63 protein-coding genes and 2 pseudogenes (1 of these 65 cut by a window edge) are annotated in these 115,343 nt (G+C 68.4%); 40 read left to right on the forward strand and 25 right to left on the reverse strand.

Going from position 1 to position 115,343, the window contains the following annotated elements; genetic code table 11:
- Positions 1 to 27 precede the first annotated feature (27 nt).
- Together IE302_RS29410 and IE302_RS29415 are read left to right on the forward strand one after the other, a co-directional pair.
- Positions 28 to 45,660, forward strand: coding sequence for a glycosyltransferase family 32 protein (locus tag IE302_RS29410; RefSeq protein WP_191257672.1), 45,633 nt, complete (start codon positions 28 to 30; stop codon positions 45,658 to 45,660).
- Between the two features lie 38 nt (positions 45,661 to 45,698).
- Positions 45,699 to 46,319, forward strand: a complete 621-nt coding sequence (locus IE302_RS29415; protein ID WP_373308030.1) for a type VII secretion system-associated protein — start codon at positions 45,699 to 45,701, stop codon at positions 46,317 to 46,319.
- A gap of 304 nt (positions 46,320 to 46,623) precedes the next feature.
- Here the strand turns inward: IE302_RS29415 and IE302_RS29420 are convergent, their stop codons facing one another.
- From IE302_RS29420 to IE302_RS29430, 3 genes are all read right to left on the reverse strand, one after another.
- Positions 46,624 to 47,808 (reverse strand): S8 family peptidase, encoded by a 1,185-nt coding sequence (locus tag IE302_RS29420; protein WP_191257674.1) that lies wholly within the window; start codon positions 47,806 to 47,808, stop codon positions 46,624 to 46,626.
- A gap of 254 nt (positions 47,809 to 48,062) precedes the next feature.
- A complete protein-coding gene (locus IE302_RS29425; RefSeq protein ID WP_191257675.1) occupies positions 48,063 to 48,437 on the reverse strand; it encodes an SsgA family sporulation/cell division regulator in 375 nt (124 codons plus the stop codon).
- A gap of 122 nt (positions 48,438 to 48,559) precedes the next feature.
- Positions 48,560 to 48,970, reverse strand: coding sequence for a cold shock domain-containing protein (locus IE302_RS29430; protein ID WP_191257676.1), 411 nt, complete (start codon positions 48,968 to 48,970; stop codon positions 48,560 to 48,562).
- Positions 48,971 to 49,240: 270 nt separating this feature from the next.
- On the opposite strand from IE302_RS29430, the gene IE302_RS29435 reads away from it, so the two are divergent.
- Positions 49,241 to 50,302 (forward strand): hypothetical protein, encoded by a 1,062-nt coding sequence (locus tag IE302_RS29435; protein WP_191257677.1) that lies wholly within the window; start codon positions 49,241 to 49,243, stop codon positions 50,300 to 50,302.
- An 86-nt stretch (positions 50,303 to 50,388) separates the two neighbouring features.
- Here IE302_RS29435 and IE302_RS29440 read toward each other — a convergent pair whose 3' ends face one another.
- Positions 50,389 to 53,139, reverse strand: a complete 2,751-nt coding sequence (locus IE302_RS29440) for an AfsR/SARP family transcriptional regulator (RefSeq protein WP_229907991.1) — start codon at positions 53,137 to 53,139, stop codon at positions 50,389 to 50,391.
- 271 nt (positions 53,140 to 53,410) lie between these two features.
- On the opposite strand from IE302_RS29440, the gene IE302_RS29445 reads away from it, so the two are divergent.
- From IE302_RS29445 to IE302_RS29465, 5 genes are all read left to right on the forward strand, one after another.
- Entirely contained in the window at positions 53,411 to 53,674 is a 264-nt protein-coding gene (locus tag IE302_RS29445; RefSeq protein WP_191257679.1) for a hypothetical protein, read from the forward strand.
- A 192-nt stretch (positions 53,675 to 53,866) separates the two neighbouring features.
- Positions 53,867 to 54,778: a hypothetical protein gene (locus IE302_RS29450; RefSeq protein WP_191257680.1), complete on the forward strand. Its 912-nt coding sequence runs from the start codon at positions 53,867 to 53,869 to the stop codon at positions 54,776 to 54,778.
- A gap of 109 nt (positions 54,779 to 54,887) precedes the next feature.
- Entirely contained in the window at positions 54,888 to 55,484 is a 597-nt protein-coding gene (locus IE302_RS29455; protein ID WP_191257681.1) for a DUF6879 family protein, read from the forward strand.
- A 486-nt stretch (positions 55,485 to 55,970) separates the two neighbouring features.
- Positions 55,971 to 57,041, forward strand: coding sequence for a zinc-binding dehydrogenase (locus IE302_RS29460; RefSeq protein ID WP_229907992.1), 1,071 nt, complete (start codon positions 55,971 to 55,973; stop codon positions 57,039 to 57,041).
- A gap of 113 nt (positions 57,042 to 57,154) precedes the next feature.
- The gene (locus IE302_RS29465) at positions 57,155 to 57,775 is read left to right on the forward strand and encodes a helix-turn-helix transcriptional regulator (RefSeq protein ID WP_191257682.1); all 621 of its coding nucleotides are present in this window, start codon (positions 57,155 to 57,157) and stop codon (positions 57,773 to 57,775) included.
- An 82-nt stretch (positions 57,776 to 57,857) separates the two neighbouring features.
- Here IE302_RS29465 and IE302_RS29470 read toward each other — a convergent pair whose 3' ends face one another.
- Positions 57,858 to 60,548 (reverse strand): ATP-binding protein, encoded by a 2,691-nt coding sequence (locus IE302_RS29470; RefSeq protein WP_191257683.1) that lies wholly within the window; start codon positions 60,546 to 60,548, stop codon positions 57,858 to 57,860.
- Entirely contained in the window at positions 60,545 to 63,649 is a 3,105-nt protein-coding gene (locus IE302_RS29475) for an ATP-binding protein (RefSeq protein WP_191257684.1), read from the reverse strand. Before IE302_RS29475 ends, IE302_RS29470 begins: the two co-directional genes overlap by 4 nt.
- 558 nt (positions 63,650 to 64,207) lie before the next feature.
- Between IE302_RS29475 and IE302_RS29480 the strand changes: the two genes are divergently transcribed.
- The 18 genes and pseudogenes from IE302_RS29480 to IE302_RS29565 all read left to right on the forward strand — a co-directional run bounded on the left by IE302_RS29480 (position 64,208) and on the right by IE302_RS29565 (position 82,281).
- Positions 64,208 to 65,449 carry a LuxR family transcriptional regulator gene (locus tag IE302_RS29480; protein ID WP_191257685.1) on the forward strand — a complete coding sequence of 414 codons (1,242 nt, stop codon included), beginning with the start codon at positions 64,208 to 64,210 and terminating at the stop codon, positions 65,447 to 65,449.
- 107 nt (positions 65,450 to 65,556) lie between these two features.
- Positions 65,557 to 65,985 carry a hypothetical protein gene (locus tag IE302_RS29485; protein ID WP_229907993.1) on the forward strand — a complete coding sequence of 143 codons (429 nt, stop codon included), beginning with the start codon at positions 65,557 to 65,559 and terminating at the stop codon, positions 65,983 to 65,985.
- A 129-nt stretch (positions 65,986 to 66,114) separates the two neighbouring features.
- Positions 66,115 to 66,618 carry a hypothetical protein gene (locus tag IE302_RS29490; RefSeq protein ID WP_229907994.1) on the forward strand — a complete coding sequence of 168 codons (504 nt, stop codon included), beginning with the start codon at positions 66,115 to 66,117 and terminating at the stop codon, positions 66,616 to 66,618.
- Between the two features lie 311 nt (positions 66,619 to 66,929).
- Entirely contained in the window at positions 66,930 to 67,763 is an 834-nt protein-coding gene (locus tag IE302_RS29495; RefSeq protein ID WP_191257687.1) for a DUF4142 domain-containing protein, read from the forward strand.
- Positions 67,760 to 68,605 (forward strand): ferredoxin, encoded by an 846-nt coding sequence (locus IE302_RS29500; protein WP_191257688.1) that lies wholly within the window; start codon positions 67,760 to 67,762, stop codon positions 68,603 to 68,605. The genes IE302_RS29495 and IE302_RS29500 overlap by 4 nt, the downstream gene beginning before the upstream one ends.
- Positions 68,598 to 69,887 (forward strand): NAD(P)/FAD-dependent oxidoreductase, encoded by a 1,290-nt coding sequence (locus tag IE302_RS29505; protein ID WP_191257689.1) that lies wholly within the window; start codon positions 68,598 to 68,600, stop codon positions 69,885 to 69,887. Before IE302_RS29500 ends, IE302_RS29505 begins: the two co-directional genes overlap by 8 nt.
- A 30-nt stretch (positions 69,888 to 69,917) precedes the next feature.
- Positions 69,918 to 70,313, forward strand: a complete 396-nt coding sequence (locus IE302_RS29510) for a hypothetical protein (protein ID WP_191257690.1) — start codon at positions 69,918 to 69,920, stop codon at positions 70,311 to 70,313.
- Between the two features lie 14 nt (positions 70,314 to 70,327).
- The gene (locus tag IE302_RS29515) at positions 70,328 to 70,981 is read left to right on the forward strand and encodes a DUF742 domain-containing protein (protein WP_191257691.1); all 654 of its coding nucleotides are present in this window, start codon (positions 70,328 to 70,330) and stop codon (positions 70,979 to 70,981) included.
- 25 nt (positions 70,982 to 71,006) lie between these two features.
- Positions 71,007 to 72,845, forward strand: a complete 1,839-nt coding sequence (locus tag IE302_RS29520; RefSeq protein ID WP_191257692.1) for an ATP-binding protein — start codon at positions 71,007 to 71,009, stop codon at positions 72,843 to 72,845.
- A gap of 30 nt (positions 72,846 to 72,875) precedes the next feature.
- Entirely contained in the window at positions 72,876 to 73,316 is a 441-nt protein-coding gene (locus IE302_RS29525) for a roadblock/LC7 domain-containing protein (RefSeq protein WP_191257693.1), read from the forward strand.
- A 25-nt stretch (positions 73,317 to 73,341) separates the two neighbouring features.
- On the forward strand, positions 73,342 to 73,953 hold the full coding sequence (locus tag IE302_RS29530; RefSeq protein WP_191257694.1) for a GTP-binding protein: 612 nt from the start codon (positions 73,342 to 73,344) through the stop codon (positions 73,951 to 73,953).
- A gap of 46 nt (positions 73,954 to 73,999) precedes the next feature.
- Positions 74,000 to 74,383 carry a thioredoxin family protein gene (locus IE302_RS29535; protein ID WP_191257695.1) on the forward strand — a complete coding sequence of 128 codons (384 nt, stop codon included), beginning with the start codon at positions 74,000 to 74,002 and terminating at the stop codon, positions 74,381 to 74,383.
- Between the two features lie 32 nt (positions 74,384 to 74,415).
- Positions 74,416 to 74,871 (forward strand): annotated as a pseudogene (locus IE302_RS29540) (peroxiredoxin); the annotation flags it as partial.
- Between the two features lie 333 nt (positions 74,872 to 75,204).
- Entirely contained in the window at positions 75,205 to 75,840 is a 636-nt protein-coding gene (locus IE302_RS29545; RefSeq protein WP_191257697.1) for a helix-turn-helix transcriptional regulator, read from the forward strand.
- Between the two features lie 65 nt (positions 75,841 to 75,905).
- Positions 75,906 to 76,526 (forward strand): helix-turn-helix transcriptional regulator, encoded by a 621-nt coding sequence (locus IE302_RS29550; protein WP_191257698.1) that lies wholly within the window; start codon positions 75,906 to 75,908, stop codon positions 76,524 to 76,526.
- A 241-nt stretch (positions 76,527 to 76,767) separates the two neighbouring features.
- Positions 76,768 to 79,392: a helix-turn-helix transcriptional regulator gene (locus IE302_RS29555; RefSeq protein WP_191257699.1), complete on the forward strand. Its 2,625-nt coding sequence runs from the start codon at positions 76,768 to 76,770 to the stop codon at positions 79,390 to 79,392.
- 55 nt (positions 79,393 to 79,447) lie between these two features.
- Positions 79,448 to 81,754 carry a hypothetical protein gene (locus tag IE302_RS29560; RefSeq protein ID WP_229907995.1) on the forward strand — a complete coding sequence of 769 codons (2,307 nt, stop codon included), beginning with the start codon at positions 79,448 to 79,450 and terminating at the stop codon, positions 81,752 to 81,754.
- Positions 81,751 to 82,281: a type VII secretion system-associated protein gene (locus tag IE302_RS29565; protein WP_229907996.1), complete on the forward strand. Its 531-nt coding sequence runs from the start codon at positions 81,751 to 81,753 to the stop codon at positions 82,279 to 82,281. Before IE302_RS29560 ends, IE302_RS29565 begins: the two co-directional genes overlap by 4 nt.
- Positions 82,282 to 82,291: 10 nt before the next feature.
- Here the strand turns inward: IE302_RS29565 and IE302_RS29570 are convergent, their stop codons facing one another.
- The gene (locus IE302_RS29570; protein WP_229907997.1) at positions 82,292 to 84,994 is read right to left on the reverse strand and encodes an ATP-binding protein; all 2,703 of its coding nucleotides are present in this window, start codon (positions 84,992 to 84,994) and stop codon (positions 82,292 to 82,294) included.
- A 217-nt stretch (positions 84,995 to 85,211) separates the two neighbouring features.
- On the opposite strand from IE302_RS29570, the gene IE302_RS29575 reads away from it, so the two are divergent.
- Together IE302_RS29575 and IE302_RS29580 are read left to right on the forward strand one after the other, a co-directional pair.
- Positions 85,212 to 87,608, forward strand: a complete 2,397-nt coding sequence (locus IE302_RS29575) for a right-handed parallel beta-helix repeat-containing protein (protein ID WP_191257701.1) — start codon at positions 85,212 to 85,214, stop codon at positions 87,606 to 87,608.
- A 55-nt stretch (positions 87,609 to 87,663) separates the two neighbouring features.
- Positions 87,664 to 89,991: a hypothetical protein gene (locus tag IE302_RS29580; RefSeq protein ID WP_191257702.1), complete on the forward strand. Its 2,328-nt coding sequence runs from the start codon at positions 87,664 to 87,666 to the stop codon at positions 89,989 to 89,991.
- A gap of 7 nt (positions 89,992 to 89,998) precedes the next feature.
- On the opposite strand, the gene IE302_RS29585 is transcribed toward IE302_RS29580, so the two are convergent.
- A complete protein-coding gene (locus tag IE302_RS29585; RefSeq protein ID WP_229907998.1) occupies positions 89,999 to 90,607 on the reverse strand; it encodes a TetR/AcrR family transcriptional regulator in 609 nt (202 codons plus the stop codon).
- A gap of 295 nt (positions 90,608 to 90,902) precedes the next feature.
- Between IE302_RS29585 and IE302_RS29590 the strand changes: the two genes are divergently transcribed.
- Positions 90,903 to 92,117, forward strand: coding sequence for an MFS transporter (locus tag IE302_RS29590; RefSeq protein ID WP_191257703.1), 1,215 nt, complete (start codon positions 90,903 to 90,905; stop codon positions 92,115 to 92,117).
- 685 nt (positions 92,118 to 92,802) lie between these two features.
- Here IE302_RS29590 and IE302_RS29595 read toward each other — a convergent pair.
- Positions 92,803 to 94,422: a hypothetical protein gene (locus IE302_RS29595; protein WP_191257704.1), complete on the reverse strand. Its 1,620-nt coding sequence runs from the start codon at positions 94,420 to 94,422 to the stop codon at positions 92,803 to 92,805.
- 620 nt (positions 94,423 to 95,042) lie between these two features.
- Here IE302_RS29595 and IE302_RS43105 point away from each other — a divergent pair.
- Positions 95,043 to 95,165 carry a hypothetical protein gene (locus tag IE302_RS43105; RefSeq protein ID WP_268246783.1) on the forward strand — a complete coding sequence of 41 codons (123 nt, stop codon included), beginning with the start codon at positions 95,043 to 95,045 and terminating at the stop codon, positions 95,163 to 95,165.
- A gap of 96 nt (positions 95,166 to 95,261) precedes the next feature.
- Here the strand turns inward: IE302_RS43105 and IE302_RS29600 are convergent, their stop codons facing one another.
- From IE302_RS29600 to IE302_RS29610, 3 genes are all read right to left on the reverse strand, one after another.
- On the reverse strand, positions 95,262 to 95,957 hold the full coding sequence (locus IE302_RS29600) for a DUF2637 domain-containing protein (protein ID WP_191257705.1): 696 nt from the start codon (positions 95,955 to 95,957) through the stop codon (positions 95,262 to 95,264).
- A 60-nt stretch (positions 95,958 to 96,017) separates the two neighbouring features.
- On the reverse strand, positions 96,018 to 96,779 hold the full coding sequence (locus IE302_RS42845) for a hypothetical protein (RefSeq protein WP_229907999.1): 762 nt from the start codon (positions 96,777 to 96,779) through the stop codon (positions 96,018 to 96,020).
- Between the two features lie 940 nt (positions 96,780 to 97,719).
- Positions 97,720 to 98,679, reverse strand: coding sequence for a helix-turn-helix transcriptional regulator (locus tag IE302_RS29610; RefSeq protein ID WP_191257706.1), 960 nt, complete (start codon positions 98,677 to 98,679; stop codon positions 97,720 to 97,722).
- A gap of 61 nt (positions 98,680 to 98,740) precedes the next feature.
- Between IE302_RS29610 and IE302_RS29615 the strand changes: the two genes are divergently transcribed.
- The 3 genes and pseudogenes from IE302_RS29615 to IE302_RS29625 all read left to right on the forward strand — a co-directional run.
- Positions 98,741 to 99,919 carry an epoxide hydrolase family protein gene (locus tag IE302_RS29615; protein WP_191257707.1) on the forward strand — a complete coding sequence of 393 codons (1,179 nt, stop codon included), beginning with the start codon at positions 98,741 to 98,743 and terminating at the stop codon, positions 99,917 to 99,919.
- A gap of 1 nt (position 99,920) precedes the next feature.
- Positions 99,921 to 101,012: a winged helix DNA-binding domain-containing protein gene (locus tag IE302_RS29620; RefSeq protein ID WP_191257708.1), complete on the forward strand. Its 1,092-nt coding sequence runs from the start codon at positions 99,921 to 99,923 to the stop codon at positions 101,010 to 101,012.
- A gap of 397 nt (positions 101,013 to 101,409) precedes the next feature.
- Positions 101,410 to 101,724, forward strand: a pseudogene (locus tag IE302_RS29625) (xanthine dehydrogenase family protein molybdopterin-binding subunit); the annotation flags it as partial.
- Between the two features lie 18 nt (positions 101,725 to 101,742).
- On the opposite strand, the gene IE302_RS29630 reads toward IE302_RS29625, so the two are convergent.
- Complete coding sequence (locus tag IE302_RS29630; RefSeq protein ID WP_191257709.1) at positions 101,743 to 101,901, reverse strand: hypothetical protein; 159 nt, start codon at positions 101,899 to 101,901, stop codon at positions 101,743 to 101,745.
- A 76-nt stretch (positions 101,902 to 101,977) separates the two neighbouring features.
- Entirely contained in the window at positions 101,978 to 102,433 is a 456-nt protein-coding gene (locus IE302_RS29635; protein ID WP_191257710.1) for a hypothetical protein, read from the reverse strand.
- Between the two features lie 388 nt (positions 102,434 to 102,821).
- On the opposite strand from IE302_RS29635, the gene IE302_RS29640 reads away from it, so the two are divergent.
- From IE302_RS29640 to IE302_RS29665, 6 genes are all read left to right on the forward strand, one after another.
- Positions 102,822 to 104,102 (forward strand): ATP-grasp domain-containing protein, encoded by a 1,281-nt coding sequence (locus tag IE302_RS29640; RefSeq protein WP_191257711.1) that lies wholly within the window; start codon positions 102,822 to 102,824, stop codon positions 104,100 to 104,102.
- A gap of 101 nt (positions 104,103 to 104,203) precedes the next feature.
- The gene (locus IE302_RS29645; protein ID WP_191257712.1) at positions 104,204 to 104,377 is read left to right on the forward strand and encodes a hypothetical protein; all 174 of its coding nucleotides are present in this window, start codon (positions 104,204 to 104,206) and stop codon (positions 104,375 to 104,377) included.
- Positions 104,378 to 104,426: 49 nt separating this feature from the next.
- A complete protein-coding gene (locus IE302_RS29650) occupies positions 104,427 to 104,849 on the forward strand; it encodes an NAD-dependent epimerase/dehydratase family protein (protein WP_229908000.1) in 423 nt (140 codons plus the stop codon).
- Between the two features lie 87 nt (positions 104,850 to 104,936).
- On the forward strand, positions 104,937 to 106,046 hold the full coding sequence (locus IE302_RS29655) for an ANTAR domain-containing protein (protein WP_229908001.1): 1,110 nt from the start codon (positions 104,937 to 104,939) through the stop codon (positions 106,044 to 106,046).
- Between the two features lie 214 nt (positions 106,047 to 106,260).
- On the forward strand, positions 106,261 to 106,977 hold the full coding sequence (locus IE302_RS29660) for a GAF and ANTAR domain-containing protein (RefSeq protein WP_229908002.1): 717 nt from the start codon (positions 106,261 to 106,263) through the stop codon (positions 106,975 to 106,977).
- Positions 106,978 to 107,024: 47 nt separating this feature from the next.
- Positions 107,025 to 107,750 (forward strand): GAF domain-containing protein, encoded by a 726-nt coding sequence (locus tag IE302_RS29665; RefSeq protein ID WP_229908003.1) that lies wholly within the window; start codon positions 107,025 to 107,027, stop codon positions 107,748 to 107,750.
- Positions 107,751 to 107,757: 7 nt separating this feature from the next.
- Here IE302_RS29665 and IE302_RS29670 read toward each other — a convergent pair whose 3' ends face one another.
- From IE302_RS29670 to IE302_RS29690, 6 genes are all read right to left on the reverse strand, one after another.
- Positions 107,758 to 108,018, reverse strand: a complete 261-nt coding sequence (locus IE302_RS29670) for a hypothetical protein (RefSeq protein ID WP_191257715.1) — start codon at positions 108,016 to 108,018, stop codon at positions 107,758 to 107,760.
- Positions 108,019 to 108,148: 130 nt separating this feature from the next.
- The gene (locus IE302_RS42850; RefSeq protein WP_229908004.1) at positions 108,149 to 108,502 is read right to left on the reverse strand and encodes an ANTAR domain-containing protein; all 354 of its coding nucleotides are present in this window, start codon (positions 108,500 to 108,502) and stop codon (positions 108,149 to 108,151) included.
- Positions 108,499 to 108,951, reverse strand: coding sequence for a hypothetical protein (locus tag IE302_RS42855; RefSeq protein WP_229908005.1), 453 nt, complete (start codon positions 108,949 to 108,951; stop codon positions 108,499 to 108,501). The genes IE302_RS42850 and IE302_RS42855 overlap by 4 nt, the downstream gene beginning before the upstream one ends.
- A gap of 222 nt (positions 108,952 to 109,173) precedes the next feature.
- A complete protein-coding gene (locus tag IE302_RS29680; RefSeq protein ID WP_191257716.1) occupies positions 109,174 to 109,902 on the reverse strand; it encodes a GAF and ANTAR domain-containing protein in 729 nt (242 codons plus the stop codon).
- Positions 109,899 to 110,519, reverse strand: coding sequence for an ANTAR domain-containing protein (locus IE302_RS29685; RefSeq protein WP_229908006.1), 621 nt, complete (start codon positions 110,517 to 110,519; stop codon positions 109,899 to 109,901). The genes IE302_RS29680 and IE302_RS29685 overlap by 4 nt, the downstream gene beginning before the upstream one ends.
- 374 nt (positions 110,520 to 110,893) lie before the next feature.
- Positions 110,894 to 111,286 (reverse strand): hypothetical protein, encoded by a 393-nt coding sequence (locus tag IE302_RS29690; RefSeq protein ID WP_229908007.1) that lies wholly within the window; start codon positions 111,284 to 111,286, stop codon positions 110,894 to 110,896.
- A 12-nt stretch (positions 111,287 to 111,298) separates the two neighbouring features.
- Between IE302_RS29690 and IE302_RS29695 the strand changes: the two genes are divergently transcribed.
- A complete protein-coding gene (locus IE302_RS29695; protein ID WP_191257717.1) occupies positions 111,299 to 112,306 on the forward strand; it encodes a YihY/virulence factor BrkB family protein in 1,008 nt (335 codons plus the stop codon).
- Positions 112,307 to 112,325: 19 nt separating this feature from the next.
- Here IE302_RS29695 and IE302_RS29700 read toward each other — a convergent pair whose 3' ends face one another.
- The 5 genes in view from IE302_RS29700 to IE302_RS29720 are tightly spaced (at most 5 nt apart) and all read right to left on the reverse strand, a layout consistent with a single transcriptional unit that may run on beyond the window.
- Positions 112,326 to 113,867 (reverse strand): FAD-dependent oxidoreductase, encoded by a 1,542-nt coding sequence (locus tag IE302_RS29700; protein WP_191257718.1) that lies wholly within the window; start codon positions 113,865 to 113,867, stop codon positions 112,326 to 112,328.
- On the reverse strand, positions 113,864 to 114,562 hold the full coding sequence (locus IE302_RS29705; RefSeq protein ID WP_191257811.1) for a class I SAM-dependent methyltransferase: 699 nt from the start codon (positions 114,560 to 114,562) through the stop codon (positions 113,864 to 113,866). Before IE302_RS29705 ends, IE302_RS29700 begins: the two co-directional genes overlap by 4 nt.
- 5 nt (positions 114,563 to 114,567) lie before the next feature.
- Positions 114,568 to 114,888, reverse strand: coding sequence for a lycopene cyclase domain-containing protein (locus tag IE302_RS29710; protein WP_191257719.1), 321 nt, complete (start codon positions 114,886 to 114,888; stop codon positions 114,568 to 114,570).
- Positions 114,885 to 115,226 carry a lycopene cyclase domain-containing protein gene (locus IE302_RS29715; protein WP_191257720.1) on the reverse strand — a complete coding sequence of 114 codons (342 nt, stop codon included), beginning with the start codon at positions 115,224 to 115,226 and terminating at the stop codon, positions 114,885 to 114,887. Before IE302_RS29715 ends, IE302_RS29710 begins: the two co-directional genes overlap by 4 nt.
- Positions 115,227 to 115,343 carry the 3' end of a phytoene/squalene synthase family protein gene (locus IE302_RS29720; RefSeq protein WP_191257721.1) on the reverse strand. The gene runs 840 nt beyond the window's last position, so 117 of the gene's 957 nt are visible here — the last part of the coding sequence; its start codon lies beyond the right edge, outside the window; it ends in the stop codon at positions 115,227 to 115,229.

A 115,343-nucleotide genomic window follows, 5' to 3' on the forward strand; every position in this document is an offset into this window, starting at 1 on the left:
ACCGCCGGCGAGAAACCGACCGGTGCCGTGGCCGAGCTGCGGAAGTCGTGGGTTCTCGGCATGCAGGGGACCCTGGATCTGAGCACCGGCCGAGAGGTCCGTGGTGTGGCGGTGGCGAAGCTCGCCGGGGCGGACATGCCGAACCGGATCCCCGCCGCGTGGTGGCTGTCGGCCAGGGACACCGGCGAGAACGACGGGGTTCCGGGTGCCACGACGTTGTGGGAAGGAAGGGTCGACACCAAGGCGCCCACCTTCTTGCACGACGAGGATCTGCGTGCCCTGCGTGCCGAGGTGGCGGCGGAGATCGTCGCGCGGGAGACGGACCGAAGCGCGGGCGGGCTCCTGCGCGAGGACCTGCGGCTGGTCCTGCATACCGCGGCCCAGAACGCGAGTTCCATCGCCGCTGCCAAGGTCAGGCTGGACAAGGCGCACAGCGGCTTGATGGACACGCTTGCCGCGGCGGAGGCGGCCGCGGACCTCGCGGGCCGGGATCTGAAGGTCACCCCCGTCCTCCTGCCCCAGCGGAAGGCCCGGACACGCTTCGAGTTGCTGCGATACCCGGATTCCGGGGACTCGTCCGTGGCGCACCACCGGAGTTCGACATCAGCGGACGTGACCCTCTACGCCCTGACGAACGCGCTGCCGGTGGTCGACGAAGACCGGATCCGAGCGATGGCTGAAGGCGCGGCACGGCGCGCGGCCGACGAGGGACGTGGCCTGCCGTCCTTCACGTTCACGCTCAAGCCGTTGCGGACCGATTCCGACGCCCTCCGCGCTGAGCGCGCGGCGTACCTCACCCGGCTGGTCGCGGAAGGCGCCGCCACGGTGGCGTCGGCCGGGCAACCGCCCGGAGTGGACGTCCGCTACGGCGGTGGCCGGGCGGACCGCGAGGTGCCGGTCAAGGTTTCGGTCGAGGAAAGCGTGCGCGCCGGGGCGATCGCGGAGTGGTCGGTTCCGGTCATGAGCGCGCTGGCGGACGTCTTCGAAAGCGACCGGTCGGCGCTGGCCGCCTGGGCGGGAGAGATCGCGCCGCAGGCACTCCGCCGTCATGAGAGCGGGGAGCGCCCGCTGGACATCCGGTTCGTCCGCAAGGACACCAGCAGCAGAAAAGAGGTGTATCCGGACGCCGCCGTGAGCGCGGTGGTGAACGAGTACTTCACCGCGGCATTGCCGGCGGGGGAGCGGACCGCTGCGGATCTCGGGTACACCTTCGCGCTGGGAACTCTGCGGATCCCCCAGAGCGAGGCAGCCAAGGGAGCGTTGGCGGGTTACTCGCTGACCGTTCAGCCGGACCCGCGTCCCGGATGGCGAGCGTCCGACTACCGGGCCGCCCGCGCTCTGGACGAGCTGGCCTTCGTGCCCGGTGAGGCACGTCTGGTCGACGCCTCCGAGTGGGACCTGCGGCAATTGGTCACCGGCGTCGTCGAACGGGCGGCAAACGGCACTGCCGGCCGCACCGGCTCGGCTGAGCCGATCACGGTGCTCATCGACAAGGTGACCGCCGAGATGAGGTCCCTGACCGACGCGCGGACAAGGTACCTGACGGAACTCGTCGAAGGTGCCGCACGGGAGGCCCTACGACGGTTCGAGCTGAGCGGTACGGAGCTCGCCCTGCCCGCGGTCACGGTGAGACTGGGCAAGGGGAGGATGGCCGGCCACACCGTGGCCCGGGTCAAGGTCTCCGCCGACGCGTCGTCCGCGGCCCCCACACCGGCTGCCGAGAGGACCGCAGCAGGCCACTCCAAGGCGACCTTGAGGCCTCTGGTGCGCGAAGCCGGCAGTCCCGGCCTGCAGTGGCTGGGTGAGTACTTCAGAGGTGTCCTGGTCAGCGAAGACCTGGTCGCTCTTCGTGAATGGGCCGTGGCGATCGTGCCCGTGCTGCGGGAGCGGGGCGCACGCGGTCTGGAACCGCTGGACCTTCGGCTCGTCCGGTTCCTGCGCCAGCAGCCGGATGACGCCGAGTCTCGCGCTCGCGTGATCGAGGAGAGCCGGGCCGTCGTGCTGAGCGTGCTGGCGGAGGCCGCGGGTACGGAGGAACTGGAGGGTACCTCGGCGCCGCTGGTCTCGGTGGCGTGGGCGAGCGGCTTCGCTCGCCGAGACTGGCACCTGTGGCTGCGGCCGGGCCAGGACGGTTCTGCCGAGGGATACCGGGCGGCACGGTCCTTGGACCTGGCCTTCGAGCGGGGGCAGGCGGAACTGTCCCCGGTGGTGGAGTGGCGTCTGAGGCAGATGCTGTCCGGCGCCGCCGAGCAACACCGAGGAGACGGCGCCGGAGTGCCGGTCTCCTTCACCGTGGTCGCCTCCCGCGACGAGGCGTCGTTGAACAGCAGACGAGAGGAGCACCTGTCGAGGCTCACGGGTGAGGCCTTCCCGGGGGCGGACGTCCGATTCGAGTCGCAGGAGGACCGCATCTGGCCGCAGGGGACGACCGTCGCCTCGGTGGTCGTGGGCGACGGGACTCCGGCCGAAGTGGCCGCCGGGGTGAGCCTTCCGGCACGCGGTCGTCTGGTGGTGCCGTCGTGGACCGCCGACCTCTCGATCGAGCCGCTGAAGAAGTCGCGTGGTCCCGCCCTGACCGTGACCCGGCGCCAAGAGGAACGTGCTCCGGCGGCCGTCTCCTTGTTCCGGCCCCCCGACGAGGCCGACCTGGACGAGATGGTGGCCCGGATCGCGGCGCAGTGGCGTGGTGTGGCCGCGGGCACCAGGCCACCGGTCGTCCAGATCCAGGCCGTGCTGACCCACCGTGAGATGAAGCACGAGGACGACGTGCTGGACACGGCGACGGCCTGGGTGCAGGACCGGTTGCGCCGCAACGGGGTCGACACCAGGACGTGGAAGTTCGCGGAGTCGCTCTCCATAAGCCGCGACCCGGTGGCGCAGGTGCTCGTGTCCGTGCAGCCGTCGCGGTTGGTGACCGACGACCAGGTGGCCACGGCCACCTGGTGGGAAGGTGACTTCGCCGCGAAGTTCGCCATGACCAGGACCGGCCCGTCCCGGGGCACGACCAATGAACTCTCGCCGGCGGCCAAGGCCCAGCTCGAGATCCGTGTGCGTGCGTTCGCGGAGAAGGTGCTCGTCGGCGAGGAAGGCTCGACGCCACTGCTGCTGGTCGATACCGCCGGGTACGTGGCGGCGCAGGTGTCCGCACGCGACGCGGTGGTGCGGGAAGCGGTGCGTGACGCGCTGGCCGGTGTCCGGAGCATCGAGGATCGCGACCGCTTTCTCGACCGGCACGTCAGGTTCCGCGCCATGTTGGCCGACAAGGCGCTGAAGCGAGCGGATCTGAGCCTCGCCGAGATCACGCCGGAAGCCGCCGCGGCCATGGCCGGTGGCGCCGCGCCCGCGGAGAGTGACGAACGTGTGGCGGGCTCGCCCGAGGTGCTGGAGCTCGCCGGTCCACCCGCCCTGGACGAGGCCGAGGGTGAGACGACGCCCCAGGTGGAAGCCGAAGAGGCTCCGCGGGAAGCGCCGTCGCCGACCGGCATGCTTCCGGATGCCCCCGCTCCGGACGTTGAGGTGCCGGATGCCACGGTTCCGGACATCGTCCGAGACCTCATGGAGGAGTTCGAGGCAGGCTTTGTGCGGGTCGGCTCGTTCGGCGAGGAGTCCTCGGGTGCGACCGGTCAGCAGAGCTTCACCACCGACGGCCTGCCCGCTTGGTCCGACGGTGACGAGTTCATGGAGGGACTGCAAGCCACCTGGAACTCGCTCGATCTCGGCTTCGACGATCTCGAACCGCTCCCCGGCCTGCGCGGGATCACGCCCGAACTGGCCGCGGAGGCGGATCAGGCCAGGCAGCGAGGACGTTCCGCGGCCAGGGAAACGGCCGAAGACGACGGTTCTCCGTTGCGCAGGAAGACCGCCCCGAAGACGCCTACGACGCCCGCGGTACCGGTGTTCCCCGGGGACCTGGAAGGGGCACGCCAGTGGGTGCTCGTCGAGGGCGAACGTGTCAGGGCCTCGTTCGCGACCACGGCCGAGGACACGGTCAACGGCCACATCGAGGACGCCGTCCGGATCGTCTGGCAGTATCACCGGACCCCGCGGGCAGCGGATCCGACGAGCCTCACTTCCGGTGAGCTCGCGGAGCTGGAAACGAACTTCCACGTCAAGAACGTGGTCGCCGGCTTCCTGTGGCGGGGCGGCGACCGGCTGTCGGCCATGAAGCTCTCGCGGAAACTCGCGATCGTGCTGGACACGCAGGCCTCCTCACTGTCCGATGTGGACTTGCCGGAGATTCCGGTGTCGCGTGACGAGGCCGTGGCGTGGGTTCGTGACGCGGCGGAGCGAGGCCGTGCTTGGCTCGGGAAGAGGCCCGCTGAGGTCGTCGAGGCCGAGTTGGCGCGGGCGACGGCGTTGGTGTCTCGGTATCACCGGGTTCCGGTGTGGATCGAGGAGCCCGCTGCCGGACAGCGGGAAGCCGTTCGCCTCAACGACGACGTCAAGGATGTTCTGACGGCGTTCTTGTCGCGCGGTGCGCATGAGGGTGACGCGCAGGCACTGGCGCTCGAATTGGCGATGAGGCTCGGGACTCAGCGGACTTCGGTCCTGCCCGGTGGCGCGGATGAGGAAGCGCCCGCTCGGGCCGGTGAAAGTTCGCGTAGTGGCGAGGACGTGGTGCTGGAGGGGTTGCGGACGTGGCGTCCGTCCACTTGGGACGGTTCGGAGACGTGGCGGGACGCGTTGGAGCGGGTGCGCGACCAGCTGCCGCAGGGTTACGAAGTGCCGCCCGCCGGCGAGAAACTGACCGGCCCCGTGGCCGAGCTGCGGAAGTCGTGGGCTCTGGCGATGCGGGGGACGGTGGATATCGCCACCGGTAAGCAGATTTCGGCTGCCGCCGTGGCGCGGCTGGGGGGTGGCGACCTGGGGCGACGGACGATGGTCAACTGGTGGCGGCCCGCCCCGGGAACGGTGCCGGACACGACGGTGTCGGCCGAACGTGCCACCGACGCGCCCGAAATCCTGTGGCAGGTCCGGGTCACGGCCCGGGCGACCGACCGCTTGAAGGAAGACGACTTACGCGCTCTTCGTGATGGTGTTGGGGAGTGGATCGTCGCGCGGGAGCGTGAGCGGAGCGCGAGCGGGTTGCTCCGCGACGATCTGCGGCTGATCCTTCATACCCAGGCGCACCTGGCCGAGGCGGTCAAAACCTTCCTGCCGAAGCTGGGCGGTCATCATGACTTGCTGATGGGGATCGTCGGCGAGGCGGTGGCGGCCGCGGGTGTGGACGGCCGGGAAATCAGGGTCACGCCGGTGCTGGCGCCGAAGGCGGGCGGTGGGCAGAGGCTGGAGCTGGTGCGGTACCAGGATCCGGCCGGTTCGCCGCTGGCCGCGTATCGGGATTCGACCTCGGTGGACGTGACGCTGAACTCGGTGATGAACGCGCTGCCGGTGGTGGACGAGGACCGGGTGCGCCTGATGGCCGAGGGGGTGGCGAGGCGCGCTGTCGCGGCGGGGAGCGGGCTGCCGGGATTCACCTTCTCGCTCAAGCCATCACGAGCCGATACCGACGTCACCCGTGCGGAGCGGGAGAGGTATTTCGCCCGGCTGGTCGCCGAAGGCACCGCCGGCGTGGCGGATCCGGCGGACCTCGCACCGAGGGTGGATGTCCGTTACCTCGGCAGCCGGGGAGAGCGGGAAATCGCCGTCCGGGTCGAGGTCGGCGATGTCGCTCCCGTCGATCTCACCGAGCAGTGGTCGGTGTCGGTTCCGAGTGCCCGGGCCGGGATCTTCGCCGAGGACCGTGCGCGGTTGGCGGCGTGGGCCGACGGGATCATGCCGTCGGTACTGCGGCGCTTCGATCGCGGCGAACGTCCGCTCGACATGAGAATCGTCGTCCTGACAGCCCACTACACCGACGATCGAGACGCACTCGGAACGGCGCGCGCCCAGGTGGAGGATCAGTTCCTCCGCTCTTTGGGCGCCGCTTGGGGCAGTCGGCAGGGAAATGCCGACCTGGCGCGGCTCGGCTACACCCTGCCGGTGGGCTGGCGGAAGATCACCAAGGACGAAGCCGCGAAGGGTATGCGGCCGGGATTCTCGCTGTCCGTTCATCCGGAGCCGCATTCTGGCTGGGGGCTGCCGGAGTATCGGGCCGTTCGTGAGCTGGACGGTCTGGAATTCGTGCCGAACACCCCGCGTCTGGTCGACGCGTCGGCATGGGATCTGCGGCAGCTGGTCATCGGGACCGTCGAGCGTGCGGCGGAGAATGCCTTTGGCGGCACGGTGGAGCCGATCACGATCCTGCTCGACAAGCCGTCGAGCGAGGCGGTCGCGTTGACCGACGCGCGCTTGAAGTACCTGCGTGAATCTGCCGCAGGCTTCGTGGGTGAGGCACTGGGCCGGTTCGCCGGTGAGGGTACGAAGCTCGAACCGCCGGTGGTGACGGTCCAGGTCGCCAGGGGAAGGGCCACCAACACCACCACTGTCGCGCGGGTGACGGTCTCCTCCGCGGAGGCCGAGTGGTCCGACCACAAGACCACGCCGGAGATGATCAGGTCGATGTTGGTGCCTTTGGTGCGGGAGGCAGGGCATCCCGGACTGCAATGGTTCGGCGAAGCCGTCCAAGGCGACCTGGTGAAGGCGGACGCTCAGGCCGTTCGTGAGTGGGCCGCGGCGATCGTTCCGTTGCTCCGGGCCCGGGCCGAACGTGCTCTGGAGCCGCTGGACCTGCAGCTGGTCAGGCACCTGTCCTCGTTGCCGAAGAACCTGGACCACCGGGCCCGGTTGGTCGAGCAGGCCCGGGCCGTGGTGACGAGCGCGCTGGAGACGGCCGCGGGTTCGGAGCGACTGGTGGGTGCGGCGGCGCCACTGGTTTCGGCGAGGCTGGCGACCGGCCACGCGCGTCGTGATTGGCAGTTGTGGTTGCGTCCGGGCCAGGACGGTCAGGCCGAGGGATACCGGGCCGCGGGCACGCTGGACGTGGTGTTCGAGCGGGGTCAGACCGAGCTGGCTCCGGCGGTGGAGTGGCGTCTGCGGCAGGTACTGGCGGGGGCGGCTCAGCGGTACCGGGGCGATGACGCCGGGGTACCGGTGTCCTTGGCGCTGATGTCGTCGCCGGATGAGGCGCCGGTGAACGGTGGGCGTGCGGAGTACCTGTCGCGGCTCATTGCCGAAGAGTTCGCGGGTGCGGAGGCCCTGGTCGACTCGCGGGAAGAGAGCACTTGGCCGCAAGGGACTGCGGTGGCTTCGGTCGTCGTGGGGGACGGGACCCCGGGCGAGGTTCCTTCCGGAGTGACGGTGCCGGGGCGTAGCCGGTTGGTGGTTCCGTCGTGGACCGCCGAACTTTCGATCACTCCGTTGCGGAAGCAGCGCAACCGGACTCTGGCGGACGCGCGGCGGCGGGACGAACGTGCTCCTGCCGAGGTGACCTTGTTCGACACCCGTGCCAGGGCGCGTCTGGATGAGCTCGCGGCCCGGCTCGCGATCCAGTGGCGTGGTGTGGCGGGGACGAGGTCTTTTGTCGTCCGGATCCAGACGATTCTCTCTTGGGCGGATCTCAAGTACGAAGACGACGTGATGGATTCGGTGTCGGGGTGGCTGCGGGACGCGTTGCGTCGCAACGGGGTCGATGCCGGATCGTGGGAATTCACCGAGATCCTGTCCTCACGGCAAGCCGGCGACCCGCTGGTGGTCGTGGCGGTTTCGCCGGCCCCGCTGGTGACCGAGGCACAGCTGAAGGCGGCCACCTACTGGGAAGGTGACTTCGGTACCAGGTTCGCGGTCGGCGACACCGGCGCGATCCGCGTGAACACCAACGATCTCGACCCGGAGAGCAGGGCGCAGATCGGTGTCCGGGTGCGCGAGTTCGCGCGGAACGTCGTGCTTTCGCGAGGGGGGCGGCCGGGATCGCTGATGCTTGTCGACATCGACTCGCACAACTCGGCGCAACGGTCGGCACGTGAGGGGGAAGTGCGGTCCGCGGTACGCAAGGCGCTCGACGGTCTGCAAGGTGTCGGGAACTCGGACCGCTTCCTCGACGAGCACTTCAGGTTCCGTTTCTTCGCCGACGGCCAGGCGTCCAGGCGGGCCGAACTGCGGATCGCGGAGATCACGCCGGAGGTCGCCGAGACGCTGACGGACGGCGAATCTCGTGTGGTGTCCAAAGCCTCGGTTCCGGAACCCGGTCAGCCGGGGACGCCGGTCTTCGACAGGGACCCGCTGCCGGTCGCGGAGGCGAACTTCCTCTCGCCGAGCCAGTTCGGTTTCTCGGCCGAGGGACAGCCTGCTTGGGCCGAGGACGACGACTTCTGGCGGAACCTGGACGCGTTCGGCGAAGACCTGGGGGTGCTCGATCTCGGAGATTTCGAGCGGTTCTTCGGACAGGAGTCGGTGCGGGGGATTTCGCCGGGGCGTGCGGGTGAGGCTGAGCAGGCGAGGCGGCGTGCTCGGGCGGTGTCGAGGCCGATGGCGCCGGAAAGTCCGGAGTCGCGGGCTGACGCGCCTGTGGTGCCGGTGTTCCCGCGGGACCGTGCCGGTGCGCGGCAGTGGGTGGTCGCCGAGGGCGAACGTGTACTGGGGCAGTTCCAGCGTGCGGGGCTGGACACGGTCCAGGGAGTCATCGGTGACGCGCAGCGGTTGGTGGATCTGTATCACCGGGTTCCGGTGGCCGCGTCTCTGGAGGCGTTGACCGATGCGGAACTGGCTGCGCTGGAGACGAATCTTCATGTGAAGAACGTGGTCGCTGATTTCCTCGTCCGTGGTGGGGATGAGGTGTCGGCGCTGGGGTTGTCGCGTGGTCTGGCGGTGGCGCTGGAGGAACTGAAATCTCCACTGTCCGATGTGGACTTGCCGGAGATTCCGGCGACGCGTGACGATGCCGCGGAGTGGGTTCGCGATGCGGCTGGTCGTGCTCGGACCACGTTGGGTAAGCGGTCGGCGGAGGTCGCTGAGTCGGCGTTGGAGCGAGCGACGGCGTTGGTGTCGCGGTACCACCGGGTTCCCGTGTGGATCGAGGAGCCTGCTCCGGAGCAAGTGGAGAATGTGCGGCTCAACAACGATGTGAAGGACCTTCTCGCGTCGTATCTGGTCCGTGGTCTGCATGAGGGTGACGCGCACGCGTTGGCGATGGAGCTGGCCGCGAAGCTCGGAACCCAGCGGACCGCGGCTGCCCCGACTCTGCCCGGCGGAGCGCGCCGAACCCGGCTCGCTCCCGCGGGCGAAAGCTCGCGCGGTGACGAGAATGTCGTGGCGGAAGGATTGCGTACCTGGCGTCCGTCCCAGTGGGACGGTTCGCAGACGTGGCACGACGAGCTCGAGCGGGTGCGGGAACAGCTTCCGACGGCCTACGTGGTGCCACGGCCGGGCCGGAAGCTGACGGGAGCCGTCGCCGACCTGCGCAAGGCCTGGGCCCTGGGGCTGCGCGGCACTGTGGATCCGCGCACCGGCAAGGAAATCAGCGCTCCGTCGGTGGCGAAGCTCCTGGGCGGTGAGGTCACGGACCGGGCGGTGAACCTGTGGTGGCGCGCGGCCAGGGAAACGGACCGAGACGCCCCTGAGCCGGCGGTCGTGCCCGAGGCCGCTGCCGAGCGCGCCGCGGACGGACCGGTGAAACTGTGGGAGGGCACGTTCGTCACCGTGCGCTCGGGCCGGCTGCGGGATGAGGACCTGCGGACCTTCGCCGACGATGTGGCGACGGACATCGTCGCGCGGGACGGGAGCCGGCTCGAGGACGGCCTGCTCCGCGAAGACCTGCGCCTGGTGTTGCGGACTTCGGCGAACAAGCCGGACCGGATCGCCGCGGCCAAGATGAAGCTGAACGAGGCGCTTGGCGCCCTGACGGAGATCCTTGACGCGGCGGCGCAGACGGGCGAGCGGCCGCGGATCACCCCGGTGCTGGTTCCCAAGTTCTCAGGTGAGCAGCGACTCGAACTGGAACGGCACACCGGCCCTGCGGAGTCGTCGCAGGCGGCCCACCGGGAGCTGACCTCGGTCGAGGTGACCTTGTACTCGGTGCTGGACACGTTGTCGGCGGTGGACGAGGACCGGATCCGCTCGATGGCCGAGGGTGCGGCGGGGCGTGCGGCCGCGGATGGACGCGAACTTCCCACGTTCAGCTTCTCCCTCCGGCCCTTGCGGGTCGACTCCGACGCCGGCCGGGCAGCGCGGGCGGCGTACTTCACGCGGCTGGTCGAGGAAGGGGCGGCCGCGGGCGCTCCGACGGTGGCGGTCACCTACCTCGGAAACCGGGCGGAGCGCGAGATCCCGGTGCACGTCGAGGTCGGCGAAGCCGGGCGCCGTCCGCCCACTGGACAGTGGTCGGTTCCGGTCGTGAGCGCGAAGGCCGGCGTTTTCGAGGACGACCGGACGAGGCTGGCGGCGTGGGCCGACGAGGTCGTGCCGATGGTCGTCCGGCGTCTCGAAGGCCAAGAGCGTCCTCTGGACATCCGTTTCCTGTTGAAGGACATCCAGAACGCCGATTCCTCGAAGGTGAACGAAGCCGTTCGGACCCTGGTGCAGGAGTACTTCACCCGGTCGCTGGCGGCCGTCCGGCCGGAACGCGCGGCGGATCTCGGCTACACCTTCCCCGTGGGGAGGCGTATCGCCCATGGCGAGGCGGCGAAGGACGCGATGGTCGGCTACTCGCTGACCGTGCAGCCGGATCCGCGTCCCGGCTGGAAGCAGTCCGACTACCGGGCCGCCACGGAACTGGAAGGCCTGGAGTTCGTGCCGGGCCAGGCGCGGCTGGTCGACGCGGCCGAGTGGGAGCTGCGGCAGCTGGTCACGGGAGCCGTCCAGCGCGCGGCGGAGCATGCCGCCTTCGGGACCGCCGCGGTGGACCCGATCGTGATCACCGTCGACAAGATGGTCAGCGAGCAGAGCATCGTGACCGATGCCCGGGCGACGTACCTGCGAGACCTGGTCGAGGGCTTCGCCCGCGAGGCCTCGCGGCAGATCCGGGTCGGCCGTGGGAAACCGCGCCCGCCCGTGGTGACGGTCGAGCGTGGCAAGGGGCGGCCGGTCGGCGACCACACCGTCGCGCACGCCAGGGTCGATTCTCTCGGCGAGGTGCGGTCCACCGGGACCAAGACGGACACCGTTCGCGAGATGTGGCAGCCGCTGGTGCGTGCGGCGGGCGCTCCTGGACTGCAGTGGTGGGGCGAGTACCAGACCGGCAAGCTGCGCACCGCCGATGTCCAAGGCCTCCGCGAGTGGGCCGAGGCAATCCTGCCGATGATGCGGGAGCGGAACGAACGCGGTGTGGAGCCGCTCGATCTGCACCTCGTCCGCTTCCTGCACCAGCTGCCGTCCGACCCCGGCGGCAGGGTCCGGCTGCGCGAAGCCGCCCGGGCGACGGTGATGAACGCGCTCGAAGAGGCGGCGGGGCCGGACGGACTCGAGAGTTTGGTGGACGCCACCGGGCCGTTGCTTTCCGTGGTACTGGCGACCGGTGTCAAGCGCCGCGACTGGCAGCTGTGGCTGCGGTCCGGCCCGGAGGAGGCCGCCGAGGGCTATCAGGCGGCGCGTGCTCTCGACGTGCCGTTCGACCAGGGGCAGACGGAGCCGGCACCGGCGGTCCAGTGGCGGCTGCGGCAGCTGCTGTCCGGTGCCGCCCGTCAGCACCCCGCGCCGGGCACCGAGGTGTCCTTCACGATCGTTTCCTCGCCTGACGAGGCGTCGTCCAACGACCGGCGCGCGGACTATCTGTTCAGGCTGGCCGGCGAGTTCTTCGAGGCGACGGACGTCCGGGTCACCTCGCGGGAGGACGGCACCTGGTCCGCCGGAACCGCTGCCGCGTCGGTGGTCGTCGGTGACGGGACGCCGGGCGAGGCACCCGCCGGTGTCACCGTGCCGGGGCACACCCGGCCGGTGGTGCCGTCGTGGACCGGTGATCTCGGCATCGAGGCCAGGCGGAAGCGCCCGAACGAACAGCTCGCGGCAACGCGACGATTCGACGAACGCGCACCGGCGGACGTCAGGCTGCTCGGCTCAAGGGCCCGGGCCGGTCTGGACGAGTTCGTGGGCCGCCTCGCGGCGCAATGGCGCGGCATGGCCGAGGGCACGAGGCCACCGGTCGTGGAGATCCACGCCCTGCTGCCGCGCCAGGAAAAGCGGCACGAGGACGACGTGTTCGACAAGGTGTCGGAATGGCTGAGGGACCGGCTGCTCCACAACGGGGTCGACGCCGGATCGTGGAAGTTCGCCGAGAGTCTCTTCACGACCACGGAGCCTGTTTCGCAAGTGGTCGTCGCGGTGCAGCCGACGCCGTTGATGACCGACACTCAGGTGAAGGCCTCCACTTGGTGGGAAGGCGATTTCGTCGCCAAGGTCGCCGTGTCGCGGGCCGGGATGGTCCGGACCAGGACCAACGACCTCTCGCCGGAGACGGAAGCCCAGCTGCGGGAGCGGGTGCGCGAGCACGCGCGCAAGGTGCTTTCCGCGACCGGGGAGCCGGCTCCTTCGGTCTTGATCGACATCACCGCCAACAAGGCGATGCAGTTGCGGATCAGGGAAGGCGAAGTGCGGTCCGCGGTGCGCAGGGCCATCGAGGATCTGCCGGGGATCGGGGATTCCGATCGGTTCGTCGAGCAGCACTTCCCGTTCCGGCTGTACACGACCGACAAGGGCCTCCGGCGCGCCGAACTGCGCATCGTGGAGATCGCCCCGGAGCCGGAGTACCGCACGCCGACGCCGGTCGACGACGCTCATTGGCTTTCCGAAGGGCACTTCGGCTTCTCCGCCGACGGTCAGGCTGTCTGGGCGGAGGACGACGAGTTCCTGCGCAATCTGGCCGCCCTGGACGAGGGCCGGGATCCGTTCGAGTTCACCGCCTTCGAGCCGTTCTCCGGAGCGTCGCGGGAGATTTCGCCGGGACGGGCGGGCGATGCCGAACAGGCGAGGCGCCGGGCCCGTGCGGCCTCGCGGCCGCAAGCCGACGAGGCCGACAGCCCGGATCCCGTGTGGACCGAGGCACCGGCCGTGCCGGTGTACCCGCGGGACCGCGAAGGGGCACAGCAGTGGGTGATCACTGAAGGTGAACAGGCTTTCGCCCGGTTCGAAGAGCTGTCCGACGAATTCCCCCAGGGCAAGGTGGCCGAGGCCGAGCGGATCGTCTGGCTGTATCACCGTGCTCCGAAGGTCGAAGACCTCAATGCCCCCACCGACTACGCGCTCGCGGAGCTGCGGACGAACTTCCAGCTGAAGAACGTGATCGCGGACTTCCTGCTGCGAGGCGGGGACCAGGTGTCCGCGTTCGCATTGGCTCGCGGACTGGCTGTCGTGCTGGAAACGATGACGCCGGCGCCGGCCGAGGTCGAGCCGCCCCGGGTCCCGCGGACGCGTCGCGAAACGGAGGCCTGGGTGAGCGATGCGGCCGAGCGCGCTCGCACCTCGCTCGGCAAGAAGTCCGAGGACGAGGCAGGGGACGCGGTCGAGCGGGCGACGGCGCTGGTGTCGCGATACCACCGGGTTCCGGTGTGGATCGAGGAGCCCGCTCCGGAACAGCGGGAGGCGGTGCGGCTCAACAGCGACATCAAGGACGTCCTGGCCGCATACCTGGTGCGTGGTCTGCACGAAGGCGATGCGCACGCTCTGGCGCTCCAGCTGGCGACCGGACTCGGGACGCTGCGGACCTCGTCCGACCCCGCCCTGCCCGGTGGCGTGCGCCCGGACGGCGCCGCGCGGCCGGGAGAGAGTTCCCGTGCCGGCGCTGTGCTCACAGAACCAGTGGCCGATGAGGATGTGGACGCCCTGGTGGAAAGCCTGCGCACCTGGCCGCCGGTTTGGGACGGGTCACAGACCTGGCGGGACCGGCTGGCGGAGGCGCTGCCTTCGTTGCCATCGCGGTACTCGATGCCGGCCGGCCAGGGGCGTCGCACCGGACCGGCCTGGGACCTGTTCAAGGCATGGGTCGGAGGACTGGCGGGGACCACCGACCCGGGTACCGGCCACGCCGTCACGGCGGCGGACATCCCGAAGCTGGGCGGCTTTTCGGTCACCAAGGCGTGGGTGAAGGAGCTGTTGCGTGAGCGCCAGAAGCGGACCGCGGACACTTCGGCAGCGCCGACGACGCTGTGGGAAGGTCACTTCGCCGTTCGTGGGAAGCACGAAGTGCAGGAAGCCGACCTGAACCGGCTGGCGGGTGTGGCCGAGGCGGTCCGAGCGGAACAGTCGGCACGCCGGGCCCAAGGGCTCGAGCCGGTGGACCTTCGCCTGGTCCTGTACGTCCCCCGCATGACCGACGGGCAGAGGGAAGCCGCGCTGGTCAGGTTGGCCGGCGCCCAGTCCACGGTGCTCGCAGCGCTCGGTTTCGGCGGCTCGACGGATCCGAAGATCTCGACGGCGCTGGAGAAGGACCCGTCCGGCAAGCTCCGTCTGGAACTGGTCCTGCACGCGGAAGCCCGTACGCCGGAGCATTACCGGGGTCTCCAGCAGCTCGACGTGACGCTCCTCAAAGGCGTCAACGAGCTACCCCACGCGCACGCGGACCGGGTCCGCCTGATGGCGGCGGGAGCGGCCGAACGTGCGCGAGGCGGCGAACTGCCGCGGTTCACGGTCGAGGTCGCCTTCCTGCGCAACGACACCGACGCCGCTCAAGCCGCACGTGAGGCGTACTTCGCCCGCTTGGTCACCGAAGGGGTGAACGAGGGGCGTCCCTCCGCCGACCTCGTGCCGGACCTGTCTGTCCTCTACAGGGGGCGGGCGAGCATCACGGGTGCCCCCGTGCGGTTCACCGTCGGCAGCGAAGCCCGCACAGCGGGGAAGGAGATGTGGGCCACCGGCCTGACGAGCGCCAAACAAGGCCTGTACGAACGGGACGAGTCCCGGCTCGCGGCGTGGGCCTCCGGATTCGCCGCGGAAGCTCTCGCGCGCTACAGGGCGGGGCTGGCGCCGCGTGATTTCCGGGTCACCGCACACTATTCCGCGCAGATCCCCAGCGAGAAGGCCGCGGTCGGCGACGCGATGACGACGGTCGGCCGGCACGTGAGCCGTCAGCTCGCCGAGGCGGTGAAGCACCTCGAGAGCGGTCTGCCCGAAGAAACCGCCTCGGCTGCCCTGGGTTTGTCCTTCGCCGTGGGCAAGAACACTTTCACCAGGAGCGAGCAGGCCGCGAAGAACGCGCAGAGCCGGATGTCGCTCACCGTGCATCCCGACCGGCGTCCCGACTGGACGGCCGCCGACTACCGCGATGCCCGCGAGCTGGCTGATCTGGCCTTTGTGGACGGTGTCGTGAAGCTGGTCGGGGCCGCGGAGTGGCAGGTGCGGCAGGCTGTCGCCGGGGCGTTCTCCCGTGCCGTGAAGGCCGCGGAGGCGGCCGGGCTCACGACCGGCGAACTGGAGCCGATCACGGTGGAGTTCGTGAGTCGTGAATCCAACGTCCTGGTTCCGCAGCGGCGCGAGTACCTGTCCGGCTTCCTGCACGACGCGATCGCCCGCGCCCAGGCGGAAGCCGCGCGGAACGGCACCCTCCCGGACGGGATGGTCGTCACCGCGCCGACGCTCCGCGTCGTCGTGACCGAGGCGAAGGCGAAAGGCCTTTCGACGCTCCGCCTCGCGTTCGGCGGCGAGGCCGAGGTGTACAACCAGGACGCGGGCGACCTGAGGGTGACCAGGGTCGGCCGGTACCAGGTTCTGAAGAAGAAGGCGGCGGAGGAGGAGATCCTCCAGAACCTCCGGCAGGCACCGGGGACGGCCGGACTGCAGTGGCGGGGCGCGCTCTCGAACACGGATGAGGTCCCTGCCTCCCTGACGAAGTGGGCGGACGATCTCGTTCCGCTGGTGCTCGTTCGCGCGAACGAGGGTCGCGAGCCGTTCCACCTCGAGGTCGTCCACTTCACGACTCTCACGGGGAAACGCCAGGACTGGCCCCGCATCGCGGCGAACGAAGTAGATCGTTTCGGGAAGCTGCTCTCCGAAGCACTGGAGAGGGCAGGTGCGACGCTTCCCGAGGGATACCCGGCGCCGGTGGTGTCGGCGACCGTGCGTGCGCGCAAGGTGCACCGGGCAGGCGTGGAACTCTGGCTGCGGCCCGATCCCGCCGGCACCATCGCGGGGTATCGCGAGGCTCGGATGCTGGACCTCGCCTTCGAACCGGACGGGGTGGACCTGGCACCGGCGTTCGAGTCCAGGCTTCGCTGGCTGCTCGAAGGTCTCGCCGATCGGGTGCGGAGCGGCGAGGAACGCCACGGCGTCACGGTGTCGATCGAGGTGCTGACGGGTCCCGGTGAGCAGGAGACCAACGCCTGGCGGGTCGGCTCCTTGACCCGGCTGGCCGGCGAGGTGCTCGGTGACCTGGTCACCGTGGCCGCGCGTGCCCAGGAGGTCGCTGACTGGCCGACGGGCATGGCGGTCGCCTCGGTGGTGGCCGAGGAGGTACGGGCACCGGCGGTGCCGGACGGTGTCGTGGTTCCGGGGCCGACGCGCCTGGTGCTCGCGCCGTGGAGCGGAGAGCTGAAAGTCGAGCCGGTGCGCAAGAGAGCGCGCGGGACGGTGGAGGAGCACGCGCAGGTTTCGCTTCGCGATCGGGATGCCGCCGGACTGGACGAGTTCGCCCGCGGCCTCGCCGCGCGGTGGAAAACCGTGCCTGCGGGCACGATGATGCCGGACGTCAGGATCCGCTTGAAGGGGCCCAAGACGGCCATCAAGCACAAGGACGCGCAGCTCGGCTTCGTGGCGGAGCGGTTGCGGGAGCGGCTGCGCGCGCACGGGGTGAACGCGACGGGCTGGGAGTTCGGCGAGTCCGCTCAGCTGTCGCTCTCACTCCTGACACCTCAGGTGTCGGTCATGGTCGTGCCGACCCCTTTGGTGACCGAGCGGCAGATCATCGAGCTCCCGTGGTGGGAAGGGAGCTCTCTCGGCAAGGTGATCAAGGCGGACAAGAGCTACCGCCCCGAACTGCACGAACTGCCTCCCGCCGTGGAACGTCAGCTGAAGGGATGGGTGAGGGAGCACGCCGGCCGGGCGATGCGCGCGCAGGACAAGCCGTTGATCGTGGTCGAAATGGCCGTGCAGTATGAAAAGAAGCTGCACGACCACATCGGCACGATGCGCTCGGCGATCCGGAGGGCATTGAGCCGGATGCCCGGCGTTCCGAAGGACCTGGACGGCTTCATCGCCACCCACTTCCGGTTCCGGTCCGCCTACGAGTGGGACACCCCGGGGCAGGACGTCCGCCTGCTGGAGGTCCCAGCAGACCTGGTTCCGGAACTGGACGCCGCTCTCACGGCGGACGTGCGGGATGCCGCGTTCGCAGCCCGTTCCACTCGGGGGGACTTGCGGACGGGTGACGTCTCCCGGCCGGGTGAAGCGTCTGCCGGTGTCGCGACGGATACCGCGGACAGCCCGGTTCTGGGCGGTCTCCTGCCAGGTGAGCACCAGGCCGCGGACGTGGTCATGGGCGGCGCGAGCCCACTCGCCGAGCCGGGGTACGTCGACTACGGGCGTCTGGCTGAGGACTTCGCCGCCTCGGTGAACACCCTCGACGGTGACTGGACGGGGCAGGTCTCCGGGGAGTACTCCGGTTACGGGACCGTCAATTTCGCTTTGCTCGACGAGCTGTACGGCTCGGCCGGGCTCTTCGACGAGTTCGGGCCGGAAGGCCCCGAGTTCCTCGCGCCCCTGGATCCGGGGACGGCCGAGGAAGGACGCCGTGGAGTATCTCCGGGGCGCAGGGCGGACGCCGAGCAGGCCCGGCGGCGAAGCCGGGCGTTCTCGCGGCCGGACGAGTACCTCGGTGAACTCGATCCGGAGCCTCTGGGCCTCCTTGAGGGCGACGCCGTCAGCGCCTGGGTCTCGCGGATCCGGTCGGGAGTGCTGGTGGGCGACCCGTCGTCCACGGTGGCGGGAGCGGCGAGGTACCTGCCCGTCGTGGACGGTGAATTCGCGGTCGTGGTGCTCGACGACACGATGCGTGATGTGGCGTTGGTGGGCGAGGCGCTGGAGTCGGGTGGCTGGAACGGCACCGACGTGGTCCGGCTGTTCACTTGCGATGTCAACGGTCTGGCGGAATTCGCGCTGGGGGTACGGGAGGCGTTCGGCGCGAGGACTCTGCGTCCGGTGGGGAAGGTGTGGTTCGGCCTGGAGGGTGCGGCCAAGGCCGCGCAGGTGGGTGAGGTCCACTGGGACGCCTTCGGCCGCCCGTACTTCGAGGAGATCGAGCAGGGCTGGGCGGAGGATCTCCCGGCGGACGCCGGGCATCCGGAGCCTCGGTCGCTGATTTCCTCCTACGACACGGCTTTCCCCGCCGACGCTCCCGACCGGTACGACCTGTCAGAGGCGGAGCACCTCGCCCCGTCGGACACCGCTGCCGAGCCCAGCGCCGCCGAGGTGGCCTTGCGCGCTTGGCGCCCGTCGGACGGGGACGAGGCCCGGACCTGGCGTGAGCGCTACGAACGCGAGCTGGCGGCGGGCACTCTCCCCATCGGTTACAAGCCCGTGCGCGGACGCCTCACCGGCCGGCTGGCGCAGCTGGTCAAGGACTGGGCGCTGGGTGTGCTGGCCGAGTGGGACGCCGACGGGGTCCACCTGTCCACGGCGTCGAGGGTGGCCGAGTTGGCCGGTCCCGGCATGGTCAAAACCGGAACGCTCCGGGACTGGGTGAAGCCACGTGCCCGGAAACGGCACGATCCGCCCGCCGAGGCGGACCGGCAGGGCCCACAGGAGATCTCGGAGGAGGTCGCCGCTGAACAGAACCGCGTGGTGGAGGAGCTGCGGACCTGGCGCCCCACGGACGGGGACGAGGCGCGGACCTGGCGTGAGCGTTACGAGCGGGAGCTGGCGGCGGGGAACCTCCCTCGGGGATACGAGCCCGTGGGCGGGCGGCTGGCCGGGCCGCGGGCGCAGCTGGTCAAGGACTGGGCGCTGGGTGTGCTGGCCGAATGGGCCAGCAACGGTGCCAGCCAGCCTGTCGCGGCCAGGGTGGCCGCGCTCGCGGGTCCCGAAGTGGTCAAGCCCGCGACACTGCGGGAGTGGAGCAAGCCGCGCGCTCCCAAGCGACCGGCCTCGCCGGCCGCGGTCGGGCAAGACGTCGCGGAAGCTCCGGTGGGGGCTCTTCCGGAGGTCGCAGACGAAGAGAACCTCGCGGTCGAACAGCTGCGGAACTGGCGTCCGCCCGCATCGGGCGACACCCGGTCACCCCAGACCTGGCGGGCGGCGTTCGAGCGGTTCCTGGCCGCTGGTGAACTGCCGCCGGAGTACGGACCTCAGGTCGACGGCGGAAAGGTGACCGGTCCCACCGCGCGGCTCTTCAGCGCCTGGATCCTGGGCATGAAGGACTTCCCGAATCCGGCCACTGGCAAGCCCTTCACGGCGAGCTTCGTCAAAGAGCTGGCCGGCGATCAGCCGATGACGGTCAACAGGATCTTGCATCTGTGGGCCGCGCTGCGGCCCGAGCCGGTCGACCCGGGCCTGTTGTGGACGGCCCGCTTGGAGGCCCAAGGGGTCGCCAAGGTGCTCCCGGAGGCGGCTTCGGACTCACTGCGCACGGTGCGCGACACCGAGACGTGGACGACGGACGACGATCTGCGCCTCGTCCTCACCGTGTCCACCCACAAGGAGATCACTCCGCAGCGGGCCAAGCTGGCGAAGCTCATCGAACAGGTGCGGGACCTGCTCGGCGGCCAGGACATCGCCCTCACTCCGGTGCTCAAGGTCGTCAAGGGACCGATGAGGCTGGACCTGATCCGCCGGCCCGGCGGCGGGAGGTCCGCCGGGCACTACCGCGATCTGCCGTCGCTGGACCTCTCCGCTGTCCCGAGACTCCCCGGACGCCTGCCCGCGGCGTACGGAAAGCGGCTGCGACTCTTCGTGGAGGGCGAGGCCGCTCGTGCGTGGGCGGAGCGGCGTCCACCGCGGACGATCGTGGTGGAGCTCAATCCGTTCACCTCCGACACGCTGGAGAGTCGCGAGGAATGGCTGAAGCAATTCGAAGACGTGGTCGCCGGAGGCATGGCCGATTTCGCCGAGAAGCTCCCGGCAGGCGAACGGGAATCGCTCGACACGGCCGCGTTCTCACCGCGGGTGCGAGTCCGCTACTTCGGCGTCACGCAGGCGAACGAAGCACAAGGTCGTGTCACCTTCGTGGACGACGGTGCCCTGCTGCCGGAGAGCTATCCGGACGGTGCGGTGAACCAGGTGTGGTCGATCACCCAGACCAGTGGCTGGGCTGGCGTCCACCTGCAGGACCGGACGGCGCTCGAGGCGGCCTTCGGCAAGCTGGCCGAGTTGTCGGTCCGGCTCCGCGACCAGCAGCGCCGCCCACTGGACATCCGCGCCTCGTTCGTGGCCGGGAACACGGTCATGAGGCACAACAACGACGACGCCGGGCACAACGCTTCGGTTTCCGCCGTTCTCAAAGCGGCCTTCGACGCAGCGCTGAAGCATGCGCACCGCACCGGCGTCGTCGCCGATGATCTGACCACGGGCGATCTCGGTCTGACGCTGCCCGTCGTCAGCTACCTCGGGCCCCGCAGCCCGTATCTCGGCCAGTCGGCGGCCGGGTTCGTCGTCGAGGTTCTCCCTGATCCGCATCCCGGGTGGACTTCAGGCGACTACCGGGACGCCCGGGTGCTCGAGGAAGAGTTCGTCTGGGGACGCGGGGAACTCCGTGACGCCGCGCTGTGGGCGGTGCGGCAGATGCTCGAGGGAGCTTTCGCCCGCGCGATCGGCCGGGACGGCACGGTCGAGAAGATCACCATGACCACGCACGAAACGCGGTACGACAGTGCGGAGCTCAGCACCGCGAGGACGGCCTACCTGCGAGAGCTGATCGACACCGCGCTGACCTACGCACGGGCGAACGGCACGATCGCCGACCCCGAGGTGTTGATCACCCGGGGCCGTAAGCGGCAGGACGGAAAGTCCGTCCTGCGGGTCACCATCGGTGAGAACCCGACGGCCACCGGCGGGGCGGCGTTCGCGAGGCCCGCCGCCGCGGCCACGAGCAGTGTCCGCTACGACGTGGTGCCATGGGTGGGCGATCAGCTGACCGGTGCCGCGTGGGCGCGGCGGCAGGAGCCCGGCGTTCCGGGCCGCCAGTGGAGTGCGCGGTTCACCGACCGTGGCGAGATCGTCCTTGCCGGCATGGACGCGGCCGATCTCCGCTCCTGGGCCGAAAGATTCGTCGCGCAGGCACGGCGGCGCGCCGCGCAGGGCCTGCCACCGCGGGAACTGCGCGTCGTGAGGTACAAGAAGCACCTGCCGAGGACAGCCGGTTTGCCGGCGTTGCGGCAGGCGGCCAAGTCGTTCGTGGTGGATCGGCTGCGCGCCGCGGCGGGTCCGGAGGCCTATCCCGACCAACTGGTCTCCGTGGTGGTCCGCGAATCCGCGGTGGGCGGCCGGCACGGCGGGCTGGATGTGTGGCTGCGGCCCGAACAGGCCTGGTCGGTGGTGGGCCACCGGGCGGCCCGCGCGCTGGACGTGGAGTTCGAACCGGGTGAGGTGTCGCTGTCTCCGGGCGCGGAGTGGGGATTGCGGCAGATGCTGCAGGACGCCGCGGAGCAGGCGACCGCCGTCGAACGAGGCGAGGGCGTGGGCCGGGTCCGCGTGTCGGTGGCGCTGGTGGCGGCGCCGGAGAGCCCCATCCTGGCGGCGGCTCGCAGGAACTACCTGAAGTCGCTGGCGGAGCGAGTCTTCGAAGACCACGCGGGCGACCGGGTGGCGGTCGACTTCCAGGACGCCGGATCCGCGGCGGAGAAACTCTGGCCGCGCGGGACCGCGGTGGCGCGGATCGTCGTGGATGACGGGGAGGCACGCCCGGTGGCTCCGGGCGTGGAGGTGGCCCGTCCGGTGCGCCTGGTGCTTCCCTCCTGGTCGGCCGAGCTCGCGATCACGGAGAAAGCGAAGACGCCGTCCGTGTCACTGGCCGAAAACGATGACCTTGACCGGCTCGGTGCGTTCACCGATGAGCTGGCGCGTCAATGGACCGGCCTGAGGACCGGCGCGTCGATGCCGGACATCCACGTCCGCATGACCTTGGTGGCCAGGGAGACGAAACACCAGGGCGAGGTGGAGAGGTTCGTCGAGACCCGGTTGCGGGAACTGCTGCGGGACCGGGGCACGGACACCGCCGGCTGGAGGTTCACCTCGGTGCCGGTGAAAGGCAGGGGACTCGACTCGGCCGTCGAGGTGATGGTGCTGCCGACGCCGTTGCGGACCGAGGAACAGGTGCGGTCTTCGGTCACGTGGGAAGGTGCTTTCCTCGGCTGGTCGGCCGCGGCGGCAAGCGGCGACCGGAAGCTGCCGATCTCGGACGAGCTGTCCGAAGCGATGAAGCAGCAGATCGCGTGGCGGGTCCAGACGTTCGCCGAGCACGTGCTGGCGGCAGAGGACGGCCAGGCCCCCACACTCGTCGTCGAGTACGTCGCGACGAGCTCGCGCTCCTCGGTCGAACGATCGACACAGCTGGCGACCGTCATGCGGGCCGCGCTGGGCAACGGGGGGCTCCGGCGGCTGCGCGGGACAGTACCTGGAGAACTCGACAGGTTCCTTCGCGACCATGTCGAGTTCAGGCTGACGAACTCGGCGACGGGGCATGAGCAAACCTGGGCGCCGGGGGTGGATCTCCGCATCACCGAGGTTCCGGCGGACAACCAGTCCACAGTGGACCTATTGGCTCGCGGTCGATCCGCATCGCCGGACGTCCTCGACGAGATGGTCGTGAGCCCGGTACCGGATGATTCGCCGCCGGTGGCGGATACGGTGCCCGGGGACGTGGAGCCGGTCGTCCCCACGATCGACTATTCGCAGGAGTTCGCCGATTTCGCCGCGTCGTTGGAGAACGAGCACGTATTCGGCTTCGCGTATCAGGACTCGTACGGCCAGGCGGAACTGGACCTGATCGACCAGATCTACGGATCCGGAAGCCTCTTCGACGCCTTCGGCCTTGGCGCGCTCGATTTCGACCAAGTCGAGGATCCGGTCCTCGGGACCGCCCTCCGTGATGTCTCGCCTGGACGCCGGGAGGAGGCCGAGCAGGAGCGGGGTCAGCGCCGGGCTCTGTCGCGGCCTGGCCCGTACGAGGGCGGCACCGCCTTCGAACCGCTGGGCGTTTTCGAAGGAACTTTCGTCACCGGCTGGGTGACGCGGATTCGTTCCGGTGTCGTGGTGGGCGATCCGACGTCCGAGGTGGCCGTGGCGGCGGGGTATCTGCCGCGGGTGGACGGTGAGTTCGCCGTGGTGGTGCTGGACGACACGATGCGTGACGTGGCGCTGGTGGGTGAGGCGCTGCGGGAGGGCGGCTGGGACGGCACCGATGTGGTGCGCTTGTTCACCTGCGATGTCAACGACGCGGCCGGATTCGCCCTGGGCGTGCGCGCCGCGTTCGGCACGAGGACGCTGCGGCCTGCGGGCAAGGTGTGGTTCGGCCTCGAAGGCCCGGACAAGGCCGTCCAGGTCGGCGACATCCGCTACGATGACTTCGGCCTGCCGGTCTTCGAGGAGGTCGAGCCGGGCTGGCTGGAGGATCTCCCGGCGGACTCCGGGCACCCGGAGCCGTGGACGATGCCGTCGGCCTACGACGAGACCTTCCCCCTCGACGCGCCTCACCGCTATGACCTGGACGAGCCGCGGCACCTGGCGCCGTCCCTGCGGACGTCCGTCGAGACGAACCGCAGCGGACGTCAGGAACGTGGCCGGGCCGGTTCGGGAGAACTGCGGACGCGGCGTTCGCGGTCGGCCTCCGGCTGGCGATCCCGTTCGGTGTCGGTGGCGCCGTCGTCGACGGTGCACGAAGGAGCCCCGGTCATGTCGTCGGATCCGGTGATCCGGGCGGCGCAGGAGCTCGCGGACCAGGCGCGGCTCGATCGTCCTTCCGTGGTCGGCGACGTCGACTTCGCCGCCGTGCGCGACTCGGCGCTCGAGCAGCTGGCCGCGCTCGGGGAGAAGCGCGAGGACTGGCAGCCGTGGATCGACGAGAAGTTCCCGGATTCGGAGCTCCGGCAGTTCGAGCGGACCCTCGAAGCGATCCACGACGCGGACCGGGACTTCGAGGTCGAGGTCCAGGTGATCCGGATCGGCGCCGCCACCGACGCCGTCGACGGCACCGGCGAGCAGACGCGGGAGCACCAGAGCGAGCCGGTCCTGACCGAGACCGTTCACGAGGCGACCCGGACGCCGGTCAACCCGACCCAGCAGAGCGCGCCGATCGGCCCGGTCACCGTCGGCGGTGCCGTGAAGGGCGTCGGGACCGAGTCGACCACCCGGATGCGAGCCGCCGGCGAGGTGCGCAGGTCGGTCGACGTCCGCGGCCAGGGCCCGGTCAGCCAGTCGGAGCACGAGGTGGTGCATCGGATCGTGGTGCGGCCGCAGCAAGGGCGGTTGTTGCACAGGGACCGGGCCGCCGAGACGCGGGAGGTGCCGGTGCGGATGCGGCTGGAATGGCCGCTGCATCAGGCGGGCGCGGGTCCGAGCGGTCGTTCCCTGCCGTTGTCCTATCCGCAGATCGCGCACGACGCGACGCCGAAGCAGCGCGCCGAGCACCACAACGCTTTCCGGCAGGCGCGCAAGGCGATCAAGCACGTGGTACTCGCCGGGTTGTCGCCGCTGTTCGACCAGATCTGTCTCCAGCTGGGCCTCGACCGGACCGATCCGGAAGTCACCGTCCTGGACCGCTGGCTCGACACGATCGCCATGGAACACGGCGTCGATCTGCTGACCGGTGGGCTGGCCCGCAAGGAGTTCCTGTTCCGCAAGTACAAGCGGCCGGTGGAGATCGTCCTCGGGAAACAGCTCGACAACGACGCGGTGGCGAAGTACGTCGGCCGGGTCCAGCAGAGCGTGGGCCGGAAGCTGAGCACCACCGACACCCACGGCGCCGAGCACCGCGGCAACCAGGGCTGGGGCGGAGAGGTGTCCGTGGGCATCGGGGAGGACATCCTCGGGCTCGTGGGCGGCAAGCTCGGCGTTTCGGTCTCCTACGGCCGGACAGCGGAGGAATCCGAACAGCGCCTCGCCGGCCTGGTGCGGGAACTGAACGAACGGTCCACCGGCAGCGGTGAAGGTTACGACGTCAACTTCACCTTCACCGTCTCGGCGGCGGAGCCCGACCAGTCCGCCCACCAGGACGAGGACGAGACCGGCCGCCACTTCCGGAAACTGGTCCACCGCCACGAGGTCCCGAAGGTGGCCTTCTGGGTCAAGGGCGCCGCGCGCCTGACCGCGGCCGACGAGGCGGATCCCGACACCGATTTGTCGACCAACGCCGGCAGCAGGGCGAACTCCGATTCACGGGGCCCGGCCGGGCTCACCCACGCCGAGGTTCCCGACTACCTGCGCAGTGTGTGGCGGCTCAGCGAGCAGACCGTGGCCGACCTCGCGGGCCGGCTCGTGCATCGGCTCGCCGAAGACGGCGTGATCCCGGAGGACAAGGCCGGACGGGTCAAGGACCAGCTGATCACCGTCCTCCGAAGGGATGAGCCCCGGCCGATGCTCGACGGCGGGGACGGCATCCGTTTCCCGTTGGAGGGCGCGGAAAAGGACCTGTTCCTCAGCGGTGTCGTCGACTCCGGGGCGGGAGTGCATCTCGGCCCGGTGCCCACCAGGGAACTCGAAGGCCTGATCAAGACCACCGACAACGAGCAGGTGGAAAGCCAGCGCTCCCGCGAGAAGAAGATCGCCGTCTCGGTCGAGGGTGAGGCCGGACCGGTCTCCCTCAGCGGGGCGCTCGCGCTGGCCTCGGGCAAGGAACGCGGCGGAATCATCGCCAAGACCGTGGAACATGAACGCGCGTGGTCCGGCGAAGGCGATATCCACCTTTACCGCTTCCCGGTCCGGATCGAGGCCAGGCTCGGGGTGGACTGGCAGCACCTGGAGCCGCCGATGCGGTGGCGCAACGAGAAACCGGCCACGGCCGGGCAGGCCGGCCCGGTGGAACCCGAGTACGACACGGAGATCCCGGGGCGGGTGTCGATCGCGGTCGCCGCGCGGTCAGGGATCGGCGTCGAACTCGACCAGGTCCCGGTGGCCGAGGAAACGGGCTGGATGGACGAGGATCCGCTCCGGTCGGGCCTCGTGTCCTCGATGCGGCCCGGTGCGCTGCCTTCGCGCTACGACCTGGATTCGGTCGCCCCGGTGCGCAAGCTGACTTCGACGGCCACGGAAATGCTTACCCCGCCGTCGGCGGAGGGCGCCCGCGGCAAGGCGTCCTCGGTGGCCAAGCGCGTCGCACTGGGTTCGGAGCCAGCTCCACTGGCACAGCGTGCCGAAGGCGAGGCCAGCCCGTCGGCTTCCCAGCAGGCGCTCGAAAAGTGGGCGAGCTGGCCATCACGGCAAGGCAGGTTGGGGCTGGCCGCCGGTCCGTCGGACCAGTTGCGACTGGAGCAGTACAACGACGGCGGCGAGCTCGGCTTGGGTGGCCGTGACCTGATCGGGACTGCCACGTTGAGCACGGTCTACGGCAACCCGCGGGTCGTCGACCGCGAGCTGGAGCACCTCTTCTCCGGCGCCGAAGGCACCCAGACGGTGCTGACCAGCGGCACCAAGAGGCAGCGGGGACCGGAGGCCTCATTCGGTGTCTCCGCCGAAGCTCCGGACATCATCAGCGGCGGCGTCGAGACCACGGCCGCCTACCAGCGCGGACCGGTCGCGAACGAGGTCGACGTCGTCGCCACGCGCAGCGAGCACCAGCGCGTCGAACGCGGCTACCTCGTGGAATTCGACGCGCGGCACCTGCTCGACACCTCGGTGCACGAGAACCTGGTCGGCCCGCTGGGCGGCAGGCACGACCGGCCCGCGGTCACCGCCGGCAAGCTCAAATTCGTGCCGCGCGCAGTCAAGGTCTGGGTCCCGGCGAGCGAACTGCACACGGTGGGCGAGCTGTCCCGGCACGACGTGCAGGAGAACCTCTTCCCCGAGGACAGGCAGTCGTACCGGCTCGCGGGGGAGACCCGGCGCCCCTCGGTCCCGGCTCCGGACAACCCCGCGGAGCTGGGTACCTACGAGCCCGCCCGGGCCACCGCCGTGACCGATCTGGTTACTGGGGTCCGCGCCCGGCTGCGGGAGTGGGAAGCGACGATCGCGGACAGGGAAGTCGCCACGGAATACGCGCTGCTGCACGACGAACTGCTGCGTTCGTTCGGCAACCGGCTGGTGCTGGGCGGCTTCAACACGATGATGAACGCGATGCGCAACGGTGGCGTGGAGCTCTACGCCGCCCGCGTCGGGAAGTCGGGCAAGCTGGAACAGCTCGTTCTGGTCAGCGCGAGGGAGACCTCGTCCCGCTACCGGGGCGAGACCCCGCGGCACACGGAGCGGCAGACGATCACCACCACCAGGATGGTGCGGGAAGGGATCGTCACCTCGGTCAGCTACGGTTTCACCGCCAAGGCCACACCCGCCATCCCGATCCCCGATTTCTCCGGCTCGAACTTCCTGCTCGACGGCGCGGTCGACCCGACCGCGGCCATCGAAGCCGGCAGGACCACCCGCGAAGAGCGGGTGCGGACCGAGAAGCACACCACGGAGTACCGGCGCACCGGGAAGTCGGACGAGTACGAGCTCGACCTCGTAGTCGACGTGCTGATGCGGCCCTGGGCCCGCTCGGGCATCTACCGGCGCCGGGTTCCGTTGTGGCGCAAGACCCCCATCACCGACGCCTACAGCGCACCGGCGTTCGCACTGCCCGGCGCGGTACGGTCGACGATCCCTTCGATCGTCACCCTCGGCTCCGGGTTCCTGGACAGCCTGCCGGGTTCCCTGCGTGCGCATTGGCGGCGCGCCGGCCTCACGGCCGGTGTCCCGACGGACGCTTCGGTCGAAGCCTGGCCGTTCGCTTCGCCCAAGCTGCACAACGAACTTCTGACGCTGATGAAGGAGCTCAACGCCCGCCGTGCCTACTCGCTGCTCGCGGGCAGCCGGGCCGATCAGCTGAGCCACCACTTCACGGCCGCTCTCACCGAGGACGGCTACATCGTCACGGTGGACAGCCGCACGGTCTCCAGCGTCGCGATCACCTTCGACCTCACGGACCTGAAGCTCGTCAGCGCCATTCCCGGCGCGACCACCAGCACGACCCACGAGTCGGACGACACGACGAAGCAGGACGCCGGCACCGACGGTGCGATCACCGCGACCGTCCTCGGTGGACTGGCCGCCGCCGTCGCCGGTGACGCGGCTGCCTTCACGAGGGAGCCCGGCACCGAGCTTCCCGAGGAAGAGATCGACGCCGAGCACGCCGACACCTCGGCGAACCGGCCGCGGCTGCCGTACCTGGTGAAGGCGACGCTGCACCCGACGCTCGTCCTCCGCGGCCGTGACAGCAAGGCGGCGGAAACCCGGCATCTGCGTGCCGACGGCGAGATCAGGCTGCGAGTGGACGAAGCCGGAGCACGCGCGCTCGGCCTCGATCCCGCGGCGGCCAGGCCCGCGACCGCGGACGGTTCCAGCCCCGTGCCGGAGACAGGGAACGTCCGCTCCCTCTCGGCGCCCGCCCAGGCCACGGAGCTTCCCATGACTTCGTCGGCGACCGCGCTGACCCGGCCGCTGGGCACCGGCGCGGCCGCCACCCGGGCCCGGGTCGGCGCGATCCTCGGCGATCCCGAGTCGGCCACAGGAAAGGCCGCGGCCTGGCTGCCCGCCGAACAGGGCGTCTTCGGACTGGTCCTGCTCGACCACGATCTGCGGGACGTCCCGACCCTGCTGGCCGCGCTCGACGCCGGGAACTGGCGCCGGGGCGTCGACCGGATCCGGCTCTACACCTGCAATGTGAACGACCTCGCCGGGATGGCCGACGGGCTGCACCGCGCGGTGAACGCCGACGTCGCCTGGCCCCAGTCGCTGCTGTGGCTCGGCGTCGAGAACGCGGGCACCACCGTCCGGGTCGGGGACTTCGGCGTCGGCGCGGACGGCAGGCCTCAGTTCCGTGAGCTGGAGAACGGCTGGAACGTCGCCACCGGCGGCAAGAAGCGCGTGAAGAAGACCGGCTTCCCGCAGTACGACGAGACCGTGCCCGCCGACGCGCCGACGCGTCTCGGCCTCGCCGAGCCGCGGCACCTGGGACCGGGTCGCGGAGAGAGCTCCCGTGCCGGTGAGCCAGCCGCCGAACCGGTGCCGCCGTTCGCCGGGGCGCAGTGGGAACCGTTCGCCGGAGGCGCCGAACTGCTGTGGTCCGGGAACTTCGCCGGGCAACGCGCCGCCGAGCACAACGACGTCCTGACAGCGGACGCCGACGCGACACTTGCCCGGACGATCGTCAGGCTGGTGCCGGATCTGCTGCGTCGTGGCGAACTCGGGATCGAGCAGCCGGATCTGCGGGTGGTCTACGACCTGCCCCGCCAGGCCACCACGAAACTGAACCGGCCGGGAATGCGGAGGCATCGCGAGGCGATCGTCCGGATCGTGCTCGACCACGTCGATCAGCGGATCCGGGACTTCACCGGCGGGGATCGGGCAATCACCGCCGCCGGTCTGGGACTGACCGTCGACGCGATCTACTGGCGGAAGAAGGACGACGACAGCTCGCCCAGTTCGTACTCGCTGATCCGCGTTCCCGACCCGGGTCTGCGGCCCGCGGACTACCGCGCCATGTCGGTGCTGAACGTGGAGTTCCCGCTCGGTGTCGCGGAGCTTCCGGCGGCGCACGCCAACCGGATCCGGCAGCTGGTCGGCGGAGCGGTGGAGCGGTGGGTGACCACCTCTGCGGGCAAGATGCCGCCGATATTGCTGGAGTTCGCGCGCCCGCCTCGGGAGAAGACGGCGGTCTTCGCCGAACGCCGACGCCATCTGCAGGACCTTGTCCAGGCCGTGGTCCGTGAGGAGGTCGTCCGGCACGCGCCGCATCTGCGGGCTGACGAGGTGCTGCCGGAGCTCGACTTCCGGGGGCCGGAAACCGCGGAAACACCGACCAATGGCGCGTGGTTGACGGTGACCATGGGCGATGGCGTGAGTGCGGGCACCGGTGTGCGTCCGCGGTCCGCGGTCGGCGAGCTCGAATCCTGGCGTCCGGGGGACTCGGCGTCGGAGACATGGCGCGAGGAATGGGGACGGCTTCTCGCGGCTGGATCGCTGCCACCGGACTTCGAGACGCCCGTGGTCGGTAAATGGCCGACGGGACGAGTGCGCAAGGTGTTCCGGGACTGGGCGAACGGGATGCTCGGCGAGACGGTCGCCGGCGACCGCGCGTTCAGCAGGCCGGAGATCGTGGCGCTGGCCGGTCCGGCGATGGTCACGCTCGAGGGGTTGAAGAACTGGTCGAAGTCCTTGCCCGCGCGGATTCCCGGCGCGTACGACGCGACGGTGGACGCCTTGGCGGCGTGGCGGCCGTGGGCGTCGGAGTCGCCTTCGTGGCTCGCCGAACTGACGTCCCTGCGGGCGCGGGGTCTGCTACCCGCGGCGTACTCCGTGCCCGCGGAAGGGGAGAAGGCGACCGCGCACACGGCGAAGGTGCTGCGAGCCTGGGTGCTGGGCATGAAGGGCGAGGTACGTCCCGAGGGCGGTCAGGTCACCGGGCCGGACGTCGCGCGGTGGGCCGGGGGGAGCCTGCTGGAATCCCGCACACCCAAGGATCTGTGGCGGGACGCGGTGCGAAGCCGGACCGGTCCCGCCGTCGCGTCGCCTGCTTTGGAGGCGCTCGAAGCGTGGCGCCCCTCTGCGCAGGGCACGCAGACCTGGCGTGCGGCTTGGGAACAGGCGCACGCGCAGGGGACACTGCCCGCCGGCCACGCCGCGCCCGTACCGGGCGACTACCCGGTGGGGGAGATCAGGCGGACGTTCCGGAACTGGGCGATCGGCATGCTGGGGGAGCAGGCCGCTGGTGGGCCCGCTTTCACCGCCTCGCAGATCGTGAGGCTGGCCGGTCCGGTCATGGTCACGCTCGACACGCTGCGCAGATGGCGGGGGTTCGTGCCCGAGCCGGACGGCACCGCGCCAGGGGTCGACGCTCTGACGTCCTGGCGGCCGTGGAACTCCGCCTCTCCGACGTGGCTGGACGAGCTGACGTCGTTGCGCGCTCAAGGCTCGCTGCCTCCGGTGTACTCCGTGCCGGGGACCGGACAGAGGGCTCAAGGAGAGACGGCGAAACTCCTGCGCGCCTGGGTGCTGGGGATGAAGGACGCGGTCCGTCCCGAGGGCGGTCAGGTCACCGGGCCGGACGTCGCGCGGTGGGCCGGGGGGAACCTCATCGCCTCCACGAGGCCCGCGCAGCTGTGGCGGGAAGCGCGGTACAACGCCCTTCCCCCGTGGCAGGACGATCCCGCCATCGCCGAAGACGGAGTGGGCGAGGGCCTGGTCCGTGCCGACGACCTGCGGGAAGGGTTGCTGTCCGTCGCCGGTGCCTCGGCCGCCCGGTCCGAGGAACCCTTCGACCCTTGGCTGGGCTTCGATCGGGAAGACCTGGAGTACCGGGACCTGCTGGACGATCTGCGCGACACCCGGGTTTCGGAGCCGGAGTGGCGTGACCCGGCCGATCTCGCCTTCGCCCCCGGACCTTCCGGCGTCCTGGCCGGCCGGAGCCGGCAGGCCGAAGACGCCCGGACCCGGCAGCGCCGGGACTCCCGTGCGGACCGCACGATCTCCCCGGCAGGTCACGACTCGCCGGGCGAGGACGCCGTCCCGATGCCCGCGCGCACCGAGGTCCGGTACTCCGCTCCGCGGGGAACCGCGCTGCAGACCGGGTCGTGGCGGCACGCGACCGACGAAACGGCCGGCTGGTTCGCGCCGTTGTCCGAGCCCCTTCGCCCCGAGGAATGGCGCGAACTGCGGTCTGTCGCCGAGGTGCGCACGGTGGACACCGAGCTGGTGGACCCGAAGGTGTGGGCCGGGTTGGCCCCAGGGCTGCGGCTCGACCGATACCACCAGCTGGTGCGTTACGACGTACGCCGGATGGAACCGCGGCCGGGCCGGTTCGTGCAGGAGTACACGGTGCGGCTGCGTCCTGCCGGGATGGTGGCGGCCGATCTGCTGCGCACTGTCGAGGCCGAGGTGCGAGCCGGACTGGAGGCACTGGGCGCTACCGGCGGAGTACGGGTGCCGGGCGGTGATCAGCTGTACGTGCGCTTCGAGTTCGTGGGTGCCGACGAGCCCGCGCACGCCGAGGTCCTGATCCAGGCCATGGACGATCAGCGGGGCAGCGACCAGCTGCGGTGGAACCCGCGGGACGGCAGGGCGCTGGCCCATGAGGTGCTGCACTTCGTGGGCCTGGTCGACGAAGGTCTGGACGAGCACCGGGTCTTCCTGCGGGACACCGGCCGCGGCCGGGTGATGTCCGACAACGGGCCGATGGGGCCGGCCGTCCACACTGGCGCGAAACTCAAGCCGCGGCACGCCTGGCTGATCGAGCGGACGATGACCGGCCAGCTCGGCCCGATCGAGGGCTGGAACCCGCTGCCCGTCCAGCGGGTGCTGCCCGACCTCGCCGGGTCGGACGCGGACGGTGGCAACGCGGTTCCGGTCTCGGAGCCTCCCTCCGCGCCGCGGCTGCACGGCCGTCGCTTCGAAGCGCGAGTCGCGGCGCCGGCGAGGCTCGCCGAGGCGGGTTACGCGACTGTCGTGAGTGGACTGTCCGAAGTGGAGGTCGCCGCCGAGCTGATCTCGGCCAAGGTGGCCGGATTCGTGGCCATGGCCGACTCGGGCGCACTCGTTCACCACGCACTGCCCAAGCGTGCCCGGGGACAGCTGATCGAGCTGAATGGCTCGCTCGCCGCGCATCCCGACCCCGCGGTGAAGGAGCAGGTGCGCACCTTCGCCACCGAAGCGCTGCTCGCGGCTTCTCTGGTGCCCACCCGGGAACGAGCGCTACGTCCGAAGCGGTCCGACGGCGGAGTGGAGGTGGACCGGCGGGCGGTGCGGCTGGTCACGCCCGAGAGGCTCGGCTGGTTGCTCGACGTCCTGAACTCCTACGTCGAGCGCGGCGAAGATCCCTTCACCACGCCGCGATCGCCCGTGCACGGCCTGGTCGTCTCTCCGGACGCCGAACTGCCCGTGCGCCTGACGGTGCTCGGTCTGGCGAACCTGACCCGGCAGGCGCGGACGGCACTGTCCAGAGATCCTCTGATGGCCGCCCTGCTGAGTGATCCGGCCGCGCTGACCGAGGCCCTGTTCGCCGCGGCCGGGCACGAGGAGCAGTACTTCCTCAACACCTGTGTCGCGGCCTCGGTGAACACCGCGGTGCGGACCAGGGTGCCGACAGTGGCGGGACTCCTGCAGGTCGGCCGGGCCATGGCGGATCTCACCGAACACGCCCTCACCCAGGTCGCCGCCGAGGTGCGAACCCGGCCGGACCGGCCGTTCGGCCGCACCTTGGAGGGCATGGTCCGCGAGCGGGTCGCCGACGCGCGCGCCGAGTTCGCCGGCATCGGGGACCAGGCACTGCGGCTGGTGGCGGCCGACCAGACCGACCCGGCCGTACGGCGGGAATGGCACGCGCTGAGCGAGCGCTGGGGCCGGTCGATGCAGAAGCTCGCCGCCGCCGCCGTACTCGACGACCGGCCGCCGGTGCTCACCCCGAAGATCGTCCGCGGTGACTGGTGGACCAGCCTCCTGCTGACCTCGCCGCTCGTCGTGGACCGGGGTGCTCGCAGACTCACCGGGATCGATCATGAGTCCTACACCGCCCGGTTCCGGTCGCAGCTGGCGCCGGAACCCGACGGCGCCCCGTTCGGCGAGCACGACGTCCTCGCCGACGAGGGGTCCGGTGTTCCGTTGCCCGAGGCACTCCGTACGCCGGGGCGCCGGGCGGCGTTCTGGCATCGGTTGAGCACGGTCGAGGGAGCGATCGTGTACACCCCGGGTCACGCGGTGTACCTGCAAGCGTCCACAGTGGCCGGTCAGCCGGTGTTCGTGATGAACAACGGGATGAACTCCTATCCGGCGGTACTGACGCCGCAGGAGTTCGCGGCCTGGGCGAACAGGCACAGCGCGCTGGCGAGTGCGAGGTTCTTCCCCGGGCCGGGTGGCCGGACGGTCGGCGGACCGGCACCGGAACCCGACCCGGTTCGCGGTGACCGTGGCCCACGCCCGGCGCACGAGACTTCGCGGTCGGCTCCGGCCGAAAGCCTCCAGGACGTCTCCTGGTCCGACGGCATGGACGTGGACGGCTCGTCCGTGATGTCCGAGTCCGACGCGGGGTCGTCGGACGCGGACCGGGTATTGCGGGAAGAAACCGCCGCGGAACTCGCCGTGGCGCGGCACTACACCGTCCACACCACGCAGCCGCGGCTCGACGGCCCCGCGGCGGACGAGGACCTGCGGAAGCTGGCGAGCGCGTTGCGCATGGCGGTGCGGCTGCAGCGAAGTGACGGCCTGGAGGTACCGAAGGTCGAGATCACCGGTGCGATGCGCGACGCGGTGCTCCTCTCCGGCCTCCTGCGGGTCGAGCTCGCCAAGGGCGCCGCGCTGCCTTCACCGGACATCGCGGTCGGCCCAGGTGCGCCGGGCCCGGTCGCGGTCCGGGTGTCGATGCCGGTCGTGCCGCGGGGGGCCGTGCACGCTCCCACCGGAGACGTCGTCGGCGGGATCAGCTTCGACTCGGGTGACGTGCCTGAGCGGGCCGACTGGGAGCGGCTGCATCAGGCACTGCCACCGGAATCGGGCCGGTCCGGGTTCTTCTACGTCTATGCCACCGGCCGTGACGGCCGATTCGTCGTCGGTGGCGAGGCGATCGACGGCGCGACCCTGGCCCGGCATGTCCGCAATTCCCCCGGATTCCTGCGGTACGCCCTCGGCGCGTCGGTGCCGATCAGGCTGGTCGCCGCCGATCCGGCGGATTCGGAGGGGATGATGGACGCGGCGAAGGAGTTCGCGGAGGCGCTGCGAGGCGACGGCGGGTTCCGCTCGGTGTTCTCCGCGACGGATCCGCTCGCGCTCGACTCGGCGGGCCGGGCGGTGCTGGAAAACAACGGTTCCTACGATCTGGTCTCGGAGATCCGGCCCGACGACGTGCGGTGGACGCTGCTGAAGGACGCGCACAACCGGCCGTTCGGCATGGGCTTCGAGACACCGGACCGCACGGGCTCCGTACACCACGAGGATCTGGCGAGGACCACCGATCACAGCCTGCGCGCGGTGAAGGTGTTCTGGTACGGCGCCGACGGCAAGAAGCGTTCGGAAAGCAGGATTCAGCCGTGGGCGGCGGAGACCGACGGCGCCCGTACCCGGCCGATCCAGCTCTTCCACGAAGTCGTGGGAGACCGGTTCAGCATGCCGATCACCGACGGCTCCTTCTTCACGGTCCGCGCCGAACTCGCCGCGGAGCTGACGGTGCGCTCCGCGGCGTTCCGGCAGTTGACCTCGGGTACGGCCCGCCCTTCGCTGATCCTGCTCAGCCAGGCGGATCCGGCGAAGGCCACCCCCGAGACACCTCAGGCCAACCGGCTTTTCCTGGACGAGGTGTGGGAGCAATTCGGGCCGTGGCAGACCTACGACTACATCGGTCCACTCGCGGTTCAGCGCAACGCCGTTCTGTCCGTTCCGAAGGGTGGCGATTTCACCGAAGGCCCCTTGCCGACAATGGACGAACTGGTCTTCACAGCCTCCGACGAGGTGTTCGGTTTCCCCGTACCCGGCGGAATGCGCGAGCCGTCGGCGGAACGCGCGATCCTGGAGTACCTGATCGACAACGACTCCGCGGATCTGAGCGGGCCGTGGGGGCCGAAGAAGCCGTTGATCGTCGCGGTCGACTCGCCGGACGGTACCTTCGCGCGGATCGGGGCCGAGCTCGGCGGCGTACTGGAATTCGGCGGTCGGCGGCTGGGGGAGTTGCTGCTGACCGATGAGGAGTTCCCTCGGCAGCTGCGGGCCGATCCGACGCGGCCGGTCGTTCTGGTGGGGAACGCCTCCGGCGCGCGGGTCGATTTCGGTGGTCTCGGCTTCGATTTCGCCGGGGCGCTGCGAAAAGCAGGTTTCTTCCATCCCGTCTACGCGCCGGACGGACCGGCGTGGGTGGAACGGGATCACCTCGCGACCAGCGGCGCGGGATTCGCATTGGTGTCGCGAGTGCGGTCCGGCGACGTCCGGATCGAGGCGCTGACGAACCGGGACGGCGTGGGCGTCGGGCTGTTCCTCCGCTATCCCGGTGACGAGGAGGCGTTCCGGAAGACGCAGGAATGGGCGGAGAAGACGACGGGCGGTCGCGTGGCGTCGTACCTCGTCCGCACCGCGACTTCCCAGCTCGCGACGCATGCGACGTGGCGGCCCGGCACGCTGCCGGTGTTCCTGTTCACCGGGCCGGGTGAACACGGATACCCGGCTATCCGGACCGACGCGGCGCCCCAGCGGTTCGGACCGGATGAACTGGCGCTGATCTTCCGTGACGACTTCCGCCTGCGGACCATGCTGGGCAGGGGAGAAGGCGATTCGACGGATCGCCCGCTGGTGCTCGCCACCCTGGAGGGGCTGACACCGGGTGTGCCCGAGTTCTCGCAGGCGTTGCTGCCCGGCGGGTATTCCCGGCCGGTGCATCACCTTCAGGGCGCGCTCACGCTGCTGCCCGACGGAGGCATCGCAACGGCCGGAACCACGTTCGCGACCGAGCGCGCGCCGATGCCGGGGTCGGAGGACATCGTCAGCTATGCGATGGCCAACCGTGCTCTCGGTGTCCACGGCGAGTTCTTCCCGCTCACGGCGCAGGACGCCCAGGACATGTTCCTGCCCACGGTGCGCGACACCGCCGTGCGACAGCAGTACTACCTCCGTGACATCAAGGAGCTGGAGAACGGCGTCGAGACACGGAGTGTGCACCCGGTCATTGCGCCCTGGGCCGGCAGCAGCATCCCGCCGTGGTTCCTCGACGGGCACGGGCTCGACAGTTCTGTCCGGTTCGGTTTGAAGACCGGCAGGCCCCTGCACCTGGGGGACACCGTGGAACTGGACGGCGCCGCCGCCGCGCGGATCATCGCCGGGACCCAGGTGTACCGGCAGGCGGGCCCGCATCCCGCAGCCCCTCTCGCGCTCGGCCAATGCGACCTGCAGAAGATCGCGGACGGCACGGGCGCGGCGCCCGCGGAACAGCTCAAACTCGAATGGCACCGGATCGTGGGACCGGCCCAGGTCTTCGGTGCCACCGAAGCCGTCGCCGTCAACTACTTCGCGGCCACTCGCACGGTCGAATCCGATGGACGGTTCACCGAGGCCCTGCCCGCCGGGGATCCCGTGCCGGAGGTTCCGCTGGCCGATCTCGCGGTGAGCGAGATCGAGGACGTCGAGTTCGTCTTCCCTTCCCCTGCCCCGATCCTGCCGGAGGAGGCGGTCGAGGATGTGCGCCTGATCGCGCGGCAGGTCGCCCGGGCGGCGGCCTGGCGGCTGCGGAACGCCGCGGACCTGCCCGAGGTACGGATCCGTGGGGCGAACGGCACCGATGGACCGGTCGCCGGTCGGGCGCGCGCGGCCGCGGCCGCGGCGGTGTTCCGTGGTGAGTTGACGGCCGAAGCGGTGCGGCTGGGCAGACTGGGCCTGGACATCCGCCCGGAGCAGATCACCGTCGAGGTGGCCGGTGCCGAGGCCCCGGCCGGCCTGGGACGCGGTGCGCGGATCGAGGTCCGGCTGTCCCCGCAGGACCTCGGCGAAGCCGCCGTTCTCCGGGTCACCGGCGGTGACCGGACGCCCGGGGCCATCCGGGAACTCAACCAGTCGTTCGCGGGATTGGAGCGCGGGTACATCGCCCGTGCGGAGTCCGATGTGGACATGGCGAGTCCGGTGGGTTCGGAGCGGGACGCCGACGGCGAGAGCGATCCGGAGTATCCGTCCACAGTGGATGAATCCGCCTCCGAGTACGAGGCCTACCGGACGGCCCCGGCCCGGCAGGACCTGAGCCGGGACGAAGCGAACGCGGAGCTGGGCGCACCGCGGTACTACACCGTCGATGCCACGGTTTCGCATCTCACCGATCCCGCCGAAGCAGCGGATCTGAGGACGCTCGTGGACGCGCTGGAGACATCGGCACGGTTCCAGCGAGCCGATGGGCTGGCGGTGCCCAGAGTCGAGATCTCCGGGCTTCAGCGGGACGCGCGGGTCATCGCCGATCTCCTGCGGACGAAGCTGTCCGGAGCGCACGCGCCGCCGAGGATCGAGATAGGACCAGGCGCACCAGGCCCGGTCTCGGTCGAGGTGTCGGTACCCGACCGGCCGGAGGGCGCGGGATACGCACCCACCGAGAACTCCGCCGGTGGACTCAGTTTCGACTCGGGCAGCGTCCCGGAGCGGAGCCGCTGGGAGCACCTGCACGACGCTTTGCCCCGGACCGCGGGCAGGACCGGATACTTCTTCGTCTACGTGACCGGCTGGGACGGGCGTTTCCTGGTCGGGGGCGCGCTCATCGACGGTGCGACCCTCGCCCGTCACGTGCGGAACTCCCCGGAATTCCAGCGGCACGCCGCCGATCCCTCGGTGCCGATCCGGCTGGTCGCGGCGGATCCCGCGAACGCGGACCGCATGCGCGACGGGGCGGAGGAGTTCGCGGAAGCGTTGCGCGGCGACGGCCCGTTCCGTTCGGTGCTCGCGGCGACCGATCCGCTGGAGCTGAACGCCGACTGGCAGGCGGTCCCCGCGAACGGCGGAGCGTACGTCATGGTGGCGGAAATCCGGCCGGACGACGTCGGGTGGCTGTCGCTCACCGACACGGCGGGCCGGACGTTCGGCATGGGCTTCGCCACCCCGGCGCGGCTCGACTCCGACATACCCGCGAAGTTGTCGCTGACGACCGAGCACAGCCTGCGTGCGGTGAGGGAGACCTACACCGACGCCGACGGCACGGAACTCGCGGACGTCGGGATGTCGAAATGGGCCGCGGAGACCGACGGTGCGCGGACCCCGCCGGTTCAGCTCTTCCCGGACGTCGAGGCGGGCCAGTTCACCGTTCCGCTGTCCGACGGCAGCACCTGGTTGCTCGATCCCGACCACACCGCCGAGCTGACGGCGAAGTCCTCGGCTTTCCTGCGCTTGACGCAGGGGCCGACCCGGCCTTCGCTGATCATGATCAGCCGGACGGAGCCGGGTGCGGAAGCGGGGACGGGCGAGGCGAACCAGCGGTTCCTGGCGAAGCTGCGCGAGCTGAGCGGACCATGGCAGAGCTACGACTACACCGGTACGTACTCCGTCAGCAACGAGGGTGTGCTGTCCGTCCCGTCAGGGAGTGACTTCGTCGAAGGCCCGGTGCCGTCGCTGGACGAAATCGTGCACGCCGTCACGGACGGCGTGTTCGGCTTCCCCCGGTCCACTGAGGTGAGCGACACCGCGGCCACTGACGCCTTCATCGACGCGGTCGTCACCGGTACCGCGGACCTGCGCGGGCCATGGGGACCGGCGAAACCGGTGATCGTTTCGGCCGATTCGCCGACCGGGGCGTTCGCGCGGCTCGCCGTCCATGCCGGTGGCGTGCTGGAACTCGACGGCCGCCGGCTCGGGCAGATGCTGCTGGCCGACCCGGAATTCAGGAGTCATCTCGCCGCGGACCGGAACCGGCCGGTGGCGCTGGTGGCGTCCCACGCCGGTGCCCGGGTCAACTTCGGAGGCTTGGGTTTCGATTTCGCGGGCGCGTTGCGAGCCGAAGGATTCTTCAATCCCGTTCACGCGCCGGACGGTCCCGTGGGCTTCGCGGGCCGGATCGGCACGGCCGCGAACACCGGATTCCGCCTGGTGTCGCTCTTGCGGACCGGCGACGTGCGTGTGGAAACGCTCGTCGGCCGCGACGGTGAGGGGATCGGCTTGTTCGTCCGATACCCGGGTGACGACCGGGCCCTGCGACGGGCACGGGAGTGGGCGGAGAACGCGACGGCGGAAACCCTGGCGACCTACCGGGTCGGCGCCAGCTTCTCCCGGCCGGCCAAGGAGTCGCCGTGGCCCGCGGACACGATGCCGGTCTTTTTGATCACCGGTGGCGGGGGCCGCGGTTACCCGGCCGACCGCCAGGACGGGATCAGTCTGCGGCTCGATTCGGTGGAACTGTCGCGGATCGCGCGCAACGACCCGGATCTGCGGGCCATGCTGGGCAGGGCCCGGGGAAAGGCCACGGACCGGCCGATCGTGCTTGTCGCCCTGGAAGGCGGTGTCCGAGGCGTCCCCGAGTTCTCGCAAGCGCTGCTGTCCGGCGGTCTTTCGCGCCCGGTGCACCACACCAAGAACAAGATCACGTTGTTCGGCAATGGCCGCATCGCCACCGTGGGCGAGGAGTTCGAGACCGAAAGGGCGCCGCTGCCCGGCCCGCACGACATCGTCACTTACGCGATGGCCAACGAGATCCTCGGCACCCATGGCCAGTTCTTCCCGCTCCACGAGGGTGACGCCCAGGACATGTTCCTGCCCACGCGGTTCGACTCCGCCGTGCGGCAGCAGTACTACAGCCGTGAGATCGAGGAGGTCGTGGACGGTCTCACGATCAAACGGCAGGTGCCGGTCATCGCGCCTTGGGCCGGGAGCGGCGTCGCGGCGTGGTCACTCGACGGGCACGGCACCGTGGGCGTCCTCGGTTTCGGGTTGAAGACCGACCACCCTTTGCACATCGGTGACAGCGTTTGGTTCGACGGCGCCACCGCCGCGCGCATCGTCGCCGGGACCCAGGTGTACCGGCAGGCCGCGCCGGACCCGGCGGCCCCGATCACACTCGGGCAGTGCCGGTCGATGGAACCCGCCGCCGGGGCGAACGGACCGACGGCCGCGGAACGATTCCAGGTCGAGTGGCAGCGCATCGTGGGGCCTGCCCCCGTGTTCGGCGCCACCGCAGTCGTGAACGTGGCCGCGATCAACGCCACCAGGGCGGTGCTCTCCGCGGGCAGGTTCGTCGAGGCGTCATCGGACGGGAGTCCCGTACCGGAGGTCCCGCTGGCCGATCTCGTGGCGAGCCGGATCGACGGGGCGGCGATCGAGTTCCCGTCGAGGAGCAAGACCGTGCCGGGAACGGCGGTCACCGACGTGCGCCGGACCGCCCGCCTGACCGCCAGGGCCGCGGCCTGGCGGCTGCGGAACGCCATGGAACCACCCGAGGTGACGATCAGCGGCTTCGGACGCCTCGGGCGGTTCACCGGGACCAGGTGGGCGACGGCGACGGGACTGGCACGGGCGGACGCCGTCGCCGCGGTGTTCTGGGACGAGCTGACGGCCGAGGCGGCACGGCTGAACAGGCTGGGGCTGGACCTGAGCCTGGAGCAGATCACCGTCCGGGTGACCGGCGCGGTGGCACCGTCCGGCTTGCGACCCTCCGCGCGGGTCGACGTCCGGCTGACGACCCGTGACCTCGGTGAGGACGTGCTCCGCCAGTTCGTCGGCGAGCGCGGCAACACCCCTGCCAACGTCCGGAGGCTCAACGAGATGTTCGCGGGACTGGCGCCGGGGAAGGCGGCGAACACCACCGCGATGCTCGACGCGTCGTCCGGTTCGCCGGTGCCGCGTGGCACCGAACCCGACACCGGTATGGCGATGTTCTCCGGCGATCCTGCGATACTCGCCCGATGGCGCGCCTTCCACGACCGGCTGCCCTCCCAAGTCGGCGAGGACGGCCACGAGCCGTTCCCGGTCTTCGTAGCCATGCGGGACGGCGAGTTCGACCTCGACGGTGAGATCGTCGGCGGGACGGAGCTGGCCGGCCGGCTCGCGCGAACCGGGATCTACCGGCAGGAGGCGGCGACCGAGCCGGAGCGGGAAGTGACCGTCTTCGTCACCGGCCGGGACGGGGCCGCGGCCGATCGCACTCTGCGGGAGTTCGCCGAGGCCCTGCGCGGCCCGGGTCCCTACCGGCAGGTCACCGTCGCGGACTTGCCCGCGGCCAACGAGTCGTGGCAGGGAGCGGTCCACCGGATCTCCCGTCCTCGTCTGGAAGACGTCCGCTGGCTCGCGCTCTCGGACGCTCGCGGCCGGAGCTACGGCGTCGGCTTCCCGAGCGACGAGGGCACCGAGATGGCGTGGGAGACGTCGGTCGATCTCTCCACCGAGCACGCGCAGCGAGTACTCGCCGAAAGCACCGAATCCGCCGAAGGCGCGGATGACGGCTCGTCGGTGAGCAGCGACGCCTCCGACCTCTCCGAGGAGGAGACCGAACTTCTCGCGCCGTGGGCGGACGCCACTGAGGACGGCCGGGCGAGGCCGCTGCATCTGCTGCTGGAATCCGAGGCCGGGCTGCACGTTGTCCAGCTCCAGAAGAGCGAACGCGTCCTGCGGGTCTCCGACGAGGAGATGACGCACCTGGTTTATGCGACCGATGTCTTCGCCCAGGCGAGCCGTGACCGGGTGCGGCGGCCGCTCGTCGTGGCCACGGACGAGCTCACCGCCGGAACGGGCGAGCGGGATCCGGCCGCTGGGCTGCTGGCCGGTTTGAGGAGACTCACCGGCCCCTGGCAGGGCTTTTCCTACACCGGCCCGGTGCGGCACGGCAGGTTCGGTTACCTGCAGGTGCGGCCGGGCGAGCGGTTCACCGAATCACCGCTCCGGCTCGAAGACCTGGACCACGTGGTGGCCGGCTCGGTCTTCGGCTTCCCCACCGGCGCCGATCGCACCGCTGAGGCGGAGGTGTTGCGGCGCTTCGCCGGATCGGTCGAGACGGGGACAGCGCGGATCGAGGGCCCCTGGGGCGAACAAGACCCGATCTTCGTGACGCTCGACGGCGCCGCCGCGCACGTGAACCTCGGGCTGTCGAACGGCCCTCTCGTGGAGCACGACGGCGGGCGAGTGGCGCGGCATCTGCTGACGGAGCCCGCCTTCGTGGCTCAGCTGGACGACGAGCCCGCTCGGCCGGTCGTGCTGCTGTCCCGCGACGGTGCGGTGCGCAAGAACTTCGGCGGTGCCGGGTTCGACTTCGCCGGGGCATTGCGCGAAGCGGGACACTTCCCGGACGTCTACGCGCCCACCGGAGACGTCCGCATCGAACCTGACGGCATCGTCCAGGCCGAGGGGTCGGCGTTCGAACTGGTCTCGACCTGGCGCGCCGGCGACCTGGAGATCACCGATCTGCACTCGCCGGATCTCAGTGTGATGGTCAAGGTGCTGCGCTCGGACGGCGACCAGCAATTCCTGGCGGGTCTGCGTAGCTGGATCTCCCGGGTGAGCGTCGATTCGTTCGCCGCCTACCTCGACGAGCACGGGCAACGCCACGACGGCCCGTGGGACCCCGACGAACCTCCGCTTCTCGTCGTCGCCCGGTCCGGGCCCGGCGGCTACGCGGCGACCCGGCGGGACGGCGCCCACGGGGTGCTCGACGCGAAGACGGTCGGCGACGTTCTGCGGGACGACGAGAACCTGCGCCTGGTCATGGGCACCGCCGGGCAGTGGCCGCTCGCACTGCTCGGAGTGGGCGCCGTGGCGGGAGGAATCCGCGACTTCGCCACCTCGATGGCCTCAGGCGGCTATTCGCGGCCGATTTTCCAGCCGCTCGGGCGCGTCGGCTTCTCGCCGACGGGCGAGCTGATCGTCGAGGGCGGTCGCGTCGAAACGGTCGGACCGATCACACCCGGTCCCGGTGACCTGGTCGGCTATCCGCATGTGGGGTCGGACGGGGTCGTGCACGGGCAGTTCTTCCCCACGCGTGACTTCGACGCCACACTGGACGTGCTGAACGGGCTGAGGTACGCCGGTGCCGCGCAAGAGACTTATCACCGGATCTTGCCGAGCGAGGACGAGGACGTGGTGACCGCGGTCGCCGTCGCGGCCCCGTGGGCCGGCCGAGACCCGTGGCTCGTCGACGGGCACGGCCAACCCGCCAAAGGCCTCGCCTTCGCGATGGCGACCGGACGGCCGCACGTCCGGGGTGACGAGCTGTGGCTCAACGGCGAGGTCGCGGCGCGCGCGATCTACGGCAGCGAGATCTTCGCCCGGGCCGGAGCGGCGGGCCGGCCGGTGCTGCTGGGCCACTGTGAGAGCAACGCCGCTCTGCCAGGACGGCCCTCGGTCGCCTTCTACATCAAGGAAGCGTGGGAACGGGACTTCCGGCCGGTCACCCTGTGGGGAGCCGACGCCGAGGTCACGTTGAGCACCTCGGGAACGAGGGATGTCGCGATCGGCGGCCGGTTCGACGAGGTCGGCGCGGCGTCCCTCACTGGTCCGCAGACCATGGGTAGCGCGACGCCGAGTGGCGGTGGCGCCTCGGTCACCAAGGGCCCCGGCTCGTCCTCCGGCGCTCCGGCCGCGGAAGCCGCGGAACTGCCGGGCCTGAGCGCCGTCACGCACGCCGATCCCGCCGCGGTGGCAGACCTGGTGCGGCGGCTGGAAGGCATGGCGGAAGTCGCCGGACGGCGCGAGGAGCACCGGCTGCTGGGCCCGGACCTGTTCGGGTTCGGCCGGACACCGCAGGCCCCGGAAGCCTTACGCGGCTTGGATTACGATCGGCTGAGCGCGGTACAGGGTGCGCACCTGTTGCGTCGCTTGGACATGACGGTTCCCTTCCCCGACGCGCGGGCGCTGACTCCCGAAGCACTGGCGGAGGGCGAGCACGAGGTTTTCGTCTCGGAGTGGCGCGAGGACGAACTCCGGTACTGGCGGTCGCGAGGCGTGGACACCTTGCCCGCCCGGCGGGAGACTCCCCGCCTGCTGCACGGGATCTGGCTCGGCGGCCCGCTCGCGGACGGTGGCACCACCGGGGACTTCCAGGAGCGGTTCGCGGCGTCGGCGAGGACGGCGGGCGGCCGGGCGGTGCTGTGGACCGACGTTCCGCGCAGCCGCGTCGCCGCCGCGTTCGCGGAGGATTCCGACGGCTCGCTCGCCGGGGTGCGGGAGATGATCCGGTGGGCGCACGAGAACGGCGTCCACCTGGTCAACGTCGACGAGGTGTTCTCCGCGGACGCGCCGATGCGCCTCGACGCTTTCTACCGCGCCGAGCTGACCAAGAGCACCGGCGCCGGGTACGCCGAAGCGTCGGACAGCCTCCGCATGAACGTGCTGTCCCGATTCGGTGGCCTCTACATGGACGGCGACGACGTCCTGAACGACGCCGACATCCTGCGGAAGCTGCACGAGTCGCCGTGGGGAGCCGCCCTCAGCGGCCGCCGGATGCTCGCGTCCACCGGCAGGCCCTCGGTGTTCTACAACAACAGCCCGCTCGCGATGGCCAAGGGCCATCCGCTCGCCGGGATCTACCTGGACGTGGTGGAGCAGAACTACGGGCGGACCCAGCTCGAACTTTTCCCGCAGTCGGCCATCGCCGCGCCCCGGGAGAGCCACGCGACCCCGCGCGGCCGCACCCGGCGCAACTCGGTGATGTGGCGGACCGGACCGCTGGTGATCTCCCGGCTGATGGAGCGGCTCGGCGTCACCGAGATCCCGCTGCTGTCCGGGGTTGAGGTGCGGAGCGGGCAAAGCTGGGTGCCCGGTTCGCCTGCCCAGGTGCGGCGTGCTCCCGTCTCGGCGGAGGACGCCGAAGGTACGGCCCTTTTGGCGGCGAAGGTGGTGCAGACCCTCGTTCGCCAACTGCGCAACCGGCAAGGAGACCTGCACCTGACCGAGGTCGCCGACGTCGTCCTCCGGCACGAGACTCCGGAAGTGGTCTGGATGGCCGCCTTGTCCTTCTTGGCGTCCATGCCGGCGCTTCGGGACGAGGTTCGTTCGGTCACCTTGGAACGGTTCACCTCCGAAGGCACTGCGGTCGTCGCGCTGCCTTCAGAGGCGGGCTCACTTCTCCGCGTCCGAGAGGGAAAGCCCGCGCAGTTCCTGGGCGACACGGTGCGTCCTGCGACCCTTGGCGAACCCACCCCGGGCGCTGCGGGAACGCCGGACTTCGCCGAGGAGATCCTCAAGCGGCAGAACCAAGAGCAGCGGCTCACCGCACGGCGCAGGCCGCCGCCTCCGCCCCCGAAGCCGGGCGGGCCGTCCCGGTCCGGCTGAGCGGGTGAAGCGAAAAGAAAGGGACGATGATGGGCACCATGACCGAGACAGACGACGGCACCACGGCGGGTGACTCCCGGGAGAACTGGTTCCTGCTGATGGACCCAGCCTGGAGCCCGTCCACCGGCGACGAACCGCCGCCGATCGAGGCGGTCGTCGGCTTGTGGCCGCTGGAAGAGGGGAAGGTCGGCAAGTTCCGGGCCAACCCGTCCTACACGCCGACCGACGAGAATTCGCCGTCGGACCCGCTCGACGCCGTGCTGCGCCTCGTCCTGCAGGGACGGGCCGAGGCCGAGCACATCCAGCTGATGCTGCGGGACACCCTCTTCGACGTCGCCATGAACGGTGACGGCCGTCCGCTGGCCACGAAGTCGCCGGACGACATCCTGTGCGCCGTCGTGGCCACCGGTGAGCCGCACCGGCGCCGGATCGCCTCACCGGACTGGCGGCGCGTCGATCTCGGCGAACTGGTCGAACTGATCGACGGCGACCTCGACGTGCTGTTCAATCCGGCAGGGCCGGCCGCGGTACGGCTGGCCGGTGAGTTCCTGCGCGACACGATGGTGATGGACGACGAGCGGGTCGCCGAGCTCTACGCGAGCGCAGGGCAAGACGCTTCGGGTCTGCAGGTGATGCCTTGGGACGCCACCGAGAAATAGCGAAGGCCTTCACGGACTGGTGTTGGTGGCGACGGGCGAGGTGAAGGGGACTTCCTCTCATCGCTTGCGTGGGAAGGTCCCTTTCGCTTCGGGGCTCGCGTCCTCGTGGGCGGTGGAGACTCGGAAGCGTCCCGAAAGCCACTTTCGGGACATCTGAAGTCGCGAAAGTGGCTTTCGCGACACCCGAAGTCGGCGCGACGGCGAGCGAACAGGACAACTTTGCCTACCCCAGAAGATAGTGAAGGCCTCCTTGCCCACCCTCAAGGTAGGCAAGGAGGCCTTCACCACTTCCCCGGAAACAGGCTCAGGAGGTCGGTGCCGCGTACAGGAGCCGGTTCGGTGAACCCGCGCCCGGATTGGTCAGCTTGTCCTTGATGGACGCGTCGATGAGTGCCGTTGCGACCTTGTCGGGTGTCGCGTCGGGATCGTTCTGCAGATAGCGAGCGGCCATGCCGACCACGTGCGGGGTCGCCATCGAGGTGCCGCTGATGGTCTTGGTCGCCGAGTCGTCGGTGTTCCACGACGAGGTGATGTCCGTGCCCGGCGCGAAGATGTCCACCACGTCGCCGTAGTTGGAGAAGCCGGAGCGCGAGTCGGTCTTGGTGCTCGAACCGACGGTGATCGCCTCGGTGACGCGAGCAGGGGAGTAGTTCGAAGCCTTGGCGTTGGAGTTGCCCGCGGCGATGCCGTAGGTGACCCCTGCGGCGATGGAGCGGCGGACGGCGCCGTCGAGGGTGCTCGAAGCGCTACCGCCCAGACTCATGTTGGCCACCGCCGGCTTGACGTGATTCTGGGTGACCCAGTCGATGCCTGCGACGACGCCCGCGGTGGTCCCGCTCCCGGAGTCGTCGAGCACCCGGACGCCGTAGATCGTGGCGCCTTTGGCTATGCCGTACTTCGCGCCCGCGATCGTGCCGGCCACATGGGTGCCGTGTCCGTGCCCGTCCTGGGCGACGGCATCGTCGTCGACGAAGTCATGGCCGTCGTGCGCACGGCCACCGAAGGTCTCGTGGCCGATCCGGACGCCGGTGTCGATGACATAGACGTTCACGCCCGCTCCCGTGGTGGTGTAGCCGTAGCGCTGATCGAACGGGAGATCGCTCTGGTCGACCCGGTCCAGTCCCCAGGAAGGGGGGTCGGTCTGGGTGTCGTCGGCGTGAACGCGCTGGTTCTGCTCGACGGAGGCGACCGACGGGTCGGCTGCCAGGCGCTTGGCTTGGCGCTCGGACATGGTCGCGGAGAAGCCAATGAGCGAACTGCTGTAGACCTTGTCGACCTTCGCGCCGAAGCGATCGGCGAGGGTGCTGACGGAGCCGGTGTCCTTCAAGGTGACGATGTAGCTGTCCGGCACCGCCTCTGCGGATCCGGCGGCGAGGATCCGCCCTTCGGCCGCCCGCGCGGGGGCGGCGGCGATGACACCGAGCACGACGGCGGCCACACCGGCCACGGCGACGGCGGTCAACCGGCGCGACTCTCGAATCGTTCGCATGCGTTCGTCCTGTCTTTGGCATGGACCGGCCGAAGAAGGACCATCGCGGTGGAAATGGTCAGGCCGGTTATGGGGAACTGTTTCCATCGATGCCAGGCGAATCACCGGCGTCGGTCAAGTGAAAGCCGGGAACAGGTGAATACAATGTTTGCCGACCTCTTCCGGGTCGAACGTTGCCGATGATTTTCGTCAGGTCGCGAATTTTTGTCAAGAAGGTGATCACGAGACGTTCCATGTGATGGAAACGAGTGCCGTCAACCGGATACGAGACGTTCGATTTCCAGGTCGAAGTCGATCCGCGATGACTCGGTGCCCAACGGGACGAGGTCGTAGGTGCGTTCGATGAATTCGGCCAACTCCCAGGCGTTCGCCTTCATGAACGCCGAGCCGTCCGGGGATTCCAGTTCGATGTGGACGCACTCGATATGGCTGTGGCAAGGCGTGAAACGGATATCACCCACGCCCGAGGTGGTCACGAGACCCTCTTCGAGCAGGTCGCGGGCGAAAAGCCACTCGACCCCGTTGGGGAAACGGGCCTTGACCGCAAAGGGGTCGCCGGGGTCGTAACTCATCTCGACACCGAACTTGACCTTGAAATCCTTTGTGGAATCGTCGATGAAGTCGACCATCTCACGGTGCACCTCGTGTCCGGGTGGGGCGCCGTCCTGTCCGCGGAGCTGCTTTTCCTCGTTCATGGCACCAGTGTCGGCGACGAGACTTCATTCCGGCTCTACGTCGCGAACGGGTCTCGTCAGCTGATCCAACCGTGTGTAAGGGCGAGTGCGATGAGTCCCTTCCGGATCTCGACGATCTGCTGGCCGGTCAGTGAGGGCGCGCCGAGCAGCAAGACCTCGGTGAGTTCGTCGCGGAGAGCCTGGGCCGTCATCGTTTCGCGGTCGGGCCGCCGATCCGTGCGAGAGTGCCGAGCTTGTCCGGACGGCTTCTCGTTGCCGCCGCGGCCCACCAGCATCACCTGGGAGGCCTTGAGACCCCGTTCGCCCTCCTCGGTGGAGAACTGCACCTGTACTCCCTCCGAAAGGAGGCGTTTGTCGAAGGTAAGGTCGTTGACGTGGAGAAAGACGTCCTCGTCTCCACCGTCCGGCGCCACGAAGCCATAACCGCGCGATTCGTCGTAACGGATTACCTTGCCCGTCATCACCATGGGCGTCTCCTTGGGGCCAGGTCCGGGCACAAAAGGTCGGTGTTCCGCCCGTGTCCTCGGGTCAGCATGATGGCGCCCCGACGCGCTTCGAGGGCGCCGTGTCACGGATCAAGGTGCTTTCGGCGGGAGAACGTGCCCGAATTTCTCGCCCGAATCCGGCCGAACATCGGAGAACAATGAACCTTAGGGCAGGGGACGACGACTGAACGCCATTTCCTCCTGCCTCACCGCCAGAATAAGTGGACAGTCCGTGAGACCTGGGAGAGATGAATGAGCCACCCCCTCAGCTTCGAGCTGCACGAGACGCTGCTTCGGGTCGCCGGCTGGCTGCCGGACGAACAGCTCAGCACCGCCCGGAGTCTCCTGGCCGAAGGCCGGTGCGGGGAGGCCGCGAGCCTGATCGCCTTCGCGGGCCGCCGGACGGTGCTGCCGCTGATCGACGACGACCTCGACACCCTGGCCGAATTGCTGGAAGAGGAGGGCCGGGATCCCGCGGTACTCGACGCCGTCGAACTCGCCGCCGACAACGCTCCGCTCCTCTGGAGGTTCTCGGCGGAGTGGAATACCTCCGACGAGGCCGAGGAGAATGACGAGAAGAACCAGACCATGCTGGTGGCCGCGTTCGCCGAGCAAGATCTGCTCGCGGCGGTCGGGGAAGAACCTGGTGTGCGTGCCCTCTGGAGCGCGATCCGCCGCCCCGCCGACGAATCGCCTTATCCGCGGCCGCGGGTGGTCTACGTCGTGGAGGTCGACGACGACGAGATCGACGGGCTGGGCGAGCTGACGGGGCGGCTCCAAGAGCGGTTGATCGCCGCGGGAGAACGTGACCCTCAGGTCGAACTGCTGTCCATGTACGGCGGATGGCCCACCTATCAACGGGCCGTGCGAGCGATGGGCAGGCTGCTCTGGGCGGCCGACGCCGATGTGGAGATCAGGGTCGCCAAGATCTTCGACGAGGTCGACCCCGAATCCGGTCCTAGCTTCTCGCCGGACCGCGCGAAGATCGTCGACGAGGAGTTCCGCGCATCGCTCATCGACTACCTCAAGGCCGGCACCGAATTGCTGGTGACCACGGCGACTTTGGAGGATGTCGTGGAGCCCGCCAAGGGTTCGGTGGTACCGATGAGTTTCCGCACGGACGGCGCCTGGGTGTGGACCGATGCGGTGAGCTATTACCTGGAGAACTACCAGCTCACGCCGGACCCCGAACTGGTCGAACACATCCAGCTCGCCGACGGCCCACCGTCCGCCATCGACAGCGTCGCCCGCCGTCGCGCGATGGACGCGCTGAGGCCTTCGCCGGACAACCAGCCGGTGTGGTCCGGCTCCTGACTACCCCCGCCCTTGCCTCCTCTATCCGTGAATGCCTCTGTCCCCCTGTGGGCGGGAACAGAGGCATTCACGGATAACCGGCCAGGTCAGGAGGACTCGTCGTCCAGACCCGCCAAGAAGGCCCGTGCGACATCGGCTTCCTCTCCGTCCAACCGGACGAAGATGTCGAGCGCGCGATGAGCCAGCTCTCGGGCCTGGGCGAGGCGTGAAGCCTGCTTCTGCAGTGTGGCGATCCCCAGCAGTGCCAATGCTTCGTGATACCGATCGCCCAGTTTCCGGCATAGCCGCAGTGCGGCTTCGTACTGACGCAGCGCCATCGCGGGATCGCCGAGATCCCGGTGAGCGTGGGCCGTGTTCACCAGCATGTTGGCTTCCAGCAGGCTCGCGCCGGCCGCTCGCGCGGCTTCGAGTCCGATCGCGCCGTACTCGAGCGCCTTTTCGGGTTGGTTCGACTCGGCGTACAACTCGCACAGTGAATCGAGGCATCCGGCCGTGCGGTAGTCGCCGCCGAACTTCTTGGTGAGCTGGAAGGCCTCCTGGGCGTACTGGATGCCCTGGTCGTACTGCTTCATTTCGCGAAGGGTCGACGCCAGGTTCACCAGCAGCCGCAGCAACAGATCCTCGTTGCCCGCCGGGCGGGCGAGGGCGACGCCCCGCTCGAGATGTCGCACGGCCTCGTCGTTGCGCCCAAGCCGAGAACTGGCGATTCCGAACTGGATCAGGATCCGCATCTGCGGTTCCGGATCCTCCAGTTGCTCGGCTGAGACCAAGGCGACGGTCAGCAGTTTCCTCCACTCGGTGAGCTGGCCGGTGGAGTAGTAGTGCTCGTACATGCACCAGGCCAGCTGCCAAGCGATCCCGTACTCACCCAGCTCAGTCGCCCGCTCGGTGAGAGCCAGGACGTTGAGCGCCTCCAGTGCACACCAGGCACGAGCGGCTTCGGGAGAATCGAGATCCGGCAGGTCATACGGCGTGGATGGGAGGTTCGCAGGGAACAGGTGATAATCGGGGAGAATGCGTTGAATCGCCGACCGCGCGCTGAACAGGTACCAGGCCAGCAAGGAGTGCATGGCCGCCGCACGTTCTTCTTCGGTCTCCTGGGCTTTCACGAGTTCGCCGGCGTAGGTCCTGATGAGATCGTGAAAGTGGAAGCGGTCGCCGGAGTCGTCGAGCAGATGCTGATCGCTCAGGCTCCGGAGCAGGTTCTCGGTCTCCGTGCCTGTCGCGCCGACGAGGGCAGCGGCCGCGGCGATGCCGACGTCGGGGCCGGGAAGCAGGCCGAGGTACCGGAACGCCCTGGCGAGCGCGGGGTCGAGGGAATCATAGGACCAGGAGAAGATTCCACGCACCGAGGACATCTCGTCGTCGTCGAGTTCGAGTGCGTCGAGCTGCTCGTCGATCAGGTTCTCGACAAGTTCGTGAAGACTCCGGTCCGACCTGGACGAGATCTTCTCCGCCGCGACTCGCAAGGCGAGCGGAAGGTACCCACAGAGCTGAGCCAGTCTCGCCGCCTCGGCCGGTTCCGCGTCGACGCGCTCGGCCCCGATGGCGTTGCGCAACAGCTCCAGCGCCTCGGCTTCGGTCAGCAGGCCGAGCGTCAACCGGCGTGCGCCGTCACGCGCCACCAGCCCACTCAGGCGATTCCGGCTGGTGACGAGCACCAGACTGCTCGACACGCCCGGCAACAGTCCGCGCACCTGTTCGGTGGACACCGCGTTGTCCAGCAGGATCAGGACCCGCTTGCCGGAGAGCAGGCTCCGGTACAACGACGCCTGGGCTTCCGGCTCCTGGCGCCGGCTGGAGCTGCCGAGTGCCCAGAGCAGGTGGCCGAGTGCCTCTGAAGGGCTGAGGGGCGGGCGATTCGGATCGAAGCCGCGGAGATCCAGGTAAAGCTGGCCATCGGGATAGTTCGGGGCGACCTGGCGGGCGAAGCGCACGGCGAGTGAGGTCTTGCCGATCCCGCCCGCACCGTCGATGGCCGAGATGACGAGGGCCTGGCCGGTCGACGCGGTGCCGATGCGCCACTTCGCCAGTTGCTCGATTTCACCTGCCCTGCCGACGAAGTCGGCCACTTCATGGGGAAGCTGGGCGGGGATCGGCGACCGCGTGCGAATGCTTGTTCCGGCCGGTTCGAGGCTCGGATCGGAGCGCAGCATCCGCAGGTGCAGATCGCGGAGTTCGGTGCCCGGGTCGAGGCCGAGCTCGGCGACGAACAAGCGGCGTACCATGTCGAATTCCGCCAGGGCGTCCGCCCGTCGTCCGCTGCGGTACAGGGCCAGCATGTGCTGGGCGCGGAGCCGTTCCCGGAACGGCTCCGCCTCGACGGCCTCACCCAGTTCCGTGATCAGCTCCTGATGCCTGCCGGTGGCGAGCATCAGCTCGGCCCGCTCTTCGATGAGCTGATAGCGCAGTTTGGTCAGGCGGACACGCTCGGCTTCGGCGAATGGCCCCGGGATCCCGAACAGTGGCGTTCCTCGCCACAGGGAAAGACTTTCGGCGATGACGTCCGCCGCGGCGGAACGGCCTCCTGCGGTGGCCAGTTCGCGTGCCCGGCGGAAACCGGCTTCGGCGACCGCCAGATCGACGTCGTCAGGGTCGAGAACGAGCCGGTATCCGGATCCGGCCCGCACCAAGACATCTTCGCCGGCCACGGACAGCGCACGACGAAGCCCGTAGATGTAGGTGTGCACACTGCCGTCGACGGACGGCGGAGCGGTAGTGCCCCAGACACCATCGATCAGTTCGGTGCGCGACACGGTCTGACCGGCGCGGATGGCGAGAATCGCCAGTACCGCACGTTGGCGAGGCGCACCGAGGGCGATCGCCCGGGTGCCCACGCGTGCGGCGACTTCTCCCAGTAGTTCGATTCGCAGGATTTGCCCGGCACCGGCCATGTCGTTTCTACCTCCAGCCGGTACTCAGTATCGCGGAACAGGTGCGGACGACCTTACCAGCTGGTGCATTTTGCCCTTTTTTACCGTCGACTCTGACCGAGTCGCGGGACACTCTATCGAGTCCTTCGCATGAGTTATCACGTAGAGAAGTAATGAAGAGTGGCAGCCGATGGTGCGACGACGAGGGGACAGTCGAACCTGGATGGTGATCGGGATGGCAACGAATCGGGTGGAGTTGAACCGGCGGGAGCGCGCGATTCTCGATGCGGTCGCGTCCGGGCGGGCGACGCTGATCTCCTGCTGTGAACCGGATCTCCTCGTGGACGGCGGTTGGTGCGATCACGCCGCGGTGCACCGGTTGCGGGAACTGGGTCTCATCGAAGGTGTGGCGCAGGTCCCGTTCGGGGAGTTCACCCCCGCGGTGGCGACCGAAGCGGGCAAAGCCGCTCTGGAATCGAACGGGGGCCTTGCGGCGTAGTGCATCCGGCCTCGTTTGCCCGAAAGGGCACATACATTCTCCGGTCGTCCTTGTCTTCTTGACTTCGGATTATCGGGTGATCAGATGGCCGGGAAAGAAAGTCAATCTTTTGAACCTTTCCGGATTGGATCCCGTGTTCATTTCGCAGGGTCTTTCGGAAGGGGCGGAATAAACGGATGTAAGGAGAAGATCATGCGAAGGAACCGGGTCGTATCGGCCATCGCCCTCGTCACCGCGGGTGTGTTCTCACTCGCGGCTTGTGGTTCGGAGCAGCAGGCGGCGGTCCCACCCCCGGACGCGGCCCAGCAGGTGGACACGGGCGCGGCCCCGGTTCTCCTCGCGGGGACGGCGAAAGCGAACAACGCGCAACCGAACACGGGCGACTGGGCGGTCGGCGAAGACGGCACCGCGAACACCGCGAAGCGGGAGGTCTCGCGGAACTGGGTCCAGCTCAAGGCGGACGAGGCGGGTGCGCTCGATCCGGTGGTCGTCAACGGGGCCGGCCTGACTCTCTACCGGTTCGACAAAGACACCGCCAAGCCTTCGAAGTCGACCTGCAACGGCGACTGTGCCAAGACCTGGCCTCCCGTGCTCGTGAACTCTGGGAGCAAGATCTTCCTCGCCGGGGTCAAAAGGTCGGCGGTCGGGACCGTCAAGCGGGACGACGGCACGCAGCAGGTCACGATCGGCGGCTGGCCGGTCTACCGGTTCGCCAAGGACGCCAAGGCCGGTGACACGAAGGGGCAGGGTGTCGGCGGCACCTGGTTCGGTGTCGCGCCGACCGGTCAGAAGTCCGTGGCACGAGGCGGGGCTCCCGCGTCGAACGAGCCGTCTTCGCCCGAGGACCGGCAGAACGCGACCAGTGCGATCCTTTTCGACGGCAAGAACTTCAGTGACAACGAGCCTTCGCAGGGCCTGTCGGGCACCGGCTGTAAAAACGTCGCGCGTCCCGGCGTCACCTCGTCGATCACCACCTCGGGTTCGCTGAAGCTGTGGAGCGAGAAGGACTGCAAGGGCAGGTCCGTCGTGATCGAGGGTGACGTCGCCGACCTCAGCGAGATCAATTTCGACGATACGGCCGCTTCGGTGTTTTTCGGATCCTGAGGCGGTCTTCGTCAGAAGTGAAGAAGGGTGGAGAAGCGGCACGCCCGGCGCCGATCCGGTGGCGGGCGTGCCGCTTCCACCCGGTCCCCAGGGATTTCGGCTCCTGACCGTGGCCGAGCGCGATCCCGAAACATCCTTCTGGAGGTATGAAATGAGACCGGTCGACATGATTCATGAGCCCGACGTGGTGCAGGAGACCGCGACCGGCTACATGGATCTGATGGCGTTCAAGCGCACGAGCTTTCGTTTTCAGTCTTGCCAACGATATCGGGTCGGGGGTGTGGAGAAAGCCGCCTTCGAGACCTTCAAGCAGACGGGTGTCTACGAGCTCGCCCAGGATGATCCCCGCTTGCTCCGGCAGCGCACCCAGCTCAGCGGGGGCCGTGTCCTGCAACGCGTTCAGCTGGTCGTCCCGCCGTTGTCGGACTATCTCCGGTTCGCCTTCGTCTACTTCGATCACTTCGCCCGCGCGGGCGAAGATCTGCGGATCCTGGACGTGTCCAAGATGGATTCGGACGGCTTGCCGAACCACGACTTCGTCCTGCTCGACGATGAGATCGTCATCAAGTTCAGGCACTCGAGTGAAGACGGCAGCGTCATCGGCAGGGAACTCATGACGAACGCCGACCTCGCCAGGTTTCGCGGCTACCGTGACCGAGCGCTGGAATTGGCAGTGCCCTTCGGCGAGTATCAGGAAAGGGGATGACTTCGAGGTGGCTCAGGCGGGCCTGCCGGTGTTCCGCGTGTCGTCCGGAACGCGAAGAATCCTTGTCGGCCGAACCGTTCGAAGAGAACCGCGGGTGGCGCCGGCGAAGCCCGGCGTCGATCGAACCCGGTGTCCGAGGTTTCGTTGACATGTTCCGGGTGACGCGACCGTTACGACGCCGGGGTGCGCGCGACTGAGCGACGATGCCGTGGCGGGAAGGCCCTTCCTCACGCGAAGCGGACGTCGGCGCAGGCAATCCACGCTCCGGCGGTACCCGCGACGCCGGAGTCGTCTTCGTTCCCGCTCACCGGTGTATCCCGGGGGAGGATTGGCCAAGCTTTCAGGCCGAAAGGGTAGATCGGCCTTCGCCGATCTTGCCGGGAGCTCGTTCGGCTCGGTTCAATCGGAAGCTGAGTGAGCTTGAGGAGAATGTCCATGGGGAACCCCCTTTTCGCTCCGCGTGCCGTCTTGTTCGCGAGCTGACCGATGACCGCGACAGGAGCCGACGGACGGCTGCCCGCCACCATGCGCGCGGTGCGCTTCGACTCGGTCACCGGAGATCTGAGCCTCCAGGAAGTACCCGTACGCGCCCCGGACGTGGACGAGGTCGTGGTCAAGATCGCGGCCTGCGGGATCTGCAACTCCGATCTGGACCGGATCGACGGCAGGGTCACCCCGGTGCTGCCGGTGTTCACTCCCGGCCACGAAGCGGCCGGCGTCGTCGTCGCGGTCGGTGAGCGGGTGAGCCTCTGGGCACCCGGTGATCGCGTGGTCTTGGCCGCCGGGCGGGAATGTGGCCACTGCGCCGAATGCCGGGTAGGCGGTGGCCCTGACGACTGCGCCGATCCGCATCTGATGGCGGTCCACTGCGACGGTGCCTGGGCCGAGTACGTGACGACCTCGGCCACGGCCCTCGTCGGGGTCCCGGATTCGATCCCGCTCGAGCAGGCGACCGTCCTATCGGGATCGGTGTCGACGCCTTACGGTGCCATCGACACCGCACGGTTGCGGCCCGCCGAGGCGGTCGGTGTTTGGGGACTGGGTGCCCTCGGTACGCATCTGGTGCAGCTGGCCCGGATATGTGGCGCTTCCCCGATCATCGCTCTCGATCCCCGCCCCGTGGCCCGCGAGCGCGCGCTGGGGCGAGGGGCCGACGTGGCGCTGGATCCGGCGAACCGCCAGGTGACCTCCTACATCAAGGAGATCACCAAAGGACGTGGGCTTGATGTGGCCTTCGACCTCGTGGGATGTCCCTCTACCTTCGGGCAGGCGCGGGAGGTGCTGCGCAAACGGGGCAGGCTTGTGATGGTGAGCGCGTCGCCCGACACGCAGGAGGTCGGCCGCGAGCTGCCGCTGGCGCGCAACGATCAGATCGTCGTCGGGCACACGGGATACCGGGTCACTCACCTCGAAGGCGTGGTGGAACTCATGGAGCGCGGGCGTCTCGACATCGACGGATCGATCAGCGCGATCCTGCCGCTGGAGCAGGTGATCGAGGGGGTGCGCAGGATGCGCGAGCACGACGACGCCCCGATCAGGGTACTGCTGCGTCCTTGAAGATCTTTCCGTATTGGCCGTCGTTCAACGCCCTGGCCTGGGGCGTTGAGAGATCGTGAAGTTCGGTTTCCCATGCTCGAAACCAAGAGATTGGCAAGAGCGGGAGGCCTACGATGGAACCGGTACGTGTTGCGGTGCGGGCAGTCGATCCGGTCATGCAGGCGGGGCTTACGAGTTTCCTCCGGGTGCGGCCCGAGCTGACCGTCGTCGACCGGTGTGAACTCACCGAGCGGGATGTCCTGGTCGTCCAGATCGAGCGGATGACGCCCCAGGCTGTCGCCGATCTGCGGGACGACGGCGTCCCAGGCCGCGTGTCGAAAGTGCTGCTGGCAGGCGAACTTCAAGAGAGTGACCTGCTGACCGCGGTCGAATGTCAGGTGGTGGCCGTACTCCCGCGCGCCCGGACCACGGGCGACCAGCTCGTGGAGGCCGTTCTGTCCGTTCCAGGACAGGGACGCCTGCCTGCGGACCTCCTCGAAGAGGTGCTCGACAGTGTCCGGCGGCTTCCACGAGAAGTGCTGATGTCGCGTGAGGACGGTGCAGCAGGACTGACGCCGCGTGAGGTGGATGTGTTGCGCTTGATGGCGGAAGGGCATGACACCGAAGACATCGCGGACAAGCTGTGCTATTCCGCGCGCACAGTGAAGAACGTCATCTACGAGTTGACCAGCCGGCTGAACCTGCGGAACCGGCCGCACGCGGTGGCGTATGCCATGCGAGCGGGCGCGATCTGAACCGGTCAGGCAGATCTGTTGTCCCGAACGTCACGCCGGGGACGCTCACCGTCTCGAACGTGGCGCTCGGGACATACTGCCTTCACGGACTTGGTGCCCTGAGTGGACCTGGAGGGCTCCGGTGAGGGCACACCTCAAAGCAGGCCTCGGTTCGCGGACCCTGTACGGTCCGGTGCGACAGCAGAAAAGCTTCGGCGGTTTCTGCGTCGATGCGGCCCTTCGTCACCAGCTCGACGATGTCGCGTTCCACTGCCGACGAGGACGACCGTCGGTCTCGCGGGGCGACGATGTCGGGCGCCCGCGCGGCTGCCCAGACCCCGTGTAATCGATTACTCGCGCAGTGAACATCCCAGCTGACAGCCAAAACGCCGAGGTGACGCAGGACTGTCCCGGTGTGGTGTCTCGTGCGCAGGAACCGGTCTGTCAGCAGGAAGTCGTAGCTTTCCCGCTCGCTGGCACCGTCCACATCGGCCAGTCGCTTGGCTTCACGTTCGGCCACGCAGAGTTCACACCGCGTGGGCTCCGCCAGGCGGAAGCTACTTCGGCGCCGCCAGATCTGTGACGTATGGGGCGCGTCGTCGCTCCCCGCGGCCCGGTCCGGGGCGCTGCCGGCCTCCATGGCGAGTTCGAGCGGTTCCTGACCGAGCCGGACCATCACGACGACGTAGGCGGCGAGGAGCACTTCGCGACGCGGATCGTCGGTAGGGAAGTCGTCCAAGGACCGTCGCAGCAACTCGGCCGCGACCAGGGGAGAACGGTTCGTCAGGGACTCGTGGTGTTCCACGAGCCAGTCGATGACCCAGTCGTCGATCGCTGTGGGTACGGCCACCAGCTGGTGCGCGATCTGTTCGACGTCCGAACCGATGTCCGCCAGCGCCATTGCGGCGCGGCGATGCCAGTCGGCCCGCATGTCGATGGGGATCTCGTTGTACAGCGCCCAGCGGTGCATGGGGTGCCGGAACGCCAGCTGGGTGCCGGTTTCGACGATGATCCGCATTTCCATGACCTGCTCGAAAGCTCCGAGCAGCTCGGACGGCATCTTGTCCATCGTCGCCGCGACCTCGGTCAGCCCGAACTCCATGCCGAGCACTGCCGCGCGGCGGACCGTCTCCCTGGCGTGGTCGTCCATCATGTCCAGGGTGCGGGCGATCGCTTCGAGCAGCGACTCGGGAGCTTCCACGCTGCTGTGTGTGTCAGAGGTTCCGTCAATAGTCTCCAGGGGGCGCCCGTGCGTCAGCGCATCGGTCGTCTCGCGGAGATAGAGGGGGTTGCCCGCGGCCTTGGGAACCAGCGATCGCAGCTGTTCGCTGGGCAGGGCCCCGAGCAGATCGGCGAGTACGGCTTCGGCGTCCGCGTCGGCGAGCGGTTCGAGCTTGATCACTTCGAGTCCGCGAGATTCGGCGGCTCGGCGCACCTGCTCCAGTTTTTCCCGACGCGGCACCGGACGTGAAGTCGCGACCAGCAGCAGCGGCAGCTGTCTGGCGGCCGTGGACAGCCGGTTCCACATGAGCACACTGGCCTCGTCAGCCCACTGAAGGTCGTCCACGACCAGCAGCAGCGGCGCGGTGGCGCAGAGTTCGTCGATGTAGGCCAGAATCCGGTCCGCGGTCGCGGCGGGCAGATCCACGTTCGCCGAGGGCGGCCGTGCTTCGGTCTCGTCGATCTCCAGCCCGAGAGCGTCCATGATCACTCGCAAGGGGGAGGGCCGGTCCAGCTCGCCGGCGGCGCCCCAGGCGACGTGACAGCCGCGCTCGCCGAGACCTGCCAGCGCTGTGCTGAGTAGTTCCGATTTCCCGATCCCGGGTTCGCCGTCGATCCACGCCGACCGGCCGTGTCCGTTCAGGACGTCGTCGGCAAGCCGGCGGAGGATGGCGAGTTCGGCTTCACGGCCATGGCACGAATGCGGGTTGGTCCGGCGCTCCTCGATGGTGTGGGACACCTGTGCCGGGAAGACGGAGAGAAGCTTCTCTTGTGGGGCCACCGCCGGGGAAGACGGTGCCAAGGCGGGATCGTCGGTCAGGATCTGCCGGTGCGCCTCGACGAGCTCCCGGCCGGGAGCCGTGTTCAGCTCGCGCCGCAGTACCTCGCGCGCGCTGCGGAACGTCTCCAACGCCTCCGTGGTCCGGCCGCTGCGGTGCAGGGCGATCATCAGCGCCCGCCAGAGCGGCTCTCGCAACGGATGCTCCCGCACCAGCACGGTCAACTCGGGAACGAGATCCTCGTACAAGCCGAGTTTGAGCAGCCCCTCGGCGCGCATTTTGAGGGCGAGGACGCGCTGTTCGGTCAGGTTCGTGCGCAGTGATTCTGCGTAGGGGCCGGTAATACCCGACAGCGCCTCACCCTTCCACTGCGCCAGCGCGAGGTCGAGGGTCTCGACCGCCTGACCGATTTCGCCGTCCTGCCAAAGCATTCGCGCCGCTCCGACGTGCCGTTCGAACACGCGGATGTCGAGCGCGTCGTCGTCCAGCCGGAGCCGGTAGCCTGCGGAGTCCGACACGAGCAGGCCGTCGGTCGACCACTTGGTCCGGCTCGGGTCGAATCCGCGGCGCAGCCCGGAGATGTAGGTGTGCACGCTTCCGTTGGCGCTGGCGGGGGCGGCGTCGCCCCAGACCGCCTGGATCAACTCGCTCCGGGTAACCGGTTGAGTCACCGCCCGCGTCGCCAGCGCGGCGAACACAGCACGCTGCCGTGCGGGGCCCAGGTCGAGCTCTTGGTCACCGAGCCAGGCGCGCAGCGAACCGAGCGCCTCCACCCGCAGTTCGTCGCCGGTCATCCGTACCTCCGGCGGATTTCGGTCTCGACTCGCCGCTTCGCCCGCCGGGCGTCCAGCACCGCGCCGAGATCCTCGTAGCCGCTCAACGCCGCGTGCAGAGCCGTCCCCGCTCCGTCCTCATCGCCGTTCTTGGCCGAAAGGACAGCCGCGTCCTCCATGGCCTGCGCTTCACCGAAACGGTCGCCGGCCGACCGGAGCGCGGCGGCGACGGTGAGCGCGGCGCCGGGATCGTCGTCGAGCAGTGCCCGGCACCTGAGCGCGGCCGCCTCCTGGCCGGGCGTTCGTTCGCACAGCAGGGTCGCCAGCTTGGCGTGGTCGTGTTCCTGCAGGTCGACCGCGAGTCGGACCAGACCGGGCATCCAGGGGCAGACGATCTCGTCCTCGACCTCGAGCATGCTCGCCAGCAATCCGAACGCGACAGTCGGCCGGTCTTCGGCCTCGGCCAGCAGCGCGTTGGTCGCGAGCATGAAATCGGTGCCGTCGGTGCCGAATTCGCCCGCCGGTGCCAGTGCCCAGATAGACATCAGATGGGCGCGGGCGTCCTGGACCTTCCCGCGGTGCGCGGAGATCGCTGCCGCGACGCCGCTGAGCTGCCGCAGCGCCATGGGGCGGCCCAGGGTCTGGCGGGCGAGGGTCACGCCGCCGCTCAGCCGGTCGGTCAGCTCCGCCAGCGGAGCGTCCCAGTGGCCGGTCCAGTACGAACTCGTCGCGCCGAGCCCGGTCGTGGCCCGCTGGGCAGGGATCCGGGGCCCAGCCGCTCCGCTGTCGGCCGTGCAGACAGGCCACCAGCCGACCCGCGTTCGGGACAGGAGGGCTTCCTGCACCGTCCGCCAAGCCGGCGGGGTGTCCGTGTCGTTCAGCGCTTCCTCGAGTACTTGCGTCGCCTGGGCGACGTCACCGCGCAGCAGGCGTGAATAGGCCAGGAGCCAACGCATCTCCGCCACCACGTCGGCGTTCTTGGTCTGCGCGGCGACCTGGCCCACCTCGGCGCAGAGGTCGCGTTCGAGCCAGAGTGTCAGCCGCGCCGTCGCGATCCCGAACTCCTCGCGCAGGGCGGCGGGGACGGTGCCCGAGCTGTTCACCTTGTGCAGTAACTGCATGGAGGACAAGGGCGCCCTCGGCGCGAGGGTGTAGACCTCGCGTGCCAGCCAGTCGCAGAACCACTTGTCGACCGGAACAGGGGCGGACAGAAGCTGGGAGGCGACCCGCTCCACGGGGGCGCCCGATCCCGCGAGGGTCTCGGCGAGCTGCCTGTGCAGCGCGACACGGATCGCCGTTGGTGTCCTCGCGTAGAGCGCCTCGCGGACGACCGGATGCTTGAAGGCCATCCTGCCGCGGGCTCGCACCACCAGGCCGACGTCTTCGACCTCGTCGAGGACGTGGTCGAGCTCTTCCGCAGGCCGTCCCATCGCGATGGCGAGGTCACCACGGGTGAAGAACCGGTCCAGCAAGGCGGCCCATCGGAGCACCTCCGAGGCGGCCGCTGACAGGAAACCCAGCCTGCGGTTGAGGGTTTCCAACGCGGCGCGGGGGATGGCGGGACAAGCACCGGTTCCACCGTGCTCCGGTGGCTCGGTCCCGTCGAGCGCCTGCACGATGCTCCTGACGAAGAGCGGATTGCCCGCGGCGGTCCGGGCGAGTGCGAGCAGTGCCGGTCCTGGCACCGTCAAGTTGAGCCCGATGAGGAGGTCGCGGACGTCCTCATCGGGCAGAGGAAGCACTTTTTCGATCCGGGTGCCCATCCTGGCGAGTTCCGCGCGAATGTCGTGGAGCCGGTGACGGCGTGACACCCGGCGGCTGACTCCGATCAACAGCAGCGGGAGCCGGGCGCACCGGGCCGCCAGCAGCCGCCACACCTCGAGGCTTGCGGGGTCCGCCCACTGCAGATCGTCGGCGACCAGGATCATCGGCCGTTCCTGGCTGAGTCCCGTCACCAGATCGACGATCAGGGCCACGGCAGTGGGAACGGTTGCTTCGTCGGCCGTCAGCTGCCGAATGGCGCGGGCCACCTCACGGCGGCGGGGCTCCGGGGAATTCATCCCGATGTCCAGGCAGTCGAGAATGAGTTGCAGCGGTGGGCGCTGACCGACTTCGTCCGCGGAGGCGGTGGCGACAGTGCACTCCGTCGCGCCCTCCAGGCCGGCGGAGACCAGCGCGGACTTACCGATACCGAGCTCGCCCTCGAACCACAGGGAGCTCCCTTGGCCGTCGGCGATCCCCCGCACCGCGGTCTGGATGACGGCGAGTTCGCAGCCGCGTCCGACGAAGACCGAGGGCCGGTCGCCCTGCGTCGGACGAGCAGCGACCGAGGTGCGCGGGGCGTGTGTCACGTCACGCCACAGTGTCGGGTCGTCCGCCTTGATCTGCTCGTAGCGGGACGTGAGGTCGGCTCCGGGTTCGATACCGAGCTCGTCGATGGTCTCGGTCCGCAAGCCTTCGAAGACCTTCAACGCCTCTTGCCGCCGTCCGCAGCGGTAGAGCGCGAGCAGGTGGAGACTCTGGAGACCTTCGCGCATGGGGTGCTCCGCCGCGACCGGGCGGAGGTCGGCGAGCAGCTTCTGGTGTTCGCCGGCGTCGAGCATCAGTCTGGCGCGCCGTTCGATGACGTCCAGCCGTAGTTCCCGCAGGCGTTCACGCTGTGTAGCGGCGAACGGGCCGCCCAGCCCGTCCAGAGGATCGGCCCGGAAAAGACTCAGGGCCTTGTCGAGCGCAGCGAGCGTTCCGGGCACATCGCGTCCGCGTTCGCACAGCCTGGCCCGTTCACGCAGGTTCTCGAAACGGACGACGTCGATCGACTCCGAGTCGACGCGCAGGCAGTAACCAGATCCGCTCGAAGCCAGAACCTCGGTCGATTCGCGACGCATCCGGTCGGGGTCGAGCGCGGTCCGCAGTGACGAAACGTAGGTGTAAATACTGCCATTCGCGCTGGTAGGAGCCTCTTCGCCCCAGATGGCGTCGATCAGCGTCGGGCGGGTGACCACCTGGTTCGCGTGCAGCGCCAAGACCGCGAGCAGCGTCCGCCGCTGGGCCGAGCCGAGCACTACCTCCTGGCCACCCCGCCAGGCCCGGACCGGACCGAAGAGATCAACTTGCAACCGCATCAATGCCTCCGCGGTGTGCTGCGCGACTACTGTATGTCGTCACCGTTAGGCCTAAACCGCTGGAAAAAGTGGTCACCCGTTCGCCCTTTTGACCACGGATGGCTTGAAATGATGATCCAACGGCTACTCGGCGTATACGTCATCCCGGGTCGGGATCCTGTGGTTCCTCCACAGGTAGTGGTGACGAACGCGGGTGTGATTCACCTTTGCGGTCGCCTGGCCGGGGGTTTTCCTGGTCGGCCCGCGCCGGGCGGCGGGCGCGGGGGAGACCCCCAACCGGGCGTCGGATGCGGAACTCACCGTGCTTGAAAGACCCGATGATCGGACTCTCAAACCGTGGGCGGCGGCGGTCGTCCCCACGGCGTGGCAAGCGTCTTCAGAGATTCTCAAGGCCGCTGGATCCAGCATTTAGGCCGGGCTACAGTGCGTATTCAACATTCGGGATCTTCAGCCGAAGGGGTCGTCTCGTCGGCCCCTGGACAGATCTTCGTGACGGTACTGTCGCGATCTGTCCGGCGTCTCGAGCGGTAAGAACCCATCTGCGACAGGGGGTGAGACATGGTCGAGAACCGGTGGTCGTGGGCGTCCACGGCCGGGACCGTTCCGGAGCGGGGGTCGTTCTGGCAGGTCTCATCGGCGTCGCATGAGGAATGCCAGGCCGAGGCGGCTCTCTCGTTGCTGGAACAGGGCGTCGACCGGGCGGGCGCGGTGCATCACGCGGAGTCGGCGCTGGCGGACGAGGTCTGCTCAGTGCGCGCCCGATGTCAGTGGCGCGCACTGATGGTCCTGCTCGCTGCCGGTGAACTGGTGAGTGCGGACGCCCAGCTCCGGCGGCTGGAGAACGCCGGGGAAATCGACGTCACCGGAATGCTCGTCCTGCTGCGGGCCGGTCATGCTCGCCTTTCCGGGGATCTCGCGGGCGCGGGGCGCGCACTGCGCCCCCTGGTGGAGGAAGCGGTGGAGCCGTTCGTGCATCGGCTCGCCGTGGCCTGTCTCGTGGAGACGCTCGTTGTGGGCGGCGACGTCGAAGCCGCGGATGAACTACTCGGCGAACACGACTACGAGCAATGGACGGCCGACGACGAAGCCGCCAGGCCGCTGTTGCTGGCGGCGAGAGGAACCGCCCATCTGTCGGCCGGACGCTACCGGGAAGCCGCCGCGGATCTGTTGCGGTGCCTCGAACTGCCGGCAGCGGACCTGATGGGACATCCCGCGGTGATGCGCCGCCGGGTCCTCGCGGCGCTCGCGGCCAAGGGGCTCGGACGCCTTCGGCTCGCCACGACTTTGGCGGAGCAGGAGGAGAAGGCCGCGCTGACGTGGGGTTCTCCCGCGGCCGTGGGTTCGGCGCTCTATGTCCGCGCGATCGTCGACGATTCGGAACGCGCGATCGGCATGCTCACCGACGCCATCGAACTGCTGGAGGTCTCCCGTACCCGGGTCGGGCTCGCCGTCGCGCGGTACGAATTGGGGACGCGACTCGCAGCCATGGGAGATCTCATCGCGGCGAAGGAACAATTCAAACAGGCAAGGCGTGCCGCACTGCAGATCGGCAGCGACAAGCTCGCGGAAAAACTCGAGAGTGCCGTGGGTGAACTGCATCACGAGGGCGAAGCCCGATCGCTGACCGCTCAAGAGGTCAAGATCGCCGAGCTTGCGCAATCCGGCTACACCAACAAGCAGATAGCGGACAAACTCTTTCTCACCATTCGGACGATTGAGTTTCATTTGTCGAATGTCTACCGAAAGCTCAAGATCACCGGTAGGCGTGAACTGATGTCCGGTGCGCGGAAGCTGACCTGATCGTCGTGTGATCACCGTCTTGGCGTATTCGCTGTGTGTCACCGAATACTACGGTTGGGCACCACTGATCGGCGGTGGACGGAAACGTGAATCCTGAGAAACCATGTGTGGCGGCTCCGGAACGAGACGGAACCGTCGTCAGGATCGGGAAACACGACGAGAGTGAGGTGCGCGTGGTGGGGCAGCGAGGGCAGAAGGATGAACCGGCCGGGGAATCGGGGGGTGCATTCGGACTGTTCGGGGTGGGCATGACGGGCGGTCTCCCGGATCATCCCGCAGGTATGCTGGTGCCGGCGCTGGAATTGGCCGCACGGCTCGAATACTATGTGGCCGAATTGATCCGGGTCGTGCCGGAGTGTCCTGACCGGCGGATGAATGAAGAGCGTCTCGACCTGCTGGTCGGACTCTGCAGCGCCGCCGATGCCCTCCGTTCCTCCGAGCGTCGCGAACACGAACAGGCCGAATATCAGCTCCGGTCCGCTCTTGCTCTGCTGCGAGGGGTTGACCCGGGCAAATTCATCAAGCCCCTTCCTTGATCTTTCACTCCTGGGACTTTAGGGCAGGAACCGACGATGAATGTGTTGAATTCCAGTCGGTGAGCGCGCCGTGACGGCGGCGGATGATAGAAATTTCTCGTGGCCGAAAATGACTGTGAAGAAACCTGCTTGGAGCGTATCGAGCTCGCGCTGCGCTGCGAAAGCTCGTATTTCTACTTCAGTGAGGGCACGCAGCTGATCAACCCCGGCGTGCCCACCGTTGGCGGGATGATCACGGCATCTCCCGGAAAACTGCAGCTGCAGGTTCCCTGGCGGGCGCGCACCGCGAGGATCAAGGTGGAGACCTACCGCCGGGAACCTGCGGTCCTGCTCGACGACTACGACGACGCGATCGAATTCGGCTATTGGTCCGCGACGGGTGACGCAGCGGTTCTGGACTCCTCGCGCACGCTGGTGCACGACCTCGGCCGGCTGCCGATCGGCGCGGGGGACTACCGGTTCCGCTATCACGTCCGGGAGTTCGATGCGACTCCTTCCTCGCCAGGCGAGGCGCGGATGCTGCTCCAGATCTGGCCGGATTTCCTCGGCGCCATGGAGGAGCTCAAGATCACCGGCCGGCACGGGAACTTCTGGCATCCCGGTCAGATGCTCCTGAAAAGCCTGGAGATCTGAGCTGCGGCGAAGCCCGTGCCGGGCTGCTGGCGGCGACGTGTCCGAACGTGACACCAGGCTCTCCCCAGGGCCTAAGTAGTCCGTGAATGCCTCCTTGAGGGACTCAGAGTCCCTCAAGGAGGCATTCACGGACTTGAAGCATGGGCACGTCAAGTTCCTGTTTCGCAGGGGCCCGAGGGCATGAAGATTATCCGAACATCCCGACTATGGAAGGTCAGCTTCCGCCTCGGCGGTCGATGGAGGGTAATTGAGCCATCACGTTCGTGATTCACACGAATTGGGTAGCGAATAGACCGAACGGAGTGCGGAGCATGAGGTGCTATCGCAGGCCAGCCGCGCACGACACGCGCACACCGCGTGGCGCTGCCCGTGATTCCCGGGCCCGGTGGTGGCGTTCACTTCCCCGGGTCCTCGCCGTCGCCGCATTGGTCGGTCTGCTCTCGTCCTGCGGAATCTCCGCGACGTCCGGATGGCACGGTGACGTTCCCGGCCTGGACCACCAGAAGCGTACGAACTTCGAAGCCCCCTTCGGCCCGCTGTATCCGGCCGACATCGCCGTGCTCGTCGCGGTGTCCCAGGCGGGGTACTGGGAGGCGCCGACCAGCGAGCTCATCGCCAACGAGAGCAAGAATCCGAAGGTGAAGGCAGTCGGTGCCCAACTGTCCAAGGAGCACCACGCGCTGAACATGTACAACGAGGCCGCCGCCGCCCGGCTCCACGTGCAACTGCCACTGTCGGCCACGCCGCAGCAAGAGGGCTGGCGCAAGCAGATCGAGGCGGCCAGCGGAGACGAGCGCGACCGGCTTTACGTCCAGCTGACCAGAGCGGCTCACGGCTCCGTCTACATGAAGGTGGCGACGGTCCGCTCGACGACGCAGAACGACGTCGTCCGTTCTCTCGCCCAGGTGGCGACCGAGTACGTCGCCCGGCACATGGCCCTGCTGGAGAGCACCGGCCTGGCGAACCTGGATTCACTGGCCGTGCATTCCGCGACGGACGCGGAGTACCAGCCGACGCCTACGACGGCGGAATGGGCTTTCGGGGGCGGGGTGGCACTGGCCGCCGCGGTGGGCACCCTCGTCGTCATCCGCCTGGCGTCACGGCAGACCGAGGAAGCGACCGAAGACGGGGTGGGCATCGAATGAGCATCGCAGTTCTGGCCTCGGCCGAACCCGTCCTGGCCGCCGGATACACCGGTTTCGACCAGGGTGCCCGGACCGTCGCGGCCTTCTCCGCGCGGATCGCCTACCTGGCCATGTGTCTGACGCTGTGCTGGGGCATCCTCACCGCCACCGGCTGGGTCCGGCGGATCACCGGGCATCAGGCGCTGCGCGCCGGGCACATCATGCTGGCCTCCGCGACCATCGCCACCGTCATCGTGCATGCCTTCGCGATCGTCAGCCTGGACGAACAGGTCGTCGTCGGCACCCAGGTCTTCATCCCGTTCCTCAATGGCTACGTGCGGCACGCGCTCGGCATCATCTCCATGGATCTGATGGTCGCCATCCTGATCACCGCGGGAATGCACCGCTTTCTCCGGTATCGCAACTGGCTGCGGTTCCATCAGACCGCCTATGTGGCCATCACCCTGGGCGTGGTGCATTCCTGGTGGGGCGCCTGGGCGAACGGGAACCTGCAGCTGGTGTGGCTCGGCGGTCTCACCGTGCTCGCCCCGGTGGTCGCGCTGACCACGGTCCGGTTCCTCCCGGCGAACGTGCTGGTGAAGATCGGTCTTGTGGGTGATGGCCCCGCGACACAGAACCAGGTCGTCAAGACGGCGCCGTTGAGGGTGCACGTCGACAACCAACGGTGCCACCGCTACGGCTTCTGTCAGTCGGAGGCCCCGGACGTATTCGAATTGCGCGAGGACGGCCGTCTGGCGTACCGGAAGGATCCGGAACTCACCCGGAATCTGGATGTCATCTCCGCGGCGCGGGCCTGTCCGATGCGCGCGATCCAACTGGAAGGGAGGAACCATCATGAGTGAGCTGCCACGGATCGTGATCGTCGGGGCAGGACTGGCAGGCATGTGCGCGGCGGAACGACTGCGCGAGCTGGGATTCGACGGGGAAATCGTCATCATCGGCTCGGAGTCGACGATGCCGGTCTACCGGCCCGCGCTGACCAAACAGTTCTTGACCGGCGAACTCGGTCTCAAGGAAATCCTCACCGCGCCGACGCACGACCTCGACGCCGTGTGGCGCTTGAACACGGTGGTATCGCAACTCGACGCTAAGAAGCGGGTCGTGCACCTGCCCGGCGGCGAACAACTCGAGTACGACGGGCTGATCATCGCCAGTGGGGTCGAAGCACGCAGCCTTCCGGGGGCGATGAGGGCGGGTTCGCGGGTCGCGGTCCTGCGTTCGATCTCCGACAGCAAGCGTTTGCGCCAGGCGCTGACCGGTGCCCGCGCGCCGATAGCGGTGATCGGTACCGGTTTCATCGGCTGTGAAGTGGCGTCGAGCATCAGGTCTCTCGGGCAGAACGTCGTCCTCATCGGACAGTCCAAATTGCTCATGAACAACCTGCTCGACCCCGGGCACGCGCAGCGGCTGACCGAACTGCACCGGCGGAACCGGGTCCAGCTGCAGCTCGGGACGAAGGTCGAGGAATGGGGTGCGAGCTCCTCGCGTGTTCAGCTCCGCCTCTCCAACGGACGGCAGCTGGACGCGGCGTTCGTCGTCGTCGCGGCAGGCTCGGTCCCGGCTGTGTCGTGGCTGCGGGATTCCGGGGCCACGCTGGACAACGGAGTCGTGTGCGACCCCACCTGTCACGTCGCCGGTATGGAAGACGTCGTCGCGGCCGGTGACGTCGCGAGCTGGCCCAATCTGCGCTTCGACACCAAGCCGCGTCGCGTCGAGCACTGGACCAACGCGATCGAGATGGGCCGGGCGTCGGCGGAGAACTTGCTGACCGGGCGGGAATCGGCGGTGCCGTTCATGCCGGTGCCCAGATTCTGGTCCGAACAGCACGGTCTGCGGTTGCAGGCGGCGGGGATGCCGGCGGTCGGCACCGAACGCGAGCCGATCGACCCGACGACACCGGGCGGGCATTCTCTCACCGGCTACTACCGGGACAAGAAGCTCGTCGGTGTCATCGGCTTCGACAACTCGGCGGCGGTGCTGCATTACGCGAAGAGCTTCGTGGACAAGGCACCTGTCGGTGGACGGGTGCGGACGGAATCCGCGGGCGAGCCGGAGGACAAGTTCAAGAACGGCCAATCCGGACCGACGAGGGCGAGCTCCGTGCCTGAATTCCTTCAGGTCTAGCGCGAACGCCCCGAATCGAAAGGACATCGTATGCGACCGAACGTGCTGGCGATATTTTCCGTCGCCGCGCTGGCCGCAGCCGCCGCGCTCGCGATCCAGCAGTCACCGAACTTCTCGTCGCAGACGACCGGCCTGTCCCTGCTGACAGTGGACACCCCGGACTACCGCTTCATCGTTGTTCCTTTGCCCTACCGGGAGGAACAGCGGATCATCCGGGCGCCGGTCCCGGCGACGGAGATCGCGACGGCCTGGGCGACGCCGGAGAAGGACCCGATGGCGCCGCCGGAAACCTCCGCTTCACCACCGGACCCGCCGAAAGCGACCGGGGAATCCGCCCCGCCGTCGCCGACGCCGACGTCCTCGAGCAGGCGGTCCGACCCCGAGCACACGGGAGCGGCCGCCGGTCATACGCCGGAGGGGCGATGAATAGAGAAGAGCGGGTGGGGTTGGCGACGGATCGCCACATCCCCGCGATGGGACGGGCCGAGCCCGACGCGGTCCGGTTCGGCGGCTGGTCCGACTACGCGGAATGGGCCGACCACGACTTCCGGGATCGCAAGCCGCACGAGGAACCGACCTCGACCGGGCAGCATTCCGTCGTGGTCGAGGTGATGACCGCGGTCGTGCCGATCACGCTGCCGGAGGAACCCGCGGACGACTACGTGTCCCGGACCTCCTGCCGGATCGTCTCGCCGGAGGGCTACGACGACGTCGAAGGCATCGACCTTCTGCTGGAGGTCGACGACCAGACGGCGCTCGTCCGCCCCTATCTCGGGTTCGACACACAACCGGGGATGCGGCACGACCTCGCCCTGGAGACCGTGATCGAGACCACCCGGCCGTACTCGACGCTGCCGATCGCCACCTTGGGCGAGGACCAGCGGCTGGTCTGCCGAGCTTGCGTGACCCCCCAATCGGTCGCGGAGATCGCGGTCGGGATCGGGGCACCGATCGGGCTGACGCAGATGCTCATCGGAGAAGGGATCGACAGGGGATTTCTTCGCGTGCACAGTTCGGCGCTGCCGACGAAAGACGGCCTGCCGTCCATCGAGTTGCTGCGTCGTGTCCATCGAGGACTGTCACGGCTGGTTTGAAACGCATTTTTGACGGAGAGGCACGATGAACGACGAAGCGAAACGAGGACGCGGCATCGACCCGCTGCTCACGGGTTTCATCGTCCTTTGCGCTGCACTGATCGCGGTGGCGAGCCTGAGCGCCGTCGGTGTGTGGTTGCCGGCGGAGTGGCCTCCGTTACTGGCGATACCGCTGGCGCTCGGCGCACTCGGGGTCGGCGCGGCCACGTTCACGACGCTGCGACGGACGCGGCGATCGTTGGACGAGCTGCGCCGTGAGGTCGATCAGGTCGGGCGTCAGCACCTGCCCGAGATCATGCGGGAGGCCATCGACAACAGGGACGCGCGACTGCTGAAGATGCGCCTGCCCACCGTCTCCGACGAACATCTGAGGACGTTGGTCGACGACGTCGGGAAGCTCTGCGACACGGCGGTGCGGCTCGCCTCGGACCAGGACGAGATCCGCGCCGGCTACGCCGACGTGTTCGTCAACACGTTCCGCCGGACCCAGACACTGCTGCTGCGCCAGCTGCAGATCATCGAAGGCCTGGAACGCAGCAACCGGACCCCGGCCGACCTCAACCGGTACTATCAGCTCGACCACCTGGTCATGCGCATGCGCCGGAACAACGAGAACATCCTCGTGCTGTCGGGTACCGAACTCATGCGCAAGACCAGGGACGCTGTCCCGGTCAACGACTTGCTCCGCGCCTCGATCTCCGAAATCGACAACTACCAACGGGTCCGGCTGCTGAGCACGCCGTCGATCCGGGTGTCGAACACCGCCGCCGGTGACCTGATCCGTATCGTCGCCGAGCTGCTGGACAACGCCACGTCGTTCTCCCCGCCGGACAAACAGGTGACGGTGAAGGCGGAATTGGCCCGGCACCGCGGTCTGTCGATCGGCGTCATCGACAACGGCATCGGTATGTCCGACTTGGACATCCGTAAGGCGAACGAGCAGCTGCGGCGGCTGGGGGCCGCGGAGATCGCCCGTTCACGCCGGCTCGGTCTGCTGGTGGTGGGCAGGCTGGCCGGACGTCACGGATTCCGGGTCGAACTGTTCGGTGGTGACGAGGTGGAGGGCGTCTCGGCCCTGATCTCGGTGCCGAGCTCGGCCCTGCTGGAAGAGGACGAGGTCCGCGCCACCCTGCCGGGTGACCTGAACCGCGGCTCCACCATGGGCCCGCGTGCTGTGGCGAACCGGGCAGGCCGGGGCGATTCCGCGGTGCCGATGACGGTCACCGTACGACGCCCGGAGAAGCCGTCGGGCGACGAGGCCGCGCCGGTCCGACGTCCGTCCCCTTGGCACAGCAGGAAACGGAAGGCACATGTGGCGCGCCGGCCGACCGTCATGGCGGAGTCGCCGGACCTCGTCGCGCAGGCTCATTCGGACGTTCCCGGCGAGCTTCCGACGCGGATTCCCCAGCCGTCCACCGGGCTTCCGGAAGGTGCGGGGCCGGTCCGGCGGACACCGTCCCGCTGGTTCCAGGCACGGAGCGCGACCCGGCAGGCGAGGCTGGACTCGGGTGCGCGGGGAAACGGTCCCGAGACGGCGCAGGACGCCGTGGACGACTGGAAGACGAACGTGGACAGTGCTTGGAGAAAGGCGGAAGGCGCCGCTCACGCCGACGAGTACACCTACACCGAAGACGGGCTGCCGCTGCGCCAGAAAGGTGCGCATCTGATCCACGGCAGCGTGCAGAGCGGAACCGACGGCGGGAACGGGCGAGCGGCGAAACCGATCGAACGGGACGCGAAATACACCAGGCGTCGCTTGTCGAGCTATCAGCAGGGCGTGCAGAAGGCCAAGGAACAGGAAGCCCGTATGCGCGGGACCCCAACGCATTCCGGTGGCTGGACGGTCCTGGAAGTCGACAACTGACGGTTAATCGGTAATTCGAAAGGAAACATCATGACTGACAAAGATGAGGCCTTGAGCGAGTACGCCTGGCTGATCAACGACTTCGTCGACCGCGTCCCCGGTGTCGCGCACGGTGTCGCGGTCTCTTCCGACGGCCTGCTCATCGCTTCCTCGAGCACTCTCCCGCAGGACCGGGCCGACCAGCTCGCCGCGGTCGCATGCGGCCTGGTCAGCCTCACAGAGGGCGCGGCCGGCTGCTTCGAAGCCGGCAACGTCAACGAGACCATCGTCGAGATGGACGCGGGGACCATGCTGCTGATGGCGATCAGCGACGGGTCCTGCCTGTCCATCCTGGCCGACCCGGGCTACGACATCGGTCAGATCGCGTACGAGATGACGCTGCTCGTCGACCGGTTCGGTCACATGCTGACCCCCGAACTCCGTGCGAACGAAGAGGAAGCCACCGCGACGGCAGGCGGCCGGGCCAACTAGTCCCTGGATCGGAAGGAAAACTCAGATGAGCAACGACAGGGTCGGCTCCACCGGGAAGACCGGGAAGAAGTCATTGCTGACCTCGAAGATCGTGGTGGCGGGGGGATTCGGGGTCGGCAAGACGACGTTCGTCGGCGCGGTCTCCGACATCAAGCCGCTCACCACCGAGGCGATGATGACCGTCGCGAGCGGCAAGCTGGACAACACCGAACGGCTTCCGTACAAAGGCTCGACCACCGTGGCGATGGACTTCGGCCGGGTCGCGCTGGATGACGAGTTGCTGCTGTACCTCTTCGGCACGCCGGGTCAGGAGCGCTTCTGGTTCATGTGGGACAGCCTGGTCCGCGGCGCGATCGGCGCGGTGGTCCTCGCCGACACCAGGCGTCTGGCGGACTCGTTCACGTCGGTCGACTTCTTCGAGAACCGCAACATCCCTTACGTCATCGGCGTGAACACCTTCGACGGGATTCTCCACCACCCGCTCGAACACGTGCGGCGCGCGATGGCCATCAATCCGTCCATTCCGATCTTCCGCTGTGACGCCCGGGACCGGGACGAGGTCAAGGACACCTTGCTCGGACTCATCGAGCACGTCATGAAGCGCGTGGAACAGGTGGCTGAGCCTTCGATGGCGTGAGCGGGCTTCGGGGCACACCGGCCCCCAGGGGAAGGAAAGGGACGAAATGGGAGTCAGCGACAAAGAAATCGTCGATCTGGACATCGAGAAGTTCAACGACATCACCAAGATGGACGGCGTCGTCGTCATCCATCTCTCGGCGGAGTGGTGCGGGCCCTGCCAGGCGTTCACCGCGGTCTTCCACGAGACGGCGGAACAGCACGACGACGTCATCTTCGCCTCACTCGACACCGACACGCAGCCAGAGCTGGGGGCGGCGTTCAACGTGAAGTCCATCCCCACCATCGCGGTGATGCGTGGCGGCGCGGTGATCTTCACGCACGAAGGATCGCTGAGCGAGAACGCGCTGAACGACGTGATCCGGCAGGCGCGGGCGATCAAGGTCGAAGAGGTGCGCAAGTCCGTCCAGGCTGGTCTGAGTCAATCCTGACCGCATCCATCACAACCTGTAAGGAGTGAGCCTTGGGCATCCAAATCGGTTCCCGGGCGCCGGACTTCACGCTTGACGGAAGTCATTCGAAGCCGGTGACCTTGTCGTCTTTCGCCGGCGACAAGAACGTGCTGCTCGTGTACTACCCGCGAGCGTTCACCCCGATCTGCCGGGGAGAGCTGTGTCAGCTGCGCGACGAAGTCGACCTGTACCAGAAGTACGACGTGCAGATCATCGGCGTGTCGGTCGATTCACCGTTCTGCCTCAACGCCTGGGCCGAGCAGCAGGGGTATCCGTTCCCGCTGCTGTCGGACTTCTGGCCGCATGGCGAGGTCGCTACGACCTACGGCACTTTCGACGATTCCGCCGGCGTCGCCCGCCGGGGGACCTTCCTCATCGACACCGAGGGGATCATTCGATTCGCCCAGGTCCAGAAGGAGGACGTCGCCCGTGATCAGGATCATTGGAAGGACGAGGTCGTCCGCATTCTCGGACCGCAGAGCCGCAAGGCGCCCCTGGTCACGGTTCCGGCCGCTCCCGGGGCCTGGATCTCGATGAACCCCGACCAGTAGGGAGGGACACCAGCGCCAGAGGCGCGCCGGTCGCCGCCGCCGTCGTACGGCACGGAACGTCGAGGTTTCCGTGCCGAGTATCGACATGCTCAAAGACTACTGAGAGTCACTTTTGTGTTTATGGTGTGACGTTGAACTGGAGAATCTTTCCGAAATCTGGCGATCGAAGGTAACGGATTGTAGTAGAGACCCGGTGAAGTGGCCCGCGTAAAGCTTTTCCTGTCCGAGCTGGACGGAAGGAGTGGCGGCATGGAGCTGGTGAAAGTCCTGGTGCACGGCGGCGACGAGATCACCGAAACCGCCGTGAGCGCCATGCTCGACGCGAACGAACTCCTCCAGGTGATCGCACCCGATCCGGACAGTCGCCCCGACGTCATCGTCGTGGTCGCCGACGACGTGATCGGGAGCAGCACCTTCTCGTTCCTCCGCCGCTTCCAAAGCGCCGGCGGTGCGCAGGGGCCCCGGGTCGTGGTCGTCGCCGATAGGTTCCGGTCCGAGGACATGCTCGTCGCGGTGGAGTGCGGGGTGACAGCCCTGCTGGCCCGGAACGAGATCAAGGAGAGCACCCTTGCCTCGGCGGTGCTGGCGGTGCACCGCGGGGCCGCGCTCATTCCCTTTCGCCTGCAGGGCATCCTTCTCAGCCAGTTGAACCAGCTTCGGTTGCAGGTGCTCACACCCGCGGGATTGACGCTGACTGGCGTCGAAGCGCGGGAACGTGATGTCCTGCGGCTCATCGCCGACGGCTATCAGACCGACGAGATCGCCGGGATTCTCAGCTATTCCGAGGGTACGGTGAAGAACGTGCTCTACGGCTGGATGGCCCGGATGCGCCTCAATTCACGGGCACAGGCGGTGGCCTACGCCATGCGGGTCGGCGTGATCTGACTCGATCCTTTTCACTCGTCCGCGCGGTGCTCCACTTGCGCCGCCGTGATCACGGAAGAAACGACATGGAACCGGTACGCGTAGGAATAAGCGCAGTCGACCCGATCACTCACTCCGGGCTGGCCAGTTTTCTGTCTGCACGCGACGAAATGGTCGTTGTCGACGCGGCGGAACTGACCGAACGCGACGTTCTTGTGGTCCAGGTCGACCGGATGACGCCACAGGTGATGACCGAACTCCGGAGCCAGGGCCGGGAACTGGTGCCCAAGGTGCTGGTGACCGGCGAACTCAAGGACAGTGACGTGGTGAGCGCGGTGGAATGCCGCGTCGTCGCCGTCCTGCCGCGGAACCGGATCTCGGAGGACCGGTTGGCTTCGGCGGTGCTCTCCGCCGCTTCGGGGAGGGGCCTCATTCCGCCCGAGATGCTCGGCAAGCTGTTCGACAACATCCGGCGGTTGCAGCATGAAGTGCTCGCGCCGCGCGGCCTCGGTGCGGCGGGACTCACCGCGCGCGAGGTCGACGTGCTCAGGTTGATGGCGGAGGGGCGCGACACCGGGGAGATCGCCGGGGAACTGTGTTACTCGGAGCGTACGGTCAAGAACGTGGTCTACGAGCTGACCAGCAGGCTGAACCTGCGCAACCGCCCGCACGCCGTCGCCTACGCGATGCAGGCCGGAGTGATCTGATCCACAGCGATCCGATCCGGACTGGGATGCGCGCTGCCCGGGTGGATCACGAGGTTTCACCGGTGTGAGCCGGCACGGGTCTTCCGTGCCGGCTTTTTCCTTACACTCCAGCCGTACTGGCAGCGCCCCCGGGGTGCATAGAGTTTTCGTTGAGTCGTTCTTGCTGAAATCAGGCTGATCCGCGGAAGAAGCGGAAGGTTCGGGTTATCGCCCGAGGAGCCGGATTCGGAGGAACGGCGGGATGACGCGTCAGGGTGAAGTGCTCGTGGGACAGCGAACGGAGCTCGCCGTCCTCGTCGAGGAACGCTCGATGCCGGGCGTGACCTTGGTGTACGGCTTGCCCGGCAGCGGGAAGTCCGCCCTCCTGGCGAACGCGGCGCACGTGATCGGTGAACGCGGGAATCCGGTGCTCGCCGTGCCTTCGCGGAGCGACCGGCCCGACTGGGATCTGTTCGGCGTCACCGAGGTGCTCGCGGCGGTCCGCGACCGGTACGAGGACTTCGTCGCGGACACGCGGCTGCCGGAGACCATCGAGACCGTGAGCCGGCTGTGCGCGGAGGACGCCTATTCCGATCCGTGGAAGAGGTTCTGCCTGTTGCACGCCCTGGGCACCCTGTTCACACAGCTGAGCAGGACCGGTCGGGTGACGATCGTCCTCGACGACGTCGACCGCCTGCCCGATCCCGTGCCGATGGTGGCTTCGATACACCGCGCGGGCCATGCGGTGATCGCCGCGTGCCGGACGACGTCCGCGGAATGCCCAGACCTCCTCGACGGCACGGAGACCCACACGGTGGAGCTCGGCCCGCTCACGCTGGAGGACACGTCACTTCTGTTGCGGCGCAGGTTGAACGCACCGGTCTCGCCGATTGCCGAGCAGGCTCTCCGGACGGCGCTCGGTCCTCTGTGGGGCAACCCGGCCGCCGTGCTGTCGACCGCGGCCGAACTGCGTGAGAGCGGCCGTTTCGAGGTCGTTCACGGTTTGGTTTGCCTGCGTGCCAAGGAAAAGCCCATCACGTTGCCTGTGGGGCACTCCTACTTCGCCAATCTGGTGCCGTTCGGTGACGTGGGTAGGCGGCTGGTCGCGCTCGCGACGAGTCCCGCGGGTCTGTACGCCGAGGATCTGCGGCTGCTGGTAGACGGTGGACGGCCGACGATGCCGGTCGGCCGGATGGCGGATGAGCTGGTCCGCGCCGGGCTCCTCGACTGCGAACCCACTGGGAGGATCCGCTGCCAGGTACCCGCCATGGGTAACACTGTCGCCAGGGAAGAGACCGATGAGGCGCACCGGCGGCTCCGGAGCGAGATCGTCCTGCGCCTGACCGGCACCGGGGAGACGCTGGGAAGCGGCCGCGAAGATATCACCAGGCATATCGCGGCGGCCGGGAACGACCTGCCGCGCCGTGCTGAATTCGTCGGTCCGCTCCGGTCCGCCGAAAGCTCCCTCGCCGCGGACTCTCCCGAACGCACCGACCACCTCTATGCGGCCTGGTGGCACCAGGGTGAGGGCCCTGGCCGGGCCGACCGCCAGACGGAACTCGTCCGTCATCTGGTCCGCATCGCCGACTACGCGCGCCTTGCCGCCTTCACCGCCGAAGCGGTGCACGGCGAGCCGGACGCGGGAGAACGTGAGGAACTCGGTTTCGCGGCCGTGCTGGCGTCCGTGCACCTGGGCTGCCCCGTGCCGGCAGCGGTCCGCGGCACGCTGAGCCGGGACGCGGTGTCCGCGGCGGCTTTCGGGCTCAGCGATCGCTGGTTCGACGGCGGCCGGATCGGCCCAGACGAGGTGGCGGACCATCTGCTCCCGGTGTGGCGGCGGATCAGTTTCGCCGCGCCGCGGCCCGGCCGGAGATTCGGCCACGGTGGGCACCTCGACGCCTGGCTCGCCGACGCCTGCGCAGTCCGCGACCTGGTCCCGATCCTGCGCGCCGTGCTGGGCCGGGATTACCGCGTACCCGTCTCCGGCCCTCTCGCCGACTACCACCGCGCGCTCACCGGACACGCGGAAGGACGCTGGGAAGAAGCGCTTGAAGCCGTCCGGGAGCTGGAACTGCAGGAGAACGCGGACGAGCTGTGCCGCGAGCGGGCCCGGCTGCTCGCGGCTGAGATGCACGGCTGGCGAGGTGAGCACCGCCAAGCCGCCGCGTGGCTGGCCACAGTGCCCGAAGACGGGGGCTTTCCGCTTCTGAAGGCCTGGGTGGACGCCGGTCTCACGCACCATTCCGGAGCCGTCCGCGAGGCGTTCGAGATCGGGCGACGTGCTTACCGGAATCACCCCGGGACGAGGGACGAGGTCGGCGCGGCGCGTCTGCTCTTGCGGCTTGCCTGGTTCGCCAACCGGCTCGGAGCCGAGCTCCGTCGCGCTGTCGTGGACTTCGCTGAAGAATGGCACGGCCTGCGGGGTTCCCGGCGTTCGTACGAACTGATGACGCTGGTGCGCGGTCTCGCGGCCGGTGACGAAACCGGGATCCGGGTGACGGAGAAGCTCGTCCGGAGACGCGGGGACCGGCACGGCCTTGTCCTGCTGAGCGAAGCCGCGGCGGCGCGGGAATCCGGCTGCCCGCAACGATGGTTACGCGAGATTTACGAGACCACCCGCCCCGGCGAGCAGTCCCGGCCGCTCGCTCCGGAGAAGGACACGACCGCCGGACCGGACGATCACGGACAGCTGTCCGAGATCGAGCTGGAGATCATCGGCCTGGTCCGCGGCGGCCGGACCAACCGACAGATCGCCAGGGCCGTACGGATCAGCGAGAAGACGGTCGAAAAGCACCTGACCAGGCTCTACACGAAGGCCGGCTGCCGGACGAGGTACGGCCTCGCGACATCAGGTCTCGCCAGGCACCCGGACGCCGTCGGCGCCTGAAGTTCCCGCCCGGTCCGCACGCACGTCCGCTCGAGCAACGCGAAAGGCGAATCCGATGTCGCTTCTGCTGAAAGTGCCGCGCTTGGTTCGCCGCAAACCGCGTGTGCACTGCGAACCGGTTGGCACGGCCACGGTCGTGTTCGAGGCCGACGGGATGACCGTCCAGGCGGGCAGACTGGCCATGTCGTTGCCACCGGATCATGAACACACGCTTGTCCTCGTGGACGTTCCCGCGGCCCGGCGATCCACCGCACTGTGGGAGACGCTGGCAGTAGCCGTGGAGGCGGCGGGGAAACCGCTACGTCTGCTCCCGTCCGAGGCGGCGGGTGAGATCGATCTCGAGTCTTCCGCGTGGCTTTCGAACCGTCTCGGCCAGTCGGTGCTCTATCCCGACGGGCAGGTCCTGAGTAGCGCGAACGGACTCGTTTTCCTGCCACCGGACGGCAGCCGTGGCTGGGTTGCGTGCGCGCCGGGAAAGAAGCCCTCCAGGGTCGGCAGGCGGTTCCCGGTACCGGACTGGGAAGGCCTGATCGCGGCTGATTCGTACCGGGTGGGGCGCTCGACGACGGCAGAGCCACTACCCGCCGGGGTCTGGCTTCGGCCCGACGGACCGGAGCCCTGGCTGGAGGCTGGGCGGGCGAAGCTCACCCGTTGGCTCTGCGTCCGTTCCCGTGAGCTGACCGTCGTACTCGGTGGCCACGGGATACCGGCGCTCCCTCTGGCGGACGTGGTCCAGTGGTGGGCGGCCTTGTCGCCCGACCTTCGCGCTGGGGTGCGGTTCCTCTGCTACGGCGCGATCGGTGCGCCGGCGGGGGAGGAACCCGGTCAGGCGCTGGCGGACGCACTGGGCGTGGGCGTCGTGTGCCACGGAGGCTTCCCGGTCGGTTCGCCCGACTGCCCGGACGTCTTCACGATGCTGCGCGACGGATCGCACGGTGTCCGTACCTTCGCCGAACAGCTGACCTTTCGTCCTCGGCGGGGCAAGGCGGCCGAACCGGATGCTCCCCAGCTTCGTCGGTGGCGTCGGCCCCCGGGCGAGCTGACCGAAGTCGGGCCGGGGCTCTACCGGCATCGCTCGGAGGCGCTCGTCGAAGTCGTGCAGGCCGGGCTATGGCTTCGTTCCGCGCGTGAACACGCGCGAGCGGGAGAGATCCGGCGGATGGCACCGGATCCCGGCGGGGTGCTGGTGTTCCACGATCCTGAGGAGGAGGCGGTCACCACGCTCGTGGCGGAGATACTCCACCGGCAGGAGAGCAGTCTCCGAGAGAGGACCATTCCGGTACCACTCCCGTCGCCGTCGAGGACTCAGAGGCGGCAGGCCTTCGCTCCTGACCTCACGACACCGCTGTCTCCCTTGCCACGGCTTTCACGGCTGCTGCGTCGGCACGACGAACAGACGGTGGCCTCACCGCCTTCCGCTGTCGCCGCGATCCCGTCCCAGACGGACCTTCGCGCCCGCCTGGAGCCCGACGGTGAGCGAACCACCCGGCTGGAGCACCCTGCCAAGACCATGCCCGAGGTGGAGCTGGAGACCGGCTCGCCGATCCTGCAACCGGAACCGCCACCGGAGTCGCGAGCCTGGCCGCTCGCCCCGGATTTCGAGGCGCACGGGAGCGTCGTCCGCGAGAACCGGGAGGACGAGTTCGACGCGCTGGCGGAACGGATGACGAAGGTTCTGCGCCGCTTCTCCGCCCACCCCCGGACTTCGGAAAGCGGACTGATCGAAGCTGTAGCCGCCGGGCTCTATCTCGCTCGGCACGATCCGGACGTGGACGGAGGCCTGCGCGCGGGGACCGACGGCACGCATGTGTCCTTCGCCCGCTGTGCGGCCGCCGGTCTGCACAAGATGCCGGTCCACCGCAACGCCGCGGCTATCACCGCGGTGGATCCGGGCCCGCGGGTGTGGAAACTGCTGAAGACCCTGCCCGTGGTGCGTGATTGGGGATTCTCGCACCTGTTGACCGCGCCCACCGAGGACGAGACCGGTACCGCCGATCTCGTCGTGTGGTCGTTGACCGGGCGGCTCACCGCGCCGATCGAACCGGCGGACGACGCTGTGACCGGGCGGGTCGTCTTCCTACCCGGTACCGCGTTCAAGGTGCTCGACGTCGTCGAGCCTGGAGAAGGGGACAGGGGAGTGATCCTGATGCGCGAACTGGCTGACGTCGAGCTCGGCGGAGACGGCAAGGGGACGGGCGGGAAGGCCCGGGACGACCTGGTGAGGTCGTCACTTCGGAAGCTCGCCAAGCGCACCGGCGGACGCGGCTCCACCGTGCCCATCGCCCACCGGCACAGGTTCAGCCGCGTCCCCGGGTTCGCGGAGGTGCCGGACCACCGGGACGACGAGCGGATGGCCAGGTGAGCGTGGGAGAGCCGGTGGGCAAGCTCATGCTCCTGGTCGACCCGGCGTTCGAGGCCGCGGAGGAACACGCGGAAGGGCCGCCGGTGGACGCCGTCATGGGCGGCTGGCAGGTCGGCGACGCGGGAGAACGAGGCCGGTTCCAGCCCAACCCGTACTACCGACCCCGTTCGGCGGAATCACCGTTCGATCCCGTGGATGCCGTCCTGCGCGCGCTGTCAACGGGAAAGGCGGTCTCGGACCAGCTCATCCCGGTGTTGCGCGACGGCGTCCTCGGCATCGCCGTCGACGGCGCGGGGACGGCGGTGCTCCGCTCCGCACCGGACGGCGTTCCCTGTGTGCAGGTGACCAGTTCCTTTGTCGCGCGGGCCCGGTCCGGCCACGACGGGGCGTGGAAGGACACCACCGTCGACGAACTGGCCGCCACGCTGCCCGCGCGGGACGTGGATGTGCTGCTGAATCCGGGTACGACGGCCGCTATGCGTGTGGTCGCCGACGTGATCAGGACCGCCGCGGACGGTAAGGCCTGATCCTCCCCGGTCATAAACTCAGCACACCGTTCGCCATCGCCGTGGACAGTTCGATGCGAGAGCGGTAGCCGGTCCGGGTGAACAGCCGGCTCAACCGCCCCGCCACGCTCCGTTCGCTCGAACCCAACACCACGGCGATCTCCTTGTTGCTGAGCCCTTCGGCCGCCAGCACCGCCAGCAGGCGCTCGTTCTCCGCCAGCGTCGTGCGCCGCCCCGGCACACCGATCCCGTGCTCCTGCATGAGATTCCGGGTCTGTGCCCGCAACAGCAGGGCGCCGAGATCCCCTAGCAGTTCGTAGGCTTCGCTGAGCAGGGCCGGGGCCGCGACTCCGTGCTTGACCAGGCGGACCATGGTCGAGGCCAGTTCGAACGGCTGGCCACGTCGCCGGGCGAGTTTCAGCGAGCGGGCCCCGGCGGCCTCGTCCCGGGTGACCACCGCTTCGACGAATTCCGCCAGCAGGACGGCGCGGCCGCCGGAGTACCGCGCAGCGGCGAGCCACTGCGCGGTCTTCAAGCACTCTTTCGCCGTGTCCAAGTCGCCCAGTACCCAGGCCAGCTCGGCCAGCTCCGCGTTGGCGATGTCGGTCCCGATCACCAGCCCGCGCTCGGCCGCCGCGGCCAGCGCCGCCGTGTACCGATCCGCCGCACCCCGGTCGTCACCGAGCGCGCGATCGATCTGCGCCTCGGTGAAGTCCAGCAGATGGGCGAGCACCGGCCGGGTGGCTTCGGCCGCCGTCGAGAGCGCGCGAGCGGTGGCGAGACGTCCCTGGCTGACCAGAGCGGAGACCGTCGCGTGGTACATCCCCGCAGTGGCAGCGGCGAACCCCGGCGCGGATCTTTCCGCCACGATCCGGGAAACCAGCGCGGTGGCCGATCGGAAGTCCCCGCGGAGAGTGGCGGCGAGCGTCCGCACGCACGGCCGGGTTTCCTCCCACACCAGACCTTCGGCGACCAGCAGGTCCTCGGCACGTCCGAGTTCACCGGTCAGCAGCAACCCGGTGAGGTGTGCGTCGACCAGCTCCTCCCGGTACCGCCCGACCTCGCGGGCCGGCCAGTTCTTCCGGTCGCGAAGGCTCCGGTCGAAGGCTTCAGGTTTGCCCTGCCATAACGGTGCGGAGATCCCGATGAGCCGCGCCAGCACGGCTTGCCGCTTTCCCTCTTCCTTGGGCGGCGCGACGTTGGTCAGGTGCACTTCAGCCTCCGGCCAGCGATCGAGCATTCCGCAGGCCAGCGCCCGGATCACCAGACGCGAGCCCGGGCTGCCCGGCAGCCGTCGTGTTCCGTCCGCGATCTCGCGGAGATCGCCGGTGCGGCCGAGGCCGCTGAGCGCGTGGACCAGCAGCGACTGCACTTCGACCAGGGAGTCCGCGCTCAGCCGGTTCAGGAACTCGCCGAGCAGGATCCGGGCGCCGTCGAGTGTCCGTTCGTGATCGCCGTGCCCATGACTGACAACGGTGAGCAGCCGCAGCGACTCCGCGCGTCGTGTCCGGTCGTCGATGAGGTCGGTGGCGGTGGCGATCCAGCGCATTGCGGACCCTGGGTCTTCGTCGCCCGTCTCGGCCGCCCGGGTGAGCAGCTCACCGGCCGCCCGCGCGGGGTCGACGAGCCGTCCCGCGTCGGCCACGAGGTCCGCGCGGCGATCGGGATCGGCGCAGGCCGCGGTGCCCGCCCACAGGGCTTCGACGCCCGCCGCCGCGAGTTCGCGGCGTTCGCAGGGGCCACAGGAGTCGGCGAGAGCCAGGGCGGCCAGCGGCATGGTGAACCGCCAGGAGGCGCCGCCCCGTCCTCGGTGGAGGATCCCGGCCCGGCGGAGTTCTTCCAGCAGTTCCAGGGCATGCTCTTCCGAGGTGCCGAGCGACTGACCGACGAGCCCCGGCATCGCCGCGCCGAGCGGGTGAAGGATCGCCGCGGCCTTGGCCGCGTCCCAGACTTCCCGGCCCAGTTCACGGACCCGCTTGCCGAATTCGCTCTGCCAGAGTCGTCCTTCGGTCGCGGCAGGAACGAGGTACGCGGACCGGTCGAGCACCCGGATCGCGCCGAGGCCGCGCAGGTTCTCCATCACTTCGTCCACCGCCGCGTGGACGCCACCGCTGAGTGCGTGCACGTGGTCGACCAGCGCCGGTTCCGGAACCACGGAGAGCGTGTCCGCCAGCCTCTCGGCGAGGAACCGTTTGTCCCAGGGCTTCAAGCGCACCGTGTGGACGAGATTCTCCGCGCGCAGGCGGGAAAGCGTATCCGGCCCGTAACGCGCGGCGGCGCCTCCGGCGGGGACGCGTAGCGTGCCGACGAAGGTGACCGGCCGCCCGTCCAGCAGGCGGATCAGCGCTTCCAGGACAGCGAGCGAATCGCGGTCGATCCATTGGAGATCGTCGAGAAGGACGACGCCCTCCCCAGTGCGCCGCAACGCCATGGCCGCCGCGCGAGCCGCCTGCTGGGCCACGCCCGGTTCGTCGGCGGCCCTCGCGACCGGGCCGATGGCCGCCCAGACCGGTTCGCCCTTGACCGGCCCGCGCAGGCGGGTGGCGGTCGGGGTGAACCGGGCGGGCACGACGTCTCCCCGAGGGGTGAACCGCATCGCCGACACATGCCGGCCTTCGGCTTCGTAGCGCTCACCGAGCAGCGCGAGTGTCGTGGTGCGCCCCACGCCGGCGAGTCCGGTGAGCAGGACCAGAGGTGGGCCCGCCGATCTGATGGTGTCGATGATGGGGTCCACGTCTCCATCATCGGCGGCGCGGTCCATGTTGCCGCCAACGCCGGGAAAACGCGGGAGATTCCGCAAAAGATCGTGCCCGAAGTTCCTCTTCCGGCGCCCTCGCGCGCGTCCGGGACGTTTCCTGCCCTGGATAGAGATTTAGTTGAGTCCCGAGTGGTCGGCTGATATCCGGACCAGTCCGTGATGTGCGCGAGGAAACGACGAAGGAGACCGGAACGTGAGCCAGAACGTCATCATGGTCACGCAGACGCCGGGGCATGGCTACCGGCGGATCGGTGACGCGGTGGCCGCGGCGCCGGAGGGTGCGCTGATCGTCGTCGGTCCCGGCCGTTACAGCGAGAACCTCGTCCTGTCCAAGCCGGTGACCATCACCGCCGAAGAGGGCATCGGCACGGTGACGCTCTTCGCCGGCTCCGGCGTCGTGGTCACGGTGACCGCGCAGTCGGCCGCCCTGTCCGGGATTTCGGTGGAGTCCAAGGACGACGAGAACCCGGCTGTCTTCGTGGCACAGGGCCAGCTGGGGCTCACGGAATGCGTGCTGCGCGGAGCGAGCTGGTCCACGGTCTTCGCTTCAGGTGAGGGCACTATCCTCATGCGAGGATGCGAGGTGAGCAACGGCACCGGTGCCGGCGTCGTGGTCACCTCACCGCACGGCGGTGTGCTCGAATCCTGTCGTTTCGACGGGATCGGTACCTCCGCCGTGGTGGTCGCCGACGACGGCGCCCTGCTCATGCGCGCCTGCACCGTCGATACGGCCGCCGCGAACGGCATTTGCCTCAACGGTCGCGGCAGGCTCACCGTCGACGACACCGCCATCACCGGCACGGGCAAACCCGCGGTCGCGGTCGAACAGCAGGCGGCGATCGCCGCTACGCGGCTGACCGTGTCCCGTGTGGACGGAATCGGGTTCTACCTGGCCAGCGGCGGCAAGGTGGTCCTCGACGAATGCGTCGCGGAAAACCTTGGTGCTGAAGGAATTTTCGTGGCCGAAGGGTGCAAACCCGCGATGCGCGGTTGCCGTATCCGCGCCGCCTCCTCGCGCGGGGTGCATTTCGCGGCGCGTTCCGGAGGCAAGATCACCGACTGCGAGGTCTCGGAGGTCGACGGGGTCGGCGTCAACGTGACCGAGCGCGCGACCCCGGAGTTCGATCGGCTCTCGGTCGTCGGCTGTTCGATCGCCGGCGTCCGGGTGTCCGACGCGGCCGACCCGTTCTTCCGCCGGTTGCGGGTCCAGGGTTCGGACGGAGTGTGCGTCGAGGCCGACGGCGGCGGTCGCGGGACGATGGAGAACGTCGAGGTCGACGGAGGAGAGGTCGGCCTGCGGGTGGCCGGAAACTCTCGGTTGTCGGTGACCGGCCTCAGCATCCGGAAGACCGCGGATACCGGGGTGCTGGTCGCCGACGCCGCACTGGCGCTGACCGACGGCGCCATTACCGGCTCGGGCGGGAACGCCGTCCATGCGTCCGGCGGGGCGAATCTGTCGGTCCTGCGATGCCGGGTGCACAGCAGTGTCGGCGTGGGCTGTCTTTTCGCCGAAGGCGCGGCGGGGTCCGTGTCCGAGTCGGAGTTCTCCGGCGGGAAGACCGACGGCATCCGGCTCGAGACCGAGGATGCCGTCCGGGTCGCGAACTGCACCGTGCGGGACAACCAGGGCAGCGGGCTGCGCCAGACCCGGCCGGGGACCGGGATCGAAGTGATCGACCTGATCACCACCGGGAATCTCAAGCCGGACGCCTACGGGACGACGTCGTCGATCGAGCTCACTCAGGCGCAGCCGAAGCCCCCGCAGCGACGTCCAGACGCCGAGGACCCGCTCCTGCAGTTGCAGGGTCTCGTCGGCCTGGACGGCGTCAAACGCGAAGTGACTTCGCTGATCAATCTCAACAAGATGGCGAAGCGACGCCAGGATGCCGGGTTGTCGGCGCCGCCTATGGCCCGGCACCTGGTCTTCGCCGGCGCGCCCGGCACCGGCAAGACCACCGTCGCCCGCCTCTACGGCCAGGTCCTCGCCCAGCTCGGCGTGCTCCGGGAAGGACATCTGGTCGAGGTCGCGCGGGCCGACCTGGTCGCGCAGATCATCGGTGGAACCGCGATCAAGACCACTGAGGCGTTCACCACCGCGCTCGGTGGCGTGCTGTTCATCGACGAGGCCTACACCTTGAGTTCCGGCCAAGGCGGGAGCGGGCCCGATTTCGGCCGCGAGGCGATCGACACGCTCGTGAAGCTGATGGAGGACCACCGGGAAGACGTCGTGGTGATCGCCGCGGGCTATTCGAACGAGATGACGAAGTTCCTCGAGTCGAACCCCGGTATGGAATCCCGGTTCAGCCGGACCATCGAGTTCGCCAACTACACCGCGGAAGAACTCGTCACGATCGTCCGGACCCAATGCGCCAAACACGACTATCACCTCCAAGACGAGGCGGCCCAGGCGCTCCATGAGCACTTCGAAGCGATCCCGAAGGACGGGACGTTCGGCAACGGCCGTACCGCTCGCCGGGTTTTCGAGCGTATGACGGACAGGCAAGCGTCTCGGCTCGCGGAGGCGGAGTCGGTCACGCAGGAGGACCTGACGTTGCTGACCGCCGACGATCTCGAAATCGGCGTGCGATGACGAAGATGCTCAGAGATCACCGGTCAGCTCGAGGGCCCGCTGAGGCAGGAGACAAATGACCCGCAATCCCGTGGAACAGGTCGCCGTCGGCCTCGTCGCCGAGTGGCGTAACGGATACTTGCTGATCCGTCAGCACGACGAACACGATCCGCCCGTCGGCGCCGCAGGGACATCTCCTGTGCCAGGGCAAGCTTTCGTGCTGGTGTCGCCCGCTGCCTCGCAGGACCCTGCCCTGAGCACGGCATTGCCCGCGCTGCTGTACCGGAAGCTGGCTGCCGCGGACGCCGGAGCCATTCGGATCGGCCTGGCCGGGCTGGGAAAGAATCCACTTGTCGCCCAGGCGCTGGCCGATGTGCTGGACAAGGAGATCTTCGCGCCGGACGGGACCTTCGTGTCGGTGGCGGGCGGGGCGCTCTATGCCGGCTACGGGACTGGCGGTACAGGCTGGATACGATTCCGGCCGGGCTCTCCGTCCGTGCCCGGCGGGCTTCGTCATCCCTTGCCGCAGTGGGAAGAGGCGTTGCCCTCCACACCGGTGACGATCGCCGGAGCCCGGGTCGAGCCGATCCCCGCCGGGGTCCTGGTGCGGCGTGACAAAGGACAGCAGGTGACGCCGGCGGACCCCGCGTTCGCGGCGGTGGTGGACTTCGGTGTGGCGACGATAGTCGTGCCTGAGGATGCCCCGGATCCCGCGACCGTGGCCGCCGTCGTCACCAAGCTGTCGCCGGCGCGTACTCAGCTCGCCGTACTCCCTTCTTTCGCGGCTGAGCACCCCTGGCTGCGCGCCTGCACCACGGCACTCGGCAGGGACGTCGCCGTGGCGGGGTTGTCGTTCGCCGCCGCTAGTGGTGGCTCTGCAGGGATGACAGGCCCGTTCGTGGCGAAGCTCAGGCAACGCGTGGACGGCGCCCAGGAGGTCATCGAGGCCGCCGAGCCCCCAGCGGGATGGCAGCGTCATGGCCGCACGGGATATCGGCTCGGTGATGTGCTGGCCGACGTCGTACCGTCCGGTGTGGTGCTGCGTACCGGTCCGGGCGATCCCGCTGCGGGACACCCGCCATTCTCCCCGTACGAGTGGACTCTCTACCTGGGGACACCAGGAGTACCGATCAAACCAGACCTCTTGCACGCCGCGGAGACCTTGCTCGCCGCGTTGGCGCCCGAGGTCCGCGACGTGGCCCGGCTCCAGCTGAGCGGGGTGCTCGATGACCGGGCGCGGGCGAGTTTCGAGCACGTGCCGGACCTCTCCGAGCCGGAGTTTCCGGCACGACCGGCCGAACTCGCGGATCCGCGGCAAGAGGCTCCCGCGACCGCACGTCGCGCGTCGGTCGTGTCCCGCCCGCTCACCGTGTCCGCCGCGCCGGTCCCGACGATTTCGGGGGCACCGACTCCGCTAGCGGAAACACCCGCGATTCCCCCGGAGGAACCCGCGGCGCAGGCGAAGACGGCAGCGCGATCTCCTGAGCCCGCGGAGGTAGTGAGCCAAGAGAACGAACCGGGCAGCGAGACGTCAGCCGAAACCGGGCAAATGGTGACGCGGGCCGCGCCGGGTACCCCGGTTGTGATCGCCGATCGGTCGAGCGCGGCCGCCGAGCAGGCCAGATTCGCTGCTTCCGCCGGCGAGCTCTTCACCGAAGCACTGGCCACGGTGAACGCGGCTTTGGCGACTTGGCCGTCGATGCGGCAGGAGGACACTGCCGGGGTGAAGGCGGACTTCGTGGCCGTGTGCCTCTATCTCGGCCGGGGAGCGGGAAATTCCCATGACCTGAACGAGGCTGTGCGCTCGGGCACCGCCGAAGCCATCGACGACCATGTCCACTGCCTCGTTTCGGGGCTGCGCCGACTACCCACACACCGTCGCGCCGTGCTCCGGCAAAGCAAGGCGGCGCGACCCTTGGAAAGGACCGTCGATCCGGGTGTTTTGCTGACCGAACCGGGTTTTCTCTGCGGTAGCGCGGATCTCGATGTGATGGTGCCGGGCGCGGATCTCGACGTGCTGATCTGGCCGGCGTCGGCGCGGCGGACCTCGGCGCTCAGGATCGGTCAGTCGGTGAACGAGGTCGTTTTCTTCGGTGGGGCCCGATTCAAAGCCCTCGCGGTACGCACGGCCGAACCGCTCGACGAACCCGGTGAGGAAAGGCCGACGCCGCGGGACGCGGCGCTGTTTCGTGAACTCGCTCCGGACGAGCCGGCGCCCGTGTCCGGCGAGCTCGACGAATACGATCTCGCGGCGCTGGCGAAGTTGGATCGGGCACTGGAGACGCGGCGCCGTAGCACGCTGAGGGTTGTCGAGGAACCCGATGTGACAGGCCGGTTGACGAGTTCGATGCTGGAATGGCGCGATTCGGCGACGGTCGCCCGGACAGCGACCTTGGCTTCGTGAACCAGCGCTACGGCTCGGACCTGTCGACCAGCGCGCGGGTCAGCGTCGTGGCGGTCGAGACGATACTGGTGATCGCTTCTTCGGCGGGCATGCCGCACTGGTCGAGCAAGCAGAAGAGCGATTCGGCGCCGATGACGACGGCAAGACCTTCCCTGAGGCGGGCGAGCCTCGCCGCGTCGATCGCCTGACTTTCCCCAAGAGGCGCCAAAGCGAAATCGATGAGCTCGAACCTCAGGCCCCGGCGGGTGGTGGGCGCGTCGTCAGGGGCCACGATGGTCGTGGCGATCGTCGCGCGTATCGCTTTCTGGAAGGTCAGAACGTGCCGGAGCAGGTAGTCGCAAGCCGCGGCGACACGCTCCACCACGTCGCTCGAGTCCGCCACGTGCGCCAGCGCTTCGCGCGGATCCGTTTGCTGCGTGGCCATCGCCTTCTGCAGCAGGGTAGCGATGTCGGGAAAGTACCGGTAAGCGGTGGCTTCGGAGACGAGTGCCCTTTCAGCCACCTCGGGCATCGTGACCACCCGGTCGGTTCGCGTCAGCTCGACTGCCGCCGCGAGGATGGCGTTGTAGGTGCGTCGCTTCTGATTTTCTCGACCTCTCGTGCCTGGTTCGGTCACGAATCCCTCCCTGACTCCCGGCTCGGACGACGCGACTGTAGTCAGGTCGTCGTGCCGCCGGGCGTACGCGATACGAGCGCTGTTCAAGGGCTCGCTTACTCCCCTCGACGGGTGAGATTAGGCGCGGCACCCGCGTTTATGCAAGTATCCTCTCACAAGGAGTCTAGTCTCTCATCACGGCGCTCGTGATCAGCGACGGAAGCCACCCCGGCCTTTCGACGCCGCCCCCTGTACCGCCGGCTAGGAGCTGAAAATGCCCCCTGAGCACACCGTCACCCGCGGGGCGCGGTCCCGCGTGCTGATCGGTGCGGCGATCGGTCTTGTCGGCGGATTCACCGCGACCTTCTTGGCGACGGTCGGTCAGTTCATCCGTCCGATCACTGCTGAATTCGGCTGGGGCCGTACCGAACTGTCGATAGTGGTGGTCATGGCCGCGGTCGGCTCAGCGGTCGGCTCGCCACTCATCGGCCGCTTGGTGCAACGATTCGGCTCTCGGCCCTTCCTAATGCTCTCAGGGGTTTTTCTCGCGGCTGCTTTCGTCGCTTTCGCTGCTGCGCCGGCCGAAACGGGTTACTTCGCGCTCTTGTCCTTTCTGGTCGGCTTGCTGGCGGTCGGCACGACATCCGCCGCGCTGCTCGCCGTGGTACCGCGCTTCTTCGACCGTCGGCTCGGACTCGCCCTCGGCGCGGTCATGGGCGGGTCGGCGGTGGGTACGGCAATCCTGCAGATCGCTGTCGGATCAGCGTTGGTGCACCTGGGTTGGCGGTCGACCTACCTACTGCTCGCCGGTGTCGTGGTCGTTCTCATAGGTGTCGCCGCACTGATCGGCTTCCCGCCGGGAACCGGCCCTCAGTACGAGGTGACGGCCGTGACATCGGGCGGCCTGGTCGTGCGCGAGGCCCTGCGCTGGCCCCGCTTCTCGCTCCTGCTCGGCGCTGTTCTCCTGTCCGCGGTCGGGACGGCCGGTTCCGCCGCACACTTCGTCCCGTTCGTCATCGATCAGGGGATCGAACCGCAGGTGGCGGCAGGTGCGTCGGCCGCCGCGGGTTTCGGGGTCGCCGCCGGCCGTTTCGTCAGCGGTGCCCTGCTCGACCGAGTGAACGCCCCCCGGTTCGCGGGAGGTGTGTTCCTGATCGCGGCGACCGCTCTCGCGGTGTCGGCCACGTTGCCGCCGTCGCCAGTTGTCGTTTACGCGTCCTGCGCGCTAGCCAGCGGTTTCGCCCTGGGCGCGGAAGGCGACATCATTCCGTTTCTCCTGCGGAGGTACGTCGGCGTCCGTGCCTACGCGCCGGTTCTCGGTATCGGCATCGGCGTCTTCACCCTGGGTGGTGCGATCGGTACGGCCATGTTCGGGCTCGTGTTCGACGGGTTCGGCAGCTACGTGCCGGCTCTCTTGACGGCGTCATCCGGGCTGATCGTCGCCGCGATCCTCCTCCAGTTCATGGGGCCCTACCGGTACCCCGGACTCCGACGTCGCACCGAACTACTCACCGGGGCGGCCGAGTCCTGATCGCGGGGCTGACCAGGATGTGAACTCGCACAGCGCGTCCATCTTGCTATCGCGCGGCTCCCGCAGGCGAGCCAGTGGTGAAGGTGACCTGCCAAGCCTCAAAGCGAACATGTGTTCTATGGTCGTGCGAGGCTGTGGGAGCAGCGACAGGGATAGGTGCAGGTCAAGGAGGTGGGCGGGCTGAGTTGGCTGGTTCGAGAGCGTGTCACTGGGTGTGAGTGGCGCTTCGAGACAAGCGACATGGCATGGGACGCCGGCGGCTATGACCTCCGGCGCTTTGAAGTCCACGTGATCGGCGAACGAGTGGTCGGCGCGCCGGATGGCTACCCAGACTCGATGCCATCCTCCGATGGTGCTCCTGGAGCGTCTCCACCTAGTCTTGCTTGCCCCGGCTAGCGTTCCGGCCGTCGATGTTCGGCAACCGAGGCATCGTGGGCGCTGGGCGGCGTCGGTTGGTACGCGAGGCCGCCCAGCGGGGTTACCCACCCAGCCCGAGGAGATCTCGGGCGCGAGTGCGGCCGATGTGGCGCGTGAGCTCGTGGTACATGTGCGGGGTGCGGAGGTCACCAAGCCTAAGGAACGGTTCGACAGGCGGCGTTGCTCCCGGTCGGGACTCGATTGTCACGGGCGTGCGCACCCCGAGCCGCAGTACGTCCTGACCGACGGTCGCTTCGGTTGCCACGAGCTACTTGCTGGCGAAAACCAGTAGCTCGGCGCCTGCTTTGACCACGGACGAGTACGCCAAGTTGAGAAGTAGTTCCAGGCGCCGAAAACGCAGCAGCTCCGCGCTCAGGTCCTTCTGCTCCTCGGATACGCGGAGCTGCAGGTACACGGTCTCGGTGAGATGGGGCTGAACGATGATGACTTCGCGCTTGTCCGACTCCCCGAGGATCCGCAGACACTCGATGAACTCCTCACGACCGGTCGCCGGCTTCCCGTCGATCCAGCTGGCCTTGCCTGCCGCTGAAGCCGCCAGCCGGTCGATGAGCAGTTCTTTGTCCAGGAAGAGCAGGTTCTTGGATGCTTGCGCCGCGACGACCTCATAAGCGGACGTCGAGACTCGACGTCCTGGGGCATGGCTTTCGGCACCTTTGATATGGATGAGGCGAAGAGTCCCGTCCGGTCCGATATGGAGGAAGTCGGCGATCTCACCGCTGCCGTCATCACAGATCAGCCAGCCATCGTTCCATCGTCGGGCAGCCCAGCGAAAAAGGGAATCGTCGCCCTCCACGTTGATACAGCGATGGATTTCAGTGCTGGATAGAAGGTCGAAGGGTTTTTCCCGGCTCACCTTCGTGTCGTGGAAGTCCTCGAACCGCCAGTTTCGGAAGGGCGCCACTCTGGATTTACGTTTGGATATGCGGCCACCGGAGTAGACATGGCCCGACTCGTAATAGACGGATAAGAGATCGCTGGATGTGATCGCGTCAAGGATCCGCCGGGTAGTCGCCGGAACGGCGGGCTCACCGCTGAATCCTGCGTTGAGCTGGAAGCCATGAGACGTAGGTTCGGGCCTGATTCCCAAGGTGCCGCTGGCGCTCCCGTTCAGTCCGACATCGAGTTTGAACCTGGCACCCGTGCTTCCGTCCACGACCCGAAGCACGGCGTTCTGAAGAATTTCGGCCGCTGCCTGAACCTCTTCACCCTCGGCGACTGTGGACGGAAGCTGTTCCAGGTCGGCGACAGACACGTCGTACGCGCCATGGACTTCCGAGAGATCGGATACCTCCCTCGCCAGTTGCGGGAAAGCTTCGGTGACCGCTTCGGGGGCTGCTTCCGCGGCCTCGATGAGATCGAAGATCTCTCCGATGGCCTGCAGGAAGAGCTCGAAGGTCTCCATCGGCTTGAGCCACAGCTGAGACGTGCTCAAAGTGGAGCCGATCCGGCCGGTCAAGGCGGTCAGTCCCGGCGCCCGAGGGAGCTCACATCGAGCAGAGGACAGGGAGTAGGCGCCGTCATCGAAGTCGTCGAGTGTGTCCTGCAGCCGCATGCCGACGCTTGTCTTCGCGTCCGGCCGGCGAGTCGTCCGTCCGCTAGCGCCTTGCAGCCACAATCCCTTCGCTTCGCCCTGCAGGAAGGTGTACTCGAGGATGAGCGGCTTGATCCTTTCCACCGTCGAGGCACCGTTTCGGTCGATCCATTTCTGGAACCGGTCCGCGCACCCATTGTCTGGTTTGACGGCGATGAGTCCGCCGCGGCGGACAACAAGATTCAAGTCATATGTGGTGTTGAAGAACTCGAGGCCTTCACCGGCCCATGCTGGCGGTGACGTCGACTCACGCACGAAGGCGGCTAACTGGTCCATGCCGGTCGACGTCAGCGTCGCATCGTGTGTGCTAGGTGCCGGATCGTCGACCGCCGACTCGGCCGCCGCGACGATCCGGACGCGCTTACGCGCCCTCGATGAGGCGTCCGTGTGGAGCTGACGCCAGACGGAGTCGTAACAGTGGCCGGGATCAACCTGCGGTCGGCATCTCAGAACCGCCACCGACAAGTACGGGTGGAGCTCGGCCCAAGGGAGAATGGCCAGGCCATTAGTAGTAGTCATCTTCGCAAACCCCGCTGTCGTTTCCGCGACGTGACGAGCCGACCGCGGAACCCCCCGAAGATCCGGATGATGTAAGGGCAAAGTCTGCAGTTCGACTCTGCTTGCAACACGATACAGCGAATGTTCACTCGATTGGAGCACTATCATGCGTGAGCGGCAGCGCGGCGAGCCACACCAGAATGACGGGATATCGGGGTGAGCTGGCCGTCGGATGCTCGCCGCAGTTCGAGATGAGCGAGGAGCCCAGCTGAGGATCGGCTGATCCCAGATCGTGCCCGCTATCGGACCGCGGCGGCCGCGAAGACCGACGCCGCCGCAGTCGCCGTGCACCTGCAGACCGCGCATGACCGGTGCGGCTAACGTTCACCGCGCCGAACATGATCAAGGCCTACCTGGCTGCTGTCGTCGAGACTCTGCTGCTCTGGCTCCGGGCTCGATCTCCGAACTGGGCGCCGCCACGCTCCAAACGCGGTTACCGCGCGGTGGGGGCGTGGCGCTGATACTTCTCACCGTCACGTGCCGACTTTCACCGACCTATATGCCGTGATCGAGATTGGATCATCAACAACCTAGCCGCCGTCATCGAACGGATCGGACTAGGTCTTTTGCGGAATTGTGTTCTGGAGGAGTCCTTCGTCGCGCCATTTCCTTAGGATGCGGCGCCCGTAGTTGTGGGTGCCTGCGATCCGGTCGAGGTCGGCACCGGTTGGTGTACGCCCCTGGTCCTGCTCGGCAAGGTAATGCGTCCACATGCGTTCTTCTGCGTTCATCTCAATGGCGGGCTCCGGACTTGGTGCGGAGAGGACCTGGATCGCGTCGTCGCCACCTGCGGCGCAAGCCGCCGGTGGTTCGTTCACTTTGTCAGTGACTGCGGAGCGGTGTCGTTTGAGCGCGCGGTTGAGGAGTTCGACGGCTAGGAGCAGGGCCAGGGGTGGGCAGGCGGCGACGGTCACGCCGAAGATGCTGAGGTCGGCGGTGGAGCCGATGTTGGCGCAGAGCGATAGCGAGATGCCGAAGACGAAGGCGAGCCATGCGGCCCAGCGGCCGCCTGCGTGTTCGTGGTCGGTGGGTTTCCAGAGTTCGACTGTGGCGATCATGAGGAGGCCGTCGACGATCAGCGGCCAGATCGCCGCCGTGGTGTGGTCCGCGCCGAACTGTAGGGCGAAGTCTCGTCCGTGGCGGTAGGAGGCGTAGGCGGCGCCGAGCGCGACCAGGGCCGTGCAGCCGCACTGAACGGCTAGAGCGGGATCGCGCCGCAGCCGGGACGAGGTTGCTCCGTTTGGGTTGCTCATGGCGATCACCGGGCTTTGCGGCGGTGCCGCTCGATCACGGTGCTTGCGGAGATCCGCAGCTCACGAAGGGTTTTTGGTTCGTGGGGTTGTTGTCGGAATCGCGCCGGGGGCACGCACAGCATCTACACGAATGTCGGCCGCGCGCTGAGCGGGCACGTTCTGTGTAGGCATGGCGTCGGTGATCCTTTCCGCCGAGATGGCGACTTCAGGAAGCTGGTCGGCGGGCAACCGGATGGTGATGGTGGCCTCGTCGCCGCCGCGATTCAGTTCCACCTTGAGTTGGGTGATGTCGAACAGCGTACCGAGTAGCGTTCGCGGCGCCTGGGCCAAGTTGAGCGCCAGATGGGGCAGCGCGTCCAACAGATCGATGTCCGTTGCGTCGAGTGGGCGTGGCTCGGCTTTGTCGGCTTCGTCGAGTTCCGCGATCGACGCCAGCGCCTCGGTCTTGCCCCCTTCCAGTTCGTTGTAGCTTCCGCGGAGAGCCTTGGTGAAGGGGTCGTCCGGCTCTCCTTGCTGAGCTTGCGCCAAGAGCGATTTCTGGCGCTGGGCGATGTCGTCGAGCTGCCGCTGGAGCCGTTCCCGTTCATTCTGACGATCTTGGGCGGCGCGATCATCCACTCCCGATAGGTCGGCGGCGAGGATCGCGCGGCGGTCCTGTCCGAAGACACGGTCGGCGAAGAACTTGGTTACTGCGTCGAGGATGGCGTCTTCCCGTACATACAAGGCTTTCTGGTGATCGGCGTATTCGTCCGGCCGGCCTCGGTTGTTGTTCCTGATCTGGCAGAGGTAGTAGGCGGCCTTGTTGCGGACGCATCCGTACATCCGGCGCCCGCATCCGCAGATGATCCTGCTTCGGAAGAGATTGGTGCGGGCCGTGAGGGGATGTTTGTTGGTACTTGGTCAGGTCGGCGATACCACCGTCACGTGGGATCGGGATGTCGAAGCGCTCGTAGCCCGCGCCGCGGCCCCGCGCATCCAGTTCCCTCCGGCCGGACTCGACGTCGAAAGAAGTGCGCCACGACGATCCAGGACTCCGGGATCGCCGTCTTGCAGTTCCGTAGCTGTCGGATCAGGGACTGTCGCGGGTCCTGCTGGTCTTCGGTCGACGTGCGCCCGAGGAATGCGACCCTGACCTCGTCTCGCAGCAAGGCCGTGGGCATGCCGAGTGGTGAGACGTCGAAGTCCGACAGACCTGACGGTCCGGAGACAGGACCTGGTGGAGACATGCCACGGCGCGTCAGGGCCGGGGCAGGCGGGTCGACCACAGGGGCGCCAGGCATCGCCATGCTGATCGGTCATCCTCGAATTCTTGCTCGCCCGCTCCAGCTCGGCCCACTGCAAGAGGTCATTGATGACGGCCGCGAAGACGCACGGATTCTGCGCCCGGAGGTCGTTGAACCGCCGATCCCGCGGTTGCCGCGTTTTGACGGTTTCGGGAGTGGCGGCGAATAGACGGAGATCGACAAGCCCGTACCCCCTGCTCGCATCAAGGTCGGCCGCTCAGTCGAGCGGTCGGTTTGCATATCACATTCGTGTACCAGCAAATCGGGTGACGGTCGCGATAGTCAAGGTCGTAGTAGCTGTCGTGGCGGTGCTCCGGGAACTGTCGATGCGACGGCAGGGAGGGGGCGGGCAGGGCAACGACTTCAACCGCAACGCCGTCGATATGCAGGGTGAAGAGCAGCTTGACGACGTTGCCAGTCGCTCATCGACGCTGCCTTGTGCCGCGTCCTCGGTGGAACAGCCCTGACCTGACGCATGGTCAAACCTCGATCGCGCGCAGGCACCGTTCCGCCTGTTGCCGGAGTGCGCCTTCGAGTTCCGGCGGTCCGCTGACCAAGGTGAAATCGGTCTGCACCGAGGTGATCATCCACACCAGGTCGGGCGTCGTCGGGGCGCCGAGGTGCAGGAGGCAGCGGTGCTCGTCGACGGCCTCGACGGCGCCCATTCCCGGCCACACCCGGTCGGCCACCGCGTCGGCCGATTCGTGCAGCTCGACCGTCGCCTGGCACGGCCAGGTGCGCGCGGAGAGCTGTTGCGCCAGATAGGCCGCGACGTCGTCGAAAGGCGGCTCGCGGGGTGTGAACCGGGCGCCGGCGGGCGGCCGCGGGGTGAGGCGATCGACGCGGAAGGTGCGCCAGTCGTCGCGGTCGACGTCGAAGGCGACGAGGTACCAGTGCCTGCCGAAGTTGACCAGGCGATAGGGCTCGGCGTGCCGCCGGGAGGCACCGCCGCGCGGGCTGAGGTAGTCGAAGCGCAGGCGTTCGTGGCGGCGGCTTGCGTTCGCGATGGTCATCAGCGTGTCCGCCGAGATCTTCGGGCCGGGCGCCACCCCGGCGCGCACGGTCGCGGTCTGGAGTGTGTTCACCCGATGCCGAAGCCGCGACGGCAGCACTTGCTCCAGCTTGGTGAGCGCGCGCAACGCGGTCTCCTCGATACCGGTGACCGAACTGCCGGTGGCGGTGCGCAGTCCGACGGCCACCGCGACGGCTTCGTCGTCGTCGAGCAGCAGCGGTGGCAGGGACGCGCCCGCGCCGAGCCGATAGCCGGGTGTGCCTTGGAGCGCGTGCACCGGGTAGCCGAGTTCCCGCAGGCGCTCGACGTCCCGTCGTACGGTCCGCGTGGTGACGCCGAGGCGTTCGGCCAGGTCGGTACCCGGCCAGTCGCGGTGGGTCTGCAGCAGCGAAAGGAGCTTCAGCAGCCGTGCGGAGGTTTCCAGCATGGTTTCATTCTGCCGCCCGGTTAGGACCGAAGTCGTCCTAACCGGCTTCTAGCGTGGTCTCATGACACAGGACATCCACCCTTTCTCGATCGACATCCCGCAGGCCGACCTCGACGACCTCGCCACGCGCCTGGCCGCCACCCGCTGGCCGAGCGAACTGCCGGACGTCGGCTGGAGCCGGGGTGTGCCCGCCGGTTACCTCGCCGGACTCGCCGAATACTGGCGGACCGGTTTCGACTGGCGGGCGCAGGAGGCCGCGATCAACGCGCATCCGCAGTTCGTCACCACCATCGACGGTCAGCGCCTGCACTTCCTCCACGTGCGCTCGCCGGAGCGGGACGCGACGCCGCTGATCCTGCTGCACGGGTGGCCGGGCGGGGTGACCGATTTCCTCGACGTGATCGGGCCGCTTTCGGACCCGCGGGCGCATGGGGGAGACCCGGCCGACGCCTTCCACCTGGTGATCCCGTCCTTGCCGGGGTTCGGGTTCTCCACGCCGCTGGCCGGCCCGGGGATGAGCGCCGCGAAGATGGCAGGCCTGTTCGCCCGGCTGATGGCCGCGCTCGGCTACGAGCGGTACGGCGTGCACGGCTACGACACGGGTTCGTGGGTCGCGCCGGAGATCGGCAAGCAGGATCCGGGGCACGTGCTCGGCGTGCACCTCACCGCGATGATCACGTTCCCGATCGGCGCCGAGGGTGAACTGGACGACCTCCCCGAGGCCGACCAGCGTCGCTGGGCGTCGATGCAGAACTTCAACGACGGCTACCTGCAGTGCAACTCCAAGCGTCCGCAGACGGTGGCCTACGGCCTGCACGACTCGCCCGCCGGTCAGCTCGCGTGGATCGTGGAGAAGTTCAAGGAACTGACCATGCCCGAAGACGCGCTGCCCGAGGAATGCGTGGATCGCGACCGCATGCTCGCGACCATTTCGTTGTACTGGTTCACCGGCACCGCCGGTTCGGCCGCCCAGATCTACTACGAGGAGATTTCGGCGAACGACTGGAGCGGCGGCGAATCCGGAGATTGGGGATCCGGCGATTGGAGCGGCGCCGCGGCGCCGGCCGTGCCCACCGGTGTGCTCGTGTCCGCGCACGACGTGACCGTCCGTCGCTGGGCCGAGCGCGACCACCATGTCGTGCACTGGACCGAACTCGGCCACGGCGGGCACTTCCTCGCCATGGAGGCTCCCGCCGCGCTGGTCGACGACGTCCGCGTGTTCTTCCGGAAGGTGCGCTGAGATGGGCGCCCGCGGGACCGCGGTGCTGAGCCCGCGGGCGCTCAACCGCGCCCTTCTCGGCAGGCAACTTCTCCTCGGCCGTGTCGATCTCGGGGTGGCCGAGGCGACCGAGCACCTCTTCGGACTGAACGCGCAGGACCCGGATCTCGCGTACTTCGCGCTCTGGAACCGGCTCGAACGCTTCACCATCGAGGACCTCACCGTCGCCATCGAGCGTGGTGTCCTGGTGCGGTCCACGATGATGCGGGCGACTCAGCACCTGATGTCGGCGGCCGACTTCCGGCTGGTCCGGCCGGTGCTGGCGCCGCTGCTGCGGCGGGTGCAGCGCAACGGCTTCGGCGGCCGCACCGCCGGTGTCGACCTCGGCGAACTGGTCGCCGACGCGGCCAAGCTGCTCGACGGCAGCCGCGTCCTCACCCGGCCCGAGCTGGGGCGGGCGCTCGCGCGAACCCGGCCGGGTGCCGACGCGCAGGCACTCGGCTGGACCGTGCAGTACCTGCTCGCGCTGGTGCACCCCGCTCCGAGCGGAACGTGGGGTAAACGCGGCGCGACCCCGTTCGCCGTCTTTCCCGGTGTACCGGAAGCCGCCACCGCCGACGACGTGCGCGAGCTGATCCGGCGCTACCTCGCCGCGTTCGGGCCGGCCACCGTCGCCGACGCCCGGACCTGGTCCGGGGTGAGCGGACTACGCGAGGTCTTCGAGCGGCTGCGGCCGGAACTGCGGACGTACACCGACGAAGCGGGGCGCGAGCTGTTCGACCTGCCGGACCACGAGATCCCTTCGCCGGACCTGCCCGCGCCCGTCCGGCTCCTCGCGGAGTTCGACGCGACCCTGCTCGCCCACGCCGACCGCACGCGCGTGATGACCGAGCCGATCCGGCGTCAGGTCTGCCAAGGCGCGGCGGTCGCGGCCACCGTGCTCGTCGACGGCACGGTGGCCGCGACCTGGACGAAGGACCGCACGGGTGTGCTCACCGTCGTACCGCTGCGCTCGATCTCCACCGCCGACCGAGAAGCCATCGAAGCCGAAGCCCTGCGGCTACTGGAGTTCGCCGCACCCGGCGCCGTTCACGACGTCCGGTTCAGCGGATAGCCCACAGATGACCGAAGCCGTGTGGAGCGTCGCGCCCGAGCCGAGTACCACGGCCGTCGCCTGTGGCGGAAAGTTGCTCTCACGGCATAGGTTGCCGGGTCTACTCCGTTTCCGATTGGGCTCGGTTGCCGACGTAGAGCCCTACTGAACGCCACTAGGTGACATGGTAGAGCTGCGGACTTCAATCCGTGGGTCGAGCATCGAGCTGTCTGTCGGAGAAAGTCTTCATGCCGGGTGGATAGCTTCGTGCTGGGGCAGGCTCGACCGTGTCGCCCGGGTCGGACAAGCAGGGGGCGCTTTCGGCCCGCCACTTTCGGAGGATGCGGCGGCCGTAGTTGTGGGTGCCGGCGATCCGGTCGAGATCGGCGACGGTGACACCGAAGATGCTGAGGTCGGTGGTGGAGCCGATGAGGGCCTTTCGATGGCGCTACACGAAAACGGGGTCCTCGATCCGGACTTGGGCCAGACAGTCAACCACGATCTCGCCGAATACCACATCGCGACCAACGCCGACATCGAAGACGTACGCGCGGACTGGATCGACGAGCACGATCCGCACCTCAATCCCATGTAGAGCAAGGGAATCGGCGAGATCGGCATCGTCGGCGCGGCGGCGGCGATGGCCAACGCCGTCCGCGACGCCACCGGCGTGCGAGTGCGTGATCTGCCGATCACCCTCGACAAACTCCTGCCCGGAATGCCCGATGAGTGAGCCTCGCCCCGCCTGGACTCAGCGCTGTCCCGTTTTGCTCTTGAGGTAGCCCGCCGCGGCGGTGGCGACGAACAGCACGGCACCCACTATGACGAGCCAGAAGAGCCCCTTGATGACGAAGCCGAGCACCACGCACACCAGCCAGACCACCAACAGGAAAACCAGTAAAGCCACCATTTCAACCTCCGCACCCGACGTGGTCTTCGAAGCCTATTCCGGCGTCTGCGCACCTGCCAGCTGAACGAATCAGCCCTCAGTAGCAGCTGAACCGGACTGTCGACGCTCGATCGTTCTGCAGCTCCAGCGTCCACAACAGACACTGCATCAGCACCGCCACCACCTCGGCCGGTGTTCCCTGGGTGGCGAGGTCGGAGTGGATCTCAAGGTCTCCGGCGTCCCTGTTGAGGCTGGCGGACAGGGCACGCAAGGCGGAACGCGGACCAGGGGGCAGGACCTCCACTTCGACCGGCTCGTCATGCTCGGTCGTCACGTCGAAAGTGAACAGAGCGCCGCTTTTTTCCTGAATTCGAGCGCGAATCATCCGGGCGCTGGTGCCGACGAGTTCCCGCAGGAGGGCGCTCGCGCGGGCGCGCGAACTGTTCGCCGCCAGCCTGGCCAGGACGTCTGCCACGTAGTCGTGGTCGCCATTCCTCGTGGTCGTGACGAGCTGCTCGGTCAAGGCACCGATGCCCATGTCGAAGTCGGTCATTCTCGGGGTTACCCGCTGTGGCCTTCGGTAATCGCCCAGAGAAGGAGCACTCATCATCGAGGACGGCGGGCCGTCCGGGAAAACCGGCCCATTCCGTCGTGCGATCGCCGCGCGGAAGCCCTTCGCGCGGCGGCCTGGCCGTAGCTTGGTTCGCTGTCGGTGGATGAGGCCGGGCGACCCGGCACGGTCCGAGTAGCCCGGCCCCATCGTCTCGCCGCCCCGATCGGCGACTGAATTCGATCTTGTCAGAGATCGTGATCGCCGCCGGCCGGGGGCGTTCCGGTCCGGCCGCCGCTTCGCTCTGCGTAGTGCGATCTGTCCTTTTCGGAGTAGAGCCACTAGGCCGTCTGGACCGTTTTCGTTGCGGGATAACGGGAAAATGACTGGCATGCCGAAAAAGAACATCTTCGTGATCGGTTACGACCGGGACAACGCGCGCATTCTGGGGCGGCTGCGAGATGCCGAGCGGTACGTCTTCCATGGTCTGCTCACTCCGGAGGAGCTGCAACATGGCGAGATCGACATCGTCGCTCTCGTGGAGAAGGCACAGAAGCAGCTCGACGCCTTCGAGGGTGATATCGACGCCATCGTGGGGTACTGGGATTTCCCGGCCGCGACGATGGTGCCACTGCTCGCCGAACGGTATGGCCTGCCGCACGTGCCACTGGAAGCCGTCCTCAAGTGCGAGCACAAGTACTGGAGCCGGATCGAGCAGCGCGAGGTGATCGACGAGATCCCGAACTTCGGCATCGTCGACCTCGAAACCGACCGACCGGTCGTGCCGGAGGGCGTGGGCTTTCCGATGTGGCTGAAGCCGGTGAAGTCGTTTTCGTCCGAACTGGCCTTCCACGTCGCTGACGAGGACGATCTGGCCGCCGCGGTCGCAGAGCTTCGCGAGGGCATCGGCAGGGTGGGGGATCCGTTCGACCACGTGCTGGGCCAGGTTGACCTGCCCCTGGAGATCGCCGACGTCGGAGGCGCGGCCTGCCTTGCCGAGGAAGAGCTGCGCGGCGTCCAGGCGGCGGTGGAAGGGTATGTCTATAAAGGACAGGTGGTGGTTTACGCCGCCTTGGACTCACTCGACTACCCCGGACACTCGTCTTTTCTGCGGCACCAATACCCCTCGCAGCTGCCCGAAGACGTCGTCGAGCGGATGCGAAACGTCGCCGAGCGGGTGATGACACGGATCGGGTTCGACAACGCCACGTTCAGCATCGAGTTCTTCTACGATCCCAGATCGGGGAAGCTGGGTCTGCTGGAGATCAACCCGCGGCACTCGCAGTCGCACGCGGAGCTGTTCGAGTTCGTCGACGGCGTCGCCAACCACGATCTCATGGTCCGGCTCGGTCTCGGCGAGCGTCCCGAACCACGTGGCGGCAGCGGCGAATACCGGATCGCCGGACGCTGTTACTTGCGTCGTTTCTCCGGCGACGCGCTCGTCACCCGCGTCCCGGCCGACACCGAGATCGCCGCGTTGGAGCGCCAACTTTCCGGAACGGTGATCGACGTCGTCCCGAAGGCCGGCGAGCGGCTGTCGGACTTGCCTGAGCAGGACAGTTACAGCTACGAGCTGGCTGAGATCCTCATCGCGGCGCAAAGTGTGCACGAGCTGGAGGAGAAGTACGAGCGGTGCGTCGAAGGCCTGCGGTTCGAGTTCGACGAGCCCTGATACCGAATCGGGGCATCCCTTTTCAGGTTCGCCTCCCGTTCCACCCCCTCGCGTCGGCGACCGCGCTCTCCAGCCTCGTCCTCGCCGTTGTCGTCGGCGCCATGGCACACAGTGCGGACACCTCGGGCAAGGCGCCCAGTGAGTTCTTGTTCGTCAGTGACGGTTCGGACGAACTCGCCGCCGCGACAGAAGCGGCGCTGCGGACCACGAGCGTTCCGGAGCACCGGATTTCCGTCCTGGTCGGACCGGGTACGCGGCCGTTGTGCGAATCGTGATCACCGGGCCACCGGCAACGTCGGAACCGCGCTGCTCGCCGCCCTGGCCTTGGGCGGCGATGACCTGATCGGCGTGGCCCGGAGATTGCCCGACACGACGGCCACGCCGTATCGGGCGGCGAGCTGGTGTGCGAGAGACCTGAGCGAACCCGGTAGCGAACGCGAACTGGCGGTGCTGCTGGAAGGCGCGGACGCGGTCATCCATCTCGCGTGGGCGATTTCCCCAGAGCGCGGGGAGCCGCCGATGTGGCGCACCAACGACCACGGGACGCGGCATGTGCTCGACGCGGTGGCCGCGGCCGCGGTCCCGCACGTGGTGGTCCTGTCGTCTGTGGCTGAGTACGTGCCCGCGCCGTCGAGCTACTCGACCACCGCCCGGTCGGTGACGCGGCCGTCCGGCATTTGCCGGCCCACCGCCCACGATGTTCTCGTTTCGAGTGATCGCGCTCGTTCCGGACCACTTGCCGTTTGACCTGGGCGACGGCGGGGTAAACGCGAAGAGCAGTCTCGTCGACCGGGATATCCAGCTGACTCGAAGGGTGTGGACGGAGGAGGGCTCGTGGAGCACCAGGAGGTCGGGATCACGCCGTTCAACGTCGAGTCCGCGCTCGTGCTGAGCTTCTCCGGTGTGATTTCCGCCGAGACGGGGCCAAACCTCGCTGCAAGACTCGCTGATGTGGTCGCCGTGCTGCCGCCCCCGCCGTTGGTCGTGCTTGATCTGCGCAGGGTCATCGAGCTGTCCGCGTCCGGGGCCTGTGTGCTCGCCGATTTCGTTCGGGATCGGGCCGGGAACGATATCCGGTTCGCCGCGGTGCTTGACATTGGCTCCGTCGCTTCGGGCACGCTTCGCCGTCAGATACCTGGCGACGTCCTTCCGGTCTACGCGAGTGTGGATGCGGCGATTTCCGCCGACGAGACCGACGCCGAGGCACTGATCGGTGACTTGGATGTCCAGCTGGCCGCGTTGACGAGGGTGCTGCTCGAAGCGGATACGGTCGAGCAGGCGCTGCGGCAGGTGGTAGCTGCCGCGGTGGCCGTGCTTCCGCACGCTCGAGTCATCAGCGTCACTCTGCGTGATTCTGCGGGCCGGTTCTCCACCCCGGTTCAGACCGACAGTGTCGCCGCGGAACTCGACCGGATCCAATACGCCACCGGCAGTGGCCCGTGCGTCGATGTCGCTCGGCCCGAGAGCCCTGGTTATGTCCTCGCCCAGGACCTCACCGGCCCGACCGCATGGCCCCAGTTCTCCGCAGTCGCCACGGCGCATGGCTATGGTTCGGTGCTCTCCACCGCGCTGCAGCCGCTCACCCGGCCCGCCGAGGTCGGCGGTGCGCTGAATATTTACAGCCACCGCCACGGTTTCACCTCTGACGACCGCCATCGCGCCTTGCTGCTGGCCACCCATGCCACGCTCGTCTTGGTCCGCACCAGTGATGTCGAGATCGCCGATCTGAAATTCGGACAGTTGCACCGGGCGATCGAATCCCGCGATGTGATCGGGCAGGCCAAAGGAATTCTCATGGCCCGGCAAGGGCTCACCGCAGGCGAAGCGTTCGATCTGTTGCGCCGGACGTCTCAGGACCTCAACGTCAAACTTGCCGACATCGCCGCCACGCTCGCCGAACGGCACGATGAGCTCGACGCGTTCGAAGGAGAACCCACGCAGTGAACACTGCGAGCGGACGGAGTTGCCTTCGGCTGGGCTGTTGCCGCGGCAAGACTCGCCCTACGGTGTCGATCTGGATCGGAGATCGATCGAATCGGCGCCGGTGCTCGCGCTGCGTCATGGGCCTCATCCAGCGGACAACGAGCCGGATAGGACATGATTAGGCGTCCGGGTTTGTCGAGTTTGTGTGATGTTCGGGTGCGTGTGGAGGTCGGTGGTGGACGGGCTACGCCGTGATCGGTTGTGGCAGGTCGTCACCGAGCGAGCGGGCGGCAGTTGGCCGGAGGCCGGTTGGGTCGGTGTCGTGTGTTCGGTGGCGGGAGAATGCACCGAGGCGGACGGCGCGGCCATCTCCCTGCGCGCGCAGGGAGACCGGCAGGAGTTGGTCGCGTTCACCGACGACTGGTCCAGTCACCTGGAGGAACTGCAGTTCACGGTCGGCGAGGGGCCTGCCGCGGAGGCGTATGCCACGGGCGGGCCGGTGCTGGTGAGTGATCTGGCGTTCGAGGAGTACCGGTGGCCGGGGTTCACGGACGGGGCGGCGGAGCACGGCCTTCGCGCGGTGTTCGCGTTCCCATTGCAGGTCGGTGCGATCCTGCTGGGCACGCTGAGCCTCTACCGGCGCGTGCCGGAGGCGTTGGGCGTGGACGCGCTGGGTGATGCGCTGATTCTCGCCGACATCGCCACATCGGCGCTGGTGAGCGACGCCAGTAGCGTGAACGGGCCGATAGCTCCTTGGGCGCGCATGGAGGCCGAGGGGCATTACGACGACGTGAACATCGCCACGGGCATGCTCGCAGCCGAACTCGGGATCAGCCTCGGTGAGGCGTTACTGAGGCTACGCGCGCATGCGTTCAGTCATCGGATCCCGATCACCGAGGTAGCGAGAATGGTCATGAACCGGCAGCTGCGCTTCGACACGTCCGCCGACTAATGCCGCGCCACGAGCAGGGACCATGTGGCCGCCGTATGCTGTCCGATGTGAGTACCCCCAGCCAATTCAGCGACGAAGTCGCGGGTATCACGACGCTGCTGGCCGCCCGCCACAGCGCGTTGACCATCCTGCGCGCCGTGACCGAGGCGTGCGGGACGGTACTTGCCGCGGAAGCCACCGGAATATTGGTCCGCGACCCGCGTGGCGGTTTCGCGGTGGTCGACGCATCGGACGACAAGGTCCGATTCAGCGAGTTCCTGCAGGCACACCTCGGCGAAGGACCGTGCGTGGACTCCATCGACGCCAACGAGGTCGTCAACACCGACGACCTCCGCGCGGAAGAAAGGTGGCCGCGTTTCGTGTCGGAAGCGACCGCTGCGGGCTTTCACGCGGTCTACGCCTTTCCGATGCGGTTGATCGACCACGCGATCGGCGGGCTCAACATCTTCTTCGCCCAACCCGTCTCGCTCACGGACGAGCGGCTACGGCAGGCACAGGTACTGGCCGACCTCGCTGTGCTCGGCCTGACCCAGGAGCGGGACCAGCGGCGGATCGAGCGCCTTGCCGAGCGCACGATGGGCACCCTCAACGACCGTGCTCGGGTGCAGCAGGCGGTCGGGTTCGTCGCCGCGACGCTGAACATAACCCCGAAAGCCGCTCGCGCGGCCATCGTCGTGTTCACCAGCAGGGCCACACGGTCGATCCAGGACGTCGCCGAAGACCTCATCAACGGCACCCTCGAACCGGCCGCGATCACGTCGCCCAGGCCCTAGCCGGCTCTCAGTCCCACCGCACATCGGGGTCCGCACGGCTTTCCGCGGTGGCGTTGACAATCGTGATCATCCTGGCCGCCTTGACACTACAGACGGCTTGCTCCAGCGAATCTCGCAGATGATCGCGCGCTTCCTCCCGGCCGCACACTCGTTGAACCTGCAGAATCCCCACGGCGCGATTCACCGTCGCGCGCACCCGCATCTGATCCAGCAGATTCCAGGCAGCCGCTTCTTGACACGCCATGGGCTCCGGCGACGGGAAAGTCACATCACCACGGTCCCCCACCTGAGCGCGAGATACCAGGGCGGACCGGGAACACGCGGCATTCCGCCTCACAAAACCACCCCGATCGCGTTGTTGCGCGCGTCCTGGCGGGCCGGACGAGTTCACAGTTGAGCTAGGTGTCGCCGGGGATGGTGAAGGCGGCCCAGAGAAGTTCGGCGGCTTGGCGTGCTTCTGGTGTGGGGACGATGGCTGGGGTGCCATCGGGTGTGGGCTGGGGCGTGTGGCTGAGGTGTTCGATGAGGGCGACTGCGAGGTCGCGGATTTTGACGTTGAATTGCTGGCTGGTTCGGCGCAGGGTGGCCCAGGCTTCGTCGGGACCGCAGTGGCGAGCGGCGATGATCGCGCCTTTGGCCTGCTCGATCACGGCGCGGGAGCGGATCAGCGCGATCATCTGCTCGGAGTTCGCGCTGGTGTGGGCTTCGGCGACGATGAGGGTCGCGATGACGATGGCTTCGTAGCGGGTCAAGACCCGAAGAGCCTCGCTGGTGCCGGGGTGGTCCAGGGTGACGGAGAGGACCAGGAGAGTCCCCCCCCGTCGTCGTAGTAGGTGGGCAGGGCGGCTACGCCGTGAACTCGGGCCCAGGTCGAGGCCAATGACGGGAACTGACAGGTGATCGTGTCGAGAGTCAGTTCCGGCCATCGGGGGTCGGTGAACAGATCATCGGTGAGGACGGGCTCGGCGGTGGCCGCGGCGTCGGGGATCGGCCCGCCGAACAGCTGAGTCTGGGCGGGTGCGACGTGTTCGGCGATGCCGGTGGTGACCAGGACGGTAAGGGGTTCCCCGTGGTGGGTGATGCTGACAGCGGCGCCGAGGGCGCCGGGGATGTCCGCGCTGATGCGGTCCAGCAGGGTGTGCAGCAGGGCGGCGGCGGGGATGTCGTCGGTGGCCGGCGAACGTGGCGTGTGCGCGGTCATCCTCGTCTCCTTCACACTTCTTGTCAGCGGCTTCAAAGCTGAACAGGTTCAATGTCGATCATGTCAGGGCCTGTGGCTATTCGGCATGCTGTGCCGCTCAGCCAGGGCGCGGATGTGAGCGAGGCGGCAGGACTCGACGCCGATCTTGCGTGTCCGTCCGCCCCTTACCACCCCCGGCGGGGTGTCCTGGCGGGCCGGGCCTTCGTCTGGGTAGCCGGTGGTTCAGGGAGGTGACAGCCTGATGCGATGCGCGATGATGTCGCGGGCGACGCTGAGCAGCGGACGGTCATGGCGGTAGGCGTAGGCGCGCAGTAGCGCCAGCGCCGGCCCGGGCTGGATGCCGAGTTGGACGGTGAGGATGCCGGTGGCTTGGTGAATCTCGGCGCGGTGCAGCGCAAGATGCTTGCCGTCGTCGGTGGCGAGTGGACCCATCGGGGTTTGCAACAGGAGTTGCAGCATGACGACGGCGAGGCGGCCGAGTTCGTGCTCGGTTCCAGGGGCGAAAGGGCCGGGGGTAGACCGGTAGCCGGTCAGCACACCGAGTGGCCCGGCGCCGAAGATGAGTGGGATGGCGATTATGGCGCGGATGGGGGTCCGGAGCGCGGCGGGCTGGAACGCCGGCCAACGGTCAGCGGGAACTGAGGTCAGGTCGGTGACGATGACCGCTTCGCCGAGGCGGGCGGCGTCGGCGCTGGGACCTTCTCCCAGGATGTATTGCAGGTCGTCGAGGTCGTCGAGACGCCGGCGGGCGGGGTCGGACCAGAGAAGTTCCAGGTGTCCCTCGGCGGTGACGACACACAGGGTGAGGCCGTCCAGTTCGAGCAATGTCGCGGCGGTGGCGGGGGACGCGGCCGAGAGATCCCGGCCGGTGTCGGCGGCGCGGCGCAGGTCGGTCAGCAGCGCGGCGAACGGATCGTGTGAGGGCCCGGTGGCTCCGGGCGGGGTGGTCATCGCGTCGGTTCGAGCTCGGTGGGTCCGTGGCCCAAGGCGACGTCGACGGCCAGGTCGCTGAGCGGGATCCGCCGGGCTCTGGCGTGGTCACGCAACCTGGTGAACGCCTCGTCCATGGAGATGCCGAAACGCTCGGTCAGGACTCCTTTTGCCTGTTCGATCGCCACTCGGGTGTTGAGTGCTCCGACGCTGGTCTCGGGGGAGCGTAGCGGCACGGCCGCGATCGCGACGATGCCCGCTCGGTGGGCATGGAGTGCGAACCTGGGCCAGCGGGCCGTGCCGAGACTGTCGTCTCCAAACGCCACGGGGCCAAGCGAGCCTCGGCTGCGGGTGCTGTCCAGACAGGGACCTTCACCGAGCTCGACCTGGATTTCCTCCAGTTCTCGGCAGCGTTCGTCGGACGCGGTGGCGTAAGCGACCCGGCCCCTGTCGTTGATGATGGTGATCCCGGCACATTGCACCGTCAGCAGCGCGGTCGCATGGCCGGTCAGGTCGTGGAGCAGTTCAACGACATCGAAGTCGTCGCCCCTGTGTGTGAGGTCGATTACCGCCTCGGCAATCCGAGCGTCTCGTTCCGTGGCAGGGATAATGCGCCGCCGATCAGTCGTGTCCCGCATCCGTGACCATGGGCAGGGGCCCGGCGCACGACCGACGAAGAGAATACGGTGACCTTGTGGTGAGGCCATGTCGTGCACGCTGACAGGGAACGTTCGCCTCGAATCCTGCTCGCCCTGTCCAAGGTCCCGCTGCAATGACTGCTTCCACGCAATCCCGGCAACTTACGATGCGTAAGTCACCCTACGCCTTCACTTGGCCGGTAACTAGGAACCGTTACCCCGCGAAAAGGCGTCACGTCCGAGCACCTCCAGGACGCGAGGGTCGGCGCCGCGGCCCTGCTTGTGGCCGGGCGGGGTGAAGGCCAAGCCGCCCTCGCGGCGGTAGGACTCGATGGCTTCCAGCACTGGGGCGCGCGAGTGATCTCCTGTGAAGGTCAGCGGCCCAGGGCGTTCTCTAGTTCCTTCTTGGTCATGCTGGAGCGGCCTTTGATGTCGCGCTTTTTCGCCTCGTTGTAGAGCTGGTCCTTGGTCGGGCCGCCCGGTCCCTCGCGGTTGCCGTACCGCTTCCCGCCGCGCTTCTGCGGGGAGGTGTCACGAGTGGAACTTTTGCTGGCGGAACGAGATTCACCGGACTGCGCGCGGTTCTTGTTGACCGTCCGCGCGGCGATCTCCTCGGCACGGCCAGTACTGGCGCCCTGATTCGTCCTGCGGCAAAACAGGGAGGATCGCGAGAGCGTCCCGAATTCACCCGATCTGGAGCCGGCTTCGCGCTCGAGCGCTGATCCTGTTTCACGCCGGCGACGCGGGGTACACCGAGGGATCCTCATCGGGAGGTCACCTTGGTGACATCGAGACACTCCGGCGAACCCGACGGGCCGACCGACCTGCCGCGGCGATCGTGGTGGGCCGTCCTCAAGCGGACGGTCGTCCAGTTCGTCCGCGACAACCAGTTGGACTGGGCTGCCGCGCTCACCTATTACGGCGTCCTTTCGCTGTTCCCCGGCCTGGTGGTCCTGACCGCCATCCTCGGCCTGCTCGGGCCGTCGGCCACGCAGGCGCTGATCGACAACGCCGGGCGGATCGTGCCCGGTGAAGGACGTGAGATCCTGATCGACGCGATCGAAGAGCTGTCCCGATCGAGTGGGGTGGCCGGTACGGCGGCGATCCTCGGTGTGCTCGCGGCACTCTGGTCCGCCTCGGGCTACATCGGCGCGTTCATGCGGGCTTCCAACGTCATCTACTCGATGCCCGAGGGCCGCCCGGTGTGGAAGACGTGGCCGTTGCGGCTCGGTCTCACCGTCGCCCTGCTCGTCATTCTCGCTCTCTGCGCGATCGGGGTGGTCGCGACGGGCGGCATCGCCCGTGCGCTCGGTGATGTCGTGGGGCTGGGTTCGACCGGCGTCCTGGTCTGGGACATCGCGAAGTGGCCGGTCATCGCGATGCTGGCGGTCCTGGCGTTCGCGGTGCTCTACTGGGCGAGTCCCAATGTGCGTCAACCGGGGTTCCGCTGGATGACTCCCGGTGGCCTGCTCGCCGTGCTGCTGTGGGCGGCAGCGACGGCCGGCTTCGCCATCTATGTAGGAAATTTCGCTTCGTACAACAAGATCTACGGCTCGCTTGCCGGGGTGATCGTCTTCCTGGTCTGGCTTTGGATCTCGAATATCGCGCTTCTGTTCGGAGCCGAACTCGACGCGGAACTCGCGCGAGGCAGGGAGTTGGCGGCGGGACGGACGGCCGAGGACGAGCCGTTCCTCCCGCCACGTGACACCAGTTCGATGAGCGAGGAAGAGACCGCCGATATCGCCGCCGTCGAGAGCGAAACGCGGGGTGACAACACGAAGCCCTGACTCGATACCACGCACGCTCTCAGTCGATTCCGCGGGCACGTACCCGATGATCGAGCCGGTTCACCAGGCGAATCCTGCCGTGGTTGGGCACCGAACGGATCGGGTGACCGGCGAGACCCCACTGCTGGAGGAGTGAGTTGGCCGCGACCCAGCCCGTGGTGGCCGCGCGTTCCATGAGGGCGACGGGAAGGTCGACGCGGATGCCGTCTCCCGCGAGCGCCAAGGCCGTCTCGGGCGTCTCCACTGTCGGTCGCCACTCGAAGTCGCCGACGCCGAACAGCGGGCAGTCCTGGCGCCACAACGTGTTCTCGCCGACGACGCGGGCGTCACGGGTCTCCGGGTAGATCTCGTGCAGGCGGGAATCGAGGGCTTTTTCCAAGATATCCGCGGTTGCCGTCGTCGCCGCGTAGGCGTGCAGTTCCACGACCGATCCGCCGGTGCGAGCGGCCCAGCGCCGTGCTTCGCCCTCATACCGGTCGAGCACGCTGATGTTGTCCAGTGGCGGGACGCTGCCGGTGCCGAGGAACGGTGGCCGCTGTGTCCCGACCGGACGGTCGAGCCAGAGCCGCCGTACCAGGAACGGCGGCGCGATCCGCAGGCTGGTGATCGCGGCCCGCCAGTCCTCGGTCCCGATATCGGGCGAGGCTTCGACGATCTCGCGCAGTCCGGCGATGTCGCAGGCGAGTACGACGCCGTCGAAGGTTTCGCTGTGATCGCCGGTCTCGATGGTGAAGCCGGTGGGTGTCCTGGCCAGCCGATCGACCTTCGTCCCGGTGCGGAGTTCGACGCGGCGGCCGGTCAGGTAGCCGGCGAGCGGATCCCACAGCGCTTGCGGGAAGGGCTCGTTCGGCACGTCGAAGAGGAGCCCTTCACTGGAGCCGAGGAAGTAGAGGTGGAACATCGTCGCGAGTTCGGCCGCCGACAGTTCGTGTGGTTCCGCGAAGAAGCTGCGGGAGAACACTTCGAACGCGAGATGCCTTGCCGCGTCGGGGAAGTTGAGCGATTCGAGGAACGAGGCGGCGTCGGTCCGGTCGAGCAGGTGGTAGGTCTCGGGCACGCTGACCGTCGCCAGCGGCAGGGCGTTGCGGCCGTCGAGCCGCAACAGGTCCTTCCAGGTGAAGGTCGGGCTTCGCAAGGCGAAGGCGACCGCGTTCCAGGGAGGTGTGCGGGGGAGGCCCGCGAAGGTGTCGACACGTCCGTGTGCGTCGAGCAGCGGGTAGTCGGTCAGCGGCGTGAGCCGATCCAGGCGGGGGTCGGTGCGTTTGAGCAGCGCGCGCAGGTTGTAGTACTGCCGGAAGAACGCGTGGAAGCCCCGGCTCATGGTCACCGGGGTGCCGTCGGGCAGCTGTTCCCGCCAGCCGCCGACCCGGCCGCCGAGGTGGTCTTCGCGTTCGAAGACGGTGACGGCGACGCCACGTTCGGCCAGTCCGGTCGCCGCGGTGAGCCCGGCGATACCGGCTCCCACGATCGCCGCGGTCGGACGTCTGCCGAGCTGAGCGGCGTCGATCAGCCCTGGGGACGCCGGGTGCGTGACGATCCTGGGGTCCCGCGGCCGTGTCATGGAGCTGTCCCGGTCACGGTGTGGACGATGCCGCGTTGCCAGCCGGGGACGGTCTCGGCGCGGACGTCCACGAAGCCCGCGTCGGTGAGGCGGCGGCAAAGCGCCGTGATGCCGTCGAACTCGAGCACGCTGCGGCGGAGGTGGCGGTAGAGGGTCGCGTCGCCGGTGGTGATCTTCCCGAGCGGGATGATCACACCGGAGCACACGGCGTTCCAGACCCGGCGGGCTCGCCGGGAGTCCTGGACGGAGTACTCGTGCACCGCGATCCGGCCCCCTGAGTGGAGCAGACCGCGTAACCGTCGTAGTTGCCCGGTCGGATCGGTGAGGTTGCGGAGCAGGTATGCGGCCAGGATCCCGTCGAACGGCCCGCGCACTTCCGCCAGTTCTTCGACCGGGGTGTGGACGAATTCGACGGAAGAGGGCCAGTCTTTGGCGCGGGCCCTGGTCAGCATCTCGCCGGACGCGTCGAACGCGGTGATCCGCGCGTCCGGGGCCACGGACAGCAGTGCGGCCGTCGACGCCCCGGTTCCGCATCCGGCGTCCAGCAGGCGGGGGCCGGTGACACCCAGCCGCCGGGCGGAGAGCCGGAGGTGCTCGTGGTAGCCGGGGTTGGCGGCGACCAGCCGGTCGTACCAGCGTGCTTCGGTGTCGAACGCGGACGGGACCGCGGTACGGGGCAGGCCGTCCTTCGCCATCGCGTTCACGAAGCCTCCTCACGCGGCCGGGACCGTTCCCAGGCCAGCAGGACCGCGGTCACCAGGGCGAACCCGAACAGGAAGTCCTCGACCGGGATGTCCCAGGGAAACCGCAGGCCGGTGACGTGCTCGGGGGCGTAGAGCACGATCGGTGCGGACAGCTTCGTCAGCCAGCCGTCGACGGGGATCTGGAAGGCGGTGACGATCGCCATCGTGAGCCAGTACGCGAGCTTGCGGAACAGCCCGGTCTTCAGCAGAACCAGTTCGACCGCCACCACCACGACCACCGCGGCGACGGCCGGAACCGTGTAACCCCAGGGAATCATCGCGAGGCCACCTTCTCGCTCCGTCGCCGGACCGCGGTGAGCGTGACCTGGACCGCCTCGTAGGTCAGCACTCCGCAGACCGGGATCACCACGAAGAACAAGATTTCTTCCAGCGGGATGGAGAACGGCGCCCGGATTCCCGTGACGAACCCCGGCGCGTAACCCCAGACTCCACCGGCGATCGCCAGGGCGTCCCAGATCAAGAAGACCACCGCGACAGGGAGTATCGCGCCGGCGAGCCGCTTCGGCCGCCGGTAGACGCGCGCACCGGCCATCTCCAGCGGCAAGGTCACGAGCACGCACGCGGCCAGGACGATGAGGTATTCGGCCTTGCCCACTCAGCTCACCGCCGGTATCGGTGCGGCGTGCCTGATCCGGGCCAGCCCCGTCCGGGCCAAGGCGCCGCAGGCGACCGCGAGACGTCGTCGCCGGGACACTGTCGCCCGGCCCGCGAA

This window comes from Amycolatopsis oliviviridis (assembly GCF_014654365.1).
Lineage (GTDB): Bacteria > Actinomycetota > Actinomycetes > Mycobacteriales > Pseudonocardiaceae > Amycolatopsis > Amycolatopsis oliviviridis.

Excerpts from the sequence above, each read along its gene's own strand:
- IE302_RS29415 (WP_373308030.1), top strand. The coding sequence starts at position 45,699 with ATGACCGAGACAGACGACGGCACCACGGCGGGTGACTCCCGGGAGAAC.
- IE302_RS29420 (WP_191257674.1), bottom strand. The coding sequence starts at position 47,808 with ATGCGAACGATTCGAGAGTCGCGCCGGTTGACCGCCGTCGCCGTGGCC.
- IE302_RS29425 (WP_191257675.1), bottom strand. The coding sequence starts at position 48,437 with ATGGTCGACTTCATCGACGATTCCACAAAGGATTTCAAGGTCAAGTTC.
- IE302_RS29430 (WP_191257676.1), bottom strand. The coding sequence starts at position 48,970 with ATGGTGATGACGGGCAAGGTAATCCGTTACGACGAATCGCGCGGTTAT.
- IE302_RS29435 (WP_191257677.1), top strand. The coding sequence starts at position 49,241 with ATGAGCCACCCCCTCAGCTTCGAGCTGCACGAGACGCTGCTTCGGGTC.
- IE302_RS29445 (WP_191257679.1), top strand. The coding sequence starts at position 53,411 with ATGGCAACGAATCGGGTGGAGTTGAACCGGCGGGAGCGCGCGATTCTC.
- IE302_RS29450 (WP_191257680.1), top strand. The coding sequence starts at position 53,867 with ATGCGAAGGAACCGGGTCGTATCGGCCATCGCCCTCGTCACCGCGGGT.
- IE302_RS29460 (WP_229907992.1), top strand. The coding sequence starts at position 55,971 with ATGACCGCGACAGGAGCCGACGGACGGCTGCCCGCCACCATGCGCGCG.
- IE302_RS29465 (WP_191257682.1), top strand. The coding sequence starts at position 57,155 with ATGGAACCGGTACGTGTTGCGGTGCGGGCAGTCGATCCGGTCATGCAG.
- IE302_RS29470 (WP_191257683.1), bottom strand. The coding sequence starts at position 60,548 with ATGACCGGCGACGAACTGCGGGTGGAGGCGCTCGGTTCGCTGCGCGCC.
- IE302_RS29475 (WP_191257684.1), bottom strand. The coding sequence starts at position 63,649 with ATGCGGTTGCAAGTTGATCTCTTCGGTCCGGTCCGGGCCTGGCGGGGT.
- IE302_RS29480 (WP_191257685.1), top strand. The coding sequence starts at position 64,208 with ATGGTCGAGAACCGGTGGTCGTGGGCGTCCACGGCCGGGACCGTTCCG.
- IE302_RS29495 (WP_191257687.1), top strand. The coding sequence starts at position 66,930 with ATGAGGTGCTATCGCAGGCCAGCCGCGCACGACACGCGCACACCGCGT.
- IE302_RS29500 (WP_191257688.1), top strand. The coding sequence starts at position 67,760 with ATGAGCATCGCAGTTCTGGCCTCGGCCGAACCCGTCCTGGCCGCCGGA.
- IE302_RS29505 (WP_191257689.1), top strand. The coding sequence starts at position 68,598 with ATGAGTGAGCTGCCACGGATCGTGATCGTCGGGGCAGGACTGGCAGGC.
- IE302_RS29510 (WP_191257690.1), top strand. The coding sequence starts at position 69,918 with ATGCGACCGAACGTGCTGGCGATATTTTCCGTCGCCGCGCTGGCCGCA.
- IE302_RS29520 (WP_191257692.1), top strand. The coding sequence starts at position 71,007 with ATGAACGACGAAGCGAAACGAGGACGCGGCATCGACCCGCTGCTCACG.
- IE302_RS29525 (WP_191257693.1), top strand. The coding sequence starts at position 72,876 with ATGACTGACAAAGATGAGGCCTTGAGCGAGTACGCCTGGCTGATCAAC.
- IE302_RS29530 (WP_191257694.1), top strand. The coding sequence starts at position 73,342 with ATGAGCAACGACAGGGTCGGCTCCACCGGGAAGACCGGGAAGAAGTCA.
- IE302_RS29535 (WP_191257695.1), top strand. The coding sequence starts at position 74,000 with ATGGGAGTCAGCGACAAAGAAATCGTCGATCTGGACATCGAGAAGTTC.
- IE302_RS29545 (WP_191257697.1), top strand. The coding sequence starts at position 75,205 with ATGGAGCTGGTGAAAGTCCTGGTGCACGGCGGCGACGAGATCACCGAA.
- IE302_RS29550 (WP_191257698.1), top strand. The coding sequence starts at position 75,906 with ATGGAACCGGTACGCGTAGGAATAAGCGCAGTCGACCCGATCACTCAC.
- IE302_RS29555 (WP_191257699.1), top strand. The coding sequence starts at position 76,768 with ATGACGCGTCAGGGTGAAGTGCTCGTGGGACAGCGAACGGAGCTCGCC.
- IE302_RS29560 (WP_229907995.1), top strand. The coding sequence starts at position 79,448 with ATGTCGCTTCTGCTGAAAGTGCCGCGCTTGGTTCGCCGCAAACCGCGT.
- IE302_RS29580 (WP_191257702.1), top strand. The coding sequence starts at position 87,664 with ATGACCCGCAATCCCGTGGAACAGGTCGCCGTCGGCCTCGTCGCCGAG.
- IE302_RS29595 (WP_191257704.1), bottom strand. The coding sequence starts at position 94,422 with ATGGACCAGTTAGCCGCCTTCGTGCGTGAGTCGACGTCACCGCCAGCA.
- IE302_RS43105 (WP_268246783.1), top strand. The coding sequence starts at position 95,043 with ATGATCAAGGCCTACCTGGCTGCTGTCGTCGAGACTCTGCTGCTCTGG.
- IE302_RS29600 (WP_191257705.1), bottom strand. The coding sequence starts at position 95,957 with ATGAGCAACCCAAACGGAGCAACCTCGTCCCGGCTGCGGCGCGATCCC.
- IE302_RS42845 (WP_229907999.1), bottom strand. The coding sequence starts at position 96,779 with ATGTACGGATGCGTCCGCAACAAGGCCGCCTACTACCTCTGCCAGATC.
- IE302_RS29610 (WP_191257706.1), bottom strand. The coding sequence starts at position 98,679 with ATGCTGGAAACCTCCGCACGGCTGCTGAAGCTCCTTTCGCTGCTGCAG.
- IE302_RS29615 (WP_191257707.1), top strand. The coding sequence starts at position 98,741 with ATGACACAGGACATCCACCCTTTCTCGATCGACATCCCGCAGGCCGAC.
- IE302_RS29620 (WP_191257708.1), top strand. The coding sequence starts at position 99,921 with ATGGGCGCCCGCGGGACCGCGGTGCTGAGCCCGCGGGCGCTCAACCGC.
- IE302_RS29630 (WP_191257709.1), bottom strand. The coding sequence starts at position 101,901 with ATGGTGGCTTTACTGGTTTTCCTGTTGGTGGTCTGGCTGGTGTGCGTG.
- IE302_RS29635 (WP_191257710.1), bottom strand. The coding sequence starts at position 102,433 with ATGACCGACTTCGACATGGGCATCGGTGCCTTGACCGAGCAGCTCGTC.
- IE302_RS29640 (WP_191257711.1), top strand. The coding sequence starts at position 102,822 with ATGCCGAAAAAGAACATCTTCGTGATCGGTTACGACCGGGACAACGCG.
- IE302_RS29645 (WP_191257712.1), top strand. The coding sequence starts at position 104,204 with ATGGCACACAGTGCGGACACCTCGGGCAAGGCGCCCAGTGAGTTCTTG.
- IE302_RS42855 (WP_229908005.1), bottom strand. The coding sequence starts at position 108,951 with ATGACCGCGCACACGCCACGTTCGCCGGCCACCGACGACATCCCCGCC.
- IE302_RS29680 (WP_191257716.1), bottom strand. The coding sequence starts at position 109,902 with ATGACCACCCCGCCCGGAGCCACCGGGCCCTCACACGATCCGTTCGCC.
- IE302_RS29685 (WP_229908006.1), bottom strand. The coding sequence starts at position 110,519 with ATGCGGGACACGACTGATCGGCGGCGCATTATCCCTGCCACGGAACGA.
- IE302_RS29690 (WP_229908007.1), bottom strand. The coding sequence starts at position 111,286 with ATGAGGATCCCTCGGTGTACCCCGCGTCGCCGGCGTGAAACAGGATCA.
- IE302_RS29700 (WP_191257718.1), bottom strand. The coding sequence starts at position 113,867 with ATGACACGGCCGCGGGACCCCAGGATCGTCACGCACCCGGCGTCCCCA.
- IE302_RS29705 (WP_191257811.1), bottom strand. The coding sequence starts at position 114,562 with ATGGCGAAGGACGGCCTGCCCCGTACCGCGGTCCCGTCCGCGTTCGAC.
- IE302_RS29710 (WP_191257719.1), bottom strand. The coding sequence starts at position 114,888 with ATGATTCCCTGGGGTTACACGGTTCCGGCCGTCGCCGCGGTGGTCGTG.